The sequence below is a fragment of the Arthrobacter sp. SIMBA_036 genome (assembly GCF_046535135.1).
Classification (GTDB): Bacteria; Actinomycetota; Actinomycetes; order Actinomycetales; family Micrococcaceae; genus Arthrobacter.
On sequence record NZ_JAWRXG010000001.1, the window covers coordinates 457027 to 572369 of the forward strand.

The 115343-nt window shown below is 62.9% G+C and carries 101 protein-coding genes and 5 tRNA genes (2 of these 106 only partly in view); 70 read left to right on the forward strand and 36 right to left on the reverse strand.

Annotated features, from left to right (window positions below; genetic code table 11):
- A protein-coding gene (locus tag SB659_RS02110; RefSeq protein WP_410549408.1) for a bifunctional lysylphosphatidylglycerol flippase/synthetase MprF crosses the window boundary here: on the forward strand, positions 1–779 show its 3' end. Its footprint begins 1675 nt before the window's first position; 779 of the gene's 2454 nt are visible here — the last part of the coding sequence; the start codon falls outside the window, past its left edge; the stop codon is at positions 777–779.
- 153 nt (positions 780–932) lie between these two features.
- Here SB659_RS02110 and SB659_RS02115 read toward each other — a convergent pair whose 3' ends face one another.
- The 3 genes from SB659_RS02115 to nucS form a co-directional block, all read right to left on the reverse strand.
- The gene (locus tag SB659_RS02115; protein ID WP_017199737.1) at positions 933–1136 is read right to left on the reverse strand and encodes a cold-shock protein; all 204 of its coding nucleotides are present in this window, start codon (positions 1134–1136) and stop codon (positions 933–935) included.
- A gap of 294 nt (positions 1137–1430) precedes the next feature.
- Entirely contained in the window at positions 1431–2678 is a 1248-nt protein-coding gene (gene nagA / locus SB659_RS02120; RefSeq protein ID WP_284979675.1) for an N-acetylglucosamine-6-phosphate deacetylase, read from the reverse strand.
- A gap of 43 nt (positions 2679–2721) precedes the next feature.
- Positions 2722–3417: an endonuclease NucS gene (gene nucS / locus SB659_RS02125; protein WP_284979674.1), complete on the reverse strand. Its 696-nt coding sequence runs from the start codon at positions 3415–3417 to the stop codon at positions 2722–2724.
- Between the two features lie 49 nt (positions 3418–3466).
- Between nucS and SB659_RS02130 the strand changes: the two genes are divergently transcribed.
- Complete coding sequence (locus SB659_RS02130) at positions 3467–3811, forward strand: ATP/GTP-binding protein (RefSeq protein WP_284979673.1); 345 nt, start codon at positions 3467–3469, stop codon at positions 3809–3811.
- Positions 3812–3830: 19 nt separating this feature from the next.
- Positions 3831–4625, forward strand: coding sequence for an alpha/beta hydrolase (locus tag SB659_RS02135; RefSeq protein ID WP_410549327.1), 795 nt, complete (start codon positions 3831–3833; stop codon positions 4623–4625).
- Between the two features lie 15 nt (positions 4626–4640).
- On the opposite strand, the gene SB659_RS02140 is transcribed toward SB659_RS02135, so the two are convergent.
- Positions 4641–5933 carry an AI-2E family transporter gene (locus SB659_RS02140; protein ID WP_410549328.1) on the reverse strand — a complete coding sequence of 431 codons (1293 nt, stop codon included), beginning with the start codon at positions 5931–5933 and terminating at the stop codon, positions 4641–4643.
- 232 nt (positions 5934–6165) lie between these two features.
- Here SB659_RS02140 and SB659_RS02145 point away from each other — a divergent pair, with 232 nt between their 5' ends.
- The 6 genes from SB659_RS02145 (at position 6166) to SB659_RS02170 (ending at position 13151) form a co-directional block, all read left to right on the forward strand.
- Complete coding sequence (locus SB659_RS02145; RefSeq protein ID WP_410549329.1) at positions 6166–8046, forward strand: hypothetical protein; 1881 nt, start codon at positions 6166–6168, stop codon at positions 8044–8046.
- Between the two features lie 38 nt (positions 8047–8084).
- Entirely contained in the window at positions 8085–9077 is a 993-nt protein-coding gene (locus SB659_RS02150; protein ID WP_410549330.1) for a tetratricopeptide repeat protein, read from the forward strand.
- The gene (locus SB659_RS02155; protein WP_410549331.1) at positions 9077–10177 is read left to right on the forward strand and encodes an NADH:flavin oxidoreductase/NADH oxidase; all 1101 of its coding nucleotides are present in this window, start codon (positions 9077–9079) and stop codon (positions 10175–10177) included. The genes SB659_RS02150 and SB659_RS02155 overlap by 1 nt, the downstream gene beginning before the upstream one ends.
- A 66-nt stretch (positions 10178–10243) precedes the next feature.
- Positions 10244–11026, forward strand: coding sequence for a glucosamine-6-phosphate deaminase (gene nagB / locus SB659_RS02160; protein WP_284975366.1), 783 nt, complete (start codon positions 10244–10246; stop codon positions 11024–11026).
- An 8-nt stretch (positions 11027–11034) separates the two neighbouring features.
- Complete coding sequence (locus SB659_RS02165; protein WP_284975413.1) at positions 11035–11370, forward strand: DUF3039 domain-containing protein; 336 nt, start codon at positions 11035–11037, stop codon at positions 11368–11370.
- Positions 11370–13151, forward strand: coding sequence for a DEAD/DEAH box helicase (locus SB659_RS02170; RefSeq protein WP_410549332.1), 1782 nt, complete (start codon positions 11370–11372; stop codon positions 13149–13151). Before SB659_RS02165 ends, SB659_RS02170 begins: the two co-directional genes overlap by 1 nt.
- 26 nt (positions 13152–13177) lie before the next feature.
- Here SB659_RS02170 and SB659_RS02175 read toward each other — a convergent pair whose 3' ends face one another.
- Together SB659_RS02175 and SB659_RS02180 are read right to left on the reverse strand one after the other, a co-directional pair.
- The gene (locus tag SB659_RS02175) at positions 13178–13804 is read right to left on the reverse strand and encodes an isochorismatase family protein (RefSeq protein WP_410549333.1); all 627 of its coding nucleotides are present in this window, start codon (positions 13802–13804) and stop codon (positions 13178–13180) included.
- A complete protein-coding gene (locus SB659_RS02180; protein WP_410549334.1) occupies positions 13804–15132 on the reverse strand; it encodes a nicotinate phosphoribosyltransferase in 1329 nt (442 codons plus the stop codon). The genes SB659_RS02175 and SB659_RS02180 overlap by 1 nt, the downstream gene beginning before the upstream one ends.
- Positions 15133–15169: 37 nt before the next feature.
- Between SB659_RS02180 and clpS the strand changes: the two genes are divergently transcribed.
- The 6 genes from clpS to rdgB all read left to right on the forward strand — a co-directional run bounded on the left by clpS (position 15170) and on the right by rdgB (position 19472).
- Positions 15170–15532 carry an ATP-dependent Clp protease adapter ClpS gene (gene clpS / locus SB659_RS02185; RefSeq protein ID WP_284975370.1) on the forward strand — a complete coding sequence of 121 codons (363 nt, stop codon included), beginning with the start codon at positions 15170–15172 and terminating at the stop codon, positions 15530–15532.
- The gene (locus tag SB659_RS02190) at positions 15525–16091 is read left to right on the forward strand and encodes a DUF2017 domain-containing protein (RefSeq protein ID WP_410549335.1); all 567 of its coding nucleotides are present in this window, start codon (positions 15525–15527) and stop codon (positions 16089–16091) included. The genes clpS and SB659_RS02190 overlap by 8 nt, the downstream gene beginning before the upstream one ends.
- Before the next feature lie 103 nt (positions 16092–16194).
- Positions 16195–17196 (forward strand): glutamate racemase, encoded by a 1002-nt coding sequence (murI, locus tag SB659_RS02195; protein ID WP_410549336.1) that lies wholly within the window; start codon positions 16195–16197, stop codon positions 17194–17196.
- Entirely contained in the window at positions 17193–17990 is a 798-nt protein-coding gene (locus SB659_RS02200; RefSeq protein WP_410549337.1) for an MBL fold metallo-hydrolase, read from the forward strand. The genes murI and SB659_RS02200 overlap by 4 nt, the downstream gene beginning before the upstream one ends.
- 19 nt (positions 17991–18009) lie before the next feature.
- On the forward strand, positions 18010–18768 hold the full coding sequence (gene rph / locus SB659_RS02205; protein ID WP_284979663.1) for a ribonuclease PH: 759 nt from the start codon (positions 18010–18012) through the stop codon (positions 18766–18768).
- Between the two features lie 44 nt (positions 18769–18812).
- The gene (rdgB, locus tag SB659_RS02210; protein ID WP_410549409.1) at positions 18813–19472 is read left to right on the forward strand and encodes an RdgB/HAM1 family non-canonical purine NTP pyrophosphatase; all 660 of its coding nucleotides are present in this window, start codon (positions 18813–18815) and stop codon (positions 19470–19472) included.
- Between the two features lie 14 nt (positions 19473–19486).
- Here rdgB and SB659_RS02215 read toward each other — a convergent pair whose 3' ends face one another.
- On the reverse strand, positions 19487–20251 hold the full coding sequence (locus SB659_RS02215; RefSeq protein ID WP_410549410.1) for a VTT domain-containing protein: 765 nt from the start codon (positions 20249–20251) through the stop codon (positions 19487–19489).
- 104 nt (positions 20252–20355) lie between these two features.
- Here SB659_RS02215 and SB659_RS02220 point away from each other — a divergent pair, with 104 nt between their 5' ends.
- Positions 20356–21381, forward strand: coding sequence for an exonuclease domain-containing protein (locus tag SB659_RS02220; RefSeq protein ID WP_410549338.1), 1026 nt, complete (start codon positions 20356–20358; stop codon positions 21379–21381).
- 6 nt (positions 21382–21387) lie between these two features.
- Here SB659_RS02220 and SB659_RS02225 read toward each other — a convergent pair whose 3' ends face one another.
- On the reverse strand, positions 21388–22458 hold the full coding sequence (locus SB659_RS02225; protein ID WP_410549339.1) for an ADP-ribosylglycohydrolase family protein: 1071 nt from the start codon (positions 22456–22458) through the stop codon (positions 21388–21390).
- Positions 22459–22538: 80 nt separating this feature from the next.
- Here SB659_RS02225 and SB659_RS02230 point away from each other — a divergent pair, with 80 nt between their 5' ends.
- From SB659_RS02230 to SB659_RS02255, 6 genes are all read left to right on the forward strand, one after another.
- A complete protein-coding gene (locus SB659_RS02230; RefSeq protein WP_410549340.1) occupies positions 22539–22895 on the forward strand; it encodes a YidH family protein in 357 nt (118 codons plus the stop codon).
- Positions 22896–22897: 2 nt separating this feature from the next.
- A complete protein-coding gene (locus SB659_RS02235; RefSeq protein ID WP_410549411.1) occupies positions 22898–23284 on the forward strand; it encodes a DUF202 domain-containing protein in 387 nt (128 codons plus the stop codon).
- Positions 23285–23429: 145 nt separating this feature from the next.
- Complete coding sequence (locus SB659_RS02240; protein ID WP_410549341.1) at positions 23430–24395, forward strand: aquaporin; 966 nt, start codon at positions 23430–23432, stop codon at positions 24393–24395.
- A gap of 71 nt (positions 24396–24466) precedes the next feature.
- Entirely contained in the window at positions 24467–25714 is a 1248-nt protein-coding gene (locus tag SB659_RS02245) for an exonuclease SbcCD subunit D (RefSeq protein ID WP_410549342.1), read from the forward strand.
- A complete protein-coding gene (locus SB659_RS02250) occupies positions 25711–28743 on the forward strand; it encodes an AAA family ATPase (RefSeq protein ID WP_410549343.1) in 3033 nt (1010 codons plus the stop codon). Before SB659_RS02245 ends, SB659_RS02250 begins: the two co-directional genes overlap by 4 nt.
- Before the next feature lie 120 nt (positions 28744–28863).
- Positions 28864–30204 carry an MFS transporter gene (locus SB659_RS02255; protein ID WP_410549344.1) on the forward strand — a complete coding sequence of 447 codons (1341 nt, stop codon included), beginning with the start codon at positions 28864–28866 and terminating at the stop codon, positions 30202–30204.
- A gap of 12 nt (positions 30205–30216) precedes the next feature.
- Here the strand turns inward: SB659_RS02255 and SB659_RS02260 are convergent, their stop codons facing one another.
- Positions 30217–31176 carry a helix-turn-helix domain-containing protein gene (locus SB659_RS02260; RefSeq protein ID WP_284979654.1) on the reverse strand — a complete coding sequence of 320 codons (960 nt, stop codon included), beginning with the start codon at positions 31174–31176 and terminating at the stop codon, positions 30217–30219.
- 230 nt (positions 31177–31406) lie between these two features.
- Here SB659_RS02260 and SB659_RS02265 point away from each other — a divergent pair, with 230 nt between their 5' ends.
- Positions 31407–32885, forward strand: a complete 1479-nt coding sequence (locus SB659_RS02265) for an APC family permease (RefSeq protein WP_410549345.1) — start codon at positions 31407–31409, stop codon at positions 32883–32885.
- Between the two features lie 24 nt (positions 32886–32909).
- Here the strand turns inward: SB659_RS02265 and SB659_RS02270 are convergent, their stop codons facing one another.
- Both SB659_RS02270 and SB659_RS02275 read right to left on the reverse strand, forming a co-directional pair.
- Positions 32910–33656 (reverse strand): IclR family transcriptional regulator, encoded by a 747-nt coding sequence (locus tag SB659_RS02270; protein WP_410549346.1) that lies wholly within the window; start codon positions 33654–33656, stop codon positions 32910–32912.
- A gap of 33 nt (positions 33657–33689) precedes the next feature.
- Positions 33690–34352 (reverse strand): phosphoribosyltransferase, encoded by a 663-nt coding sequence (locus SB659_RS02275; RefSeq protein WP_410549412.1) that lies wholly within the window; start codon positions 34350–34352, stop codon positions 33690–33692.
- 72 nt (positions 34353–34424) lie between these two features.
- On the opposite strand from SB659_RS02275, the gene SB659_RS02280 reads away from it, so the two are divergent.
- A complete protein-coding gene (locus SB659_RS02280; RefSeq protein WP_284979651.1) occupies positions 34425–34838 on the forward strand; it encodes a MarR family transcriptional regulator in 414 nt (137 codons plus the stop codon).
- A gap of 12 nt (positions 34839–34850) precedes the next feature.
- Here SB659_RS02280 and SB659_RS02285 read toward each other — a convergent pair whose 3' ends face one another.
- The 5 genes from SB659_RS02285 to SB659_RS02305 all read right to left on the reverse strand — a co-directional run bounded on the left by SB659_RS02285 (position 34851) and on the right by SB659_RS02305 (position 39596).
- Positions 34851–35678, reverse strand: a complete 828-nt coding sequence (locus tag SB659_RS02285; RefSeq protein WP_410549347.1) for an alpha/beta fold hydrolase — start codon at positions 35676–35678, stop codon at positions 34851–34853.
- A gap of 4 nt (positions 35679–35682) precedes the next feature.
- Positions 35683–36012: a biotin/lipoyl-containing protein gene (locus tag SB659_RS02290; RefSeq protein WP_410549348.1), complete on the reverse strand. Its 330-nt coding sequence runs from the start codon at positions 36010–36012 to the stop codon at positions 35683–35685.
- Complete coding sequence (locus SB659_RS02295) at positions 36005–37036, reverse strand: alpha-ketoacid dehydrogenase subunit beta (protein ID WP_410549350.1); 1032 nt, start codon at positions 37034–37036, stop codon at positions 36005–36007. Before SB659_RS02295 ends, SB659_RS02290 begins: the two co-directional genes overlap by 8 nt.
- Positions 37029–38075 carry a thiamine pyrophosphate-dependent enzyme gene (locus tag SB659_RS02300; RefSeq protein ID WP_410549351.1) on the reverse strand — a complete coding sequence of 349 codons (1047 nt, stop codon included), beginning with the start codon at positions 38073–38075 and terminating at the stop codon, positions 37029–37031. Before SB659_RS02300 ends, SB659_RS02295 begins: the two co-directional genes overlap by 8 nt.
- Positions 38076–38213: 138 nt before the next feature.
- On the reverse strand, positions 38214–39596 hold the full coding sequence (locus tag SB659_RS02305; protein WP_410549352.1) for an amino acid permease: 1383 nt from the start codon (positions 39594–39596) through the stop codon (positions 38214–38216).
- A gap of 200 nt (positions 39597–39796) precedes the next feature.
- On the opposite strand from SB659_RS02305, the gene SB659_RS02310 reads away from it, so the two are divergent.
- From SB659_RS02310 to SB659_RS02335, 6 genes are all read left to right on the forward strand, one after another.
- Positions 39797–40270 carry an Lrp/AsnC family transcriptional regulator gene (locus SB659_RS02310; protein ID WP_284975418.1) on the forward strand — a complete coding sequence of 158 codons (474 nt, stop codon included), beginning with the start codon at positions 39797–39799 and terminating at the stop codon, positions 40268–40270.
- A 147-nt stretch (positions 40271–40417) separates the two neighbouring features.
- The gene (locus SB659_RS02315) at positions 40418–41128 is read left to right on the forward strand and encodes an NUDIX hydrolase (protein WP_284979645.1); all 711 of its coding nucleotides are present in this window, start codon (positions 40418–40420) and stop codon (positions 41126–41128) included.
- The gene (nadA, locus tag SB659_RS02320; protein ID WP_410549353.1) at positions 41125–42432 is read left to right on the forward strand and encodes a quinolinate synthase NadA; all 1308 of its coding nucleotides are present in this window, start codon (positions 41125–41127) and stop codon (positions 42430–42432) included. The genes SB659_RS02315 and nadA overlap by 4 nt, the downstream gene beginning before the upstream one ends.
- A 37-nt stretch (positions 42433–42469) precedes the next feature.
- The gene (gene nadB, locus SB659_RS02325) at positions 42470–44152 is read left to right on the forward strand and encodes an L-aspartate oxidase (RefSeq protein WP_410549354.1); all 1683 of its coding nucleotides are present in this window, start codon (positions 42470–42472) and stop codon (positions 44150–44152) included.
- Positions 44149–45039, forward strand: coding sequence for a carboxylating nicotinate-nucleotide diphosphorylase (nadC, locus tag SB659_RS02330; RefSeq protein WP_410549355.1), 891 nt, complete (start codon positions 44149–44151; stop codon positions 45037–45039). Before nadB ends, nadC begins: the two co-directional genes overlap by 4 nt.
- 16 nt (positions 45040–45055) lie before the next feature.
- Positions 45056–46222, forward strand: coding sequence for a cysteine desulfurase family protein (locus tag SB659_RS02335; protein ID WP_410549356.1), 1167 nt, complete (start codon positions 45056–45058; stop codon positions 46220–46222).
- A gap of 36 nt (positions 46223–46258) precedes the next feature.
- Here the strand turns inward: SB659_RS02335 and SB659_RS02340 are convergent, their stop codons facing one another.
- The gene (locus SB659_RS02340; RefSeq protein WP_410549357.1) at positions 46259–46744 is read right to left on the reverse strand and encodes a GtrA family protein; all 486 of its coding nucleotides are present in this window, start codon (positions 46742–46744) and stop codon (positions 46259–46261) included.
- Positions 46745–46893: 149 nt separating this feature from the next.
- Between SB659_RS02340 and SB659_RS02345 the strand changes: the two genes are divergently transcribed.
- Complete coding sequence (locus SB659_RS02345) at positions 46894–48165, forward strand: SLC13 family permease (RefSeq protein WP_410549358.1); 1272 nt, start codon at positions 46894–46896, stop codon at positions 48163–48165.
- Here the strand turns inward: SB659_RS02345 and SB659_RS02350 are convergent.
- Positions 48162–48833, reverse strand: coding sequence for a DUF1684 domain-containing protein (locus SB659_RS02350; RefSeq protein WP_410549359.1), 672 nt, complete (start codon positions 48831–48833; stop codon positions 48162–48164). The two genes, SB659_RS02345 and SB659_RS02350, sit on opposite strands and share 4 nt — an antisense overlap.
- 138 nt (positions 48834–48971) lie before the next feature.
- On the opposite strand from SB659_RS02350, the gene SB659_RS02355 reads away from it, so the two are divergent.
- Entirely contained in the window at positions 48972–49778 is an 807-nt protein-coding gene (locus SB659_RS02355; RefSeq protein WP_284979637.1) for a transglutaminase-like domain-containing protein, read from the forward strand.
- Here SB659_RS02355 and SB659_RS02360 read toward each other — a convergent pair.
- The 7 genes from SB659_RS02360 to bcp all read right to left on the reverse strand — a co-directional run bounded on the left by SB659_RS02360 (position 49775) and on the right by bcp (position 58882).
- On the reverse strand, positions 49775–50236 hold the full coding sequence (locus SB659_RS02360) for a MarR family winged helix-turn-helix transcriptional regulator (RefSeq protein WP_410549360.1): 462 nt from the start codon (positions 50234–50236) through the stop codon (positions 49775–49777). The genes SB659_RS02355 and SB659_RS02360 overlap by 4 nt on opposite strands.
- Positions 50236–51354, reverse strand: coding sequence for an LLM class flavin-dependent oxidoreductase (locus SB659_RS02365; RefSeq protein ID WP_284979635.1), 1119 nt, complete (start codon positions 51352–51354; stop codon positions 50236–50238). The genes SB659_RS02360 and SB659_RS02365 overlap by 1 nt, the downstream gene beginning before the upstream one ends.
- Positions 51355–51488: 134 nt before the next feature.
- On the reverse strand, positions 51489–54743 hold the full coding sequence (locus tag SB659_RS02370) for an efflux RND transporter permease subunit (RefSeq protein WP_410549361.1): 3255 nt from the start codon (positions 54741–54743) through the stop codon (positions 51489–51491).
- A gap of 67 nt (positions 54744–54810) precedes the next feature.
- Positions 54811–56316, reverse strand: a complete 1506-nt coding sequence (locus tag SB659_RS02375) for a malate:quinone oxidoreductase (protein ID WP_410549362.1) — start codon at positions 56314–56316, stop codon at positions 54811–54813.
- Between the two features lie 79 nt (positions 56317–56395).
- Positions 56396–58060 carry an ABC transporter substrate-binding protein gene (locus SB659_RS02380; protein ID WP_410549363.1) on the reverse strand — a complete coding sequence of 555 codons (1665 nt, stop codon included), beginning with the start codon at positions 58058–58060 and terminating at the stop codon, positions 56396–56398.
- A 211-nt stretch (positions 58061–58271) separates the two neighbouring features.
- Positions 58272–58353 (reverse strand) — tRNA-Leu (locus tag SB659_RS02385).
- Between the two features lie 52 nt (positions 58354–58405).
- A complete protein-coding gene (bcp, locus tag SB659_RS02390) occupies positions 58406–58882 on the reverse strand; it encodes a thioredoxin-dependent thiol peroxidase (protein ID WP_284979631.1) in 477 nt (158 codons plus the stop codon).
- Positions 58883–58967: 85 nt separating this feature from the next.
- On the opposite strand from bcp, the gene SB659_RS02395 reads away from it, so the two are divergent.
- Complete coding sequence (locus SB659_RS02395; protein ID WP_284975406.1) at positions 58968–59435, forward strand: MarR family winged helix-turn-helix transcriptional regulator; 468 nt, start codon at positions 58968–58970, stop codon at positions 59433–59435.
- Between the two features lie 87 nt (positions 59436–59522).
- Here SB659_RS02395 and SB659_RS02400 read toward each other — a convergent pair.
- The 3 genes from SB659_RS02400 to SB659_RS02410 all read right to left on the reverse strand — a co-directional run bounded on the left by SB659_RS02400 (position 59523) and on the right by SB659_RS02410 (position 60747).
- Positions 59523–59598: transfer RNA gene (locus SB659_RS02400), tRNA-Lys, on the reverse strand.
- A 190-nt stretch (positions 59599–59788) separates the two neighbouring features.
- Positions 59789–59864, reverse strand: a tRNA-Lys gene (locus SB659_RS02405).
- Between the two features lie 130 nt (positions 59865–59994).
- Positions 59995–60747, reverse strand: a complete 753-nt coding sequence (locus SB659_RS02410) for a hypothetical protein (protein WP_410549364.1) — start codon at positions 60745–60747, stop codon at positions 59995–59997.
- Between the two features lie 190 nt (positions 60748–60937).
- On the opposite strand from SB659_RS02410, the gene ilvD reads away from it, so the two are divergent.
- The 16 genes from ilvD to SB659_RS02490 all read left to right on the forward strand — a co-directional run bounded on the left by ilvD (position 60938) and on the right by SB659_RS02490 (position 80684).
- A complete protein-coding gene (gene ilvD / locus SB659_RS02415; protein ID WP_410549365.1) occupies positions 60938–62659 on the forward strand; it encodes a dihydroxy-acid dehydratase in 1722 nt (573 codons plus the stop codon).
- Positions 62660–62957: 298 nt separating this feature from the next.
- Complete coding sequence (locus SB659_RS02420; protein ID WP_284978296.1) at positions 62958–64865, forward strand: acetolactate synthase large subunit; 1908 nt, start codon at positions 62958–62960, stop codon at positions 64863–64865.
- Positions 64866–64867: 2 nt separating this feature from the next.
- Positions 64868–65380 carry an acetolactate synthase small subunit gene (gene ilvN, locus SB659_RS02425; protein WP_410549366.1) on the forward strand — a complete coding sequence of 171 codons (513 nt, stop codon included), beginning with the start codon at positions 64868–64870 and terminating at the stop codon, positions 65378–65380.
- A gap of 107 nt (positions 65381–65487) precedes the next feature.
- On the forward strand, positions 65488–66513 hold the full coding sequence (gene ilvC, locus SB659_RS02430) for a ketol-acid reductoisomerase (protein WP_410549367.1): 1026 nt from the start codon (positions 65488–65490) through the stop codon (positions 66511–66513).
- A 249-nt stretch (positions 66514–66762) separates the two neighbouring features.
- Positions 66763–68358, forward strand: a complete 1596-nt coding sequence (gene serA, locus SB659_RS02435; protein ID WP_284978294.1) for a phosphoglycerate dehydrogenase — start codon at positions 66763–66765, stop codon at positions 68356–68358.
- Positions 68359–68571: 213 nt separating this feature from the next.
- The gene (locus tag SB659_RS02440) at positions 68572–71403 is read left to right on the forward strand and encodes an ABC transporter permease (protein WP_410549368.1); all 2832 of its coding nucleotides are present in this window, start codon (positions 68572–68574) and stop codon (positions 71401–71403) included.
- Positions 71400–72155, forward strand: coding sequence for an ABC transporter ATP-binding protein (locus SB659_RS02445; protein ID WP_284978292.1), 756 nt, complete (start codon positions 71400–71402; stop codon positions 72153–72155). Before SB659_RS02440 ends, SB659_RS02445 begins: the two co-directional genes overlap by 4 nt.
- A gap of 33 nt (positions 72156–72188) precedes the next feature.
- On the forward strand, positions 72189–73748 hold the full coding sequence (metG, locus tag SB659_RS02450) for a methionine--tRNA ligase (RefSeq protein WP_410549369.1): 1560 nt from the start codon (positions 72189–72191) through the stop codon (positions 73746–73748).
- Positions 73749–73841: 93 nt separating this feature from the next.
- The gene (locus SB659_RS02455) at positions 73842–74894 is read left to right on the forward strand and encodes a 3-isopropylmalate dehydrogenase (RefSeq protein ID WP_284978290.1); all 1053 of its coding nucleotides are present in this window, start codon (positions 73842–73844) and stop codon (positions 74892–74894) included.
- Positions 74895–75007: 113 nt separating this feature from the next.
- Positions 75008–76120 carry a branched-chain amino acid aminotransferase gene (locus SB659_RS02460; RefSeq protein ID WP_410549370.1) on the forward strand — a complete coding sequence of 371 codons (1113 nt, stop codon included), beginning with the start codon at positions 75008–75010 and terminating at the stop codon, positions 76118–76120.
- 96 nt (positions 76121–76216) lie between these two features.
- Entirely contained in the window at positions 76217–77032 is an 816-nt protein-coding gene (locus SB659_RS02465) for an MBL fold metallo-hydrolase (protein ID WP_410549371.1), read from the forward strand.
- Positions 77033–77080: 48 nt separating this feature from the next.
- Positions 77081–77857, forward strand: coding sequence for a fumarylacetoacetate hydrolase family protein (locus tag SB659_RS02470; protein WP_284975207.1), 777 nt, complete (start codon positions 77081–77083; stop codon positions 77855–77857).
- Between the two features lie 130 nt (positions 77858–77987).
- Positions 77988–79508: a glutamate--tRNA ligase gene (gltX, locus tag SB659_RS02475; RefSeq protein ID WP_284978287.1), complete on the forward strand. Its 1521-nt coding sequence runs from the start codon at positions 77988–77990 to the stop codon at positions 79506–79508.
- A gap of 11 nt (positions 79509–79519) precedes the next feature.
- On the forward strand, positions 79520–80260 hold the full coding sequence (locus tag SB659_RS02480) for an HAD family hydrolase (protein ID WP_410549372.1): 741 nt from the start codon (positions 79520–79522) through the stop codon (positions 80258–80260).
- A gap of 142 nt (positions 80261–80402) precedes the next feature.
- A tRNA-Gln gene (locus SB659_RS02485) sits at positions 80403–80474 on the forward strand.
- A 137-nt stretch (positions 80475–80611) separates the two neighbouring features.
- Positions 80612–80684 (forward strand) — tRNA-Glu (locus tag SB659_RS02490).
- Positions 80685–80805: 121 nt separating this feature from the next.
- Here SB659_RS02490 and SB659_RS02495 read toward each other — a convergent pair.
- Together SB659_RS02495 and SB659_RS02500 are read right to left on the reverse strand one after the other, a co-directional pair.
- A complete protein-coding gene (locus SB659_RS02495; RefSeq protein WP_410549413.1) occupies positions 80806–81342 on the reverse strand; it encodes a DUF1697 domain-containing protein in 537 nt (178 codons plus the stop codon).
- Between the two features lie 25 nt (positions 81343–81367).
- Positions 81368–82087, reverse strand: a complete 720-nt coding sequence (locus SB659_RS02500) for an IclR family transcriptional regulator (protein WP_014922101.1) — start codon at positions 82085–82087, stop codon at positions 81368–81370.
- Between the two features lie 148 nt (positions 82088–82235).
- Between SB659_RS02500 and leuC the strand changes: the two genes are divergently transcribed.
- The 6 genes from leuC (at position 82236) to SB659_RS02530 (ending at position 88856) form a co-directional block, all read left to right on the forward strand.
- Positions 82236–83687: a 3-isopropylmalate dehydratase large subunit gene (gene leuC / locus SB659_RS02505; protein WP_284975210.1), complete on the forward strand. Its 1452-nt coding sequence runs from the start codon at positions 82236–82238 to the stop codon at positions 83685–83687.
- Between the two features lie 9 nt (positions 83688–83696).
- Positions 83697–84296 carry a 3-isopropylmalate dehydratase small subunit gene (leuD, locus tag SB659_RS02510; RefSeq protein WP_284978285.1) on the forward strand — a complete coding sequence of 200 codons (600 nt, stop codon included), beginning with the start codon at positions 83697–83699 and terminating at the stop codon, positions 84294–84296.
- A 231-nt stretch (positions 84297–84527) separates the two neighbouring features.
- The gene (gene murA, locus SB659_RS02515; RefSeq protein ID WP_284975212.1) at positions 84528–85853 is read left to right on the forward strand and encodes a UDP-N-acetylglucosamine 1-carboxyvinyltransferase; all 1326 of its coding nucleotides are present in this window, start codon (positions 84528–84530) and stop codon (positions 85851–85853) included.
- An 11-nt stretch (positions 85854–85864) separates the two neighbouring features.
- Positions 85865–86638 carry a lysophospholipid acyltransferase family protein gene (locus tag SB659_RS02520; protein ID WP_284978284.1) on the forward strand — a complete coding sequence of 258 codons (774 nt, stop codon included), beginning with the start codon at positions 85865–85867 and terminating at the stop codon, positions 86636–86638.
- A complete protein-coding gene (locus tag SB659_RS02525) occupies positions 86635–87717 on the forward strand; it encodes an NAD(P)H-dependent glycerol-3-phosphate dehydrogenase (protein WP_284978283.1) in 1083 nt (360 codons plus the stop codon). The genes SB659_RS02520 and SB659_RS02525 overlap by 4 nt, the downstream gene beginning before the upstream one ends.
- Positions 87717–88856, forward strand: a complete 1140-nt coding sequence (locus tag SB659_RS02530; protein ID WP_410549373.1) for a D-alanine--D-alanine ligase family protein — start codon at positions 87717–87719, stop codon at positions 88854–88856. Before SB659_RS02525 ends, SB659_RS02530 begins: the two co-directional genes overlap by 1 nt.
- A gap of 81 nt (positions 88857–88937) precedes the next feature.
- On the opposite strand, the gene SB659_RS02535 is transcribed toward SB659_RS02530, so the two are convergent.
- Entirely contained in the window at positions 88938–89450 is a 513-nt protein-coding gene (locus SB659_RS02535) for a DUF3515 family protein (RefSeq protein ID WP_284978281.1), read from the reverse strand.
- Between the two features lie 100 nt (positions 89451–89550).
- On the opposite strand from SB659_RS02535, the gene SB659_RS02540 reads away from it, so the two are divergent.
- From SB659_RS02540 to rsmD, 4 genes are read left to right on the forward strand one after another with little or no spacing between them, the layout of a single operon-like run.
- Complete coding sequence (locus tag SB659_RS02540) at positions 89551–90564, forward strand: thiamine-phosphate kinase (RefSeq protein ID WP_410549374.1); 1014 nt, start codon at positions 89551–89553, stop codon at positions 90562–90564.
- Between the two features lie 22 nt (positions 90565–90586).
- The gene (locus SB659_RS02545) at positions 90587–91645 is read left to right on the forward strand and encodes a DAK2 domain-containing protein (protein WP_410549375.1); all 1059 of its coding nucleotides are present in this window, start codon (positions 90587–90589) and stop codon (positions 91643–91645) included.
- Positions 91635–93902: an ATP-dependent DNA helicase RecG gene (locus SB659_RS02550; RefSeq protein ID WP_284978278.1), complete on the forward strand. Its 2268-nt coding sequence runs from the start codon at positions 91635–91637 to the stop codon at positions 93900–93902. The genes SB659_RS02545 and SB659_RS02550 overlap by 11 nt, the downstream gene beginning before the upstream one ends.
- Before the next feature lie 39 nt (positions 93903–93941).
- Positions 93942–94508, forward strand: coding sequence for a 16S rRNA (guanine(966)-N(2))-methyltransferase RsmD (rsmD, locus tag SB659_RS02555; RefSeq protein ID WP_284978277.1), 567 nt, complete (start codon positions 93942–93944; stop codon positions 94506–94508).
- Between the two features lie 9 nt (positions 94509–94517).
- Here rsmD and SB659_RS02560 read toward each other — a convergent pair whose 3' ends face one another.
- Both SB659_RS02560 and SB659_RS02565 read right to left on the reverse strand, forming a co-directional pair.
- On the reverse strand, positions 94518–95312 hold the full coding sequence (locus SB659_RS02560; protein ID WP_284978276.1) for a spermidine synthase: 795 nt from the start codon (positions 95310–95312) through the stop codon (positions 94518–94520).
- Between the two features lie 11 nt (positions 95313–95323).
- The gene (locus SB659_RS02565) at positions 95324–96547 is read right to left on the reverse strand and encodes an aminotransferase class I/II-fold pyridoxal phosphate-dependent enzyme (protein WP_284978275.1); all 1224 of its coding nucleotides are present in this window, start codon (positions 96545–96547) and stop codon (positions 95324–95326) included.
- A 35-nt stretch (positions 96548–96582) separates the two neighbouring features.
- Here SB659_RS02565 and coaD point away from each other — a divergent pair, with 35 nt between their 5' ends.
- From coaD to SB659_RS02600, 7 genes are all read left to right on the forward strand, one after another.
- On the forward strand, positions 96583–97083 hold the full coding sequence (gene coaD, locus SB659_RS02570) for a pantetheine-phosphate adenylyltransferase (RefSeq protein WP_284975223.1): 501 nt from the start codon (positions 96583–96585) through the stop codon (positions 97081–97083).
- Positions 97084–97232: 149 nt separating this feature from the next.
- A complete protein-coding gene (locus SB659_RS02575) occupies positions 97233–97760 on the forward strand; it encodes a YceD family protein (RefSeq protein ID WP_284978274.1) in 528 nt (175 codons plus the stop codon).
- A gap of 33 nt (positions 97761–97793) precedes the next feature.
- Positions 97794–97997, forward strand: coding sequence for a 50S ribosomal protein L32 (gene rpmF / locus SB659_RS02580; protein WP_011775139.1), 204 nt, complete (start codon positions 97794–97796; stop codon positions 97995–97997).
- Positions 97998–98019: 22 nt separating this feature from the next.
- Positions 98020–98739 (forward strand): ribonuclease III, encoded by a 720-nt coding sequence (gene rnc, locus SB659_RS02585; RefSeq protein ID WP_284975225.1) that lies wholly within the window; start codon positions 98020–98022, stop codon positions 98737–98739.
- 3 nt (positions 98740–98742) lie between these two features.
- On the forward strand, positions 98743–99711 hold the full coding sequence (gene mutM, locus SB659_RS02590; RefSeq protein ID WP_284978273.1) for a bifunctional DNA-formamidopyrimidine glycosylase/DNA-(apurinic or apyrimidinic site) lyase: 969 nt from the start codon (positions 98743–98745) through the stop codon (positions 99709–99711).
- Positions 99712–99780: 69 nt separating this feature from the next.
- The gene (locus SB659_RS02595; RefSeq protein ID WP_284978272.1) at positions 99781–100479 is read left to right on the forward strand and encodes a hypothetical protein; all 699 of its coding nucleotides are present in this window, start codon (positions 99781–99783) and stop codon (positions 100477–100479) included.
- Between the two features lie 22 nt (positions 100480–100501).
- The gene (locus SB659_RS02600) at positions 100502–101536 is read left to right on the forward strand and encodes a hypothetical protein (protein ID WP_410549376.1); all 1035 of its coding nucleotides are present in this window, start codon (positions 100502–100504) and stop codon (positions 101534–101536) included.
- 14 nt (positions 101537–101550) lie between these two features.
- On the opposite strand, the gene SB659_RS02605 is transcribed toward SB659_RS02600, so the two are convergent.
- A complete protein-coding gene (locus tag SB659_RS02605) occupies positions 101551–106437 on the reverse strand; it encodes a DUF4082 domain-containing protein (protein ID WP_410549377.1) in 4887 nt (1628 codons plus the stop codon).
- 355 nt (positions 106438–106792) lie between these two features.
- Here SB659_RS02605 and smc point away from each other — a divergent pair, with 355 nt between their 5' ends.
- Complete coding sequence (gene smc / locus SB659_RS02610; protein ID WP_410549378.1) at positions 106793–110389, forward strand: chromosome segregation protein SMC; 3597 nt, start codon at positions 106793–106795, stop codon at positions 110387–110389.
- Between the two features lie 20 nt (positions 110390–110409).
- Complete coding sequence (ftsY, locus tag SB659_RS02615) at positions 110410–111615, forward strand: signal recognition particle-docking protein FtsY (RefSeq protein WP_410549379.1); 1206 nt, start codon at positions 110410–110412, stop codon at positions 111613–111615.
- Here ftsY and SB659_RS02620 read toward each other — a convergent pair.
- Complete coding sequence (locus SB659_RS02620; protein ID WP_410549380.1) at positions 111612–112859, reverse strand: MFS transporter; 1248 nt, start codon at positions 112857–112859, stop codon at positions 111612–111614. The two genes, ftsY and SB659_RS02620, sit on opposite strands and share 4 nt — an antisense overlap.
- Before the next feature lie 240 nt (positions 112860–113099).
- Between SB659_RS02620 and SB659_RS02625 the strand changes: the two genes are divergently transcribed.
- The gene (locus SB659_RS02625) at positions 113100–114428 is read left to right on the forward strand and encodes an ammonium transporter (protein ID WP_410549381.1); all 1329 of its coding nucleotides are present in this window, start codon (positions 113100–113102) and stop codon (positions 114426–114428) included.
- Positions 114425–114763 carry a P-II family nitrogen regulator gene (locus SB659_RS02630; RefSeq protein WP_284975234.1) on the forward strand — a complete coding sequence of 113 codons (339 nt, stop codon included), beginning with the start codon at positions 114425–114427 and terminating at the stop codon, positions 114761–114763. Before SB659_RS02625 ends, SB659_RS02630 begins: the two co-directional genes overlap by 4 nt.
- A gap of 133 nt (positions 114764–114896) precedes the next feature.
- On the opposite strand, the gene SB659_RS02635 is transcribed toward SB659_RS02630, so the two are convergent.
- Positions 114897–115343, reverse strand: partial view of a glucose-6-phosphate dehydrogenase gene (locus tag SB659_RS02635; RefSeq protein WP_410549382.1) — the final stretch only. 1074 nt of this gene lie beyond the right edge of the window; 447 of the gene's 1521 nt are visible here — the last part of the coding sequence; its start codon lies beyond the right edge, outside the window; it ends in the stop codon at positions 114897–114899.

The window sequence follows — 115343 nt, forward strand, 5'->3', positions numbered from 1 at the left end:
CATGTACCGAGGAGCTATGGCCCGCGTTGGAGGCCAGGGGATTCCGCCGGGTGGCTGTGGCCCAGGAAACTCGGTTGCGTGTTCGGGAACTCGTCTTTCGAGGCAAAGAGTGGCAGAACGTGCGGACTGCCCTGAACCGCGCAGCCAAGATGGGGATCGAAGCTGTATGGGGCGCGTACGCAGACTTCCCGCACGGCATCAGGGCACAGGTGAGCGAGGTTTCGGAAGAGTGGGCCGCGAAGAAGCGCATCCCTGAAATGGGCTTTACGCTGGGCGGCCTCGACGAGCTCGAAGACCCTGATGTTCTGTGTTGCGTCGCGGTGGACGCCTCTGGCCGTGTTTATGGGGTGACAAGTTGGTTGCCCGTCTTCGAAAACGGCAGGGTGGTCAGTTGGACCTTGGACTTCATGCGGCGTCGCAGTGGTGCCTTTCCAGGAGTCATGGAGTTCATGATCGCTTCGGCAGTGCTTCATCTGCGGGAAACGGTGGAAGTAATCTCGTTGTCAGGCTCGCCCCTGACGCCGGAGAAGAACGACATTGAACAGGCAGAGGGGTTGCCTGGAATATTGGAGGTGGTGGGACAAGCGTTGGAACCCGTTTATGGATTCAGGTCCCTTGCCTCGTTTAAATCACGGTTCCAACCGGAGTATCGGACCTTGTACATGTATTATCAGGACCCTTTGGACCTCCCTGCCGTGGGGCGGGCCCTCAGCCGGGCTTACCTTCCCGGATTGTCGGTCCGGCATTCAGCACGGTTGCTGCGGACCTTGGTTGGTTGAAATCTCAACGTTTATTCGCGTTGCTTAATTCTAATTCGACACGCATGGCGGTTGCTATCCGATTCAGGTGGCGGGATTAAACGCATTGGCCCCGGAGTTTACCGGGGCCAATGAGTTACCAAAGTCTGCGGGTGCAGAAATCACCACATGGAACTAGACGACGGTGACACCTGTGGCCTGGGGACCCTTGGCGCCCTGACCGATCTCGAACTGAACCCGCTGGTTCTCGTCGAGGGTCTTGAAGCCGCCGGTCTGGATCTCGGAGTAGTGGACGAAGACGTCGCCATCTGCGTCATCAGGGGTAATGAAGCCGAAGCCCTTTTCAGCATTGAACCACTTGACGGTTCCCAGTGCCATGTATTTCTCCTCATTATGGAACATTAGTCCGGTACACCTCGTACCGGCCTTGTTGCTCCGCGAGAAGACCTGGATTCCATAAAGGCCGGGGCCCGCCGGGATTCGCAGAAGCTTCACGCTCGCAACACGTCTTGCGAGCATGAAAAACCACCTACACAAAGACTGCTATAACACTTTCATGTGCTCTGCCGGAGGTCAACGGTCTCTAGGGTAATTCAAGAAAATTTAGGGTAAAAAGAAGGTAACGGTGCACTGGCTATCCGAATCTGCATTGCTATGAGAACGCTTGGATTGCTAAGAGAGCCATTGGCCATTTCGCATGACGCCTGTGAGTTCAAGGTCTGCGTCTGTCACTATTATGTCCGCGCGGAGGCCCCGGCGCAGGCCACCTATCTCATCCGAGAGACCGAGGACAGCCGCTGGGACAGCAGTGGCTGAGCAGAGGGCATCTGTCAGTTCGACGCCGGCAGCAACAGTCTTGCGGACCACATCGAGGAGGGTGGCGGTTCCCCCGGCTATGGAGCCGGTGGCATCCAGCGTGGCGATGCCGTCGGTGACCGTGACGGAGGAAGGCCCCAGCACGTATTTTCCGTCCGACAGTCCCGCTGCTGCCATGGAATCGGTCACCAGGACGATATTGGCTGCTCCGACCAACTGGAATACCGTGGCAACGGTGCTCGGATCAAGGTGGACGCCGTCCGCGATCAGTTCCACCACCGCTTTTCCTTCTTGCGCGGCCCGAAGGCATGCAGCCACCGGGCCCGGCGCGCGGTGATGCATCGGAGGCATCCCATTGAAGAGGTGCGTGACGGTCGGCAGCGAGCTGACGCCGTCGAACCCTGCGGACTCCATTCCTTCGCGGGCGGCGGCCAGGGACGCCGCCGCGGTGGCGTCGTCGCAGTCCGTGTGGCCCAAGGAGGGCGTCACGCCGTGCGAGGTCATCAGGTCCACCAGCGCTGCGGCACCGGGCAGTTCCGGCGCGTAGGTCATGGTGGTCAGTTTCCCGCCCGCGGCGCCAGCGAGCTCCGCCATGAAGTCGAGATCCGGCTCGAGCAGGAAATCGGGGTTTTGCGCCCCGCATCTGGCATGGGAAAGGAACGGCCCTTCGAGGTGGATTCCTGCCACCAAGCCCTCATCGGCCAGCTGGACGTACAGCTCTATGCCGCGGAGGAGGTCCTCGCGCGGGGCCGTGACCATGCTGGCCAGGAAGGTGGTTGTTCCGGACCGGTGCAGGAAATCGACGGCCTGGCGGGCGGAACCCTCTTCTCCGCTGGGAAAGTCGCCGCCGTTACCGCCGTGACAATGAAGGTCTATGAGGCCCGGCAGAAGGTAACTTCCGCTCGGCACGCCCAGGCGGATCGCGCTCTGGAATCCGTCGAAAGCCTCAGGGTCGAAGCCGGCGGCTGGCCCCGCATACGCGATGCGGTCGCCGTCGATGGCGATCAAGCCGTCCTCCAGCACCTCACCGTCACTGACCAGCGTCCCCTTGACGATCTGATGGCTTGGCGCGGACGGAGAGGCAAAATGATCTGCGGCAGTCATGGTCTGAGTCTAGTAGCCTGCAGCCGCGGCCCTGGGAAAGGGCTTAGAACAGCCTTGACCCACTGTCATCCACACCACGCATGGCGTCATAATCCAGCGTGACGCAGTCGATGCCCCGGTCGTTGGCCAGCACCTTGGCCTGTGGCTTGATCTGTTGGGCAGCGAAGATTCCGCGCACCGGGGCGAGTAGGGGGTCGCGGTTGAGCAGTTCCAAGTAGCGGGTCAGCTGTTCGACGCCGTCGATGTCGCCCCTGCGCTTCAACTCGATGGCCACGGTCGCCCCTGTGGCGTCCCTGGCGAGAATATCCACGGGGCCGATGGCAGTGAAGTACTCACGCCGGATCAGCGAGAAGCCCGTGCCCAGCGTTTCTATCTGCTCGGCGAGGAGGCGTTGCAGGTCTGCTTCGACGCCGTCCTTGATGAGTCCCGGATCGGTCCCGAGTTCGTGGGAGGAGTCGTGCAGGTGCTCATAGATGTTGATGATGAGGCGGTCGTCGGCTTTGGCTGACTGGACTGTCCACTGCTCAATCACCCCGGATTCGAGGTCAGTGTCCTCGGGCGTGCCCACACGGAGCTTGGCGGGCGGACTCATCCAGTTCAGCGGCTTGTAGGACCCGCCGTCCGAATGCACCAGGACCGAACCGTCGGCCTTGACCACAAGGAGCCGCGTGGCCAGGGGGAGGTGGGCCTTCAAACGGCCGACGTAATCAACAGAACAACGGGCTATGACGAGTCGCACGCGGCCAACATTACCGTGTGGATGGCACATGCTGGGGCAGAATGGAACCATGCCCCGCTCCAACCGACCCCGCCGCAACACGTCCACTGGGCGAGGCGCCAAGCCGGCGGGCAAGTGGATGGAACCTCCCGTCGAACTGGATCTTGAGCGTGCACGGGGCGGCATTGTCCGGCGGGAAAGTGCCCCGGACGGCGAATGGGTAGTCCGGACCATGACGGCCAAGAAAGCGGAGAAGCAGTACATCTGCCCGGGTTGCTCCACGGCCATCCTGCCCGGCGTTGCGCATTTGGTGGTGTGGTCCGATAGCCATCTGTTCGGACAAGCCGCCGGCTTGGCCGAACGTAGGCATTGGCACACGAACTGCTGGGCTTCCCGGACGTACCGCTACCGCTGATGCCCGTAGGCTTGGAAGCATGACTTTCGACCCCGCATCGTTCGTTTTCGCTTCCCAGGATGCTCCGTCCGGCATCCGCGCGTCCACGGTATTGCCCGCCCGGCGGGAAAATGTGGAGTTCACCACACAGGACGGGAAGGTCTTGGTGGGGGAGCTTGCGCTGCCCGAATCAGGGGAGATCAGCGCCACCCTCATCACGCTTCACCCGTTGCCGACGCACGGGGGGTTCATGGACTCTCACGTCTACCGGAAAGCCTCGTGCAGGCTTCCCGCACTGGCCGGGATTGCTGTTCTCAGGTTCAACACCCGCGGCACGGCATCGCCTCGAGGAGTCAGTGACGGCGAGTTTGAGGAGGGTATCGGCGAGCGTTACGACGTCGAAGCCGCCGTGCGTTTCGCAGTGGAACGGGGCCTGCCAAACCGCTGGCTGGTTGGCTGGTCCTTCGGCACCGAACTTGCCCTGATGTATGGGGCTTCGGAGCCAGTCGCATCACAGATCGAAGGTGCTGTGCTGTTGTCTCCACCGTTGCATCGGGCCACCGACGTCCACCTGAAAGAGTGGGCAGCCTCGGGCAAACCCCTGACCGTCCTGGTACCGGAGCACGACGACTACTTGCAGCCAGCCGAGGCACACCGCCGCTTCAGCGTGGTTCCCCAGGCGAGGGTGGTGGGCGTCGACGGCGCCAAGCACCTTTGGGTCGGCGAGAAGTATGCGGCGCGCGTGTTGGACGAGATTGTCGACGACGTGACGGCGGAGGGCGCGGGAGTGGACGGACTGCCCCGGGAGTGGGCGGGGCCGGTTGCGACGGCATAGCCCGGTCGCGACGGGCTAGTGGCGGTCCTGCCGCACAATGAAGACTTCCTTGATCAGCAGCATGGTGGCCGCGGCCGTTGGGATCGCGATCAACGCCCCGAGGACGCCGAGCAAGCTGCCGCCGGCGATCACGGAAATCACTGCTACGGCTCCGGGCACTGCGACTGCCCTCTGCATGATGCGTGGGGAGATGAAGTAAGCCTCGAACTGCAGGTAGGCAAAGTAGGCAATTGCGTAAACCACTGCGGTCTGCCAGCCGGCCGTGAGGGCCACCAAGATGACCACCACTGCTGCGATGAGCCCACCCACCAAGGGTATGAACGCCAGCAGGGCCACCACGAAGGCCAACAGAACACTGAAGGGGATGCCTAGGATGGTCATGACAATGAAGGCAAATGCGGCGTTCAAGAGCGCAACACAGACTTGGCCGATGACGTAGTTACCCACGGAATCGGTGATGGCCTCGGAAAGCGCCTCTACCCTCGGGCGGCGCGATCGAGGTGCCAGGCGGTAGCCCCATTTCTTCATGGAGGGCAGTGCTGCAAGGAAGTAGAGGCTGAGGACCAAGACGATCAGCGAGCCGAACAGGCCGTTGGCCACAGTTGAGCCGAAGCCGACGACGCCGCCGAAGATGCCGCCCATGGCTTGCGGATCCTTGACGAACTTGTCCAGTTCAGTGGTGATCCGGTCCCTGATCCCGAACTGGCTATCGACGCTACGGAAGAAGTCAGAGTTGAGGAAGCTGCGAATCCACTCCGGCCCTTGGCGGACGATCTCCGAGACCTGTTCGACGATGGTCGGGATCAACGTGGCAAAGAACCCGGCCACGGCCAGCACCAGGACGGAGACGGAAATAAGGATGCCGGCCGGCCGCGGGACTTTGTGGTTCTCGAGCCACCGGACCACGGGATCCAGCCCCAAAGCGATGAAGAGCGCTGCGACAATCCACAGGATGAGCTGCGTGGTGTTGCTGGCGATGTAAAAGACGGCAAGGGCAGCACCGACGCCGGCCGTGCCCAGGAATCCTACGTAGAGCGGGTGCTGCGATGAGATCCGCGGGCCGGGGGAGCCGAAGCCGTGATCATCCTCGGTTTCGGTGTCCGTGCCGTAGCCCTCACCGGTCTCCTCCGGGGGCATCTCGAAGCGCATGCGGGTCCGCGCTCCCGGGATGGGCTGGCGCAACCGGCGGCTGATCGCGGCCAGTCGCCCCGTCCTCACCGGCGGGGTGGCGGAGATACCGTCGACAGGAGCATCCGCAGCACTTGACCCGGTCTCATCGGCGGGACGGGACTCCAGATGGTCTTTCACGCGGTATCAGCCTTTTCTTCGATGGAATGGGGTGGATATTGGGCGGCAACACGGAACCAATTGACGCTTAAGTGCCCGAATGTCCTGCGGATATCATGATCATCGCCACACTATCAGCAGCCGCGAATCACGCAGCGGCTGTGCCACGGCGCGGTTTCGAGGGCCTTGACAAGGACCCCCGATCTGACTCCGTGATAACAAAACGGTTACCCTTAAAGTTCAACGACCGCTGATGATAGGTGATCCTGTGCGTTTGAAGACTGCAGCCTTGCTGGTGCTGCTGGGCCTGCTGACGATGTTGGCCGGCATCGGCCAGCTGACTTTTTGGGCCCCTCCAGAGACCGTGACAGCTTCGGTTCCCGGCGACACCAAGGCCGCCCCGCTGACTGTGATCGATCAAAAACTGATTTCCCAGCACGATGGGCCGGTGAAGATCAAGATCCAAGGTGACGGTAACTTCGTTGTCGCTACGGGTCGTCCCGACGACGTCCAAGCTTGGGTTGGCAAAACCGCCCACAATACCCTGACTGGTGTTTCCGAGGACCAGAAGTCGCTCCAGGTGACCTCCTCCGACGGCGAAGCCAAAGCTCCATCGCCTGCCGGATCGGATCTGTGGGTGAGCACCGAGAACGGCAGTGGCGAGCTCGACTTCACGTGGAACCCGCCTGCTGACGGAGACTGGTCACTCCTGGTGGCCAGCGACGGTACCAAGCCGGCGCCTTCGGCAATTTCCATGACGGTTCCCAACCACGCCACCACGCCCTGGGCTGTCCCCTTCATCGTCTTGGGCATCATCATCATGCTGGCAGGAATCGCACTGCCATTCATCACCAAGACGCTGTCCAACCGGAAGAACAACAACGACGGCGAAGGTCCGGACGGGGGAGCGAAAACCAGCACGCTTCCTGCCCAGTCGGGCGCCCTTCCGGCCACGGATGCCAGCCGTCGTCGTGGCTCCGAAACTGACGGGCCTGCGTTGAGGGTGACGGCAGTCGCTGCCGCGCTTGCAGCTGTCATGGTCGGTGGCACCGCTATTGCAGCGCAAGCTGATACGTCCCCAGCCCCGGAACCGAGTTCCACCAGCACCGCGAGCCCGAGTTCCACCAGCACCGCGAGCCCGAGTTCCAACAGCACGGCGAGCCCAAGCTCCAGCAGCACGGCGAGCCCAAGCTCCAGCAGCACCGTGAGCCCGTCGGCCGATGCTTCCTCTCCGGCGGGGAAGGGCACGCCGGTCATTCTCGAATCACAACTGCAGCGCATCCTCGAGCAGGTAGCGAGCACCGTTGACGCCGCAGATGCCGCCAAGGATGCCGCGAAGCTGGCGCCCAGGGTTGACAAGATGGAGCTCTTGGTCCGGACGCAGAACTACAAGATCCGCTCCACGGTCTCTGCATATGAACCCCGGATGCCGATCCGCGCCACCAAGCTTCAAAGCAGCGTCATCAGCACCAAGCGCGATTGGCCCCGCACGGTCTACGCCCTGACCCAGGGCGACGGCAACGTGGTTCCCCAGGTGCTGACCTTGGTGCAGCTCTCACCGCGCGAGAACTACAAACTGTGGGGTAGCGCACCGCTCCAGCCCGGCACGAACTTCCCGTCCTTCCCGGCTCCCCGGGAAGGGACGGCGGCGATCCAAGCCAGCGACAAGACCGGCTTGGAATACAGCGGCAACGAAGCGTTGGGCATTTTGTCGGAGATGCTGACGAATCCTGTTTCGCCGAACCGCAGCAAGCTCGCCGACGGCCAGGCTTCGCCATATATCGCCGGCGCCCTGGCCTACCAGGCGGACACGGTCAAAAGCGGTACCAGCGCCAACTTCACCTTCACGCACACTCCGGTCACCAACCAGACCGTGGTGCTCCGTACCGCTGATGGTGGTGCACTGGTGGTGGGCCGCCTCGACTTCTCCTTTGAAGGAACACCGAAGTCCGCAGGCGACAAGCTCATACTCCAGGACGATTCGGCAGTGTTTGCCGGTGGCAAGGAAACCACCACGGGAATGGTCTTGAAGTTCGCGGAGTCAGTTGCGGTCTACATTCCCCCGGCAGGTTCTTCTGATCCGATGAAGCTGGTCGCGGCTACGCGTGGCCTCGTGGGCGCCAGCTTCAAGTAGGAAATGCCCCAGGCAGGGCAGCGGCTAGAGTGGACGGTATGAGTTCGCCCGGATACCGACCCACTCCAGCCGCTGCCAGCCAGCTCAACCTTCGCGGCGCCGTCGACCTCTCGACGTTGCGGCGCCCCGCCTCCCCGCCTGCGTCGCCACCGGCGGCGCCCCCGGGCGGAACCGCAGCCGCACCGCCGGCCACTGACGACGCCGGCACCGCGCCACTTCGGGTGGACGCCAATGAATCGAACTTCCAGGATCTTGTGCAGTTGTCAGCCCAGATCCCCGTCCTGTTCCTGTTGTGGTCCAGGTACGCGCCCGAGTCCCCGGCGGTCCTTGACGCCGTTGAGCGTGTCGTCCTCACTTACGGCGGCCGCTTGGTCCTTGCAGCCGCCGACGTTGATGCTTTCCCGCAGTTGGCGCAGGCTTTCCAAGTGGACGCAGTCCCGACGGCCGTCGCCGTCATTAAGGGCCAGCCCGTGCCCCTGTTCCAAGGCCCTGCGGACGACGCACAAATCGGCAGCCTGATGGAGGAACTGCTGAAGGTCGCGGCCGCCAATGGCGTGACCGGAACCATCGGCGACGGGGGACCGGCCCAGGACGCGGGTCCCGCACCTCTGCCACCACTGCATCAGGCAGCCATTGACGCTATTGAGGCCGGCGACTACGCCGCTGCTGCCGCCGCCTACAAGCAGGCCCTTCTTGACCAACCCGCAGACGCCGATGCAAAAGCGGGCCTTGCCCAGGTTGAACTGATGGCCCGGTTGGAGTCGCTCAGCGCGCGAGCAGCGGAAAGCCTCCGGGAGCTGGCGGCCACAGAGCCGGACAATCTGGAGGCACAGTTGGGAGTCGCGGACCTTGACGTGTCCGGTGGCCACATCGAGGACGCCTTCAACCGGATCATCTCCTTTATCGGCAGGAACTTTGGACCGGAGCGTGATACGGCCCGGATACGCCTCCTTGAGCTCTTCGAAGTAGTGGGCAGCTCTGACGAGAGGGTCGCCAAAGCCCGCCACGGCCTGGCAAGGGTGCTGTTCTAGTGCCGTCCGCACTGTTCACGCCCATCGAACTGCGGTCGCTGACCATCCCCCATCGGGGCTGGGTCTCGCCGATGTGCCAGTACAGCTGTACTCCCGAAACCGGGGAGGGGGTGCCCAATGATTGGCATCTGATGCATCTTGGCTCTTTCGCTGCCGGTGGTGCCGCACTCATGCTGACGGAGGCGGCCGCCGTGAATGCGGCCGGTCGTATCAGCCCCCGGGATGCAGGGCTGTACACCGACGAGCAGGCGGCGGCGTGGGAGCGGATAGTCCACTTCGTGCACCAGCACGGCGCAGTGGATTGCAAGATCGGGGTCCAACTGGCGCACGCCGGACGCAAGGGATCAACGTATTGGCCTTTCGCCGATCGCTCCGGTTCCGTGCCGGCTGACGACGGCGGTTGGGTGACTTCCGGTCCCTCAAACCAGCCCTTCGAGGGGTATGCGCCGCCTGTGGCCATGTCCGAGCAGGAAATCGAAGGTGTTGTGGCCGACTTCGCAACCGCCGCAGGCCGTGCGGTTGCCGCAGGTTTTGACACCGTGGAGATCCATGGTGCCCATGGCTACCTTCTCCATCAGTTCCAAAGCCCGCTGATCAACACCCGAACAGACAAGTGGGGCGGAAGCGAAGAAGACAGGAACCGGTTGATGCTCACGGTGGTTGACGCCGTCCGGGATGTCATCCCTGATTCGATGCCGCTGCTGTTGAGGATCTCTGCGACCGACTGGGCCGAAGGGGGCGTGGATGTTGAGGCGTCGGTTCGTTTGGCCCGGGCCGCAGCGGAGCGGGGCGTGGACCTGGTTGATGTTTCCAGTGGTGGCGCCGTTGCCCATCAAAAGATCCGTGCGGTGCCCGGTTACCAGGCAGGGTTCGCCGAGCAGGTTAAGCGCGACGCCGGTGTCAGGACCGGGGCGGTGGGACTCCTTACGAGCCCTGCGCAGACCGAGGACATTGTGGCCAACGGCAGGGCCGACGCGGTCTTTATGGCCCGCGCCGCGTTGCGGGATCCGCATTGGTGGCTGAGGGCAGCTTACGAGCTTGGCTACGACATTCCCTGGGTTCCGCAATACCAGAGGGCTGTTCCGCGCCACGGTTTCTAGATCCCTTAATGTCGGACATGGGATATCCTGTCAGCTCGCAGCCTTAACCAAGGAAAGGTCAGGACGATGGAAGTTGTCATTCTCCCCGGCGCCCACCAGATAGGTGTCCTGGCAGCTGATGCCATCGAGGCACTGGTGCGCCGGAAGCCTCATGCCGTGCTGGGTTTGGCTACCGGCTCATCTCCCTTGCCGATCTATGACGAGTTGGCGCGCCGCCATGAAGCGGAGGGCTTGGACTTTAGCCAAGCGCAAGGCTTCTCGTTGGACGAATACGTAGGACTGGAACCCGGGCACCCGGAGTCTTACCGCGAGGTCATCCGCCGCGAGTTCACTGACCGCGTGAACATTGCTCCGGAGAATGTTCACGGTCCCAACGGCGCCGCACCGGACCTTGAAGCGGCATGCCAGGAATACGAGGATGCCATCAAGGCAGCGGGCGGAGTGGACCTGCAGATCCTCGGAGTCGGGACCGATGGGCACATCGGCTTCAACGAGCCGGGGTCGTCGTTGGCATCAAGGACCCGGATCAAGACGCTGATCGAGCAAACACGCAAGGACAATGCCCGTTTCTTCGACAGTATCGACGACGTTCCGCACCACGTGGTGACCCAAGGCCTGGGGACCATCATGGACGCCCGTCACGTCCTGCTGGTTGCGACCGGCGCCCAGAAGGCCCAGGCGGTCCGCGACTTCGTCGAAGGTCCCGTCGCGGCCATCTGTGCCGCATCAGTGCTGCAGTTGCATCCGCACGCCACCATCCTGGTGGATGAGGCCGCCGCTTCCTCCTTGAAACTGGCCGACTACTACCGGCACACGTACGACAACAAGCCAGAGTGGCAGGGACTCTAGACGGTAAGATGGTGGGCATGACTACGCTTCCTCCGGATCCATTCGAAAACGACCCCATGCGCGAGCTTTCCGGAGCCGGAACGTCCACTGCCACCATTGAGCGCGAGGAAACGCGCCCGGAAGTGGAGCCCGGCGACCGTGAGCGGTTCTCCCACTATGTCCGCAAGGAAAAGATCATGGAGTCGGCCATGACGGGCGACCCCGTGATCGCTCTGTGCGGCAAGGTCTGGACCCCGGGTCGGGATCCCAAGAAGTTCCCGGTGTGCCCGGAGTGCAAGGAGATCTACGATGGTCTCCGCCCGGGTAAAGACGGTGGAGACAGCGGCCCAGGCAACTCCAAGTAGTGAGTGGGACAGAAACTCTTTTTGGTGGTCCATCGCTCCCTCCGGCGTACCCTGAACGGGCTGCCTGGGGGACTGCGCAGAAGCTCCGTGCGTGGCAGCAGGAGGCGCTGGATCTCTACATGGCCCGGCATCCAAAGGACTTCCTTGCCGTAGCGACGCCGGGCGCAGGTAAGACCACGTTTGCCTTGCGCATTGCCACCACGCTGCTCGATGCCGGCGTCGTGAACCGGGTAACCATCGTTGCGCCAACGGACCACCTGAAACGGCAGTGGGCAGACGCGGCCGCGAAGGTCGGGGTCGCGATCGACCCCAACTTCAAGAACTCGGACGGCCAGCACGGGCGGGGATTCGTCGGTGTTGCCGTTACGTATGCCCAGGTTGCCAGCAAGCCCATGCTGCATCGTGCCAAAACCGAGGCAGCCCGCACGTTGGTGATCTTGGACGAAATCCACCACGGTGGCGAAGCTTTGTCCTGGGGCGACGGCCTCCGGGAGGCCTTCGACCCCGCCACCCGCCGGCTTTCCTTGACGGGTACGCCGTTCCGCTCGGACACGTCGCCCATTCCGTTCGTCGAATACGCCGAGGACAGGGACGGCATCCGGAGGTCCAAGGCGGACTACACCTACGGCTATGGCAATGCGCTGCGCGATCACGTGGTGCGTCCGGTGCTTTTCATGGCCTATTCCGGGCAGATGCGTTGGCGGACCAGCGCAGGGGATGAGATGGCCGCTTCACTCGGTGAGGCCGCGGTGACCAAGGACATCACGTCCCAAGCGTGGCGTACCGCACTGAACCCCACCGGGGAATGGATTCCTGCCGTTCTGGCAGCGGCGGATAAACGCCTCAGCGAGGTGCGGCGGACCGTTCCCGACGCCGGTGGCCTGGTCATCGCCACGGACCACGACGACGCCCGCGCGTATGCGGGACAACTGAAGAAAATCACCGGACAATCGCCCACGGTGATCCTCTCGGACGACTCCAAAGCATCCAACAAGATCGAGGAATTTTCTGCAGGGGACAAGCGCTGGATGGTGGCCGTCCGCATGGTCTCCGAAGGGGTGGACGTTCCCCGACTTTCGGTGGGCGTCTACGCGACGTCGACGTCGACGCCGCTGTTCTTTGCCCAAGCCGTGGGTCGTTTCGTGCGTGCCCGGAAGAGGGGCGAGACGGCGTCGGTATTCCTTCCTTCCGTTCCGCCCTTGATGATCTTGGCGAACACCATGGAAGCGGAGCGTGACCACGCCCTGGACCGGCCGGAGAAGGACGACGACGGGCTGTTCAGCCCCGAAGAGAACCTCATGGCCGAAGCGAATCGGGAAGACAAAGCCTCCGACGAGCTCACCAAGGGCAAGTTTGAGGCGCTGGATTCGCAGGCGTCCTTTGATCGGGTGCTGTTCGACGGCGGCGAGTTCGGCACGGGCGCGGATATCGGTTCGGATGAAGAGTTGGATTTCCTGGGCATACCGGGCCTGCTGGACGCCGAGCAGGTAGGCACGCTTCTGCGTCAGCGCCAACACGAACAGCAGTCACGGAAGAAGCGTCAATCACCGTTGGCTGCTGCTGCCGCTCCAGCTATCCCTGACCACCGGATGTTGATGGACCTGAGGAGCGAACTGGCCAAGAATGTCGCCGCCTGGTCGGCCCGCACCGGGACACCCCACGGCGTGGTTCACACCAAGCTGCGGGAAGTCTGTGGCGGCCCTGCTGTTGCCCAGGCCAACGAGGAGCAATTGCAGGCACGCCTGCGCAAGCTCCAGGACTGGTTCATCGGCAGGAAGTAACCGAGCCCGCGTCAACGAAGGCGGGACTAGTCCCGTTCCACCTCGACGCCGGCGTCTTCCATTTCCTCATACGCGTCGCTGAGGTCCTGGGCGATGCCGGCGGTGAGGCCTGCGACGACGGTGGTGGTGTACCCGGCCTGCACGGCATCGATCGCCGTTGCCTTGACGCAGTAATCCGTTGCCAAACCCACCACCACGACTTCTTCGACGTCGTGGCTTTGCAGCCAGTCATCCAATCCGATGGCGTCCTCATCGATTGCCTCTGGTTCCAGGGCACCGGCCTTGAGGTCGCCGGTGGGGACGTCGTCCTCGGGGGCCAGGATGCCCTCGAATCCGGAATAGGCCGCGGTGTACTGTCCCTTGCGGAAATAGGCTTGGATGTACTCCGGGTCCAAGTCCTCGTGCAGTTCCGCGCCTTTGGTCCGTGCACGGCAGTGCGGAGGCCAGGAGTCCACCATGTCCGGTTCGTCGGAGAAGTGGTTGCCGGGCTCTATGTGCCAGTCCTGGGTTGCCACGATGTGATCGAAGTTTTGCTGGTGGGCGTCGAGGTACTCCGTGATGGCAGCGGCTACGGCAGCTCCACCATCCACGGCCAACGCGCCGCCTTCACAGAAATCGTTTTGGACGTCAACAATGATCAGGGCGCGGGACATCAGTTCTCCTCGTACACAGTGGGGATGGCTGGCTCGCCTCGCTGCAACCGGTTCACGACCGGTGGCAACTCGGCCATGCTCGCGGTGTGGCGTTGCTTGGCACGGATGACGCCCTCGGGGCCTGTCCATCCGGGCAGGACCTGGCCGTTCTTGACGAACTGGTGCAGCAATGAGCGGTCGTTGCCGTCGTCCTCGGGACGGTGCCCGATGCCAACGAGCTCGTGGGTGGCGCGGCCGCGTTCGTTGAGCTTGCGGAGGGCGTATTTGCGCCCTCCCATGCTGACCTTGTTTTTGGCGGCCTTCGCTACCGGGATGAACTCGCCGGAGTCATCGGTCCTGCTGACAAGCTTGTAGACCATGCTGGCCGTGGGAGCACCGGACCCCGTGACCAGCGAGGTCCCCACGCCATAGGAGTCGACCGGAGCCGCTTGGAGGGCTGCAATCGCGAACTCGTCCAGGTCCGAGGTCACCACGATCCGTGTGTTGACGTTCCCCAAGTCATCAAGCAATTGCCGCACCCACTGCGCTTGGGCAATGAGGTCACCGGAGTCCAGTCGGACCGCCCCCAGCTTGTCGCCGGCAAGTTCGACGGCGGTACGGACCGCTGTCTCGACGTCGTAGGTATCCACGAGCAGCGACGTCCCGGGACCGAACGCCGCGATTTGGGCCTCGAATGCCTCGCGCTCCGTGTCGTGGAGAAGAGTGAAGGAGTGCGCTGCCGTGCCGACTGTCTTGATGCCGTAGCGTCGTCCGGCCTCGAGGTTGGACGTGCTGGCAAAGCCTGCGATGACAGCGGCGCGTGCCGCCGCCGTCGCCGATTCTTCCTGGGTGCGCCGGGAGCCCATTTCGATGCATGGCCGCGAGCCGGCCGCCGAGGTCATCCGCGACGCCGCCGAGGCAATGGCGCTGTCGTGATTGAGGACCGAGAGAATGAATGTTTCCAGGATGCAAGCCTCGGCGAACGTGGACTCGACGATCAGGATGGGGGAGTTGGGGAAGTAGGCATCGCCTTCGGCGTAACCCCAAATGTCGCCACTGAACTCGTAGTTGGCCAAGTAGTCCAACGTTTCCTGGTTGACCACGTTATTGCGCTCAAGGAAGGCCAGTTCGGCGTCTCCAAAGCGGAAGTCGGCAATGCCCTCCAGGAGGCGCCCGGTGCCTCCCACCACGCCGTAACGGCGGCCGTCCGGCAGGCGGCGCGCGAAGGCTTCGAAGACTGAGCGGCGATGGGCAGCACCTGAATGCACGGCGGCCTGGAGCATCGTCAGTTCGTAGTGGTCGGTGTACAAGGAAGTTGCGGGGTGGTCCCAGGAAGAGGCTCTACTCACGGATTCACTCTAGTGCGCGCCGCCATAGAATGGACAGATGACCCCTAGCGTTGCGTACGGCACGGACATTGATCAGCGGACGGACACTGCACAACAGACCTCCACCGATGTCCTCACTGCTCCGGACATTCCTTGGAACCTCGTGATCTGGAACGATCCCGTCAACCTCATGAGTTACGTGAGTTATGTCTTCCAGAGCTATTTCGGCTACTCGGAGGCCAAATCGCACAAGCTCATGATGGAGGTCCACAAAAAGGGCCGGTCGATTGTGGCGCACGGCAGTAAGGAACAAGTGGAGCAGCATGCGGTAGCCATGCACGGGTTTGGCCTCTGGGCGACAGTAGAAAAGGCTGCCAGCGGCAACGAGACACCCGGAAAGGGCGGCCGCCAGCGTGGCTAAGGCATTCAGATACGGACTCAAGGGCATCACCGGGCACCTGGAACCGGCGGAGCGGGACTTGCTGCGCGGTTTGCTGGACGATGTCATCTCCATGCTGGAATCGGACGTGCGGGAAAACGAGGATCCGCTGGCAGCACTCATCGGCCTGGACATGGACGCCAAGAAGCCCAGCGATCGCGCCCTCCTGCGGCTGTTGCCCAACGTCATGAAAGACGACGACGCCGGTTCCCTCGAGTTCCGGCAGCTCACCGAGCGCTCTGTCAGGGAAAGCAAGATCGGCGCACTCAAAGCCACCGCGCTGGGCTTGGACAAGAACGACCTTGTCCTGACCGGCGAAGAGGCGGCCCGCTGGTCCATGGCCCTCAACGATGTGCGGCTGGTCCTGGCTGAGCGGTTGGACATCCGCGATGAGGCGGACGCCGACCACATCCACAGCATGCAGGACTGGAGCCAGGCAGAGGATGTGGAGAGCTATCTGGCCTTGGTCTATAACTTCACCACCTGGCTGCAAGAGTCTTTGGTGCAGTCGATGATCTCCGCCAGGCAGGCGCAGTCCTGATAGGAGATGCCGGTCCTGGACCGTCCGGTGTGACGCATCCGACACGAGGCGGTGGACACAGGTAATGGCCGGACACCAAGGGAAGCCTTATTCTCGAATAATTATGACTTCAGCATCGGGCAGTTCATCAGGCGACGCCCCCGTAGGGGCCCGTCCGATCGGAATCTTTGACTCCGGCGTCGGCGGCCTCACGGTGGCCCGCTCCATTATCGACCAGCTTCCCAATGAATCGATCCTCTACGTGGGTGATACCGCGAACGGTCCTTATGGGCCGCTGCCCATTGCCGAAGTGCGGGCCAATGCCCTCGGGGTCATGGACGAACTTGTGGATTCCGGCGTAAAGCTACTGACTATCGCCTGTAATTCCGCATCGGCGGCGGTGCTTCGTGACGCGCGCGAGCGGTATACCGCCCGGTACGGCATTCCCGTCATTGAGGTCATCCAACCGGCCGTGCGGAGGGCAGTCTCGGCCACGCGTTCGGGCAGGATCGGAGTTATCGGCACGTCCGCGACGGTAGGCTCCAGGGCGTATGAGGATACGTTCGCCGCTGCCCCTGACCTCACCATTACCTCTGCAGCCTGTCCTGCGTTCGTGGAATTCGTTGAAGCCGGCATCACCACCGGCCCGGACCTTCTGGCGGCTGCCAACGAATATCTCCAACCGCTCAAGGACGCGGGTGTGGACACAGTGGTGCTTGGGTGCACGCACTATCCCTTGTTGACCGGTGTAATTTCCCTCGTCATGGGCGAGGACGTGACCCTGGTTTCCAGTGCCGAAGAAACAGCCAAGGACGTGTACCGGGCGTTGGCCAACCACGGAATCCAGCGGACGGCCTCCAGCGCGCCCAGCCATGAGTTCGTCGCTACCGGCGATGCAGCAGGTTTTGAAACACTTGCGCGGCGCTTCCTGGGCCCTGAAGTCCTTTCCGTGAAGCACGTGGACCACGTGGCGGCCCAATACCCCACCGGCAGTCTCGCCCGTATCACGCCGGAAATGTTGCAAGCCGCCCGTGCAGGTTCCGGCCTGTCGCGACGCTCCTACTTCGTCCAGCCGGACGGCCTCCCGCCCGTGGATCCCGCTACGGGCCTGGGACGTGGCCTGTGAAACTGACTATCGTCGGCTGCACCGGTTCGTTTCCCGGTCCCGGCTCACCGGCGTCGTGCTATCTGGTGACTGCCCACGACGGCGAACGTCAGTGGAAAATCGTGATGGACCTCGGCAGCGGGGCGCTCGGTGCCATCCAGCGGTACACGGATTTGGAGGACATCGACGCGATTTTCCTCACCCACCTGCATCCGGACCACTGCATGGACCTGTGCGGATTGCACGTGGCAGTCCGGTGGAAGCCGGGCGGCTGGGGCCGCGACAGGATCCCCGTGTGGGGTCCTGCCGCGACGGCGGACAGGATGGCTACCGCCTACGGGCTGGACTTGGATCCGGGCATGCACGAGGAATTCGATTTCACGCACTGGGCTGAGCGCCAGCCGGTAACGGTGGGGCCTTTCACGGTGACTCCCTTCGCGGTGAACCATCCGGTGGAGGAAGCCTATGGTTTGCGGGTCACTGCCATTGAACCGGGCAAAGACGGCGTATCGGTCACGCGCACGCTGGCCTATTCGGGTGACACTGATTCGTGTTCCGGCTTGGAAGACGCGGCGCGGGACGCGGATCTTTTCCTGTGCGAAGCAGCCTTCGAAGAAGGCCGCGATGACGCGATCAAGGATGTGCACCTGACGGGGAAGCGCGCGGGTGAGGCCGCCACGAATGCAGGTGCCAAGCGCCTGCTCCTGACGCACATTCCCGTGTGGACCTCCCACACCAAGGTGATGTCCGAGGCCAAGCCTGTCTTTTTGGGGGACGTTGCTGTGGCGGTCGCCGGAGTCCATTACACGATCTAGGCATGGCTAAGCTTGAGGCATGACTTCTGAAGCTACAGCCATACCCGTGACCCGCGCCGACGGCCGGACTCCCGACCAGCTCCGCCCCATCAGCATCACCCGGGGCTGGTCCAAGCAGGCCGAAGGTTCGGCGCTCATCGAGTTCGGCAACACCCGGGTGCTCTGCACGGCTTCCCTGACAGAGGGCGTGCCGCGGTGGCTCAAGGGTGAGGGTCGCGGCTGGGTTACCGCGGAATACGCCATGCTTCCCCGTGCCACCAACACCCGGTCCGCCCGTGAGTCCGTCAAGGGAAAAATCGGCGGCCGCACCCATGAAATTTCACGCTTGATCGGGCGATCGCTGCGCTCCATCATCGACACCAAGGCGCTGGGCGAGAACACGATAGTCCTGGACTGTGACGTCCTCCAGGCCGACGGCGGTACACGTACCGCGGCGATCACGGGCGCCTATGTGGCACTTGCCGAGGCCATCCGCTTCGCCCGCGAGAACAAGTTGATCGCCCGCAACGCCGAGCCGTTGGTGGATACCATCGCCGCAGTGTCCGTGGGAATTATCGATGGCGTGCCCATGCTGGACTTGCCGTACGTCGAAGATGTCCGGGCAGAGACCGACATGAACGTCGTGGTGACCGGCTCGGGCAAGTTCGTGGAAGTCCAGGGGACCGCGGAGGGTGCCCCGTTCGACCGTGACGAGCTCAACGCCTTGCTGGACCTAGCTCTGCTCGGTACCAGCCAGTTGTCCGTCATCCAGCGCGAGACCCTGGCGGAAGCGCCGTGAGCGCTGACTTGTCCCAAGGGAATGGTTCGTCCCCAGGCAGTGATTTGTCCCCAGGCACGACTCCGCGCCTGGTTCTGGCCACGCACAACAAAGGCAAGTTGAAGGAACTGCGGGAGCTCCTGCGCGGCCAGGTGCCAGGGCTCGACGTCGACACCCAAGTAGTGGACGCCGGCGCGGTAGGGGCTCCGGACGTCGCCGAAACAGGCGTGACGTTCGCAGAAAATTCACTGCTGAAGGCGAGGTCCGTGGCTATGGCCACCGGCCTTGTGGCGATTGCTGATGACTCCGGGTTGGCCGTGGACGTCCTTGGCGGCGCTCCCGGGATCTTTTCCGCACGCTGGTCCGGCCGGCACGGAGACGATGCGGCCAACCTGGACCTGCTCCTGGCCCAGCTTTCGGACGTTCCGGATGCATTCCGTGGGGCCGCGTTCGTGTGCGCCGCGGCCCTGGCGGTGCCCGGGCCCGACGGAGTACTGCACGAGACGGTGGAGTACGGCCAACTGGAGGGCACGTTGCTGCGGCACCCTCGCGGCGCAGGCGGATTTGGGTACGATCCCGTACTGCAGCCGGCCGGGATGGATCGAAGCTGCGCCGAGTTGAGCTCGGAGGAGAAGAACGCCATCAGCCATCGCGGCGAGGCATTCCGCGCTCTTATGCCCGCCATCGTTTCGGCCTTGTCTGGCGGCGTTGTCCCGAGGGGATGACTCGGAGATGGGGCTTAGCGGCCGCCTGCTGTGCCGCCGTCGTGATCTTCGATGAATTCGTCCACGGGGGCGGTGCCGTTGGTGACGGCCTTACGCCTCGCGAAGAATCCGCGGGCCACTTCGATGGCGATCGGTATCACCGAAATCAACACGATGACGATGAAGATGAGGTCCAGATTGGCCCGGACCCAAGGGACGCTGTCGCCCAAGAGGTAGCCCAGGAGCGTCACCCCGCCGCCCCAGAGCACGGCACCGATGACGTTGAAGAGGAAGAACTTGCGCTTGTCGATCTGGGCGACCCCGACGATCACGGGCACGAACGTGCGGATGATCGGTACGAATCGGGCGAGGATGAGTGCCTTTCCGCCGTGCTTCTCAAAGAAGGCGTGCGCGCTTTGGACATTTTCCCTCTTGAAGAGCCGGGAGTTCGGTCGGTTGAAGATGGCCGGCCCGGCTTTGGCACCAATGAGGTAGCCGGCTTGGTTGCCGATCACGGCAGAGACGATGACCAGCGCCGCGAGCGCCCAAATATTGAATTTGATGGTTCCCGTTGCCACCAGCAGGCCGGCGGTGAAAAGCATCGAATCGCCCGGGAGGAAGAAGCCCACCAGCAGGCCGGTTTCGGCGAAGATGATGCCGCATACCAGGAGCACAACCGACGGAGCCAAAGCCGGATCGGCCAGGAACACTTGGGGGTCCAGCCAACCGGGCAGGAAAGAGCCCATAGGCGGCCGCACCGGTCCGGCGCCTCCGAACATGGATACGGCAAGGTGGTTCACAGCTGAAAGGATCACCCTTCAAGCCTACTTGACCGCCGTCGTCGTTCGATTTCCGCGGTGAGCCGCGCGGACCGGGCGGGGGTTTGGAACTGTAATATTGTCCGGTGGCCTTGGACTTTACTGCGATCGACTTCGAAACAGCCAACGGTTTCAGGGGGTCGCCCTGTTCTGTTGGGCTCAGCAAGGTCCGCGGGGGCGTAGTTGTGGAGGAAGCCTCATGGCTGATGCGTCCGCCGGAAAACCACGACCACTTCGAGTTTCACAATACGCGAATCCACGGCATCAGGGCTGAAGACGTAGCCGGCCGGCCGCGGTTCGGGGAGCTTTTTCCGGAAATCGGGGCGTTCATCGGTGGAGACATCCTTGCCGCGCACAACGCCGCCTTCGATCTCGGCGTCATCCGGTCGGGCTTGGAAGTTTCCGGCCTCCCTGGCCCTGCCTACGAGTTTGTCTGCACGGTGATGCTGTCGCGCCGTTGCTATTCTTTGGTGTCCAACTCCTTGCCGTACGCAGCCGAGGAAGCAGGAGTGCCGCTGGTCAATCACCACGACGCCGCCGAGGATGCCCGGGCTTGCGCCGGAATCCTGGTGGACATCGCGCGGCGCAATAACGCCAACAGCATCGCCGAACTCTACCTTTCGTTGGGCCTCACCGTGCCCCAACAACCAGCCTTCGACCCGTCAGCCGGGTTGTCCAAAGCAACTCTTTCAGCCCTCGCCGCCAGGCTGGGCAATGCCGCGGACGGAACCGCCGGCAAGGGCTCGGCGGGACAACGTGATGCCCGCTCCGGTGCTTGGTCCACCTGGCGCGAGGAAGGGCCGAACCCGGTGCCCAACGCCGCTGCTGAGCCCGGGCACCCGCTTTTTGGCCAAACAGTGGTCTTCACCGGCGACCTTGCCATCCCCCGGCCCGAAGCGAAGTCGCGGGCGGCGGATATGGGTGCTCGCCCGGAGAGCAGGGTTACCGCACGGACCACGGTGTTGGTGGTTGGGGATGGATTCGTCGCGGGGGACCTCCGGGCGGGGCGACTGACGGGCAAGGCCAAGCGGGTACTGGAACTGCACGCCAAGGGGCAGCAGATCGAGGTTGTCTCCGAGGGGGAATTCCTGCAGATGGTGGGCGGGAACTAGCGACGGTCACCCCGTGGTGACGGCGATCAGCCTCGAGGCCATCCCCTGGACCACCTCACTGCCTTCGAGCACCTCCAGCCACTCGGACGGCAAGCATTCTTCGCCGTAGAAGGCGCCCAGAATGTTCCCCGCGATAGACGCCGTCGAATCGCTGTCACCGTTGTGGTTGACCGCTACGCCAATGGCACTGCGGAAGTGCTCGGTGGGCTCGCTTCCGCTGGTCGAAAGAACTGCGTAAAGCCCGACGGCGAGGGCCTCCTCGGCGACCCATCCCTCACCCAGCGCCGCGGTCAACTCCTCGGGCGGCGTGACAGAGGGCTGGTCCGAAAGTTGGATCGCCGTTCTGAGGCGGTCCGGGAGCTCCGGGGCCTTGGTGGGCGACTGCTCGATGTGGTCCAGCGCTGCCTCGGCGGCGCTCCGGATGCTGGAGCCAGCCACGATTTTGTGAATCAGGAGGCTGAAGACGGCTGCGCTTAGCCGTGCGGAAGGGTGGCCATGGGTCAACGAGGCGGCATCGGAACTGAGCTTGTAGACCGTTTCGGGGGAGATGTGCGGGATGAGCCCGAACGGCGCCGAGCGCATCACTGTACCGGAGCCCTTGGAGTCGGGGTTCACGGGGCGGGCCACGGTTCCCATCTGGCCCGAGGCCAGGCCGCTGATGCAGTCCTCTGCCGGCGCGCGGCGTTGCCGAAGAACCTCCTGCTGGTCGATCCAGCGGGGTTGCGGCACCGGGGCGGAGGAATTCGGAGCGACGCCTTGGGTTGCGAGCCACCGCAAATAAGCAAGCCAAAGGCACGCGAGTTCGTCGGCAGCAACGCCGTCGTTGGCCCATTCCAAGGCTTCAACAAGCCCATCAACGGTGTAGAGCGTCATTTGGGTGTCGTCCGAGAAGTGGCCACCGCCGTCGAGCTGTTCAAAGGAGGTGAGGCCCTCTTGGCCGTACTGTGCACGGATCGCGGACAGCGATTCAAACTCCACGGCGTAGCCCAGGGCGTCACCCAAAGCACCACCGAGCAGTGCTCCCCGGACGCGGGATTCGAAGGTTGGAGGGACGGGCGTGGAAGCGTGAACACTCATGCCAGTAACTTACCGTGGCCCGCGCACCCGCTGATATGGTGGGGAAGCTTCCCCGACCGCTTGAACCTTGGAGAAACGACGTGCGTGAACCTGCTTGGCGACGGACGGGCAAGACTCCCGATTACAGGTTTTCGCTCGCCAATGAGCGCACCTTCCTGGCATGGATACGAACCTCGCTTGCCCTGCTTGCCGGTGCTATCGCGATTGACCAGTTGGCGCCGAACATCGCTCCGCAACCTGTGCGGATCACCCTTTGCGTGGTGCTTTCCTTCATCGGGGCCGGCCTCGCGGTCCTGTCCTACCGCAGGTGGGGCCTGATGGAAGCTGCGATGCGTAACAACCAGGCGTTGCCGTTTTCCCGCGTCCTGCTGTTCATGACCATTGTGGTGGCAGTGGCTGCTATTGGTTTCGCCGTCTTGATCCTCATGGCCCGGTGAAGATGGACCTCCGGGATCCAGGGCTTCAACCTGAACGCACCACCTTGGCGTGGCGGCGGACGCTGATCTCGCTGGTGGTGGTGGACCTGTTTATCTGGCGCCGGTGGCTCTCGGGGCTCGCCGGAGCCCACCCGGGGTTCGATTATCAAGGGCTCTGTGCGCTGGTGGCTGCTGCTGCGACCGTGGTCCTTGCCTCAGTGGTGTGGGTTCGCTCACGCGAACTCCATCATGACAACCGGGCAGCGCATAACCAGGCAGCGCATCACCAGGCTGCGCATACCCACGCGGCGCATACCCAGGCGGCGTCCCGCAGGTTGGTGCTTTCCAGCACGCTGGCGGTCATGGCGCTGGGCGGGGCCGTCATCGCGGCCATCGCCTCGGGCGGCTAAGCTCGTCATCAGGCCCCGGCAGGCCAAGGTCCAGCAACTGCACAGCTTCGGCTGGCAAGATGCGTTGGGGCCAGCACCCACTGCTCCGGTCACCCCGTACTCCGGTCACCCGCATTTCACCACCAACTTTAAGGATCCATCCGCCATGACCACTCCCGTATTGGACACCGCCGACCGCAGCCCGGGACTCCTGGCCCGGGCGTCGGCTGAAGCCCTCGGATCGATGTTCGTGGTGCTCGTGGCGGCCGGTGTGGCAGTTTTTTCCACGCCCGCTTCTGCTCCTGTTCCCACTGCCTTGGCTGCCGGCCTGACAGTGACCGCCGCGATGTTTGCCTTCGGGCATGTCTCCGGTGGGCACTTCAACCCCGTCGTCACGGTGGGCAACTTCATAGCAGGCCGTATCCAGGCAGTAGCCGCGCTCGCCTACGTGGTGGCGCAGGTCGTCGGTAGCATTCTCGGCGCGGCGCTTGTCTACTTCGTGGTGTTGACGGTGCCTGTCCTCACTGACGCCAGGAAAGCCTTCGACGCCGCAGCTCCTGGTTTTGGGGAGCACTCCTTGGCGCAAACCCAGATGGCTGGCGTCCTTTTGGTTGAGGTCATCGGCGCGGCGCTGATCGTCGCTGTTTTCCTTGGTTCCACCGTGGGCCGCCGCGCACTGCCCTCTGCAGCACCCGTTGCAGTTGGCCTGACCATGGCAGTCCTGCTCCAATTCGGCCAGGTCTTGGGTAACCTTCCCTTCAATCCTGCCCGCGCTACAGCCCAGGCTTTCTTCAGCGATTCGTGGGCCTTGGGCAGCTTGTGGCTGTTTTGGGTGGCGCCCATCATGGGCGCCGTCCTGGCAGGCTTGACGTTCCGCGGGTTACGCGACGCTTCCTCGGCCAAGGCCGCCAAAGAAGCCAGCGACGATGCCGTGGTTCCCTCGGCCCAGGTGGCTCGCGTGGAGAACAGGAACGCTTCGGACGACGATTCAAACGTTTCGGAGCGACTCGACGATGACGACCTGGCCGAAACCGGATCCGTTGAGTCCGGCACGGTCGCGACCGCAACCTCGCGGACGCAGCCAACATCAACTGATGAGGCCCGCGAGTTTTTCGACGGCAAGAGAGGCTAGCAACCGCCAGGGCTCGACGACGGATGGCTCGCCTTCCTCTTTTTGTCGGTGCCCCCGGTTAACTTGGGAACATGAGGTTACTCCACACATCCGATTGGCATCTGGGCCGCTCATTCCACGGCGTTGGCATGCTGGAAGCGCAGCGCGGCTTCGTGGACCAGTTGGTCGCGTTCGTTGTGTCGGCCGGCGTGGATGTGGTCCTGATAGCCGGGGACGTCTACGATCGCGCGTTGCCGGGCCTTGACGTTGTCAAGTTGTTGGACGAGGCCTTGGTCCGGATCACCGAAGCGGGGGCCCGTGTGGTACTCACCAGCGGCAACCACGATTCCGCCATCCGGCTCGGTTTTGCTTCCCGCCTCTTGGAACGCGGGGGAGTGCACCTCAGGACGCGGATCGAGGACTTGGATGTCCCGGTTGTCCTGCCGCTGGACCCGGAGCGGTCTGTGGAGTCGGGACAGTCTCCGGACCAGGAACAGCCTGTGGACCCGGAACAGCCCGCCAAGGGCGTTGTCGCCATTTATGGCATCCCGTACTTGGAACCCCGGCTCGTAGCCGACGGCCTGGGAGTGGAGAACGCCAGCCACTTTGACGTTACGTTCGAAGCCGTACGGAGGATCCGGGCCGACGTCGAGCGCCGGCGCGCGCTGGGCCCGGTGCACCCTGTGGTCCTCGCCCACACCTTTGCCTCCGGCGGGATCACGTCGGAAAGTGAGCGGGACCTGAGCATCGGCGGCCTCGGTGCAGTACCACTCGATCTCTTTGAGGGCTTCACCTACACTGCCTTGGGCCACCTCCACGGGCGGCAGGAGTTGGCCCACAATGTGCGTTATTCGGGCTCGCCCTTGGCCTACTCATTCTCGGAAGCAAACCATCGCAAGGGCGCTTGGTTGCTGGACATAGAACCCGGGGACGAGGCAGGAGGGCCGGGCGCCGTGGCGGTCCAGGAGGTGACGTGGCAAGAGCACAAGGCATTAGCTGTGTTGCGCGGACAGTTGGCGGAGCTTCTGGAGTCTCCCGAGCACGCGTGGGCAGAGTCGGCCTACTGCCAGATCACGTTGACTGACACCCAGCGCCCAACCCAGGCGATGGAGCAGGTGAGGTCACGTTTCCCGGACACCCTTGTTTTGGTTTTCGACCCCGACGACGCTGGGGTGCGGAGCAAGGAAAGCTACAGCCGCAGGTTAGCTGATGCCAGGGACGACCTCGAGGTATGTTGCGGGTTCCTGGAGCACGTTCGCGGGCGGGAGCCCGGCAACGCGGAAGTAGCCGCATTACGTGAGGCCTTGGAGGCTGCCAGGGTAGCGGAGGCGGAGCTATGAGGATCCATCGCCTGGACTTGGAGGCTTTCGGGCCCTTTGCTGCAAAACAGCACATCGACTTTGATCAATTGGGCGCCCAGGGTTTGTTCCTCCTGAACGGAGCCACGGGAGCGGGCAAAACCAGCGTCCTCGACGCGATCTGTTTCGCCCTCTATGGGTCCGTGCCGGGTGCACGCCAAGAGGGAAAGCGCCTCCGCAGCGACCACGCCGCTCCAGGGGTGGAACCGCACGTTGTCTGCGAATTCTCGGCCCGGGGCCGTCGGTTCGAGGTGACCCGGTCTCCCGCCTGGGACAGGCCCAGCGCACGTGGCCGCAAGGGCTTCACCACCCAACAGGCCAAGACCCTCCTGCGTGAACGAGTGGCGGGAAGCTGGATAGAGAAGTCATCCCGGAATGATGAAGTGGGTGCCGAGCTCTCCGATGTTCTCGGTATGGATCGCGATCAGTTCACGCGCGTGGTGATGTTGCCCCAGGGTGATTTCGCCGCTTTCCTGCGGTCGAAGGCCGGCGACCGGCTTGATCTCCTGCAGAAACTCTTCGGTACCCAGCGCTTCGAGGCAGTCGAGAAGCAAGTAGCGCTCCAAGCCGCGGAAGCTGCACGGGCGGTAGAAGAGAACGCAAGGCACCTCGACAATCTTCTTGACAGGGCAGCTGGGGAAAGGGATCACCTCGGCCTTCCTGCTTCCGGCGAGGCTGGCGGTTCCGCCGTCGAACTCGATCAAGCTGCCCGCGCAACGGAGCCGGAGGCATGGCTTGAAGCGCTGGAGGCCGAAATAGCGGCGGAAACTGAACGACGGCAAGGTCATGCAACGCTAGCGGAGGCCCGCGCCAGGCAACGTGAGGAGCAGTTGCAGCACGACGTGCAAAAAGCGCAGCGCCACGCCCGCCTCGCGGCCGGAATGCAACGGCGGGTGTTGCTGGAGTTGGCAGCACCGCCTGCGCTCGAAAAGAAAGACAAGCTCGCCCGGCACCGTCGCGCGGCCGTCCTCAGCGGGCATCTGGAAGCACTCGAAACCGCCGTCGGCATATTCCACGCCGCGCGTGACCGTAAGGATCACGCCGTGGAGCGCTTGGAGGCGGCCGCCTTGGACGTGTCGGATCCCAAAGCCGTCCTAGAAACCACCAAAACCACCCTGGCCGTTTTGGACGCCAGATTGCCCGATGAGCAGCGCCTGGAGCAGATTACCTCCAAGCTGGCCTCCAGGCGCGACGAGCTGGAACGGCTGGGGGCGACTGCCGGCGAGGCGGCCGCCGCTCTGGAGGAACTCACGGCGGAACAAACAGCCGTTGCCGCAGGCATCGAGCTGCTCGAGCCCGTGGCGGCCCGCCTTGCGGAAGCCCAACGTCAGGCGGAAGCGGCAGAGCACCATGTGGACCTCGTGATCCGACACGCTGCCTCCTTGCAGGAATTGAACGTTCTTACGGAGCGCCACGCTCAGGCCCGCACCGAGTCCCAGGATCTCCGGCAAGCTTGGCTCGACGTGAGGGAAGCGCGGCTGGCAAATGCCGCCGGTGAACTTGCTGCCGCCCTGATTCCGGGGCAACCCTGTGCCGTCTGCGGCAGCCACGACCATCCTGTCCCTGCTGCCGCCGCCCAGTCCGCCCTGAGCATCGCCCAAGACGAGCAAGAGGCCGAGCGCGCCTTCCAAGCAAGCGAGCAAGTCCTCGGACAGATCGCTGCGGACCTCTCAGCAGCGACGGAACGGGTCGCAGGCCTCGCTGCCCAAGGAGGTTCGGATGAGCTCGATGAAGCTGAACGCCGCTTGGCGTCCTCGAAAGCGGCTGTGGTGGAGGCGCGCGAGGCTTCCCAGGCCCTGGAGAAACTTCGAGCCGAGCACGAGTTGCTCACTGGCCGCATCGTCCTGGTGAAGGAACAACTCACCGAGACCAGGCAGGCATCCCTGCAAGCCTCGTCCGCGGCAGCCATGCTGCAGGAACAGCTCGTTGCTTTGGAAGCAACACTCACAACGCTGAGGCAGGACTTTCCGAGCCTGTGGGAACGCTCCGAAGCCCTCTCTGCACAACGGATGCTCCTTCAAACCGCCGTCGACGCCGTCGCTGAGTTTGACCACGCCGAGAAGGCCCGTTCGGAGGCCGCAGCAGCGCTGGATAAGGCGCTTCCCGGGGCCGGGTTCGCATCAGCGGGGGACGCGCGCCGGGAGCTCTTATCGGCCTCCGACGTCGTGGCGTTGGAGACGGATTTGGCGGAGTTCGACGCCGAGGCAGCGCGAATTGAGGAATTGTTTGCCAGCGAGGACCTTTCCCTTGCTTCCAAGGAAGTTGGCATCGGCGACCTCCCATTGCCTGCGGCCGAGTTGGACGCGGCCCGGGCCGCAGCTGCAGTGGCCGGTGAGGAGGCCCGCGAGGTGGCGCTCGCGGCAGGTCTTGCGGAGAAGGCTGCGAAGTCGGTGAGCCGTATCCGGGCGGAGTACGTGGAGGCAGCCCAGTCAGGGAAGGAACCGCGGCAACGGGCTGGCATGCTCTCCGGGCTGGCAGAGACTGTCCGCGGTGCCGGTGAGAACAGCTACCGAATGAGCCTGAACAGTTACGTGCTTGCTGCCCGGCTTGAACAGGTGGCTGTCGCTGCATCGGAGAGGCTTGTTGCCATGAGCGATGGCCGGTACACGTTGCAGCATACAGACGCGCGCGCCGCCCGCAACCAAAAGTCCGGCCTCGGGCTTGAAGTGGTGGATGAATGGACAGGACAGCAAAGGGACACGGCCACGTTGTCCGGTGGTGAATCCTTTATGGCCTCGTTGGCGTTGGCGCTTGGGCTGGCGGACGTAGTGCAACAAGAAGCCGGCGGCGTTGACATCGAAACGTTGTTTGTCGATGAAGGCTTCGGCAGCCTTGACGAGCAAGCGCTGGAACAAGTCATGGATGCCTTGGAGGGGCTGCGCGACGGCGGCAGGGTCGTAGGACTGGTCAGCCATGTAGCTGAGATGAAACAGCGCATCCAAACCCAGTTGCAGGTGGTCAAGGGCAGGCATGGGTCCAGTGTCCACATCGCCGGTGCCGGTCCGAGCTAAGGCCGATCCGATAGACTTGGGTCGTAACCGGGTCGCGCGCATCGGGAGGAGGGACGATGCGCAGCTATTAGCGAACCCGGAATCATGGAAAAACCTATTGTGACCCCTTTGCCTTCGCAGATGCCCGCGCGACCGCGGAATCCCGCGCCGTCACCGGCAGCCCAAAAACGCACCTCCCGCCTGCCTGGCAGATTCTCCCGCCTGCCCGAACTCGCAGGACCCGGATTCCTCCCGCTGGGACTGTTTGCCCGCCTTCCCCTGGCGATGCTGACGGTAGGGACACTGACCCTCATCACGGCGGTCAGCCAGTCCTACGCCCTTGGCGGTACGGCGGCGGGAGCCGTCGGGATCGGGTCGGCCGTCGGCGCCCCCGTCCTCGGTTCTTTGGCGGACCGGGCCGGCCAGCGCACGGTACTGCTCGTGGCCGCCGTCGTGAACGCATTGGCAGTGGCGGGACTGCTCGCCGCTGCCTATATGACGCCAACATATCAGTCCGTGCAGGACGCCTCTGCCGTGTTGCTGGTAGCCCTGCTCGCCGGTGCAAGCTGTCCCCAGGTTGGACCTATGGCGCGGGTGCGTTGGATGGCGTTGACCAGCCGCAACCTGGAATCCAGCGGTGGACGCGGAAGCGTCGCCAGCAACAGGGCGGATCTGGACACGGCACTGTCTTACGAAGGCACCGCCGACGAGGTCACGTTTGTCCTCGGACCGGCACTTGTGGGTATCCTCGCCAGCCTGGTTGCCCCGTGGCTACCGTTGGCGTTGGCGGCTGCGATAACTATCACCCTGGTCCCGGCGTTTGCCGTGCACCCGAGCCAGGAAGCCGTGGTCCCCAGCCGGCGGAAGCAACCCACAAGTGCCGGGACGCCGAACGACAATCCCGCCCGGCGCGGCCGCTGGGCGGCGGCCCTGGTGGCTGTTCCGGTCGTTGCCATGGTGTGCATGGGCACTTTCTTCGGGGCCACCCAGAACGCACTCAGTGCATTTTCGGCACAGTACGCCACCGCCGAGATCGCCGGACTCCTCTACTCGGTGATGGGCTTGAGCTCGGCTGTTGCGGCGCTGTCCGTGGCGTACTGGCCGCAGCGGTTCAGCCTGGCCGCCCGCTGGGTTGTCGCGGCGTTGGCCATGGCCTTGTTATCCGTGCTGCTGGTGCTGCCGGCCGGGATCTGGCCGATGGTCTTTATCCTGTTGCTTCTGGGCGTTCCGGTAGGGCCCGTGATGGTCACTGTCTTCAGTATTGGCGGCGTGGTTGCCCCATCCGGACGGATGGCAACGGTCATGACTGCCCTTGCCAGCGGGATTGTGGCAGGGACCGCACTTGGTTCTTACGTGGCCGGCCAGTTGGCGCAGGCACAAGGGGCAACAGCGGCTTTCATCGTTTCGATGGCGGCAGCGGCGGCACTGCTGCTGTTGGGTGTCCTCACCGCCTTGGTCATGCGGCGGCGATCGCGGGAGTAGGCACCTCCCATGTCAGCCGGCGTTGCGGTACCCAGTAGGTGAGTTGCCAAAAGAAGCACGGAAAATCCGGCTGAAGTGGGCGGCATCGGTGAATCCCCAGCGTGCAGCAATGGCTGTTACAGGGCGGTCCGCGAGGACGGGATCCCTCAGATCGCGGCGGCACCGTTCCAGCCGGCGCTGCCGGATGGACGTCGCCACCGTGGTCCCGATCTCCTGGAACAGGTCATGGAGGTGCCTGGTGGAGATGTAATGAGCGGCCGCAATGCTTCCCGGGGAAAGTTCCGGATCCCCGAGGTTGGCCTCGATGTAGTCATGGATCCGGCCGAGCAGGAGCAAGTGCGGGTCCCGGCCTGTTTCAATGAGCTGGTCCAGCTCACCGTTGAAGAGCGTGGTGACCAAGTCCAGCGCGTTGTGCACCAGCCGGAGTCCGTTGGTTCCTGACAGGGCTTCCAGGTTCTCTGCCAGCCGCACCAGAAAGGGACTGATGATCTCGCCGAGACCTTGGTCGCCCGGAATACGCAGGGCCGTCACATGCTCCATGGCCCCCGCAGGCAGGTCCAGCACGCCGTGGGGGAACATCAGCACCAGCGTCCGGAAGTCGTCGTCGAACGTCAGTTGGTAGGGGCGGGAGGTGTCGTAGATCGAGAGATCGCCAGGGCGCAGTATCGCTTCGCGTTCGTCCTGGACCAAGCGGCCCGTTCCAGCAAGTTGGATACTGAGCTTGAAAAAGCGTCCCGTGGATTTGGCGATCAATTCGGAGGTGCGCATTACCGTGTGTGGTCCTGCGGTGATGTCCACTACGGAAATTTGGCCGAGCACGCGTCCGCGCATCGTGCCGTGGAACTGCGCATTGGCCGGACCCTTCGCCAGCAAAGGAACGAAAGAAGCCGAAATGGCCTTGGTCCATTCTTGGAAAGACCCTGCCACGATTGTTTGAACGGTGGTGGCGCCTGCTTCGGCCTGGACGGTCATCCAATTCCCTTTCAACGGCCCGCGGTACCGGGCCGCTTCTGGAGGGTCGTTGGTGCGGACGTGAGCTTGCCCACGATTCTACACCGGCTCGCCTCTGCAAGGGTGCATGCGTGAACTGACAAACACCCTGCCGTGTGAGACAAGTCACGGCCTGTCTTCACGGTGGAAGATTGCGGAAAGACCCACCCCGTGCCGCGCGATGATCCGCGGCACCGAAGCAGGAGCACACTATGAGCGTGGACAATCCCGTCAAAGGCAGGACCAGCAGTGCCACCACCAGCAAGAGGCGGCTCGGCGTACCAGCGGTAACTTTCATGATTATCGCTGCATCCGCACCTCTGACCGTACTTGCCGGCGGAGTCACCACGACGTTCGCTGTCACAGGGGTGGTAGGTGTCCCGCTGTCTTTCCTGATCCTCGGCGGGATTCTGGCCCTGTTTGCCGTGGGCTACGCGGCAATGAGCCGCTACGTGACGAACGCCGGAGCGTTCTATGCCTACATAGCGCAGGGAATCTCACGACCTGCCGGGGTGGGGGCATCCCTGGTTGCACTCATGGCATACAACCTTATGCAGATCGGCATCTACGGACTGTTCGGGTTCACCGTGTCCTCGCTCCTGTCGGCCCGCCTGGGCATCAATGTGCCGTGGTGGATTCCCGTCCTCGTGTGCATAGCAATTGTGGGGTGGCTGGGCGTCAACCGGGTGGACTTGTCCGCCAAGGTGCTGGGCGTTCTGGTGGCCTTGGAATTCGTAGTGGTGATCGCCTACGACGTGATCAGCCTGGCAGTGGCTCCTGAGGGCGTCAGTGCGGAGGCTTTCAGCCCCGCCACGCTTTTTGTGCCAGGGATCGGGGCGGTGCTCTCGTTCGGCATCGCAGCCTTCATGGGTTTTGAATCAGCGGCCATCTATGGAGAAGAGTCCAAGGACCCGCAGCACACGGTGGCCAGGGCGACGTTCGCGGCCGTGGGCATCATCGCGGTGTTCTATGCGGTGTCCGCATGGGCGATGACAGTAAGCACAGGCCCCTCCTCCGTTATCGCGGCCGCCACCACCAGCGGTCCGGACATGATCTTCTCGTTCCTCGGTGCGCACGGGGGAGTCCTGCTCAGCGACATCGCCCAGCTCCTCTTCGTTACCAGCCTCTTTGCTGCGCTGGTCAGTTTCCACAACGCCGTTGCCCGGTATTTTTTCTCCCTCGGCCGCGAACGCGTCCTCCCATCAGCGCTGGCCAAGGTTCGGACAGGAAGCGGAGCTCCCTTCGCCGGTTCCTTGGCGCAGACGGTGATCGCCGTCGTCGTGACCGTGGCGTTCGCCATCGCAGGGTCCGGATCCGATCTTGGCGAGATGTATCCGGTGCTGACGATGTTCACGTGGCTGACGAACAGCGGCGCGATGGGACTCGTGCTGTTGATGGCCGTGGTGTCCGTGGCCGTGATCGGGTTTTTCCGAAAGCAGCGGCATGCTGCCAGCTTGTGGGTAAAAGTGATCGCTCCGGGCCTTGGATTTGTTCTCCTGGCACTCGTTTTCGGCCTCATCACAGCGAACTTCAACGTCCTTCTGGGCCAGACCGAATCCACCCCGGCGTCGTTCATCCTTCCTGCGTTGGTGCTGCTCCCCGGCGTCGTAGGCATCATCTGGGGTTTGCGGTTACGGCGCTCGCAGCCGGCCCTCTACGCACGTATCGGTCACGGGTCCGAAGACGACTGAGAAGACGCGCGCCCGGGCCGCAGGTCAGGCGAGCTGGGTTTCGATTCGCGCAGCACTAGCGGCCAGTGCCTCGCCCACGGCTTCGGCATCCTGGTCCAGCCGGATATAGACGACGGCGATCGCTGCCGGCCGTCCCGAGGGGACGTGAATCGGGGCCGCCAATGACGAGAGGCCGGCGATGACTTCGTCATGGCTCGCAGCGTAGCCCCTCTTACGCGCCTCCTGCGCTTCGGGCCGGTAGGGGATGCCTGGGGCCATCTGGTCCCACCGTTCTTCACTCATGGTGGATTGGATGGCTATCCCGGGAGCTCCACTGCTGACGGGGTGGCGGCTTCCCGGGTGTTGAGCGAGGGCAGCGCCGGAGTGCCTGGGCTCGACCGTCACCAACGTGACGCATTCCTGGTGGTCCCAGACGGCCACAAAGGCGGTCATGTGAAAAGTGTTTGCCAACTGGGTCAGCTCCGGCAACGCAGCTGTTTGGAGATTCCGGGACACGCCACTGGCCAAGACCGCCAGCCCTGGTCCGGGTTGGACACGGCCTGAGTCGTCGCGGACCAGTAGTGAGTGGTCCTCGAGCGTCCGGAGGATGCGGTAAGCCACCGAGCGGTGGACACCCAGCGCGGTCGTAAGCTCGGCGATGGTGAGCGGCCGTTCTGCTGCGGCGAGGATTTCCAGGGCGCGGATTCCCCGTGAGAGCGTTTGGGACGGCGGGACCTGGGCGGTCGCTTCGCCTGGGCCCTGGGTGGCGCTGCGGGGATTCATGCGAACCATCTTATGGTGCTGGGCCGGCTTTCCCGCTTGTCCCTAGCCACCTAGTTGGCTTACGACGTCGGCATCGGTCAGTTGCCCGAATTCTTCATAGAACGCCCCGACGGCGTGGAACTTACCCGGGATGTGGAGGGGAAGCACAAAGTCGCACACCCGCGCCAGGGACGACGTGCCTTCCAACGACGCTACGGGGACCGCAGAAATGACCGTAGAGGCGCCTCCCGCGCGGACTGCTTCCACCGCGGCCCGCATGGTGGCCCCGGTCGCAAGGCCGTCGTCCACGAGGATCACCGTTTTTCCGTGGAGATCATGGCCAATGCCCGGGTACTCGTCGGCGCGGCGCAAAAGCTCCGTGCGCTCGTGGGCTTCGACGGCGTCCAGCGCCGCCTGGCTGATGCCACGGGAAAGAATCAGTTCCTTGATGGGTTTGTTGACGATCCGGAGGACATCTCCCTGCGACCAAGCCAGCGCGCCAAAGGCGGTCTCGTCCCGGCCGGGAATGCCGAGCTTTCGCACCAGCACGGCGCCGAAGGGCAGGCTCAAGGCTTCGGCGGTTGCGGCTGCGACCGGTACGCCGCCGCGGGCGAGCCCGAGCACGATGGTGCTGCGATTTTCCCGGAACTGGGGGAGTGCTTCAGCCAAGCGCCTGCCGGCCTCTGCCCGGTCTTTGTAACGCACGCCCATCTGCTCCACTTCCATGTCCATCGTTTGCAGACCCCAGCCTACCGTTCGCTCCTTGCCCGCTGGCCCATCCACTGAAAGCATGAACAAGTGGACAAGCCCATCGGATATTGGATCAAGAGGCTCGATGCCGCCCTGGAGGCCCAGCTTGACCGCACCCTTGCCCGGCTCAAGCTCAGTCGACGGCAATGGCAAGCTCTCACCATCCTCGACGACGGCGCCCTTCGTCCCGGTGAATTGGTGGAGGCCCTCCTGCCGGTCTGGGGAAGCGATGTTCGTCTGCGTGAACGGGAGCTGGCAACTTTGGTGGGGCGGGGCATGATCACCATGATCGATGACCGGCTGACCCTCAGCGACGTGGGGCGGAGGAAGTGCCACGAAGCCGCGTGGTTGGTGGAAACGGCCCGTCAGGACTTGTCCATGGGCATCGGCATCGATGAATACGCCATGGCCCTCAGTGTGCTCGAACGCATGAGCCTCAACGCTGAACGGCTGGCCCGCTAGCGGGCCAGCGGTTCAGACTCCGAGGAACTCGACGGCGGCCTCTTTGAACGCGCGGCTGGTGACCACGTTGGTGTGCGTGCGGCCCGGGATCAGGAGTGTTTCAACGTTGGCACCGTGCTTTGCGGCGATGGCGGCCAATTCCTGCATGGTCGCTGCACGCTCGTCCTTCTCCCCGGCCACGAGCAACAGAGGCATGTGCGGCGCGGCCTCTGACGGATCGAAAGGTTCTTCCTTGATGGCCTCAATGAGGGACAACATGGCGAACAGGTTGTTGCTGGGCAGCAGTTGGGCCATCTTCAGCAGGCCGGCCGTGGAGGCGTCGTTGATCGGCGTCCCGTCGGCCAAATGCCGCTGGGCGGCGGCAAGGTCGAACGCGGCCAGGGGATCGGCCGTGCTGGGTCCGCCCAAGACCATCCGGTGGACCAGGTCTGGCTGGGTTGCGCCGAATTCCCAAGCGAGCCGTGATCCGAGGGAATAGCCGATAACGTCCACGCCGGTGGCCGGGTCCCCTTCGCGAAGGGGCCGGGCTCCGGCGTCGGTCACGATTTGAAGGAAGTCTGCGCGGATCCGACTGGGTGTATACGAGTCCAGATCTTCCGGGGAGTAGCTGCGGCCGTGGCCAGGCAAGTCCACGGTAATGATCCGGCGGCCAGCTTCCTGGAGGGCAGTGATCCAGCCGCTGTCCTGCCAGTTCAACTTGCTGGAGGACGAAAATCCGTGAATCAAGAGGACAGGCCGGAGGCCGGCGTCGTTGGCAGGTTCATGGATTTGAACAAACAGTCCCGGGTCGGTGCCCTCCACTGTGTGCCTGTGCTGTTCCACGGTGTGCCTGCCGGTCATGGTCTCAGTCCTCATCGAGTACGGCGCTCAGGCGGACCCGGCGCTTGGGTGCTTCGTCCTTGGGAACAGTGCCCACGATCCCGGCGGTGTCGTCCGGCACCTCGAACACAATCAGCGGTTCGCCGACGTTGACGGTGTCACCTGGCGCTCCGTGAATACGCACCACTTTACCTGCCTGTGGACTGGGCAGTTCGAGGGCGGACTTGCTGGTTTCAAGTTCCACGATTGCCTGGTTGCGCTCCACCTGCTGGCCGGGTTCCACCAGCCATTCGAGCACGGTTGCCTCGATGAGGCCTTCACCAAGATCGGGCAAAGGAAAAGCAAGTTCAGCCACGGCGGTACTCCAGTACGCGTTGGATCCCAAAAAGGATGCGGTCGATGTTCGGAATGTATTCGTCTTCCAGGTCCCCGGACGGGTAGGGAACGTCGAAGCCGGTCACTCGCTCCACGGGGGCCTTGAGCGTGTCGAAGCAGCTCTGCGTGATGAGCTGGGCCACCTCAGCGCCGAGTCCGGAGGTGAGCGGGGCTTCATGAACGACGACGGCGCGCCGCGTCTTCCCGACAGAGCGTGCCAGTGCTTCGGCGTCAATGGGCTTTAGCCAGCGAAGGTCCAGGACTTCGACGTCGATCCCGTCCTCTGCGGCGAGTTCGGCAACCTGTAGGCAGCGGGAGACCATGGCACCCCAAGCCACCAATGTCAGGTGGCGGCCCTCCTTGGCCACCCGTGCGCCTGTGGGGTTTCCCGCAGTGAACTCCACAGGACCTTTCTGCCAGTAACGGGACTTTGGTTCCATGAAGATCACAGGGTCCGGGCGGCCGGCGGCGTACTTGAGCAGGTGATAGGCATCGTTCGGAGTGGACGGTGAGACGACTTTGAGCCCGGGGACATGGGCGAAGAGTGCCTCCAGGCTTTCGCCGTGGTGTTCGGGAGCCCGGATCCCGCCGAAGCTGGGAACGCGCAACGTAATGGGCATGGGCAGCGTGCCGCGGCTGCGGTAGTTCATCCGTCCGATCTGGCACACGATTTGGTTGATTGCCGGGTAGGCAAAACCGTCGAACTGCACTTCGGGAATCGGGTGGAAGCCCGCCATTGCCAAGCCCACCGACATGCCGAGGATGCCGGACTCGGCCAGCGGGGTGTCGAAGACACGGTCCTCGCCATGTTTTGCCTGGAGTCCGTCCGTGATCCGGAAAACGCCGCCCAAACGGCCGCAGTCCTCACCGAAGATCACGGCTTTTGGGTTCTCTCCCAAAACCTCGTCCAAGGCAAGGTTGAGGGCTTGCTGCATTGACATGGTGGCTACAGTCGGTGCCGGTGCTTCAGCATCCTGGACGGTTGTCATGGTGGTCTCAGACATGTTCTGACTCCTCGCGCCACGCCGTGGCCTGGGATTGGAGGTCGGGTGTTGGCTCTTGGAAAACCATGCTGAACATCTCGGCGCCGGGCCGGGGCCCCAGCTCCTCGATGCCGGTCCGGATCGCTTCAGCCTCTTCGTCGGCTGCCCGCTGTGCCTCAACAAAGAAGGCTTCATCGGCCACGCCGTCTGCAAGCAGTCGCTGCTTGAAGCGTTCCAGCGGGTCCTCGCCCGCAGCCAGCCGCTCCTCCTCAAGAGTCCGGTAACGGCCCGGATCATCGGCTGTTGAGTGCGGACCGCGGCGGTACGTCATGGCTTCGATGACCACTGGGCCATTGCCGGAGCGGCAATGTGCCAAAGCTGACCGCGTCGCTTGGTAAACAGCAACGACGTCGTTGCCGTCCACCTGAAGGGACGGGATGCCATACCCGGCTGCCCGGGCAGCAACGGAGCCCCCGGCAACCTGCCGTTCTGTGGGGACGGAGATTGCCCAGCCGTTGTTCTGGACGAAGAAAACCACCGGGGCTTTCATGACCGCTGCAAAGTTCATGGCTTCATGGACATCGCCCTGCGATGAGGCGCCGTCGCCGAAGTACGTCACTGCAACGCCGCTGTCCGTGGGGCCGCCGAGGGTCTGGCCATGGGCCCAGCCGACGGCGTGCAGGACCGAACCGGCCACCACGGCCTGGATCGGTGCGAAGCGGGACTCCAGAGGGTTGTACATACCCCCGTGCCAGGTGGCTTTGTGAGTGGACATGTAGCCCACCATGTCCAGTCCCATGGCCTTGGCCACCCCCATCTCGCGGTAGGTGGGAAAAACGAAGTCGCGCGTCCGGTCCACGGCGTAGCCGCTGCCCACCTGGGCAGCTTCCTGGCCGAGCTCCGGAGCATAGCCGGGGATGATGCCTTGGCGTTGCCAAGCGACAGCGGCGGTATCCAGACGGCGTACCGCTGACATGAGGGCGTAAAGCTCACGGAGCTGTTCGTGCGTGAGCGGGGCCGGCGCGTCGTCGCCGCCGGACAGCTCGGGATGGGTAGTCATGAGTGTGACCCTAGTCACCGGGATCGTGCCTGCGCAATAAGCTCAGTTTGAGTACAGCATTTTGTCCATGTTGAGGAACGAACGAAGCCCTGCACGGTACAAACTGTGCAGGGCTTCGTCAATTGGTTAGGCAAGTAGTTAGCGGACTTCCTGTGTCTTTCCGATCTTGGCTCGTGCGTTGAAGAAGCAACCCGCGGCTATCACCAGGATCAGCGCCAACGTGCCCAGCAACTGGGCTGCGCTCTCAGGGTTAGCGAAGCCAACGGCAAGGATGAGTACCAAGAGCGCCAAGCCGAGGATGGTCAGGAACGGGAATCCCTTCATGCGCAACGGCAGTTCCGTTCCATCGCGGTCTGCCCTTCGGCGCAGGATGAACTGGGAAACCAGGGCGGTTCCCCAAACCATCAAGCAGGTGGAGCCCACCAGGTTCAGCAGTGCAGGCAAGACGTGCTCGGGGAAGATCAGTTCCAGGACGGTCGCGATGAAGCCGAACGCCACGGAAATGCCGACGGCGGCCACTGGCACCTTGTTGCTGTTCACCGCGGACAGCATCCGGGGTGCTTCGCCTCGCTCGGACAACGAGAAGATCATCCGCGACGCCCCGTAAAGGTTGGCGTTGAGGGCCGACAACAGCGCCACCACGGCCACCAGGGTGATGGCTGTCCCGGCTCCGGGAATTCCTGCAAGGTCGAGGACTCCTGCGAAAGGGGACTTCAGCCCGGCAGATCCCATGGGGAGGACAGCTGCGATGACGAACACGGAACCGATGTAGAAGACCAGGATGCGCCACACCACGGTGCGGATCGCCTTGCCGACGCTATGGGCCGGATTCTCGGTTTCGGCAGCGGCCACGCTGACGATTTCCGTGCCGCCGAAGGCGAAGATCACCACGAACAAGGCGTTCGCTATGCCGCTCATGCCGTGCGGAGCGAAAGTCCCGAACGCCGAGAATCCGGGGGATGTGACGTTCGGGAGCCAACCGAACAACAGTGCTGCCCCGATGAGTAGGAAAATAACGATGGCCGCTACCTTCAAGATGGCGAACCAAAACTCGAACTCGCCAAAATTGCGGACACCAACGAGGTTGATTCCCGTGAAGGCCACCATGAAGACCAGTGCGAGGATCCAGACCGGGACGACGGGCCACACCGAGAAGAGCAGCCCTGCGGCGCCAAGAGCTTCTGCGGCGATCACCACCACCAGTTGCAGCCACCAGAGCCAACCGACGGTCCCTCCGGCTGTCTTGCCCAGGGCCTTTTCAGCGTAAACGGAGAAGGCGCCGCTATTGGGATTGGCGGCAGCCATCTCGCCGAGCGCCCACATGACCAGGATAATCAGGGTTCCGGCCACGAGGTATGAAACCAGTACGGCCGGGCCGGCGGCTTGGACACCGGCGCCTGAGCCGAGGAACAAGCCCGCGCCAATGGCACTGCCCAATCCCATCATGGTCAGCTGGCGCGGCTTCAGGGAGTGGCCGAGGCCGGATGTTTGGGCAGGAGCCGCCATGGACTTCGTTGTCATACGTGTCTACCTTCTATGGATTACATGGGGGTTGAGCCTGGCAGCCTCGTGAGCTGGACAAGCCATCTGGGATGCGAGCGGATCAACCGTGCGTCGACGCCGCAGGCAGGACCGTGGAATAATTCTCGCAGATTGTAAGATACATCACTTCTCACGGTGCTGATGTGACAGGTGACAACCCTTGGGTGATGGGAACTTTGATGATGGTCGATGCGCTTGATGCAAAAATTGTACGGTTCTTCACGGATTCGCCCCGATCCTCCGTGCTTGAAGCCTCCAGGGTGCTCCGCGTCGCCCGTGCCACTGTGCAGTCCCGGATCGACCGCATGATGGAAAGCGGCGTCATTGGATCGTGGGTCCCGCAGCCGGATCCGGCCAACTTCGGCTTCCCCGTAGTGGCCTTCTGTTCCGTGACCATCACCCAGGAGATTGGCCACGACGCCGTTATCCAGAGTTTGAGTGCCATCCCCGAGATCACCGAAGTGCACACGGTGACGGGCAATTCAGACCTCATGGTGCGGATTGCCGCGCGCTCCAACCCGGACATGCAGCGGGTGCTTGACGCCATGATTGCTACCAAGTCCGTGGTCCGGTGCTCGTCGGTCATCGCGCTGAACAGCCATATCCAGGGCCGCACGCTGCCCCTCATGGAGGCGGCAGCCGAGCAAATGTGACGCAGGGCATTTGGTTCAACGTTGCCACGGACGTACCATTAGTTCTAGTCAAAATGACTTTAACTAATTCTGATCATCCAATGTATTCCTCCGGGGTAGCACCGAGACTCCGGCGGGACGGGCTGGCGTCGAAGCGAGGTGCGTGCCATGAGTCCCATCTCAGCGAACGTCGCCGAACGGCGGCTGGCACCGCCGTCGTTGGCTATTTCAACCGTCATTTTCGCTCTTCGGCCAAGCGAAAAATCGGGCCGTCCCACCCTCTGGTTGCCGCTGGTCCGGAGGATTCGCGAGCCGTTCAAGGACATGTGGGCCCTGCCAGGTGGGCCGCTGTCTCACGACGAATCCCTCCAAGACGCAGCTTCACGCAACCTCCGTGAGACCACCGGCCTCATTCCGCACTACCTTGAGCAGCTGTACGCATTCGGCGGCCTCCACCGCTCTCCCAGCCAGCGTGTGGTCTCCATCGTCTATTGGGCCCTGGTCCAACCGACAGAAGCCGCCCTCGCTGACGAATCGGAGAACGTGCGCTGGTTCCGGGCCGACCGCTTGGGGGAGTTGGCCTTTGACCACAAGGAAATCGTGGACTACGCACTGTGGCGGCTCCGCAACAAGATGGCCTACGGATCGATCGCCTACCACCTTCTGGGTGAATTCTTCACCTTGGCCCAAGTGCGGGAAGTCTACGAAGCAGTCCTGGACCGGCAATTGGATCCCGCTAATTTCCGACGCCACATCAAGGCCACGCCGGAAATCGAAGAAACCGGCCAGTACCTCCAAGGCGGGAAACACCGCCCACCACGCCTCTACCGCTTTACCGGAACACCCGGCCTCGGGCCAGATAACAGGAGCACATCATGAGCAGCGTCAACACTGCCGTCCAGTTGATCACTCGCGAAGAAGCAGAGAACGGACTCTCCCGCGCAGGCGCCACCTGCAGCCCGGCGTTGGCGAAGGGACCTTGGGAATACGACCTCGCCGAAGCGCTCGCGGGTGCTCCTGCCTACGGTCCTGGGGCATCCAGCAGCGACACCGCACCGGCCGCCACGCCGCGGCAAGGCCAGTTGCCGGACGAATACAAACAGGCCAGCGACGCCGAACTCGACGCCCGTATCCGTGCCGCGAAAGCCAAGCTCGGCGATCGCGCGGTGATCCTGGGGCACTTCTACCAACGCGATGAAGTCATCCAGTACGCGGACTTCGTGGGTGACTCCTTCCAGTTGGCCAACGCCGCACTCACCAAGCCGGACGCTGAAGCCATCATTTTCTGCGGTGTCCACTTCATGGCAGAGACCGCCGATATCCTCTCCACCCCGGAGCAGGCCGTGATCCTACCCAACTTGGCAGCCGGCTGCTCCATGGCAGACATGGCCGATGAAGATTCCGTGGAGGAGTGCTGGGAGCAGCTCGAGGAAATCTTCGGCACGGAAACCGATGATCAGGGCCGCGTACCTGTCATACCGGTCACCTACATGAACTCTTCTGCCGCACTCAAAGCTTTCTGTGGCCGGAACGGCGGTATCGTCTGCACCTCCTCCAACGCCACAGTGGTCCTGGAATGGGCGTTTGAACGCGGCCAGAGGGTCCTGTTCTTCCCGGACCAGCACTTGGGCCGCAACACGGCCAAAGCCCTCGGAGTGCCCCTAGAACAGATGCCCATGTGGAATCCGCGAAAAGAACTGGGCGGCAACGATGAGCAGGCACTGCTGGATTCACGGGTCATCCTGTGGCACGGCTTCTGCTCGGTCCACAAGCGCTTCAACGTCAGCCAAATCGAGAAGGCCCGCATCGACTTCCCGGGCGTGAACGTCATCGTCCACCCCGAGTGCCCCATGGAGGTCGTGGACGCCGCGGACTCCGCCGGTTCCACCGACTTCATCAAGAAGGCCATCGCCGCTGCCACGGAACCCACCACGTTCGCCATCGGCACCGAGATCAACATGGTGAACCGGCTTGCCGCCGAGAATCCCCAGCACACCATCTTCTGCCTTGACCCCGTGATCTGCCCGTGCTCCACCATGTACCGCATTCACCCGGGCTACCTGGCGTGGGTGCTCGAGGAACTCGTCGAAGGACGCATCGTCAACCGCATCACCGTGGATGACGCAGTGCAGGACAACGCGAAAATCGCCTTGGAGCGCATGCTGGCCGCCAAGCCGGCCTGACTACAGAACCACAACCACTAGCCGAATCGAGCTTCACATGACTGCAGATAGTTTTCCTATCGCTGCAGGCAGCCCTGCCGAAGGGCCCCGGCAACGGCTGATCGTCGTCGGAAGCGGCATCGCAGGACTGTATTCCGCGCTGCTGGCCGCCGAAGCCGGTTCCGACGTCGTGCTGCTGACCAAGGGCGCGCTCGCGGACAGCAACACGTACTTCGCCCAAGGTGGCATCTCTGCGGTGCTGGATGAACCGGCGCCCGGTGACACGGTGGCAGCGCACATCGCCGACACCATGAGGGCCGGCGCCGGGCATTGCAACGAAGAAGCCGTCCGGGTGCTGTGTACCGAGGCCCGCACCGACATCGCCGGACTGGCCCGGTTTGGTGTCAGCTTCGATCTTGACGACGACGGCGGACCGGCCTTGGGGCTGGAGGCGGCGCACTCGGCGCCGCGCATACTGCACGCAGGTGGAGATGCCACGGGTGCCCGTGTGGCGGCAGCACTGATCAAGACCGTGCTGGAGTTCCATGATGCAGGCAGGCTCCATGTCATCGGGCACGCCCAGGTGACGGCTCTGATGCGAGCGGGTGCAGGGTCCGCACGCGTGTCCGGCGTCGAGTTCCTCCACAACGGGGCCCGGCACAGCATCCACGGTGATGCTGTACTTTTGGCCACCGGTGGGGCCGGGCAACTCTTCGCGCAAACCACCAACCCGTCCGTGGCCACAGCTGATGGGCTGGCCCTTGCCTGTCGTGTCGGCGCCGACGTGGCGGACCTTGAATTCTTCCAGTTCCACCCGACGTGCATGGTGTTTCCCACTCCCCAGGCCGACGGCGCGGCGGAGCCGCTGTTGATCTCCGAAGCGGTGCGCGGGGAAGGGGCGATCCTCGTGGACGCAAACGGCCACCGCTTCATGCCTGACTACCACCCGGAGGCCGAGCTGGCCCCCCGGGACGTTGTTTCCCGAAGCATCGCCCTCCACCTTGCTGCGCTTGGGAACCCCAACGGCCATGTGTTCCTCGATGCAACGGTCATCGAAGCCCAGCGCGGGAGCGGTTTCCTCAGCAAGAGATTCCCCACCATCTCCGCCCGCACCCTCCAAGCCGGAATCGACTGGACCCGGGAACCGGTTCCCGTGGCCCCGGCAGCACACTACTGGATGGGCGGAGTGGTCACCGATCTTTACGGGCGAACCTCCGTTCCCGGTCTGTTGGCCGCTGGCGAAGTCGCTTGCACAGGAGTTCAGGGCGCCAACCGGCTGGCCAGCAATTCCTTGCTGGAAGGGCTGGTGTTTGGCCGGCGGGCTGTGCAAGGCTTCCTTTCCGAAGACCGCAGGGCTCCGCGCGGAACCACTGACGTGCTCCCGCTCAACGAGGCCGCCGAGGCGCCAACATCCAGCGGCCTCTCACGGCAGGCATTGCAGCGGCTGATGACGGCCAAGGCCGGCGTCCTGCGGAACGGGCTGCTGCTGGCTGAGGCCGAGGCTGCCCTGGCCGCTTGGGAGGCCGACGTCGTGCCCTTGGTGGTCTCCAGGTCCTTGGATGTTCAGGCGCACGAGGACTCCAACTTGCTGCTCGCGGCGCAGTTGCTCGTGCGTGCGGCGCGGAAGCGGAGGGCATCGCTCGGCGCCCATTACCGCAGCGACAGCGTGGCGGAACCTGCCCCCGTCGAGCCTTCAGAGAAGCATCACATCACCACCCGGAAAGCGAGCCTCGTCCGATGACTGCTCCAACAAACCATCTGGCCCTTCCCATGGCTCCTGTACGGGAGATCCTGGAACGAGCCTTTGCCGAGGATGCGCCCAGCGGCGACATCACTTCACAGCTGTTGATCCCGGCGCAGGCAAGGGCCGTGGCCGTGCTCAATGCGCGCGTGCCCGGAGTGCTGAGCGGAGGCTCCGTGTTCCGTGAGGCCATGCTATGCGTGGACCCGGCGCTGGACGTGGAGCTGTTGCTCGCCGACGGCGAGGAGTTCGACGCCGGAACGCACCTCGCCAGGGTCAGCGGCAACGCCCGCTCGGTGCTGCTCGCCGAACGCGTCGCCCTGAACCTGGTGCAGAGGATGAGCGCCATTGCCACCAAGACGGCGGAGTTCGTCAGGCTCGTGGAAGGCACGAGGGCCCGGATTACGGACACCCGTAAAACCACGCCCGGGCTGAGGGTGCTCGAGCGTTACGCCGTTCGCTGTGGCGGGGGAGCCAACCACCGTTACAGCCTGTCCGACGCCGTGCTGGCCAAGGACAACCACCTCGCGGTCATGACCGGGGGCGACTCCAGCAAGCTCACCGAGTTGCTGATCGCCGCGAAGGCGCAGTTGGGCCACACCACCCATTTTGAAGTCGAAGTTGACAGCGCGGACCAGATTGAGCCCGTCCTGGCGGCGGGAGTGGACACCATCATGCTGGACAACTTCTGCATCGAGCAGCTCCGGGCGGGCGTCAAACAAGTGGACGGGAGGGCAATCGTTGAAGCGAGCGGCAACGTCAACACCTCCACTGTTACCGAAATCGCCGCTGCCGGAGTCGATGTCATCTCCATCGGCGGGCTGACGCACAGCGTCGCAGCATTGGACCTCGGCCTCGATATCGAACTGACGGCGCCGCAGGGCTGAAGCCGGGGAGTCCACCATGATCTATCTTGACGCCGCCGCCACCGCGCCGGTTCGCCGTGAGGCCCTTGAGGCCATGTGGCCCTACCTCAGCGGCGATTTCGGCAACCCGTCAAGCCACCACACGTTGGGTGAAGCTGCGGCGGCAGCACTGGCCACGGCGCGCTCCGGCGTCGCTTCAGTGCTCCATTGCCGTGCTGGCGAGGTGACATTTACGTGCGGCGGTACGGAGGCCGATAACCTTGCGGTCAAGGGCATCGCCCTGGCGCGGAAGTCAGCCGATCCCACGGTCAACCGGGTGGTGATCAGCGCCGTCGAACATCCGGCAGTGGAAGAATCCGCCCGCTACCTGGAACGGGCGCATGGATTCGCCGTGGACGTGGTGCCGGTGGATGACAAGGGGTTGGTGACCATCGACGCCCTGCGGAGCGTCCTGGGCCCCCAAACGGCCCTGGTGAGCATCATGTACGCCAACAACGAGGTTGGTACAGTGCAGCCGGTCGCCGCTCTGGCGGCCGCCGCACACGAGTTCGGGGTCCCCTTCCATACTGACGCCGTGCAGGCAGCCGGCTGGCTTTCCCTGGATGTCAAGGCGTTGGGCGTGGACGCACTGAGCCTCTCCGGACACAAAGTCGGCGCACCCAAGGGCTCCGGGGTCTTGTTCGTCAAAGGACGGATACAGGTCGAGCCCCTCATGCATGGCGGAGGGCAAGAGCGAGGCAGGCGTTCAGGTACGGAAAACGTGGCAGGGGCAGTGGCGCTGTCCACAGCGCTGGCCCTCTCCGAAGTGACCCGCAAGGAGGAAGCCGCCCGGGTTACGGCATTGCGGGAGGAATTCATTGACCGGGTGCTGGCCGCAGTGCCGGATGCCATGCTGACCGGCCACCGGATTCAACGGCTCCCGTCCTTGGCGTCATTCTGTTTTCCCGGCACCAGCGGCGAATCTGTTTTGTTGGAACTTGAGCGCCTGGGGGTCATCTGTTCCAGCGGCTCCGCCTGCGCCGCCGGGTCGGATGCTCCCTCGCCGGTGTTGCTTGCGCTTGGTATCCCCCCCGAAACAGCCCAGACGGCAGTGCGCTTCAGCTTCACCTCCGCGGTGACCAGCGCCGAGCTCGAGCAGGCCGCCACCGCTGTGGAAACCGCCGTCGGACGCGTCCGGAACCTGGCGGTGCCACAACAGCACTAGCGGCGCCACAAGAAAACCAGCGGCGCCACAAGAAAACTAAACGTGCCGCGCCCGCCGGAAAATCCAGTGCCGGAGCAAGCTGAACCGCACCGCGGTGGCCGCGAATCCGGAAAGCGTCGTGGTCCACAGTTCATCGCTGACAGTGGCATCCGGCCGGAAGAGGTGAAGCACGCCGAGACTGCCACCGGTAATGACCAACGCGATGCCGATAACGATCATCCCGCTCAGGTTGTCCTTGGCGCGCTTCTTCCGGCCGCTGATCTTGAAAGTGACCCTTCGGTTCAGCGCCGTGTTCATCAGTGATGTGAGGATCAATGCCACTGCGTTCGCAAGCTGAGGGTCGATCCAGGGACGGAGCACGGCGTAGATACCCAAGGAGCTGGCAGTGCAGACGATTCCGACGCCCGTGAAGCGCAGCAGTTGCCTGACAACGGGGTACCGCAGCAGGCCGCGCCGCCGTTTTGGCTTGGTCTTGGTGGGGGTCGCCGTCCGCAATTCAGTGGCGTCGGCGGCAGTCTCCATAGGGTTAAGCCTGACACATTAAGTTGCCGGTTCTTCCCAGAGTGCGCCCGAGGAGGGGTCCGGTAGCTCCCCGATGCCCTTCCACCCGGGGACAGTGCTGCAGGCGGGCCTCGCACGGCCGAGCGGTATCCGGGCTTAGAATCCGAATCATGCGTCTTGCGATTATTGGCCTGGTTCTCCTGATAGTGGGTGGGGTAACTGTCGCGACAGGCGTGCTTCCCGTACCGGAAGTTTTTGTGCTCGTTGACCGGGTGGCACCCATCCTCGGGTTCGTGGTCGCGATGACAGTTGTCACCGAACTCGTCAGCGAGGCGGGCGCCTTCCAATGGATTGCCCGCCGGTTGCGGCAGTGGGGACGCGGTAGCAGCGTCCTTTTGTGGCTGCTCCTGGCGTTGTTCGCTACGCTGAGCACCGTTTTCCTGTCCCTTGATACGACGGCGGTGCTGCTCACCCCTGTGGTGGTAACGGTAACCCGGCAGGCAGGCTTGCCCGTCCTGCCGTTTGCGTTAACCACGGTGTGGTTGGCGAACACCGCGAGCTTGCTCCTGCCGATCTCCAACCTGACCAACCTTTTGGCACAGCACAGCCTGAACGGCATCAGTCCGGCTGGCTTTGCACAGCTGATGTGGGCTCCATCCATGATCGCGGTCCTCGTGCCGTTGGCTTTCATAGCTGTAGTCTTCCGACGCGAACTGTTCAAGAGCTACGCCACCGGTTCCCACCGCCCGGCGTCGGGAGCTAAGTCCGGCAGTTCGTCGGTAAGTGGGTCCGGAAGTTCGTCGGTAACTGCCTCGGGAGCTGCGTCGCGAAATGCGGACGGCGCCCGGGTGCCCGATAAGGTGCTCCTTGCGGGAAGCGCCGTGGTCTTGCTCCTGTTGCTTCCGGCTTTGGTGTCCGGTATCGCCATCTGGATCCCGTCGGCAGCCGCCGCCGTCGTCTTGGCCTTGTTGTTCGCGATCCGGCGACCCAAGGTGCTCAAGGTGTCACTGATACCTTGGTCCCTGTTGCTGTTCACCTGCGGCCTGTTCCTGGTGGTCGAGGCCACCCGATACGTTGGCGCTTCCGTGCTGATCGGGCAGGTAGCGGGCCAGGGTGAAGGGTTCTGGGAGCTGTTGCGGCTGGCGATGACGGGGGCCCTGGGTTCAAATGTCCTGAACAACCTGCCGGCGTACCTTCTGGCCGAGCCACTCGCCGGAACTCAGGCCAGAATGGCCGCGCTGCTGATCGGGGTCAACGCGGGGCCGCTGATCGCGCCCTGGGCCTCGCTGGCTACGCTGCTATGGCACGACCGGCTGACCCGGATGAACGTCCTGATCAAATGGCCAGGCTATGCCTTATCCGGCTTGATCGTGGCGCCGGTGACCATCCTGGCCTCGGTTGCGGGGCTTGCCATCGTGGACCCTGGGGGCTTGTTCCGTTAGGCAGGCGTGTATAACTCGCCAACCGGAATATCCGCCGGGATGCGGTTGGCCGGTCCCGCCAAGGGGCAAGCCCACGCCTCGTTGTAGGCGCACGAGGGGTTGTAAGCGAAATTGAAGTCGAGGATGAATTCCTGCTCCGCGCCGGTTCCCCGGGTCCCGTGGAACGCGCCTTTGACAGTATCCAACAAGTATCTGCCTGCCCCGTAGCTACCGCCGTCCTTGCCGGCCGTTGCGTCACGGAAGGGCACGAAAATTCCGCCCCCGTAGCTTCGCAGCCGCCAGGCTGCCAGCGAGCCCAAGCCCGGAAGGTCGAACGTGCCGATACGCGTGAACGGAACCACCCCGTCCGTACCTGTTTGGACGTTCATCTCCTGCCCGAAACCCTCAGGAGACAACACGGCGTTCAGCCGGAACGAGGGATCGTATTGCGCGGTTGTCAGTCCAGAGAACGTTGCCTTCAGTTCCGGGGTGAGCGCGGACGCGGGGTGGGTGGCAAACATGAGGTCCCGCTCCTGGCGCCAAAAGACGTGTGCGTCGAACGGGTTGGACGCTGCAAGCTGGCGCACCTTGTCGTACATGGCAAATGTCCGCAAGCGCCAATCCACTATGTCCAGGGCGGACATCGTGGGGAGAGTGTCCTCGGATTCAACGTGCGGAAGGGGAGCCATACTCCCAGCCTAGACCCGGACCGCCACAGCACACGGCCGGACCTGGTTGGGCAACGAAATCCGGCACCCTGCAGGGGATGCTACTGTCTCTGAAGGCCCCGCCCGCCAACACCCCCGTTACGAACACCCCGGAGATCAATGGAACGCAATGTTGCTGCAGAGCTCGCCTTCAAAACTGCAGCTGACACGAAGGTGGCGTTGGCGATCGCCGTGGCCAACAACTCCGGATACACCTCGGTATCGGAAAAGCTGTCCGTTACCGTCGATGGCCGGGAAGTACCGTTCCGCGAACTCGACGACCACCACGGCGGCAGGTTCCAGTACATGGAATTTGCCCAACCGAGCGAGGTCCTCGTCGCCTACAACGCCACAGTGCAGGGGCTGGGCGACCAAGACACAGCATCGGCCATGGAACTCATCCGGTACGTCAGGCCCAGCAGGTATGCCGAGTCCGACCGGCTGTTGCCAACCTCCTACGCCGAGTTCGGCTCCCTGCGGGGCGTGGAGCTGCTTCAAGCTGTCCGCGATTGGGTCAACCAGGAGCTCCGTTACGTCAGCGGATCTTCCCGGGGGACGGATGGGGCGGTGGAAACGTTGCTTCATCGCAGGGGAGTGTGCCGCGATTTCGCGCACCTTGCCATCGCCCTGTTGCGCTCCAAGGATGTGCCGGCGAGGCTTGCCGCCGTCTACGCGCCGGGTCTGACCCCCATGGACTTCCACGCCGTTGCCGAGGCTTACATCGACGGCGCTTGGCACGTCATCGATCCCACGGGACTCGCCCCCCGTGGATCCATGCTCCGGATTACCGCGGGCAGGGACTCCTCGGACACGGCCTTCCTTTCAACGGTGGGTGGCAGCTTGGTGCTCACAACGCTCAAGGTCAGCGCTTCCGTGAACGGCGAGCTCCCGAGGGAGGACCCCCGGGAGCTCATGAGCCTTCGCTAGTGCCCTGCCACGGCAGTGCGCAGCTTCTCGGTCAGGCGCAGCAGCTCGCGCTGTTCCGCCGCGGTGAGGGCGGGCTCGATCAACGCGGCGATGTCACGTACGTGGTCGCGCCCGATGGCTTTTTGAAGTTCCCGTCCGGACTCGGTGAGGGAGAGCAAGACTCCGCGACCGTCGTCGGGAGCCGACGTCCGTTCCACGAGGCCTCGCTTTTCCAAGCGGTCCACCAAGCGGCTCAGGCTTGATTGGCTCAGCAGCACCTTGTCGTTGATTTCGTTGAGGCGCAGCTGCCCGGAGGGGCAGCGGGACAACGTGAACAAGACGTCATACTCCCTGACGGGGAGTGTCTTGAACGCCGGTCCCGACTGGAGTTTCCGCATCACCGCCACCTGGGAGCGGAACAACGACTCCCAGGTCTCGGCGGCGAGGCGAACAGCGGACGACGCCGGGCTTCCGGACATCAGGCGTCCTGCTCCGCGGCGGCCGCTGATTCGTTGACCTTGGCCTCCAACGCGGCAGCCACACGTGAAGCGTGCGTCGGGGCGTCCGGAACGTGTGCGGGCTTCAGCGCTGCATACTCCTTGCGAAGAGTAGGCAGTACTTCCTCCCCGAAGAGGTCCAACTGCTCCAAGACCGTCTTCAAAGGAAGCCCGGCGTGGTCGATCAGGAACAACTGCCGCTGGTAGTCGCCAAAGAACTGGCGGAAGGTCAGCGTCTTTTCGATTACTTCCTGCGGGCTGCCCACGGTCAATGGCGTCTGGGAGGTGAAGTCCTCCAAGGAGGGTCCGTGTCCGTACACAGGTGCGTTGTCGAAGTAGGGACGGAATTCCTTCACGGCATCCTGGGAGTTCTTCCGCATGAAGAACTGGCCGCCGAGGCCCACAATCGCTTGGTCCGCCTTGCCATGGCCGTAGTGCTCGTAGCGCTCGCGGTAGAGTCCGATCAATTGCTGGTAGTGCTCTTTGGGCCAGAAGATGTTGTTGGCGAAGAAGCCATCGCCGTAATAGGCCGCGACTTCGGCGATCTGGGGCGTGCGGATGGAGCCGTGCCACACGAACGGGGCAACGTCATTCAGGGGGCGGGGGGTGGAGGTGAAGTTTTGCAGCGGTGTGCGGAACTTGCCCGACCAGTTGACGGTGTCCTCATCCCACAGTTTGCGGAGCAGGCTGTAGTTTTCGATCGCGAGTTCCACGCCGTCTTGGATGTTCTTGCCGAACCAGGGGTACACAGGGGCGGTGTTTCCCCGCCCAAGTACCAAGTCCACCCTGCCGTCGGAGAGGTGCTGCAGCATCGCGAAGTCCTCGGCGATCTTCACCGGATCATTGGTGGTGATCAAGGTGGTGGCCGTTGAGAGGGTGATCCGCTCCGTCTGCGCCGCGATGTAGGCCAACGTCGTGGTGGGGGAGGAGGAGAAGAAAGGCCGGTTGTGGTGCTCGCCGATGGCGTACACGTCCATACCAATTTCTTCGACCTTCTTGGCGATGGCAACGGACGCCTTGATGCGCTCGTTTTCCGTCGGGGTGCGGCCCGTGGTGGGGTCAGTGGTGATGTCACTGACGCTGAATACGCCGATCTGCATGGTGTGCCTTTCTCCTTGCCCGTGGTTCCGGGCCCTAGTGCCACTGTACCTCAAACTAGATGCATTTGCATGTATCGAAGCCTGTAACAGGTCAGAGCCGGGAAATGTTCCCGGCTCTGAAGTGGAGGAGTTCGCTAGTCCCCGCGGGTGGGAGCGGCGCGGCGGCCGGTTACCCGTGGGATGGTACCGGTGGTCCAGTCCTGGAGCCCACCGGCTCCGGCTCCTGCACCGGAAGCCGGGCTTGCGGTCGGTTTGCGCTGAAGGTCCTTCAACAGCTGCTTCTTTTCCCGGCGGCCCTCCACCAGCTTGTAGAGGACAGGAACCAGAACCAGCGTCAGGGCGGTGGACGATACCAGCCCACCGATCACGACGATGGCCAAAGGCTGGGAAATGAAGCCCCCACCACCGGTAAGGCCAAGCGCCATGGGAGTCAAGGCGAAAACCGTTGCCAGGGCGGTCATGAGAATGGGCCGCAGACGCTGGCGTGCGCCGTGTGTGATGGCGTCGGCGACGCCCATGCCGGGCTTGCCGTCGTGAGGTTTTCGGTATTGGTTGATCAGGTCGATCAGTACGATTGCGTTGGTCACCACGATGCCCACGAGCATCAGCATGCCGATCAGCGATGGCAGGCCCAGGGGAACGCCCGTCAGCAGCAACAGCACGATTGCGCCGGTCGCCGCAAACGGCACTGAGACGAGCAGGATCAGGGGCTGGACCAGGGACTTGAAAGCGGCCACCATGATCACGTAGACGATCGCGATTGCGGCCAGCAGGGCCAACCCCAACTGTCGGAAGGAATCCGCCTGCTGGGTAGTTGCTCCGCCAACGGATGCCGTGACGCCGGCCGGAAGGTGGACCGTTGCCAATCGTTGTTGGACGGCGGAGCTGACGCTGCCCAGGTTGGAGCCCGACGGCGTCACCGTGACTTTCGCCGTCCTCTGGCCGTTGCTGCTGGTGATGGAGACCGGCGCGTCCACCTGTTCGACGGCGGCGATGCTGTCCAGGGCGAGGCCCCCACGTACTGTGGGAATCTGGAGGGCGCGCACCGCAGCGATACTCGTGAAACGGGTGCCCTGCCCGATTTGTACGGGGTAATCGTTGGTTTCTATGCGCACAGTGCCCGCCGGAATGGGGCTGACGGTCGAAGCAAGGAAGGCACCTACCTGCTCTTCTGTCAGCCCGGCAGCAACAGCCTTGGCACGATCAACACGGACTTGGACCACCGGTTGTGTGGCGGCAAGGTTGGTGGCAACCTCGGAGCTGCCGGGAACGCCGTCCATGGACTTGACGATTGCATCGCTGGCTGTCTGGAGATCAGCCGAATTAGCGGCCTTGATGGTGATGTCCACGGTGGAGGAGGTACCGAATCCACCCTGCTGCGAGCCCACAGTGACTTTTCCTGCGGCGCCTTTGAGCTTGGCCCGGACATCATCCTGGAGCTTCTGCTGATTCGCTTTCTCGTCCGTGACAATGGTGAAAGTCGAGTTCGAAGCACCGGAAGAGGTCAAGGCAGCGAAGCCCGTTTGAGCATTGCCCGAGGTGACCTGGACGTCCTTGATTCCACTGAGCCCGCGGAGGGCAGCTTCGATTTTTGTCGCCTCATCACTCGTGGCCTGAAGGCTGGTTCCGGCGGGAAGGACCTGTTTCACCGTCATGCTGTTCTCGCCTGAACTCCCCAGGAGATCAGTGGCCAGCAACGGTGAGAGGGCGAGCGTGGCAACGAGGATAACCGCAGCCCCCGACAACGTCAAAACAGGATGCTTCTGGGTCTTCTGGAGGATGGGAAGGTAGCCGCGCTGCAGTCTGCTGCGCTGTTCAGCCTCGCGGGCCGTCTCCGCAACGCTGCGTGACCGGTCCATCCGGGAGCCGGCGCCCTCCATGGCGCCCTCGATGTTCCCCTCCGTGGTTCCTGCCGCCGCGGGGGAGGCCAGGAACCAGAATGCGAGGACCGGGACAATCGTCAACGAGACCAACAACGATGAGAGCAAGGCGATGGTCACTGTCAGCGCGAAGGGCCTGAAAAGCTCACCTGCCAGATCACCGACGAACGCGATGGGAAGAAAAACAGCGACCGTTGTGAGGGTCGATGCTGTGATAGCCCCGGCTACCTCCCGTATGGAGGTCAGGATCGCGGTGAGCTTGGGCTCTCCATAGCTGAGATGCCGTTTGATGTTCTCGATGACCACAATGGAGTCATCAACCACCCGCCCAATGGCGATGGTGAGGGCGCCGAGGGTGAGGATGTTCAGTGTGTATCCCGTGGCGAAGATGCCGATGAACGTGATCAGCAAAGACAACGGGATCGAAATGGCCGTGACCAGGGTTGAACGCACGGACATCAGGAACACGAGGATTACCGCAACGGCGAATCCCAAGCCCAGAAGACCTTCGGTGGTGAGATCTTTGATGGACTTTTCGATGAAGGGAGCCTGGTCGAAGACGGCGGTGAAGGACGCATTGTTGCCCAGTTCGGCCTGCATGGGGGCGATGGCGTCCCGTACCGCGTGGGAGATGGCCACCGTGTCGCCTTCGGGCTTCTTGGTGATCGAGAGGGCCAATGTTGGCTTGCCATTGGTCCGGGTGATCGACGTTGCTGCATCATCTTGGATGCTCGCATCGGCCACGGCGCCAATGGTAGCCGGATTCTTGGTTCCCCCCAGCGGCAGGCCCTTGATGACGTCAAGGGAATCTACGGGGCTGCCCAATTGAAGGGAGAGCGTTTTACCCTGGTCTTCGATGGTGCCCACGGGAACCAGCGTGCCGTTGTTCTTCAGGGCTTCGCTGATCGCTCCCACGGAGGCTCCGGTAGACGCGAGATCGGCCGGGCGGGGCTGGATGAGGATGTGCTGGGCGGCGCCCCCAGTGACGTCGGCGCCGCGAACGCCGTCGATCTTCTGGAGCCGGGGCACGCTGAGCCTCTGGAGATCCGCGTTGAGCTCGCTGAGCGGCCTGTCAGAAGATACCGCCAGGAAAACAATGGGGAAATCGCTGATGTTCCCGGCGATGGCTTGGGGATCCACGTTGGCCGGGAGTACCCGCTTGGCGTTCGAAATAGCCCGATCGATCTGGTTGCGCGCGCGGTCGAGGTTGGAACCGTACGTGAACACCAGGGTGATCTGCGAAACTCCGCTTCGCGAAGTGGACGAGGTCGACTCCAGTCCCTCGACGCTGTTCAAGGCCTTCTCAAGGGGTTGGCTGAGTTGCTTGTCCACCACCTCAGGCGACGCGCCCTGCATGGAGGTCACCACTGTGATCTGCGGGAACTCGATGGACGGGATGAGTTCCTGTTTCAGGGAACCCATGGTGATCACGCCGAACACCGCCGCAAAGACGGTGATCAGCGCGATCAATGCCCGGTTTCCCAGGGACAGCGTGGCCAGGCGGAACATTGCATTGACTCCTGCGGTCTACCAAACGATTCGTCTGACGGGAACCGGCCGCAGCCCCGGGAAAGGCCTAGCTTTGGACTGCGTTGGCTACTTCCAGCTGCAGGGAACGGGCTGTGCTTGCCTCGAGCTCGGCAGCAAGTTCAGGGTTTTCGTTGAGCTTGACGCCATACCCGGGCATCATGTCCTTCAGCTTGGACTGCCAGGCCTTGAAGTTCTTCGGGAAGGACTTCTGCAGCAGCTCAATCATGATCGGCACAGCCGTGGAGGCTCCGGGGGAGGCACCGAGAAGCGCGCCGATGGAGCCATCGCGGGAGGCAATGACTTCCGTGCCGAACTGAAGGACTCCACCCTTTTGCGGGTGCTTCTTGATGATCTGGACCCGCTGACCCGCAGTGATCAGTTCCCAGTTTCCGCCCGATGCTTCGGGGTAATACTCCCGAAGGGATTGCACCTTTGCCTCGTGCCGCTTGGCAACTTCCTTGATGAGGTAGGCCGTCAAGTCCATGTTGTCCTTGGCTACTGCCAACATAGGGATGATATTGCCCGGGCGTATGGACAGCGGAAGGTCCAGGAAGCTGGAGGTCTTCAGGAAGTTGGTGGAGAATCCAGCGTACGGGCCGAAGAGCAGCGACCGTTTGCCGTCCACGTAGCGGGTGTCCAGGTGCGGGACCGACATCGGAGGGGCGCCCACGGATGCCTGGCCGTAAACCTTGGCGCTGTGCTGGGAGGTGATGGCCTCATCGGTGCAGCGGAAGAACTGCCCGGACACCGGGAAGCCGCCGTAGCCCTTGCTTTCCGGAATTCCCGAGGCCTGCAACAGGTGCAGCGCGCCGCCCCCTGCGCCGACAAAGACGAACTTCGCGTGGATGCGGCCATGCTCGCCGGACGCAGGGTGCTTGAGGGACAGGTCCCAGCCGCCGCCGGCTGCGCGGTTGATGTTGGTGACGTCATGCCCGTAGTTGACCTCGGCGCCACTGTCCTTCAGGTAGCCGGTCAGCTCACGCGTCAAGGCGCCGAAATCGACGTCGGTTCCTTCCGCTGCGCGGGTGGCGGCAACACGCTGCTTGGGGTCGCGGCCCTTGACGATCAGGGGAGCCCACTTTGCGATCTGGGCCTGGTCTTCGCTGTATTCCATGCTGCGGAAGAGCGTGTTGGGCTTCAAAGCTTCGTAGCGCGTCTTCAGGAAGTTCACGTGGTCATCGCCGATGACGAAGCTCATGTGCGGAACAGTGTTGATGAAGCCCTTGGGAGAGCCAACGACCTTGCTATCCACCAGATGGGACCAGAACTGGCGGGAAAGCTGGAACTGCTCGTTGATGTGCAGTGCCTTCGACGGGTCTACGGAGCCGTCTTTGGAAGCCGGGGAGTAGTTGAGCTCGCACAGTGCGGCGTGGCCCGTTCCCGCGTTGTTCCACGGGCCGGAGCTTTCAAGCCCTACCTCGTCGAGCCTTTCAAAAAGGGAGATCGTCCAGGTGGGTTCAAGTTGCTTGATGAACGCACCAAGGGTGGCACTCATGATTCCGCCGCCAATAAGGACGACGTCGGCATGTTGAGTCTTGGAAATGAAGGTCACAATCAATCTCCGTAAGCGGCGGCACTGGCTGTCACAGAATATCCCCGGGTGGACCCAATACTGAAATTGCGGCCGATCGTCAAGGCTTTAGGCGGACGTTCGTGAAAACTTCGTTCAAGACCGGTGATGCCGGGTAGCTTTCCACCTTGTTGGATAGGGCCAATGCAGAGATGGGGAAGGCGATGGGAACGGCCGGGACGGAGGCGGCAATCTCGGCATTGATGGCTTGATACTGGGCGTTGCGTTGGTCACCGTTAGGCACCGCGCGGGCTCGCTCGATGTTGTGGAAAACCTCCGTGTCCGAGTATCCGAACTCGCCTCGGGCCTCTCCGAAGAGAGGTCCCAGGAAGTTGTCGGCGTCAGCATAGGAGCCGTTCCATCCGAGCAAATGCAAAGCGTGATCGCCGGGCGACTGCACCTTCTGAAGGTATCCGTCGTCCCAGTTGACCGGTACTGGCTTGATGTTGAACCCCACGGCAACGAGTTCCCTGCTGATCTCCGCATAGATTTTTTCCGGCGTGGGCAAGTAGGCGCGCGTGGCGTCGAGCGGATAGTAGAACTTCAATTCCTCGCCCTTGTAGCCGGCCTTCTGCAGGAGTGCCTTCGCTTTGTCAGGGTTGTAGCCCAGTGACGGAGCGTTGTTGTTGAAGCCGCTCAGCTTGGGCGGAACGAACTGTGATGCCTGAGTGGTGTTGTCGATGAAGAAGCGTCGGATCAGCGTCTCTTTATCGATCGCCATTTCTATGGCCTGGCGGACCTCCGGTTTGTCCAGCGGAGGCACGGCTTGGTTTATCCCCAGGTACATCACCGAGAACGGGTCGCGTTGGACGATCTGAACGCCCTTTTTGACCAATTGGTCGAAGGTACCGGATGTCACAAGATCATAGGCGTCGATTTTGCCGTCAAGGAGGGCTTGCTGACGTGTCTCCGCGCGGTCGTACGGGATGAAATTGATGGTGGCGATCTGTCCCTTGTTGCCCCAGTAGCCCTTGTAACTTGTCAGGGTGACTTTGCTCGCATCCCAGCCCGAGACCACATAGGGTCCGGTGCCTACGGGGTGCAGTGCGTAGGCGGACATTGGCTGGCCGTTCCGGACGGTATCCAGGACGTTCGCTTTTTGCGCCGTGAGGGCTGTGGGGGAGGAGATCGCGAAAGCGGGAAGGGTCAGGGCCTGGAGGAACCCGGTAAAGGGCCTCGTCAGGTTGATCTGGACATCGGCGGGGGAGACGACCTTGCAATCTTTGAAGATCGAGAAAACCGGCGTGTCCGAATAAGCCTTGAAGACGCTCTGGAACGAAATCCCGGTGGCTTGTTTTCGAAGGTCGGCCGGGAACGTGAACCAGCGATTGAAGTTGGCGCAAACAGCTGCCGCGTCGAAGGGCGTGCCGTCTTGGAACGTTACCTTGGAACGTAGCGTGAAATCGTAGGTCAGGCCGTTGTTGCTGTCCTTCCACTGCGTGGCCAGCAGGGGAGTCGTCTGCCCGGTGGAACCATCCACACCCACCAGACCTTCAAGGACCTGGCGCGTGATGCGGTACGACTCGGAGTCACTTGTCAGTGCCGGGTCTAGTCCGAGGGGCATGGAGGGCGTACCGAAATTGAAAGTCGCCGTCGGCACCGTGGATGTCGTTCCTGACGACGACGACGGCGCTGGGCCAGGCGCGCCGGTACACGCCGCCAAAGCTAAAGCAGCAACAAACGCGCCGATCTGTACCGTCAGCCGCCGTCGTGTGTTGCCTGCCACTTATGTCCCCTTCAAACCCGTCCGTATCGCTGTGGTCCGCCTCGGCCAGACCGGGTCCAAGTCTAGTTGAACGTCCCCGCCAAGCTTCCCAGCGAGCTGCCAGAAACGTCCGTCGACATGCAGGAAGAGCCACCGTGGGTTTCATGACCCAAGGTGGCTCTTATGGTTCTGACCCTGTGTTGACTCAACTGCAACAGGTGAGTCACCGCAGTGCGCAAGGGGGGACTTGAACCCCCACGCCCGAAGGCACAGGAACCTAAATCCTGCGTGTCTGCCAATTTCACCACTCGCGCTGGCTGGCCTTTCCGAAGGTCGTCGACGACGGTCCCGGAAATGTACCGGGCCCTAGTCTACATCCAGGTTGAGGTCGCGCCGGAGTTTGGCAACGTGACCCGTGGCACGGACGTTGTATTGAGCGAGAGCGACCTTGCCGTCCGCATCCAGCACCACTGTGGACCGGATGAGTCCCATGTAGGTTCGTCCGTAGTTTTTCTTCTCGCCCCACGCTCCGTATGCCTCGGCCACGGCGTGGTCCTGATCGGAGAGCAGGGGAAATGTCAGCTCTTCCTTGTCGACGAACTTGGCTAAGGCCTCCACCGAGTCCGGGGAGATGCCCACGACCTCGTAGCCGGCTCCTTGCAGCGATGCCAGGGAATCGCGGAAGTCGCAGGCTTCCTTGGTGCAGCCCGGAGTCGATGCAGCGGGATAGAAGTAGACGATCGTATTGCGGCCGCGGAATCCGGAAAGACTCACGTCGCTGCCCTTGTGATTGCGGAGGGTGAAGTCAGGTGCAACGTCACCTGGAATAAGTCGTTCAGCCAAAATTTGCTCCTTGCAAGCGTAGCGAATCCACAGTTTAGTTTGCGCGAAGCCACGAGTTCGCGCTTGGCGCGCATATACTATCGGCATGCCAGATATGGAAAGATGGCCAACGACCCGATTGCTTTCGACGGCGGCGCGCCTTGTGGAAATCTCGTGGAACGAGAAATTAAAGTCTATCGGCCTGACCCACGCAGGCGTCATTGCCATGCAGGTACTGGCCGCCAAGGGTGCAATAACGCAAGCCGCCCTTGCTGAAGTTGCGCGGGTCAAGGCTCAAACGATGGGAACCACGTTGGCCAGGCTGGAGTTGCACGGGCACATCAGCCGCCATCGCAGCGACTCGGACCGCCGGAGCCACGTGGTAACACTCACGGATGCCGGGATAGCCGCCCTGGAAGAAGCTGTGAAGCTTGAGCAGGACGTTCTGGCCCCTGTTGCGGTAGACACCTCACGGTTGCGTGACGAACTTCGCATGGTGGTGCGGGGATTGGCCGGGCTGCCGGCCGTTGAGCAAGAGTCCGGGGCAGTCGGTACCGACGCCCCGCAAGGCTGAGCGGCTTCAACGCGCTGAGCGCTCCAGTGGGCTGAAAAGCCCCAACGTGAAAGGCCCCGAATCGTGGACACGATCCGGGGCCTTCTTTGGTGCACCCCCCGGGACTCGAACCCGGAACCCATTGATTAAGAGTCAATTGCTCTGCCAGTTGAGCTAGAGGTGCAGCAATTGCTGGGGAATTCAAAGAATCAACATTCTTTATTGCCCCTCGCAACGACAAATAACTCTACACCACATCGCGGGAACTCCAGACCACGCTCCAGCGGGGCGGGTGAGAAATTCGAGAAGCACCTTTAGGGAAAAAGCAGCCAAAAGAAAAGGCCGTGAAGCGAATTACGCTTCACGGCCTTTTTTGGTGCACCCCCCGGGACTCGAACCCGGAACCCATTGATTAAGAGTCAATTGCTCTGCCAGTTGAGCTAGAGGTGCAGCTGTTGTTTGCAATCATTCCGGGGCTGTTATTTCTCCGGCGATCTCCGCAACGACAAGTAACTCTACACGAGTTCCAGCGAACTGTGAAATCGAGAGATGACGCTGTTCTTTGGCTGCTTCGTCAGCGCTAGCGCTTGGTCCGCCGAGGCGGCCGGAAACCCGCTGCTTCGGCGTGTGCGGCCGACTCGAACCAGACGTCGGCGGCAACGTCCGGGTAATCCGGAGCGTCGTCGTCGTGGTAGGTCATGGTGGTTGCGTTGGCTTTCACGGGATACCCGGGATCCTCGGTGCTGGAGGAGCCACCGCCATAGGGATGGGCCGCCGCCAGGTGGCCCGAACCGCCGGAATCCTCTGCTGCAGCGGTCTCAGCTCCGGGTAGCGTGGGGGAGTGGGTGCTGGTGTACTCCGAGTGATGGACAGGGGTGGCCGCATGTGCCGGATGGGTCCGTTCGATGGGCTCTCCGCTGCCGCTGGTCCATGACGATTCCCACTCTGCATTGTCGGCTGATTCGTCCGGACGGGTAACGTCGTCGGCTGTCACGCCATCCCCGGGCTCCGTGCTGCCTGCTGTGGGCTCTCTGTTACCTGCCGTGGGCTCGCTGGTTTCCGGTGCGCTGTCTTCGCGGCCCGGCTCGCCATGGTTGTCCACGCCAGCCAGCCCCGCAACACCCATGGCGGCTGCGCCGGTATCGGGCATCGTGCCCGCATTGCTGGGTTGGGTCGCTCCCGGAGGGGTTCCGATGGCGCGACCCGACATTGTCCCGGGACCCGAATCGCGGGCTGCTGATCCTGGAGAAACCTGCCCCTTGTTCCGCGTGGTAAACCACCAGATAACCGCAACGATCAACACGATGACAATGACCCAAATTAGCCAGTCCATGGAGATGCCCTTCTGCTCACTGGAGTGCAGTTTGTGGTGTTTCCGACGTTACGTGCCTGCTCAAAGACTGTCTAGCGATTTTGCTGCAAGGCGCGGCTAATTCTTCAGTGTCCTTAGTAACTTATTCAGCCTGCTTAGTAATACATGGTGAAAAGGGTCTGCGGGCTTGTGGTGCACATAGACTTTGGTCATGAGTGAGGCGACCCGAATTAACACTGAGAACACGCCGGACATCAAACCACGCAGCCGGGTGGTAACGGACGGTATTCATGCGGCCCCTGCGCGCGGCATGTTCCGCGCCGTCGGCATGGGAGATGATGACTTCGCGAAACCGCAAATTGGCGTCGCAAGTTCCTGGAACGAGATCACGCCCTGCAACCTTTCGCTGAACCGCCTGGCCCAAGGGGCCAAGGAAGGCGTTCACGCGGGCGGTGGCTTCCCGATGCAGTTCGGCACTATTTCCGTCTCCGACGGTATCTCCATGGGCCATGAGGGCATGCACTTCTCCCTTGTCTCCCGTGAAGTCATCGCCGACTCGGTGGAGACGGTGATGCAGGCGGAACGGATCGATGGCTCGGTATTGCTGGCCGGTTGCGACAAGTCACTGCCGGGCATGCTGATGGCCGCTGCCCGCCTGGACCTGGCATCCGTGTTCCTCTATGCCGGCTCCATCATGCCGGGCTGGGTCAAGCTTGAAGACGGCTCCGAGAAGGAAGTCACCCTCATCGACGCCTTCGAGGCCGTCGGTGCCTGTGCGGCCGGCAAGATGAGCATGGAAGACCTCACCCGGATCGAAAAGGCCATTTGTCCCGGCGAGGGCGCGTGTGGCGGCATGTACACGGCAAACACCATGGCTTGCATCGGCGAGGCCCTCGGCATGTCCCTCCCCGGTTCGGCAGCGCCGCCGTCGGCCGACCGTCGTCGTGATGACTTTGCCCGGAAGTCCGGCGAGGCGGTTGTCAACTTGCTGCGCTTGGGCATTACTGCCCGCGACATCATGACCAAGAAGGCATTTGAGAATGCGATCGCCGTGACCATGGCTTTCGGAGGATCCACGAACGCAGTCTTGCATCTGCTGGCGATAGCGCGCGAAGCCGAAGTCGAGTTGACGCTCGATGACTTCAACCGCATCGGCGATAAGATCCCGCACCTGGGCGACCTCAAGCCTTTTGGACGCTATGTCATGACGGACGTGGACAAGATCGGCGGTGTCCCGGTCATCATGAAGGCATTGCTCGACGCCGGCCTGCTGCATGGCGATTGCCTCACCGTCACGGGCAAGACCCTTGCCGAGAACCTTGCCGCAATCAACCCGCCGGACCTTGACGGCAAGATCCTCCGGGCGCTGGACAACCCCATCCATAAGACCGGTGGCATCACCATCCTTCATGGATCGATGGCCCCCGAGGGAGCCGTGGTCAAGAGCGCAGGGTTCGACGCTGATGTGTTCGAGGGCACGGCACGAGTCTTCGAGCGGGAGCAGGGTGCCCTGGATGCGCTGGACAAGGGCGAGATCCACAAAAGTGACGTGGTGGTCATCAGGTATGAAGGTCCTAAGGGCGGTCCAGGCATGCGCGAAATGCTCGCCATCACTGGAGCCATCAAGGGCGCCGGCCTGGGCAAGGATGTCTTGCTGCTCACGGACGGCCGCTTCTCCGGTGGTACCACCGGATTGTGCATCGGTCACGTGGCGCCGGAAGCGGTCGACGGCGGCCCCATCGCCTTTGTGAGGAACGGTGACCGCATTCGTGTTGACATCGCAGCGCGCTCCTTCGACCTTCTCGTGGACGAGGCTGAGCTCGAAGCACGCAAGCAGGGCTGGGAGCCGTTGCCGGCCAAGTTCACCAAGGGCGTCCTTGCCAAGTACGCCAAGCTCGTCCACAGCGCCTCCACTGGCGCCTATTGCGGCTAGTTCCCACGCCGGACTTCGCCTTCGTGAGACGGCGGAGTCCGGTGGGCGGACACTGCTGTCCAAATAGTGAGATACGCGGGTGCTCAATTGACACCTATCTCACTTTGAGGGAACACTGAACGCATGATCACATTCGTTACCGTCGGCGTCGTCGTCCTTACCAAGCGCGTGGCTTAGCCCGACTGGTAACGAACCGTCACGCGCAAACCCCTCGAAGAGCCGGAAGGCTGAGGGGTTTTTTTATTTTCCTTGCACCACCACACGAAGTTCCACTGAAGATCCACTAAGGAAGAGTCCGATGAGCAAAGGATCGCCGATCAGCCCCTCGCTGATGGCTGCAAAGTCCGCTGGAGCCCAGAAAGCTCCGGAAAAGGTCGACCGTACGGCTGAGTCCGTCGCTGTCGACGCTGCTGCTGCACCTCTCTCTCCTGTCCTTGGGCCGAACAACGTTGTACCCCCAACGGTGATGACCGGCTCGCAAGCAATTGTCCGTTCGCTCGAAGAACTCGGCGTGGACGATATTTTCGGTTTGCCCGGTGGCGCGATCCTGCCCACCTACGACCCCTTGATGGCCTCCAGCATGAATCACATCCTGGTCCGTCACGAACAGGGAGCCGGCCACGCCGCGCAAGGCTACGCCATGGTTACCGGACGGGTTGGCGTTTGCATCGCCACCTCGGGCCCCGGAGCCACCAACCTCGTTACCAGCATCATGGACGCCCACATGGACTCCGTGCCGATGGTGGCCATCACCGGCCAGGTCGCCAGCGGCGTCATCGGTACCGATGCTTTCCAAGAGGCGGACATCGTGGGTATCACGATGCCCATCACCAAGCATTCGTTCCTGGTCACTGACCCCAACGACATTCCGCATGTCATGGCGGAGGCCTTCCACCTGGCTTCAACTGGCCGTCCGGGCCCTGTCCTCGTGGACATTGCCAAGGACGCCCAAGTTGGCCAGATGACCTTCTCCTGGCCTCCCAAGATAGACCTTCCCGGGTACCGTCCTGTGGTGCGGGGCCACAACAAGCAGGTGCGCGAAGCCGCGAAATTGATTGCAGCCTCCCGCAAGCCGGTTCTTTACGTGGGCGGCGGCGTCGTCAAGGCCCACGCCTCGGCCGAGCTGATGGAGCTTGCTTTGGCAACGGGCGCGCCAGTGGTCACTACGCTGATGGCACGCGGTGCTTTCCCGGATTCACACCCCCAGCATGTTGGCATGCCTGGTATGCATGGCTCGGTTTCTGCGGTCACGGCCCTTCAGCAGGCCGATCTGCTCATTACCTTGGGCGCCCGGTTTGATGACCGCGTGACAGGTGTACTGAAGACCTTTGCCCCGTACGCCAAGGTCATCCACGCGGACATCGACCCTGCGGAAATCTCCAAGAACCGAACCGCGGACGTTCCGATCGTGGGCTCGGTCAAGGAGATCATTCCTGAACTCACCGAGGCCGTGAAGACCCAGTTCGAACAGAGCGGCACCCCGGACCTCGGATCCTGGTGGGCGTTTTTGGGAAACCTGCGCGATACCTACCCCTTGGGGTGGACCGAGCCCGAGGACGGACTCACGGCTCCGCAGCGCGTGATCAGCCGGATCGGCGAACTGACCGGGCCCGAGGGTATCTACGTGGCAGGGGTGGGCCAGCACCAGATGTGGGCTGCCCAGTTCGTCAAGTACGAACGTCCCCACGCTTGGCTGAACTCCGGTGGTGCAGGCACCATGGGGTACGCGGTCCCGGCGGCAATGGGCGCCAAAGTCGGTGCTCCGGACCGCGTGGTGTGGGCGATCGATGGCGACGGTTGTTTCCAGATGACCAACCAGGAGTTGGCCACCTGCGCCATCAACAACATCCCGATCAAGGTCGCGATCATCAACAACTCCTCGCTGGGGATGGTCCGCCAATGGCAGACCCTCTTCTATGAAGGTCGCTACTCGAATACGGACCTGAACACCGGCCACGACACAGTCCGGATTCCGGATTTCGTCAAACTGGCGGACGCCTACGGCTGCGCCGCGCTACGGTGTGAGCGGGACGAGGACATCGACGCGACCATCCAGAAGGCACTCGAGATCAATGACCGTCCCGTGGTGATCGACTTTGTCGTCAGCCCGAACTCGATGGTGTGGCCTATGGTGCCGTCGGGGGTCAGTAATGACCAGATCCAGGTTGCACGCAACATGACGCCCGTCTGGGAAGAAGAGGACTAATCATGACCCGTCACACACTTTCCGTCCTGGTTGAAGACAAGCCCGGTGTGCTGACCCGCGTGGCGAGCCTCTTCGCGCGGCGGGCCTTCAACATCAACTCGCTCGCAGTGGGTCCCACCGAGGTCCCGGGCATGTCCCGCATGACCGTCGTCGTCGACGCCGACGGCGACCTCATCGAGCAAGTTACCAAGCAGCTCAACAAACTGGTCAACGTGATCAAGATTGTGGAGCTGACTTCCGAGTTTTCCGTACAACGCGACCACATCCTGGTCAAGGTACGTGCGGATGCCGCAACACGCCTGCAGGTTACCCAAGCTGCAGACCTGTTCCGTGCCGCCGTCGTCGACGTGTCTACAGACTCGTTGGTGCTGGAGGCAACCGGTACCCCCGAAAAGCTTGCCGCGCTGCTTTCAGTGCTTGAGCCATTCGGCATCCGTGAAATCGTGCAGTCCGGCACCCTGGCCGTTGGGCGGGGATCCCGCTCCATGAGTGACAGGGCGCTACGCTCCGCGTGAATGGGGCAAGCGCAGCCGCCGTTCGGTGGCTCGCTGGGCCGAGCGTTGCGTCCAGTACCGCAGCACCAATCAATAACCAAGAAATCCACTCAAGAGGAGTTACGCAAGTGACTGAAATGTTCTACGACGACGACGCAGACCTGTCGATCATCCAGGGTCGCAAGGTAGCCATCGTCGGCTACGGTTCCCAGGGCCACGCCCACGCGCTCAACCTGCGCGATTCCGGCGTCGAGGTGGTCATTGCGCTCAAGGACGGTTCCAAGTCCACCGCCAAGGCCCAGGACGCAGGCTTCACGGTCAAGAACGTTGCAGACGCCGCTGCATGGGCAGACGTCATCATGATCCTGGCTCCGGACCAGCACCAGCGCGCCATTTACAACGACTCCATCAAGGACAAGCTGACCGAGGGCAAGGCCCTTGCCTTCGCGCACGGCTTCAACATCCGCTTCGGCTACATCGAAGCTCCTGCCGGCGTCGACGTCATCCTGATCGCTCCGAAGGCCCCGGGCCACACCGTGCGCCGCGAGTTCGAAGCCGGCCGCGGTATCCCGGACATCATTGCCGTTGAGCAGGACGCGTCAGGTTCCGCATGGGACCTTGCGAAGTCCTACGCCAAGGCAATCGGCGGCACCCGCGCCGGTGTCATCAAGACCACGTTTACCGAAGAGACCGAGACCGACCTCTTCGGCGAGCAGTCCGTACTCTGCGGCGGTGTTTCCCAGCTCGTCCAGTACGGCTTTGAAACCCTGACCGAAGCCGGCTACCAGCCGCAGATCGCCTACTTCGAGGTACTCCACGAGCTCAAGCTCATCGTTGACCTGATGTGGGAAGGTGGCATCGCCAAGCAGCGCTGGAGCGTTTCCGACACCGCCGAGTACGGCGACTACGTCTCGGGCCCCCGCGTTATCACCCCTGAGGTGAAGGACAACATGAAGGCTGTCCTCGCGGACATCCAGAGCGGTGCTTTCGCCAAGCGCTTCATCGATGACCAGGACAAGGGCGGCGTGGAGTTCAAGGAACTCCGTGCCAAAGCAGAGCAGCACCCGATCGAAGAGGTCGGCCGCGAACTGCGCTCCCTGTTCTCCTGGCAGCAGCAGGACGCCGACTACGTCGAAGGTTCAGCTGCACGCTGATCCCCTTCAACACAGGCACTAGCCACACGCCCGTCCGGCCACCATGCCGGGCGGGCGTTGCCATTTTCCGCGCCGACCGCGGCCTGTGAAGTTCTTCACAACAGCCCGGACGGCGACGTAACATCCCGACCGGGCACCTGAATCGCGGCCCGGGTTCGATATTCTGGGCTGGTCCCGGCGCTGTGCCCGGGCCGCGCATCCGCTCCTTGTCCAGTTCCGTTTCCGTTGTCCAAAGTAAGGTGCCACCCCGTGTCAGCAACAAAACCCGTCGTCCTCCTCGCCGAGGAACTTTCGCCAGCAACCGTGGAGGCATTGGGCCCGGATTTCGAGATCCGGCAGACCGACGGGGCGGACCGCTCCAAGTTGCTGTCCGCCATCGGCGACGCTGATGCCATCCTGGTACGCTCGGCCACCCAAGTGGATGCAGAGGCCATAGCCGCGGCGAAGAACCTCAAGGTGATCGCCCGCGCCGGAGTCGGGCTGGACAACGTGGACATCAAGGCCGCCACCCAGGCAGGCATCATGGTGGTCAACGCGCCGACGTCGAACATTGTCTCTGCTGCCGAGCTGACCGTTGGCCACATCCTGAGCCTCGCCCGCCACATCCCGCAGGCAAGCTCCGCGCTGAAGAACGGCGAATGGAAGCGCTCCAAGTACACGGGCATCGAACTCTTTGAGAAGAAGATCGGCATCATTGGCTTGGGTCGCATCGGAGCCTTGGTCGCGGCGAGGCTACAGGGTTTCGACACTGAGATCCTGGCGTACGACCCCTACATCACTTCCGCCCGCGCTGCCCAGCTGGGCGTGAAGCTCGTAACTTTGGATGAATTGTTGGAGAACTCCGACTTTGTCACCATTCACATGCCGAAGACACCGGAGACCGTAGGCATGCTGGGCGCGGACGCGTTCCGGAAAATGAAGGAGACCGCCTACGTCGTCAACGTAGCCCGCGGTGGACTCGTTGACGAAGAAGCGCTCTACGTTGCCCTGAAAGAGGGGCAGATCGCCGGCGCCGGCGTTGACGTCTTCGTCAAGGAGCCGAGCACTGACCTGCCGTTCTTCGAGCTCGACAACGTTGTGGTGACCCCCCACCTGGGTGCTTCCACCGATGAAGCCCAGGAAAAGGCAGGCGTATCCGTGGCTAAGTCGGTTCGACTCGCCCTCGCCGGTGAGCTCGTCCCTGACGCTGTGAACGTCGCCGGGGGAGTCATTGCTTCCGACGTCCGCCCCGGCATTCCTTTGATTGAAAAGCTGGGCCGTATCTTCACCGCGCTGACCCACGCTTCCCTGACCCAGATCGACGTCGAAGTCGCTGGTGAAATCGCTGCCCTTGACGTCAAAGTACTCGAGCTGGCCGCCTTGAAGGGCGTCTTCGCCGACGTCGTCACCGAGCAGGTTTCCTACGTCAACGCCCCGGTCATCGCCGAACAGCGGGGCATCAACACCCGGTTGATCACCACACCCGATGCTGAAGATTACCGCAACGTGCTGACCATCCGCGGGGCCCTGAGTGACGGATCGCAGATTTCCGTTGCCGGCACCCTGACCGGGCCCAAGCAGGTAGAGAAGCTCGTGGGCGTCAACGGCTACGACGTCGAGATCCCCATCAGCGAACACCTTGTGGTCGTGGCATACGCGGACCGCCCCGGCGTGATCGGCACCATCGGCCACATCCTGGGCATGAACAACATCAACATCGGCGGGATGCAGGTGGCGCGCCAGACTGAGGGCGGCCAGGTCCTCGCGCTCCTGACCATCGACAGTTCCGTCCCGCAGCAGGTTTTGGAAGCGATCAAGGCAGGCATCGGCGCCGATATGGTTCGGGAAGTGGACCTGGAGGACTAGGGCTGATCCCCACCAGCCCGGATCGCGTGCCTGCGACACACCCATAGGCACGTTGGAGTGGCCGGTCTGCGTACAATGGCTGGGTCCGTGATTCGGACCCGGCAGCAGGCCGGCCAATACTTTTTCGCACATGAGGCCCACGATTCCCACGATCTTTGACGGGAAATCGCGGACCATGTGTGCATGCCCGCAATCAAGGTCTCAGGGAGCCCAATGAACGCCGTCCAAAGGTTCATCAGAAGCCGTGTGCTGCTGCTGACCGCGGCCATTTTGATCGTCGCAATGTGCCTGTCCGTGCTGGTTCAGAGCCAGTCGCAGGCTGCCCTGAACAGGACAGTCGATCAGAACTCCCGTGGACTCTACGACATCCTCGTCCAAGCGAAGCCGCAGGCAGCCCAAGCGGACGGCGGCCAGTCGCAGGGCGGCGACGGCGGTGCGCTGATCCAGCCGGATATCGCCAACGGCCAAGGTGGAATCAGCTTTGACCAGCTGGACAAGATTCGTGGGATGGGACAGACGGCGGTCGCAGCTCCCATCAGCATGGTGTCCCGCGTGACACAAAACCTGGAAGCGCCCAAGCTCAACGCCATGGATTACCTCGGGTACAACGCAGGCCTTGCCGGAACGGCAACAGCGGGGGACCCTTCAGCTTTGGACGCCAGCAAGTGGCCGGCCGCTGAATCGGTGTTGTCCGACACTCCGAAAAAGTATCGGCTCACGGCCTCAGCCACCAGTTCGGACGGGGTAAACACGCAGACGCTCTTTACGACCAGTGCGGAGGGGACCCTCGGCAAGGGCAAGCTGGTGCAGGAGAAGACTCCCGGTGGCACAAGCGTGCGGATCGCTGGCCCTAACGGCGAAACGGGCATCAAGTTTCCGGATCCTGCCCTGGGGTCCGAACACAACCTCTTCAACCTTTCGGTGGCCCTTCCCATGGCACCAGAGGTGACCGAGTCCGTCGTCGCGGTTGACCCCGCCTCGGAACGGGCCCTTCTTGGCTCTGCCGGTGATTTCCTCGCCCCCCTTGAGAAGGCCCCGCCTGCCGATGCCCGGAATGCCGGAGCCATTGGACGGAGCTTCGAGAACCTTTTCACCACAGGCCTCACCATGGACCAGCTCAACCAGGGCCCCGATTTCCTGGGGGTCAAGCTTAAATATTGGGCACCCCTGATGACGCAGTACCAGCAAGCAAAGCGTGACGGGCTGCTGACGGCTGACTCCCAAGCCATCCCCCTGATCGTTCGGACTGGTACGTCGTTGGACCTGCAGTACTCGGTGAAAATCGAGGAAATCGATGCCAGCGGCAAGGTGACCAAGGACGTTGGTACGGTGACCCGCTCCCTGGATAAGGACTACCTGCCCTTCGTATCCAAGGCACCGTTCGCCCTGAACTGGCCTGGGTCAACCGACCACAGCTCGCTGCTGGGCAATACGGCGTCGTTTGGGCAAGGGCTCTACGATCCCGCTACCTGGAGCACGGCTTTCGCGGCTGCGCCACAGTACACGGACGGTAACACCGAGGCCAACGGCGCCACCGACAAGAGCGCGACGCCGGGGGACTGGGTAACAGTGAACCGCTTGCCTGAGAAGTCGGCACTGGGTACGCCTGTGGACCAAACGCAACGCAAACCCGTGGACGAACGTTCCTACCGCCAGAACCTCGCCACTGGCAAGAAGCCCGCTACTCCACTTCCGATGGTTTACGGCACCTTCGATCCAAAAGCTGTCCAGGCGGCTGCGGGCGACGTCAACAAGCTGCCCCTCGGCGGCTACGATCCCACGCCCATGACGCTGAGCAAGGACGCAGCCGGGAACGCTGCCGGTAACGCGCAGCTGAAGCCATCCCTCAGCGCTACCGGACTGGTGAGCCAGTCCGCGGGTGCGATCACCGACTACTACGGACTGGCCGCGGCCCGTGGATACGACAAGAACGCCAACGTCATCGATGCCGTCCGCGTTCGAGCCAAAGCCGCCGGTAACTGGAAAACGGCGCAGCCGGATGTTGAAAACCTCGCGACGCAAATCCGTGCACTCGGCCTGGAAGCTACGGTTGTTGCCGGCTCCGCACGCGAGGACGCCAATATTTTCGTGCCCGGTTACAGCAAGGACGACGCCGGCAAGGAATCTCCGCTGGGCACGGTCCAGCAGTCCTGGGTCCGGCAGAACGCCGCGGATGCTGTTTCCGGTTCCCTGACGGGAACCAACGTCACGCTTTTGTTCCTGACGCTTTTGGGCGCAACCCTGCTCACGGGTGCTTCGACGGTCAGTTACATCCGTCAGAGACGGAGTGAAGCCGGTATCCTGCGGGCCATGGGCTGGACCCAGAAACGTATCCGGTCCTGGGTTCTTGAAGAGTTCGCCGTGGGTGCCGCCGCTTTGGCTGTTGCCGGGCTGGTGCTTAGCTTGCTGAGTTGGAACCTGGCCACGGTGATCGTGTCCGCGACCATGTTGGTCATTTACGTTGGCGCAGCCCTCTTGGCGGCCCAGCAGCTGCGTCATCGCGTGGTGGTGGACCAAGAGCCGCAGCACGATGAACGCCTGGTACTGGTGGACTCCCCGCTGACGTTTGCCAACCGGCAGCTCACCACCAACCGATTCAACTCGATCTCCTTGGCTGTGGCTGTGGGCGTGTTCGGGGCAGCAGTGGGAGCATTGATTGCCTTGCTCATCGACATTCCACGGACGGCCGGTGCCAGTGCGCTCAGCGGGCTCGCCGCTGCTACGATCTCGCTGCCAAGCCTGATCCTCGCGATCTTCGGCGTGATAGTGGGCCTGCTGCTGACACTCGTGACGGGCCGGTTCGAACTCCATGCCAAGCGTGAGTACCTCGGAACCCTCCGTGCCATGGGGTGGAACCCTGACATGTTGGGGCAGGTGCGGTTCTTTGAGAACGCGCTGGTCGGCACCGTCGCCCTTCCCCTGGGTGTCCTCGGCGCCCTTGGACTAGGCCTGCTCTTGGCCCCCTACGCGACTCTGTGGGCCGGATTAGCCGGCCTGCTGGCCGTAATTTGCTGGATTCCGATTGCAACGAAAGTAGTCAAATGACTGACACTCCCAACCCTGAGCTGACGCCCACTCCGGAATCCACGGAAGAGTCGTTGCAGACACGCGCCAACACGATCGTCAGGGCGACAGACCACGCCACCCCCTTGGAACTGAGCCGGGTCACCATCCATTATGGTGGCGACAAAGGCGGAGCCGAGGAAGTCGACGTCGTCGACGATTTCAATCTCACCCTCCACGCCGGTGAGATGCACTGCGTTGCCGGCCGAAGCGGTTCGGGCAAGACCAGCATCCTCACGGTGAGCGCAGGACTGACGCTGCCGACGTCGGGCACGGTGCTGTGGGAGGGCCAGCCGCTGGACTCCATGGGCGAGGACGAGATCGCCGATCGCCGGCGTGCACTGATCGGCTATGTGGACCAAGGCGGCGCCTTGATCGACGGCATGAGCGCTTTGGAGAACGTTTTGCTTCCGGCCGTGCCGGACGGCGAGGTGGAGCAGCGCACCGAGATGGCCAAGGACCTTTTGGACCTGGTGGGCCTGGGGCGCCGCATGCGCCACCGGCCGGCCCAGCTCTCCGGCGGTGAGCGTCAACGGGTAGCTATCGCGCGCGCCTTGATCCTTGGGACGCGGGTTCTTGTGGTTGACGAGCCGACGGCCAGCCTCGACCGCGCGGCCGCCAACCGCATCATCGGAATCCTCAAGGACACCACCAGCGATGGCATTGCTGTCCTGGTCGCTTCCCACGACCACGAGCTGGTCCGGCTCAGCGATACGCTGACCGAACTTAACTAAGCTATTTCATCCGAAAAAAGGTAACTTTTTAGAGTGACGTCTCCAGAGAAATCCCCGTTCTACATCACCACCGCAATCAGCTACCCCAACGGCGTGCCGCACATCGGCCACGCCTACGAGGTCATTGCGACCGATGCCATGGCGCGCTTCAAGCGCCTGGATGGCCATGAAGTTTTCTTCATGACCGGAACGGACGAGCACGGACTCAAAATGCAGCAGTCTGCCGAGAAGGAGGGCATTACTGCCAAGCAGCTCGCTGATCGGAACTCCGCTGCGTTCAAGCAGATGAGCCTGGACCTGGGCATCTCCCACGATCGCTTCATCCGGACCACGGACCAGGACCACTACACTGCCTCCCAAGCCCTCTGGAAGAAGATGGAAGCTAACGGGGACATCTACCTCTCCAAGTACGAGGGTTGGTACTCGGTCCGCGACGAAGCGTATTACGTCGAGGATGACACCGTGGTCAAGGACGACGGCGCGCGGTACTCCAAGGAAACGGACACCCTCGTTACCTGGACGGCGGAGGAGAGCTACTTCTTCCGGCTCTCCAATTACCAGGACAAGCTCCTGGCCCTCTACGAGGCGCAGCCCGAATTCGGTGCGCCCCAGTCCCGCTTCAATGAAGTCATCAGCTTCGTCAAGCGCGGCCTGGAGGACCTTTCCATCAGCCGTACCACGTTCGACTGGGGCGTCCCGGTTCCGGGCGACGAGAAGCATGTGATGTACGTCTGGGTCGACGCCTTGACCAACTACCTGACAGGTGTCGGTTACCCGGACGTTGAGTCGGTAGCATTCAAGAAGTTCTGGCCGGCTGACGTTCATGTCATCGGTAAGGACATCTCGCGCTTCCACGCTATTTACTGGCCTGCTTTCCTGATGAGCGCCGGACTTGAACTGCCGCAGCGCGTGATGATCCACGGCTTCCTCACCAACAACGGGATCAAGATGTCCAAGTCCCTGGGCAACGTGGTAGCTCCCCAGGACTTCGTGGCGCAGTACGGGCTGGACCAGTGCCGGTACTTCTTCCTCCGGGAAGTTCCTTTCGGCGCGGACGGCAACTACAACCACGAGGCCATCGTGGGCCGGATGAACTCGGACCTGGCCAACAACTTCGGAAACCTGGCCCAGCGTTCACTGTCCATGGTCGCCAAGAACTGTGAGGGCAAGGTCCCTACGCCCGGGGTGTTCACCGTGGAGGACGAGGCACTCTTGGCCCAGGCCGGTGCGCTGCTGGAAACGGCACGCTCCGCCTTCGACAAGCAGGAATTCAGCCGGGCACTTGAAGCCATCTGGACGGTGCTGGGGGACACCAACGCCTACTTCGCCGAGCAGGCGCCATGGGTACTCCGGAAGACCGACGTCGAACGCATGAACACGGTTCTGTACGTCACCTTGGAAGTTGTCCGGATCGTGGCGATCCTCGCGCAGCCGGTCATGCCGTCGTCGTCCGCGAAGCTCTTGGAGGTCCTCGGCCAACCGGAAGGTGAGCCGCGGCAATTCGCCGCCATCGCCACGCCGATCGTCGCCGGCACGGAGCTGCCGGCACCGGTACCGGTCTTCCCGCGTTACGAAGAGCCCGTAGAGGCTTAGCAGCCTCTCACCTGACAGCAAGATCGAGCGTTTGTTTGTTCGACTGGTGAGACGTTTTTGACCAGCATGTGGATTTCTTGGCTAGATGGATCCATGAGTGCAACGTCGATCAATCTTGCTGTCATCCCGGGCGATGGCATCGGCCCTGAAGTCATCACCGAAGCTATCAAGGTCCTGGAAAAGGCCGTGGCCGCCGAAGGCGTCACCCTTGAGCAGACCCATTACAAGCTCGGCGCCCAGCACTGGCTTGAGACAGGTGAGACGCTGCCGGATGAAGTTCTTGCCGACCTCCGTACCCGGGATGCCATCCTCTTCGGCGCTGTTGGGGCCGCCCCCGGCGATACCCGGATTCCCTCGGGCATCATCGAACGCGAGATGTTGCTCAAACTCCGTTTCAGCCTCGACCACTACGTAAACCTGCGTCCGTCGCGCCTGTACGGTACGGTGGGCAGCCCTTTGGCCAATCCGGGCGCCATCGATTTCGTGGTGGTCCGCGAAGGCACCGAAGGTCCTTACGTCGGCAATGGTGGCACGCTGCGCGGCGGTACTCCGCATGAGGTGGCTACCGAGGTCTCGCTCAATACCGCCCACGGCGTGGAGCGGGTTGTGCGCGACGCATTCCGACGCGCCAGCGAGCGTCCCCGCAAGCACGTGACCCTTGTCCACAAACACAACGTCCTTGTTTTCGCAGGACACCTGTGGAAGCGCACCGTGGAAGCAGTGGCCACCGAATTCCCCGATGTCACGCACGACTACCTCCACATTGATGCGGCAACCATCTTCATGGTGACGAACCCGTCCCGGTTCGACGTCATCGTCACCGACAACCTCTTCGGTGACATCCTCACCGACCTCGCCGCTGCCGTCACCGGCGGCATCGGGTTGGCGGCATCGGGCAATATCAACATGGACCGCACCGCACCGTCCATGTTTGAACCCGTCCACGGTTCGGCGCCGGACATCGCCGGCCAGCAGAAGGCAGATCCCACGGCCGCTATCCTCTCGGCAGTCCTTCTCCTGGACCACCTTGGCTACACCACGGCGGCCCGCAAGATCGAAGCGGCAGTAGTGGCCGACGTCGAAAACCGCACCGGCGAACCGCGCAGCACCGCTGCGATTGGCGACGCCATTGCGGCAGCGCTTTAGGCCTGCCAGCCGGGCGTAAGCTTGTGTTGAATTATTTACCTGCTTCCCTGGTCCATCGTTGAATCAGATCCTTCGGGACAGTTCGGCGCCAGGTAGCTGACAGTGGAGGAATCATGACTCAGACTGCCCATGGCGTCGAATTCAGCCAGCAGCTTTCGGAAACCCCGAAATCTGCTGAGGAGCGTGCAGCCATCCTGGCGAACCCGGGTTTCGGCGACTACTTCACCGACCACACCGCCGTCGTCGACTATAAGGTCGACGTCGCTGGGGAAGGCGGTTGGCAGAACGCCCGAATCGAACCCTACGGTCCCATCTCGCTGGATCCCTCAGCCGCAGTGCTGCACTACGGCCAGGAGATTTTCGAGGGCCTTAAGGCCTACCGTCACGCCGATGGTTCTGTGTGGACCTTCAGGCCCGAGGCCAATGCCGCCCGCCTGAACAAGTCCGCCCGGCGCCTGGCCCTTCCGGAACTGCCCGAGGAGTACTTCATCGGAGCCATTCGCGAGCTGGTGCAGGCGGACCAGGAGTGGGTTCCGTCCGGCGATGGCGAAGCCTTGTACCTTCGTCCGTTCATGATTGCCACCGAGGCATTCCTGGGCGTCCGGGCGGCACGCGAAGTGTCTTTCAGGGTCATCGCATCACCGGCAGGTAACTACTTCGGCGGCGAACTCAAGCCCGTTTCCATCTGGATCTCCCGTGAATTCGCACGCGCCGGTCGTGGCGGAACCGGTGCAGCCAAATGCGGCGGGAACTACGCCGCATCATTGATCGCACAGCAGGAAGCCGAAGCCAACGGTTGCAAGCAGGTGCTCTTCCTGGACCACTTCAATGATGACGCCGTGGAAGAGCTCGGCGGCATGAACGTCTTCTTCGTCATGAAGGACGGCTCGCTGGTGACGCCTGCCCTCAGCGGCACCATCTTGGAGGGCGTCACCCGGATGTCCGTCATCCAGGTAGCCAAGGACATGGGTCGGGAAGTTTCCGAACGCAAGATCACGTTGGATGAATGGCGCGACGGCGTCGCTTCCGGTGAGATCACTGAAGTGTTCGCTTGCGGGACCGCCGCTGTCATCACACCCATCGGCGTGCTCAAAGACGCCACCGAGTTCATCGGGTCCGAGGACGCTACGGCGGGGGAGACCACCATGGCCATCCGCGAACAGCTGTTGGGCATCCAGACCGGCAAGGTCGAAGACACCCACGGTTGGCTGACGCGCCTGGTCTAAGCACCCGCCTGGTCTAGCAAACTTCCCAGCCCAACACGCCCGTTGACGGCCCCTCTGCTCGTGTTTCGAGCGGAGGGGCCATGCCATTATTGGACAGTGACTTCTGAATCAACGGCGAGTTCCGGTAATACGCATGCCGGTGACTCCTCCGGCCTGCAGCGCAGCAGTGAGCTGACCCGCTTCCGGCTTGCGCCCAACCCCGGTCCCATGAGCCTGGACGGCACGAATTCCTATGTCATCAGCGCTCCGGGCTCCAGCCGTGTGGTGATCGTGGACCCGGGACCCGCTGACGAGCACCACTTGGCAGCCTTGGCAGCATCAGGGGTGGTGGAATTGGTCCTCATCACGCACCGCCATGCCGACCACACCGGGGCTTCCGCGCGTTTCCACGAGCTGACCGGCGCCCCCGTTCGTGCCGCATCCGCCGAACATTGCCACGGCGGTGAACCTCTCATAGATGGCGAAGTCCTGGACGCTGCCGGCGTCGAGATCCGCGTTGTGGCCACGCCGGGCCATACGTCGGACTCGCTTTGTTTCCACTTGCCGGGGGACGGTCACACCGGCTCCGTCCTCACGGGCGACACCATCCTGGGGCGCGGCACCACCGTTTTGGATTACCCGGATGGAAAGCTGGGGGACTACCTCGCTAGTTTGCAGCGCCTCGAGGAGCTGGGCCCTGCGATCCTCCTGCCAGCCCATGGGCCCGTGCTGCCGGCGCTGGATGAGAAGTGCCGTGAGTACCGCGAGCACCGCGAGCAAAGGCTCGATCAAATCCGGGCAGCACTGCAACGGCTTGGCCAGGGTGCGTCCGTTGCTGCGGTCACCGATGCCGTGTACCCCGACGTCGACCCTTCCGTTAGGTGGGCGGCCGAGACGTCCGTAGCTGCGCAGCTGGACTACCTGCGGAACTGAGCTGTTCGCGTCACAGGGCATCGGGTGGCTGGCGGTAGGCTTGAGCCCATGCGTATCGCCCGGTTTGTAGTTGATTCTGATCCCCTTTACGGCGTTGTGGAAGGCGAGCCCGGCAGTGAGGAAATCACTGTCATCAACGGCGATCCTTTCTTCAACGGCGTCGTTCCCACCCACGTGAAGCACAAGCTTGAGGATGTCCGGCTCTTGGCGCCCATCATCCCGCGCAGCAAGGTGATCGGCGTCGGGCGGAACTTCGCCGAGCACGCCGCCGAACTGGGCAACGAGGTTCCACAGCAGCCGTTGCTGTTCCTTAAGCCCAACACCTCGGTGATCGGCCCGAACGATCCCATCATCCTTCCCGAGTTCTCCGAGGAAGTTTCCTTCGAAGCTGAGCTGTGCGTGGTCATTGGCCGCATCTGCAAGGACGTTCCCGAAGACCGCGTGGACGACGTCATTTTCGGCTACACCTGCGGCAACGACCTCACCGCCCGCGACGTCCAGAAAACCGACCTGCAGTGGGCGCGTGCCAAGGGCTTCGACACCTCGGCGCCGCTGGGACCGTGGATTGAAACCGAACTGGACCACGAAGACCTGTCCATCCAAGGGCGGCTCAACGGTGAACTTCGCCAGGACGGCAGCACGAACCAGATGATCCGGGGTGTACGCGAACTCGTTTCGATCGTCTCCCACGCCTTCACCCTGCTCCCCGGCGACGTCATCATGACCGGGACCCCGGCAGGTGTCGGTTTGGTCAGTGAGGGGGACCGCTTCGAGGTGGAGATCGAGGGCATCGGCCGGCTCTCCAACCCGGTGGTCCGCCGCTAGGCTCCCAGCCCGAGGCACTAACAGCCACGCCCGACGGCGGTCCGCGCCTTTCCCCGGAAAGGCGCAGGCCGCCGTCGGGCGTTTCAAGCGGGAAACCACCGCAGTGCCAAGCGGTAAAGTTGGAACCACTATGACTACTGCTTCTGCGTCGAATACTGCCTCCAGCGCCATCCCCGCCGTCAACGCCGAGACCCCGGTCCGCGTCCGCTTCTGCCCCTCGCCCACGGGAACCCCGCACGTCGGCTTGATCCGTACTGCCCTGTTCAACTGGGCGTACGCACGGCACACGGGCGGAAAGCTGATTTTCCGCATCGAGGACACTGACTCTGCCCGCGACAGCGAAGAGAGCTACCACCAGTTGCTCGACGCACTCAAGTGGCTTGGGATCAACTGGGACGAAGGTGTGGAGGTAGGCGGCCCCCACGAGCCGTACCGCCAGTCCCAGCGAGGTGACATTTACCAGGATGTCATTGCAAAGCTCAAGGCCGGTGGCCACGTCTATGAGTCCTACTCGACGCCCGAGGAGATCGAAGCACGTCACAAGGCCGCTGGCCGTGACCCGAAACTGGGTTATGACGGCTTTGACCGCCACCTGACAGAGGAGCAGCTCGCCCAGTTCAAGGCCGAGGGCCGCGAGGCCGTCCTGCGGCTGCGGATGCCGGACGAGGACCTGACATTCAATGACCTTGTTCGCGGCGAGATCACGTTCAAGGCCGGCTCCGTGCCCGACTTCGCAGTGGTCAGGGCCAACGGCGCCCCTTTGTACACGCTGGTGAACCCGGTGGACGACGCACTCATGGGCATCACCCACGTCCTCCGCGGCGAGGACTTGCTCAGCTCCACCCCCCGGCAGATCGCACTGTACCGAGCGCTGTATGCCATTGGGGTCGCAGAGTACATGCCGGAGTTCGGGCACCTTCCCTACGTCATGGGTCAGGGCAACAAGAAACTGTCCAAGCGCGACCCCGAGTCGAGCCTGTTCCTGCACCGGGAAAGGGGTTTCATTCCCGAGGGCTTGCTCAACTACTTGTCGTTGTTGGGCTGGTCCCTGAGCGCCGACGAGGACATTTTCACTGTGGAGCAGCTCGTGGCCAACTTTGATATCCACGACGTCCTGGGTAATCCGGCTCGTTTCGATATCAAGAAAGCCGAGGCGATCAACGGAACCCATGTCCGGATGCTTGCACCGGAAGACTTCAAGGAACGGCTGGTTCCCTACCTCCGAGCAGCCGGTTTTGTGGGGGAGATCCTGACGCCACGCCAAGAGGAGATCCTGGCCGAAGCAGCCCCGTTGGTGCAGGAGCGAATCACCCTCTTGGGCGAGGCCCCGGAAATGCTGGCATTCCTCTTCAAGGAAGATAGTGCCATCGATGTTGCCGACGACGCCCGCAAGGGCCTCCCGGAGAACTTGGCAGAAGTGCTTGATGCAGCGCTAGCAGCCCTGGAGCCCGTGGAGGACTGGACGGCAGAGAACATCCAGGCAGCACTCAAGCAAGCCCTGGTCGAAGATCTCGGCATCAAGCCCCGAATGGCATTCGGGCCGGTACGTACCGCCATCTCCGGCCGCCGCATCTCCCCGCCGCTCTTCGAGTCCATGGTGATCCTGGGCAAGGATTCCTCACTCGCCCGCGTTCGCGCCTTCCGGGCTTAGTAGCGGCAGTCATGGCTATCGCACGTTCCTTCGGAATCATCCGCGGTGTCCTGTTCGACATCGATGACACTTTGGTGGACCTTGAGTACGCCATGACTACTGCCTTGCGCGACGTCAGCGAACATCTCCTGCCCGGCCTTGACCAGGCCGGGTGGGCGAAGTTCGGCCGAATCTTCACCCACGAAACCACCCACTTCTATGACCGCTACCTGGCTGGCGAGTTGACCTTCAACGAACAACGCCTGCTCCGCGGACGTGCGGCGCTGGGCCACTTCGGGGTGGACCTTGGCGACGACGACGAGTCCCAAGCGTGGGTGGCGGCCTACCACCAGCGCCAAACGGCCTACGTCCGGGCCTTTGACGACGTCGGCCCGGTGCTCGATGCCCTTGACGCTGCCGGAATCCCGTATGGAGCCGTCAGTAACAACGTGCACGACTACCAGCGGGCAAAGCTGGATGGGGCGGGTCTGTCAAGGATCAAGGTCTTGGTGGGGACAGACACGGTGGGCGTGCCCAAACCAGACCCCGCCATCTACCGTGAAGGGGTGCGGTTGTTGGGCACCGATGCCGCCCAGACGATGTACGTGGGAGACAACCTGCTCCTCGATGCGGAGGGTGCCACGGCGGCAGGCTTGGTGGGGGTGTGGCTGAACAGGACCTCGCAATCCGCGGAGGGTTTCAGTGGCCGGCAGGTGGAGTCCCTGCTGGGCTTGTTGACCCCCGAATCGGTAGGTTCGCCGCTGGACGTGTGACGCAGGCATCTGTGACGCGGCTAACCTCGGTGCGATTTGTGCCGGTAAGAAGACTCGGGTAGAGTCATTACTCGTGCTGAGGGGCACGGAGGAAAAAGCCGCGGTAATCCGGGGCGTTGACCTCCGGTCCGGAAGTCGCCTTTGGGATATGGTGTAATTGGCAACACAACGGTTTCTGGTACCGTCATTCTAGGTTCGAGTCCTGGTATCCCAGCTCTGAAAATCCGCGCCGCGGCGCCGGAAGATCAGGAAGTCCGAGTCGCCTGGGCGATTTGGACAAGGGTTGAAAGTGTGAAATACTCATTCAGCTTCTTCGCCGGAAACGGCAAGGTTAGTACAAAAACAGTGCAGGGCCCCATCGTATAGCGGCCTAGTACGCTGCCCTCTCACGGCGGTAACGCGGGTTCGAATCCCGCTGGGGTCACAAATAACCCCCGGAAACCAGCTGGTTTCCGGGGGTTTTTTCTTTGGGTAAAAATGCGGAGCCGGCTTCGTGCCTTAGCGGTTTGAGTCTGTCTCCGTTCGAGTCTGTTTGCGCGCGAGCGTCAGGACGCGGCCGCGGCATCCCGGACCTTGATCAGGGTCCGCAGGTTCCTCGTGGTGGTGGTCGCCTTGTAACGGGCTTTCGCGGAGACCTTGCTGACAGGGCTTTCGAGGGTGCCACCGGCTGGCGCCAACCAGGCCAGGGCTTCCGGCCCGAGCCGCACTTTCTCGACGCTGCCCACAGCTTGGGCCGCATCCACCAGTTCGTCGAGCATTGCGCTGTCCGAGGCGAGGGTGATGTACGCGTGGGTCGATGGGTCGTCGGCAGGATACGGGCAGGCCTCCACGAGTTCGGCGATCCTGGACGGCGTCAACACCACCACCCAGGCATCGTAGCCAAAGGCTTCCCGCAGGCACTTCTCGAACTGGCCTTTGACGTCGGCAGCACCCAGCCCGGATTGCAACACCACATTGCCGCTGGCCAATAACGTCTTGACCTTGCTGAACGGATAACCGGCCAGTGCGTCTTTGAGGTCCGCCATCTTGATATTGATGCCGCCAACGTTGATGCCCCGCAGGAAAACGGCATAGCTGGTCAAGGCCGCTCTCCGCGCGTCAGGCTTGTCAGTCATTGTTCTTCCGGAGTGCCTCGGTAAGGACCCGTGCTGCGTTGCACACAACTTCAGCGTGCAACCGGCCCGGCTGCCTGGTCAGCCGCTCGATCGGACCGGATATCGATACTGCGGCGATGACGCGACCGGACGGCCCGCGTACGGGCGCCGACACGGAGGCGACCCCGGGCTCGCGCTCCCCGAGGCTCTGTCCCCAGCCCCGGCGTCGTACACCTGCAAGGACGGTGGGCGTAAAGCGGGCGTTCTGCAGCCCTTCGAGCAGGCGGTCGTGGTCTTCCCATGCCAGCAGCACTTGGGCTGCGGAACCTGCCTTCATGGACAGTTGGGTGCCTACCGGAATCGTGTCGCGCAGGCCGATCGGGCGCTCGGCCGATGCCACGCACACGCGCCAGTCGCCTTGGCGGCGGAAGATCTGGGCGCTCTCACCGGTGGCGTCGCGTAGTTGAATGAGGACCGGGCCGGCAGAGGCGATGAGCCTGTCTTCTCCGGCGGCCGAGGCGAGTTCCACCAAGCGGCTGCCCAGAACGAAGCGCCCTTGGATGTCACGGCTCACCAAGCGGTGATGGACCAGTGCCAAGGCCAGCCGGTGGACCGTGGGACGGGCAAGGCCGGTGGCGGCTACAAGCTGCGCGAGAGTGGTTGGTCCGGCCTCGAGGGCATCGAGCACTTGGGCCGCTTTATCGATGACGCCGACGCCACTTGAATTGTCCATGTAATGATATTGCCGTCTCAATATCTGAGATGCAAGTTCTTTCGCTGGCTTATTCCGCGATCATCCTGCTTCAGTGGATAGAGAAACAGTCCCATGCCTCTGAAATCCGGAGAGGCAGGGCATCAGCCGCAGTGAAGGGAGCATGGCCGTGGGAAAGACACTGGCCGAGAAGGTTTGGGACGCACATGTGGTGCGCAAGGGTGATGGCGAAGGAGCCAACGCACAGCCCGACCTTCTCTTCATTGACCTTCACCTTGTTCATGAAGTCACGTCGCCGCAGGCTTTTGAAGGCCTCCGCTTGACCGGCAGGAAGCTGCGCCGGCCGGATCTCACCATCGCCACGGAGGACCACAACACTCCCACGTTGGACATCGACAAGCCTATCGCGGACCTTACCAGCCGTACGCAGATCGAGACCCTGCGCGCCAACTGCAAGGAATTCGGTGTCCGGCTCCACTCCTTGGGGGACAAAGAGCAGGGAATCGTGCACGTCGTGGGTCCGCAATTGGGCCTGACCCAGCCGGGCATGACAGTTGTGTGCGGCGACTCCCACACGTCCACCCATGGCGCATTCGGTGCCTTGGCAATGGGCATCGGCACCTCCGAGGTCGAGCACGTCATGGCCACCCAAACCCTGTCACTGAAGCCGTTCAAGACCATGGCCATCAACGTCGAAGGCACCCTCCGCCCGGGTGTCACGGCCAAGGACATCATCCTCGCCGTGATTGCCAAGATCGGGACCGGCGGCGGCCAGGGCTACGTTCTTGAATACCGTGGGTCAGCCATCCGTTCGCTGTCCATGGACGCTCGGATGACCATCTGCAACATGTCCATCGAAGCCGGAGCCCGCGCCGGGATGGTTGCACCTGACCAGACCACGTATGACTACATGCACGGCCGGCCGCACGCACCTGAGGGCGCTGAGTGGGACGCCGCCGTCGAGTATTGGAACACGCTGCACACGGACGCCGACGCCGCTTTCGACGCCGAGGTGGACCTCGACGCCGATACCTTGGAACCGTTCGTGACGTGGGGAACCAACCCCGGTCAAGGTGTTTCGCTTTCTGCCAAAGTTCCCTCGCCGGAAGATTTTGGTGACGAGAACGCCAAGGCCGCCGCCGAACGTGCCCTTCAGTACATGGGCCTGGAAGCCGGCACTCCCATGAAAGATATCCGGGTGGACACTGTCTTCCTCGGCTCATGCACCAACTCCCGCATCGAGGATCTCCGGACCGCTGCGGACATCATTCGCGGACGCCAAAAGGATCCCAACGTGCGCATGCTGGTGGTTCCGGGCTCGGCCAGGGTGCGCTTGGAGGCCGAAGCTGAGGGCTTGGACAAAGTCTTCAAGGACTTCGGTGCTGAGTGGCGCTTCGCCGGTTGCTCCATGTGCTTGGGCATGAACCCGGACCAGTTGGAGCCGGGGGAGCGTTGCGCTTCAACGTCCAACCGCAACTTCGAGGGCCGGCAGGGCAAGGGCGGGCGCACGCACCTGGTCTCCCCGGTCGTAGCTGCAGCAACAGCCATACGCGGGACACTCAGTTCACCGTCGGACCTCGAGTCTGCTTCTGCGGGCACGCTGACCGGAATCGCAGTCTAGGAGGACCCCATGGAAAAATTCACCACGCACACCGGAATCGGCGTCCCCCTGCGCCAAAGCAACGTTGACACGGACCAGATCATCCCGGCCGTCTACCTCAAGCGCATCACCCGCACTGGCTTCGAGGACGCCCTGTTTGCCGCTTGGCGGAAGGACGAGTCTTTCATCCTGAACCAGGCTCCGTTCCGCTCCGGTTCGGTGTTGGTTGCCGGGCCTGATTTCGGTACCGGCTCATCCCGTGAACACGCCGTCTGGGCCCTGAAAGACTACGGGTTCAAGGCCGTCCTTTCCTCGCGCTTTGCTGATATTTTCCGCGGCAACTCAGGGAAGCAGGGGCTTCTGGCTGCCGAGGTTGCCCAGGACGACATCGAACTGATCTGGAAGGTCCTGGAGAACAATCCGGGCGCCGAGGTCAAGGTGGACCTGGTGTCCAAGACCGTGGAGTGCGGGAACGTGGTGGCCCCGTTCGAGATCGATGACTACACACGGTGGCGGTTGTTGGAAGGCTTGGACGATATTGGCTTGACCTTGCAGCACGAGGAAGACATCACGGCCTTCGAGGCCACGCGGCCGTCCTTCAAACCGAAGACGCTCCCCGCGAAGAGCTAATAAGCAGTAACCTTTGCATATTGGCCCAGGCCACTGCAGAATCGGACCGGTAGGCCCCGTTGATCGCGGGGCCGCCGGTCCCTTTTCGTAGGTGCCCCCAGCGGGTGGGGATCAGCTTCGATCACCCTCACCGGGATCGCGCCGCATTTCAGTTCGGTAACACGAGCTTCTATGCTTAGCTGGAGCCTTTGTAAGTTTGGGGTGCGAGTAGTCGTGAGGAAACCGGTATAGATGAGTAGTGTTCTGACAATCCGCGGTGGCGTCCCGTTGACCGGACAAGTAACCGTCCGCGGTGCCAAGAACCTGGTGCCCAAAGCCATGGTGGCTGCCCTGCTGGGCAGCGAACCATCGGTGCTGCGCAACGTCCCGGAGATCAAGGACGTCGAGGTAGTAACGAGCCTGCTGAAGCTTCACGGTGTCACGGTGGCCAAAGACCCGGAGACCGGCGATCTCACTTTGGATCCCAAGGACGCGAAGACCGCTTCGAGCACGGCCATCGATGCGCATGCCGGTGATTCCAGGATTCCCATCCTGCTGTGCGGGCCCTTGATCCACGCCATTGGTGAGGCCTTCATTCCCGACCTTGGCGGCTGCAAGATCGGTGACAGGCCCATCGACTACCACCTGGATGTGCTGCGCCAATTTGGTGCCGTGGTGGAAAAGCGACCCGGTGGAATCCACATCTCGGCGCCGCACGGACTGCAGGGAGCCAAGATTTCCTTGCCCTATCCCTCGGTGGGTGCCACCGAGCAGGTCCTCCTGAGCGCTACCCGCGCTGAAGGCATCACGGAGCTCAGCGGCGCAGCCACGGAACCGGAGATTGTCGACCTTATCGCCGTCCTGCAGAAGATGGGCGCCATCATCAGCGTCCAGACGGACCGCACCATCCGGATCGAAGGAGTCAAGGACCTGCGCGGTTATAACCACCGCGCCCTTGCTGACCGCAACGAATCGGCGTCGTGGGCTTCCGCTGCCCTGGTGACCCGCGGCGATATCTTCGTCCAGGGTGCCTCGCAGCGGGACATGATGACGTTCCTGAACACGTACCGCAAAGTCGGTGGCGGCATGGATATCGGCGACGACGGCATCCGCTTCTACCACCAAGGCGGCAAGCTCTCACCCTTGGTTTTGGAGACCGACGTGCACCCCGGTTTCATGACCGACTGGCAGCAGCCGTTGGTCGTCGCCCTGACCCAGGCCGACGGTGTTTCGATTGTCCACGAGACGGTCTACGAGAACCGCTTTGGTTTCACGGAGGCCCTGGCGCGTATGGGCGCCAACATCCAAGTCCACCGGGAATGCTTGGGCAGCGTCCCGTGCCGGTTCGGGCAGCGCAACTTCCTCCACTCCGCGGTGATTTCCGGATCCACACCGCTGAGGGGCACCGACATTGACATCCCCGATCTCCGGGGCGGCTTCAGCCACCTCATCGCGGCGCTGGCTGCAACGGGTACCTCCAGGGTGACCGGCATCGACATTATTAACCGCGGATACGAGCGCTTTACCGAGAAGCTGGCCGGCCTGGGCGCCGATTTCGACATCACCAGCACCAAGTAGCGGGGGATCCTTTGAAGGAATCGGCCAAGAGCCGGGCCACGTTTATTCTGCTCGCCGGGCTCGCCCGGCCGTTGATGAACGCCCTGATGGCCAAGAAGTGGGAAGGCACCGAAAAGCTTCCCCCGGGCGGGTTCATTGCCGCGCCCAACCACTGCACGGAAATTGATCCCGTGGTGATCGGCCACCTGGTCTATAACCTCAAGCGTCCACCGCACTTCCTTGCCAAGGCGGGGCTCTTCAAGGTGCCCGTCTTGGGTGCCTTGCTAAGGGCCGCACGGCAGATTCCGGTTGAACGCTCGACGGCGGGCGCGCACCGTTCCCTTCAACTGGCACGCGAAGTGGTGGACGCCGGCGGCGCCATCATCATCTACCCCGAGGGAACGCTGACCCGGGACCCGGACCTCTGGCCCATGAAGGGACACACCGGAGCCGCCCGGCTTGCCCTGCAGACCGGAGCCCCGGTGGTTCCCATGGCTCATTGGGGCGCCCAGGAAGTCTTTCCCCGGTATGCCAAGCGTTTTCATGTCTTTCCGCGGAAGACCGTCAGGGTCCTCGTAGGGGACCCTGTGGACCTGAGTGCCTTTGCCGACCGCCCACTGGACCGGACCACGCTGAATGAGGCGACCGATCTGATCATGGACGCCATCACGGAACTTTTGGCAACGCTTAGGAACGAAACTCCCCCCGCCCAGCGCTGGGACCCCGCCGTGCACCAGCAGTCCAAGCATGGACGGTTCGATGCGCCTGAATCCACCGACGTACCGGAGCAAGAGGGCGGGAAATGACGGGACCGATCACCCAGGGTGAGGGGCTGGGCGAGGGCCTGAGCGAGGGCCACGGGCTGAGCTCCATTGCAGTGCTCGGAGCGGGCTCGTGGGGGACTACCTTTGCCAAGGTCCTGGCCGATGCTGCTTCTGCCACGGGCGTGACCCGGACCATCCGCATTTGGGGACGCCGCCAAGCAGTTGTTGACCAGATCAACTCCCAGCACCGTAATGAGCAGTATCTGAACGGCATCGACCTGCCTCCAGCCATCGAGGCCTCCACGGATGTCGCAGAGGTCCTCCGCGGGGCGGGCCTCGTGGTCCTCGCTGTGCCGGCACAGTCATTGAGGCCGCAGTTGAGCCAGTGGAAGCCGTTTCTCTCACCGGACGCTGTGGTGGTATCCCTGATGAAGGGCCTTGAGCTGGGTACTGACGCCCGAATGAGCGAAGTGATCTCCCAGGAGCTTGGCCTCCCTGAGTCCCGGGTGGCTGTGGTGTCCGGGCCCAACTTGGCCATGGAAATCGCCGGTGAGCAGCCGACGGCGTCGGTGGTTGCCTGCAGTGATCCTGACACCGCCGCAGCGATTGCCCTGTGCTGCACCGCGCCCTATTTCCGGCCTTACACCAGTACCGATGTGGTCGGCGTCGAAATCGGCGGCATCGTGAAGAACGTCATTGCGCTTGCGGTCGGCATCTGCGAGGGCCGGCAAATGGGAGATAACACCAAGGCTTCCGTGATCACCCGTGGCCTCGCCGAGACATCCCGGCTGGCCTTGGCTTTGGGGGGCGAAGCCCACACCATGGCCGGACTGGCTGGTCTCGGTGACCTCGTTGCTACCTGCTCGTCGGCCCTTTCACGCAATCACACGGCCGGAAGGCTCCTCGGGCAAGGGCTGAGCCTGGAGCAGGTTGCCGTGCAGATGACCCAGACCGCCGAAGGCATCAAGTCCGGTCCGGCGGTGCGTGAACTCGCTGGCAAACTGAACGTTGAAATGCCCATAACGGCCGCTGTGGTGGCCGTCCTCGAAGGCAAAATGTCCGTTGATGACCTAGGGCCGCGACTGCTGGCCCGGGCCCTGAAGTCTGAAGGCGACTACTGATGGTGACAGAAGAATCCACACCCGCACCTGGACGCCGGCTCCGCGTGGCGATCCTTTTCGGCGGCCGCTCCAGTGAACATGCGGTCAGCTGCGTCACGGCTGCTGGCGTGATGGGCGCGATTGACCAGGACAAATACGACGTCGTCCCCATCGGCATCGCGAAGTCGGGCCAGTGGGTGTTGGCGTCCGGCGACACCAGCCAGTGGTCCCTGAGCTCCTCGGCACTTCCGGAAGTGCAACCTTCCGGCCAAACGGTGACCCTCGCCGAGGTCGGAGGTACCCATCAGCTCGTGGTGACTGAGCCGAACGCCATTCCCAAGGAACTTGGCTCCGTGGACGTCGTCTTCCCGCTCCTCCACGGCCCATGGGGTGAGGACGGGACAGTCCAAGGCCTCCTCGAGCTCTCGGATACCCGCTATGTCGGTGCCGGTGTTCTCGCTTCAGCGGTGGGGATGGACAAGCACTACATGAAGGTAGTCTTTGAAGCCGCAGGCTTGTCTGTGGGTCCCTACATTGCGGTGACCGACCGGGACTGGCTCACCGATCCCGAGGCGGTTCGGAAGCGGGTGGACAAGCTCGGTTTCCCGGTGTTCGTCAAGCCGGCCCGGGCAGGTTCGTCCATGGGTATCTCCAAGGTTGATTCGATCGAGGACTTGGACGGAGCGATTGAGGAAGCGCGCCGCCACGACTTGAAGCTCGTCATTGAAGCGGGCATCGTTGGCCGGGAAATCGAATGCGCCGTCCTGCAAGGACGGGGAATAGCCGCGCCCCGCACATCGATGCCGGGTGAAATTGCCGTTGCTGAGGGTGGACACCAGTTCTATGACTTCGCAGCCAAGTACGTCGAGGACGGCGCCGCGTCGCTGAGCTGTCCTGCCGACATTCCCGACGAAGCCATCGCCCGGGTCCGCGAACTGGCTGCGGTCGCGTTCGACGCGGTAGGGGGCGAGGGGTTGAGCCGGGTGGACTTCTTCTACACACCCTCCGGCGAGCTCATCATCAACGAGATCAACACCATGCCCGGGTTCACGCCCAAGAGCATGTACCCGCAGATGTGGGCGGCATCGGGGATGTCCTATGCGGAGTTGATCGATGAACTCCTCCACCTTGCGCTGACGCGCAAGACCGGCCTTCGCTAGCCCCTTGAGGGCAGTGTCTGTGCCGGCTGGAAGTCTCGGGCACAGACACTGTCTTTTTTAGTTTGGTGCTTAGCCTGGTGCTTAGCTTGGTGGAGTGCTGGAACCGGAGGACGGCAGGTTTTGCAGGTCCTCTTGGCCCACGCACTTTCCGGTGGCCTTGATCTTGGACGCCGCAGCAGCCAAGTCCGCGAGGACCGTGGCTGAGCTGATCTTGTTGGGGTCCATCAATATCTCGGTGGCAGGGTTGCGCCCAAATGTCGTCAGGGTGTAGATCGGGTTACCCTCTTTGATGACCCAGTCGACGCCGTTGACGGTGACGCAACGGTCTGTGGTCGGCCCGGGGACATTGACGCCGCATCGCAGGATGACTTGCGACGGGTCTCCCCAAGCGGCAGTGGCCTGGCTGTTGGTCTTGCGCAGGGCAGAATCGCCAATCTGGTCCGGCAGTGCCACCATCATCGCAGCGCAGGCCGGGTTGGCGGCGTCGGCGGCGGCACTGACATCAACGGTGGCTGCACAGCCGGACAGGGCCAGGGCCGACGCAGCCACGAACATCGTGGTCACGGCGGACCGGCGGAGGGTCTTTTGGAGCATCCACCAAGCCTATCCCGCATGGACCTGCCTCGTGATCCTCTCCAAGCCCACCGGCCGAGCCCGGGACTATCGTGTCAGTGGATCGCGATAGCGTAGTGCCGTGCCCGAAGAACAGTTAGCCGTCAGTGACCTTTCAGAGCCCGAACTCCTTGCCCGGATTTTTCCACGGCTTAACTCCAGTTCCAGCATGTTGTTGGGTCCTGGGGACGATGCTGCACTGATCGCGGCACCGGATGGGCGTGCCTTGATCTCCATTGACACCCAAACCCAGGACCAGGATTTCAGGCTTGAGTGGAACAACGGCTACCGGACCACCGGGTTCGACGTCGGGTGGAAAGCGGCCGCCCAAAACCTCAGCGATATCAATGCCATGGGCGGCAGGGCTACCTCCCTTGTAGTGAGCCTGACCCTGCCGCCGGCCACGCCCGTTGGCTGGGTGGAGGAATTCGCTGACGGACTCACCGCGGCGATCGCGGCTTTGGGTGCCGAGGAATGCTCCGTTGCCGGCGGGGACCTTGGCCGGGGCCGCGAAATAACGGTGACTGTCGCCGTCGTCGGGACGCTTTCAGGAGGAGAACCGGTGCTGCGCTCCGGCGCTGTACCCGGCGACGTCGTAGCGGTTGCGGGGACTTTGGGCCGCGCTGCGGCCGGATGGGCGTTGCTGGAGAGCAGCGTGCCTATCGAACGGCTGACCGCAACGAAGCGGGCCTTGATTGATAGGCAGTGCAGGCCTGAGCCACCGTTGCAGGCAGGACCTTTGGCTGCCCGGACGGGCGCCACCGCCATGCTCGATATATCCGATGGGCTTCTCCGGGACGCAGGCCGGCTCGCGAAGGCTTCGAATGTTGTTCTGGATTTCGATCCGAAGGCATTGGCGCTTCATGCCCGGCCATTGGAATCGGCAGCGGTTCTTCTCGGCGTCGAGCCGATGTTTTGGGTTCTTGGCGGGGGAGAAGACCACGGACTCCTTGCCACGTTCCCAGCAGGAATTCAGCTGCCGCAAGGCTTCACTGCGATAGGCTCGGTTCAAGCCGATGTCATGCCGTCAGGCACCGGCGTCCGGATCGCCGGGCAAGCTGCCGACACCGTTGGATGGGATCACTTTGCAGACTAAGATCGCCGCGAATGCGCACGCCATGAGACGTTGGCTCGGCAAGGCGGAAGTAGTCCTTGGCAACCACAGCGACCGTCTAAACGCGATCAACATCTTTCCCGTGGCCGACGGCGATACCGGCACCAACCTGTATCTCACCGTCCGGGCAGCCGTGGCTGCCGTCGGCGGCACCGCACCGGAGACCAGCGAAACAAGCAACGACGTCGGGGCAGTACTTTCACGTGCCGGGCAGGCAGCCATGGAGCAAGCCAGGGGCAATTCGGGGACCTTGTTCGCTGTGTTCCTCTCAGCCGCCGCTGAGCCGTTGGCCGGGAAATCGAGGCTCAGTGCGCCATTGCTGGCCGCCGCACTGAACCGTGCCCAAATCCGGGCGTGGTCGGCCCTGAGCGAGCCTGTTGCCGGGACAATGCTTTCGGTCCTTGAGGCCGCTGCGAAGGCGGCTCAGGCCACGGATGCTTCCCAAAACGGTGACGACAGCAACCATGCCCTGGGCTTGGCCCTGGACGCGGTTGTTGAAGCCGCGGTCCAGGCAGTGGTGCGCACCGAGGGCGAGCTCGCGCAACTACAGGCGGCTCGTGTAGTGGACGCCGGAGGCGTGGGCATGTTGCTGGTGCTTGACTGCCTTCGCTCGGCGGTGCTCGGCGAAGAACTGCAGGATGAGCTTCTTGAGGGACTGCACGGCTATAAACTCCAAGACCCGCACATCCACGAGCAGATGCCTGCCGACGACGGCGTGGAAGTCATGTGCACCATCGATTTGTCGCCGCTCAACGCAGCCATCCTCAGGCAACGCTTGGACGAGATGGGCGATTCCGTGATCATGAGCCAAGTCGGGGCAGCTGCGGGAAACGACGACGACGATGACGACTCGGTGGTGGAAAAGAGCTACCGCTGGCGGGTCCACGTCCACGTAGCCGATCCCGGGCCGGCCGTGGCACTGATCCGTTCGCTGGGGGACCCTACGGACATAGCCGTGAGCGAGTTGGCACTTCCCCGCGACCCCGGGCAGCTCAGTACTGGTCAGGTCAGCGCCGGTCAGGGGAGCCCCGGGCAGGAGGACCTCCCGCCGCATGAATACTGAGCTCGAGCTGCCCCTTGAACGCAGAATTGGAAAACGGTCCGCCGCCGTCATCGACAAACATCTGGGCCTGAAGACTACCGGTGCACTGCTGAACTATTTTCCCCGCCGATACCTGAGGCGCGGTGAGCTTACTCCCATCAGCAACCTTCCGTTGGATGAGGAGGTGACACTGATTGCCCGTGTCCTTTCCAACAGCACACGGCAAATGCGGGCCAGGCGAGGTTCCATCACAGACGTCGTGGTCACCGATGAGACTGCCGCGAGCGGTGTTCCCGGGCAATTGAAGGTCAGCTTTTTCAACGGATTCCGGGCAAAAGCCGAATTGATGCCCGGACGCCGTGCCATGTTCTCGGGCAAGGTCAGCCGTTACGGGGGATCCTTGGGACTGACCAACCCGGACTTCCTGTTGTTGGATGAAGACCCTGATACCGAGGGTTCCATGGACCCCGAAAAGTTGGCGGCCATCCCCATCCCGGTTTATCCGGCAACCGCCAAACTGACAAGCTGGTCCATCCACAAAGTGGTCACCGCTTTGCTTCAGACCCTTGACCTGGACGCCCTGCAGGACCCGCTTCCTCCGGCGATCGCAGGACGGGACCGCCTGGTGAGCGTAGCCGATGCCTACCGGCTGATCCATTCTCCGGAGACCGATCAGGATTGGCGGAGGGCACAGGATCGCTTCCGCTACCAGGAGGCGCTGGTCCTGCAGACAGCCTTGGCCCGGCGACGGTCCCAGTTGGCAGCCGAAGAGGCGACCGCCCGCCGTCGGGTCAGCGGGGGATTGTTGGAGAAATTCGATGGCAACCTGCCGTTCACCCTCACGGCGGGACAGTCCGCTGTCGGCAAGACCCTTTCAGAAGAGCTGGCTCGGGATACACCGATGAACCGCCTACTGCAAGGTGAAGTAGGGTCCGGCAAGACCATCGTCGCCCTCCGGGCCATGCTTCAAGTGGTGGACGCAGGTGGCCAGGCTGCGTTGCTTGCGCCCACGGAGGTCCTTGCAGCCCAGCACTACGATTCCATCCGGCGGACCTTGGGCTCCCTGGCACGCGACCAGATGTTCGGCGGCGCCGGGATGCTGGGCGGGGACTCCACCCAGCAAGCGGTCCAGGTTGCCCTGCTGACCGGCTCCATGCCCACGGCTGCCCGAAAGCAGGCCATGCTGGACGCCGCGTCCGGGAACGCTGGGATCATCATCGGAACCCACGCACTGCTCAGCGATAAGACGAGCTTTCAGGATCTTGGCCTGATCGTGGTGGATGAGCAGCACCGATTTGGCGTGGAACAACGCGACGCACTGCGGGCCAAGGCGCAGCGTCCACCGCACCTGCTGGTCATGACAGCCACCCCGATTCCCCGGACAGTGGCCATGACGGTCTTCGGAGACCTGGAGACCTCGGTGCTGGACGAGCTCCCTGCGGGGCGGGCGCCCATTTCCACGCATGTGGTGGGACTGGCGGAGAATCCGGCGTGGGCAGACCGGATCTGGAAGCGTTCCCGCGAGGAAGTTGACGCGGGCCATCAGGTCTATGTGGTGTGCCCGAAGATCGGAACGGACGACGACGGCGACTTCAGCCCCGGCGAAGCGGAACCAATTGATCCACTCGGGTCCGATGGGGCCGGGGATGATGGACCGGCGAGGGAGCTCGCGTCCGTGACCGCCGTCGTCGAGAGTTTGCTGGCCGAGCCTGCCCTGGCGGGTGTCCCTGTGGCGCCCTTGCATGGCAGGCAGGACCCGCAGTTGAAGACCGAAACCATGCAGTCATTCGCGTCCAACCGAACCAAAGTCCTGGTGTCCACCACGGTCATCGAAGTGGGTGTGGATGTCCACAATGCCACGTTGATGGTGATCTTGGATGCTGATCGTTTCGGCATCTCCCAGCTCCATCAGCTCCGTGGCCGCGTGGGGCGTGGCGGGCTGCCGGGAACCTGCCTGTTGGTGACGACCTTGGAGCCGGGCCATCCGAGCCGCCGGAGGCTGGAAGCAGTGGCGTCCACCACGGATGGCTTTGAGTTGAGCCAAGAGGACCTGAAGCTTCGCCGGGAGGGTGACATCCTGGGTGCCTCGCAGTCCGGGGGACGTTCCACCCTGAAATTGCTGCGCGTTTTGGAACACGAAGATATCATCGCCCGTGCCCGCGCGGACGCCCAGGCGTTGGTGGCCGAGGACCCCACTCTGCAAAACCAGCCGGCCCTTGCCGCGGCAATCGACGAGTACTTGAATCCCGAAAAGGAGGCGTTCCTTGAACGCGGATAGGCCCATGGCAGGATCGATCACCGGGAACGGATCACACCGATGAGCCGTGTAATTGCCGGCGTGGCCGGTGGCAATCCGTTGATCAGCGTGCCGGGCACGGCCACACGGCCCACCACGGACCGTGTCAAGGAGGCCCTGTTCTCCCGGTTGGAATCCTTGGCTGTTATCGATGACGCGCGGGTGCTTGACCTCTACGCAGGCTCCGGTTCCCTGGGTGTTGAGAGCGCCAGCCGGGGCGCCCGCAGTGTGGAACTGGTGGAGTTCGACGCCAAGGCCAGCGATGTCTGCCAACGCAATGCCCATATGGTGAACCAAATCCTGGGCGCCCGGCGGGTCTCCGTCCACCGATCCAAAGTGGAATCATTCCTTGACCGTGCGGGGTTGGAGGGCAGTTGGGGCCTGGTTTTCCTCGATCCGCCGTATCCGTTGGACGAGCTGGCGCTTAGCTCGGTGCTGGCCAAGTTGGCGCCGCACTTGGACGAAGATGCCGTGGTGGTCGTGGAGAGAAGCTCACGTAGCCCGGAACCTACCTGGCCGGAGGGCCTGGAATTGTTCGCGGAGAAGAAGTATGGCGAAACGAAGCTGTGGTTCGCCGAACCGTCCTGAATGAGCTCCCTAACGAGGTGAAGGCCGGCCCGTAATCCGGTCCAAGTCCACACCGTTGAGCACGCTCGCCGGATGAGGTCCCTTCGCCAGGAGTTCGGCGGTCCATTCTTGGGGCCACGGCCCCAGTGTGCCCACCAGGATGATGTTGCCCGGATATTTTCCGGCGAACATCCCTGTCTCGGCGAACGCTGCAACGTCCGGCATGGCCTCGCGCAGGGCGGCTACCTGGCTCCGTACAAGCGATAGGGCTGGTTCGTCGCCCACATTCACGATCAGCACGCCGCTTGGATTCAGGCGTGCCGCGGCCTCCTCGTAAAAACCCCTGCAGGCTATATGTGGCGGCGCCTCAGGTCCGGAGAAGATATCGAGAATCACGACGTCGAACCGCGCCTCCGCGGGCAGGTCACTCAGCGCTGCCCGGGCGTCTCCGATGTACTGGTGCAGTGTTGTGCCTGACGGCATGGGCAGTCTTTGGAGTACAAAGTCGAGGAGTTCGCGTTCAAGTTCAACTGCGTATTGCTCCGAGCCCGGCCGCGTAGCTTGGATGTAGCGGGCGAGGGTCAGGGCACCGGCTCCCAGGTGCAGGGCTGTCACCGGCACTGAGGGCGCCGCAGCCAGGTCAACTACATGGCCGATCCTGCGCAGGTATTCGTAGAAGATTTCCGAGGGGTGGGCGATGTTGACGTGGGACTGCTCTGCCCCGCCAATGCTGAGGATGTAGCTGCCTTCAACCAAGGAATCGGCGCTGATGGTGGCGTGTTGGCCGGTGGTCCGGAGGAATCGGCTGCCCTCGTGGGGGTCCATGCCGGTGCCGCTCAGAGCCGGTCCTTGAGCTTTGCTAAGCGTCCGGCTGCTTCTTCCAGGACTTCGGTTTTCTTGCAGAAGGCGAATCTCAACAGGCTCCGTGTTCGTTTGGCTCCTTCGGCATGGCAAAAGACTGGCACCGGGATGGCAGCCACGCCGACCAGCCCGGGGAGGCGCCGCGCCAGGTCCACTGAGTCCTCGATTCCCAGGGGAGCGGTATCAACATTAATGAAGTACGTGCCGCTGGGGAGGTAGACATCGAATCCGGCGGCCCGCAGTCCGGCGGCAAGGATGTCGCGTTTGTTCCGCAAAGAGGCCGCGATACCGGCATAGAACTCATCCGGAAGTGCCAGGCCCAAGGCAATGGCGGATTGGAAAGGCGTCCCGGAGCTGTAGGTCAGGAATTGCTTGACTGTGCGGACTGCTGCGACCAGGTGCTCCGGCCCGGTAAGCCACCCGATCTTCCATCCGGTGAAGGAGAACGTTTTTCCCGCCGAGGAAATGGTCAGGGTACGTTCGGCGGCTCCGGGCAGGGAGGCGATTGGTATGTGGCGGGCATCAAACGTGAGGTGTTCGTAGACCTCGTCGCTGATGATGAGCGCGCCGTGCGCAGCGGCGAGAGCCACGATCCTTTCGAGCACCTGCCGGGGGAACACGGCACCGGTGGGGTTATGCGGGTTGTTCAAGAGAACTATCTTGGTGCGGCTGCTGAAGACGTCGGCCAAGACCTCGGGGTCCGGGAGGAAATCCGGGGCCAGCAGGGGCGCGGTCACGTGTGTTGCTCCGGACATGGCAATGATGGCGCCGTACGAGTCGTAGAAGGGCTCGAAAGTAAGCACCTCATCGCCGGGTTGGACAAAGGCCAGAAGTGCAGCAGCGATTGCCTCGGTGGCGCCCGTGGTGACCAGCACTTCGGTTTCGGGATTAACTGCCAGCCCGTAGAACCTCTCTTGGTGGGCGGACACGGCCTCGCGGAGCACGGCGATACCTTTACCGGGCGCGTACTGGTTTGCTCCCGAAGCTATGGCGGCCTGTGCTGCAGCCTTGATCTCAGCGGGGCCGTCTTCATCCGGAAATCCCTGGCCCAAGTTGATGGCGCCTGTGGAGGTCGCCAAGGTGGTCATTTCCTCGAAAATGGTGACTCCCAACTGGCCGTCGGGGGACAGGAGGTTTGCGCCAAGGGCGGCTCGCTGCCAGGGTTCGCTGTTACTGCCTCGGGATGCCATGTCAGTCATGGTATCCCGGTGTTTCCATGGGGTAGGTTCGATTCATGAGACGCGCGGTATGCCCAGGATCCTTCGACCCCATTCACAACGGACACCTTGAAGTTATTGCCAGGGCGGCCGGGTTGTTTGACGAGGTCATAGTGGCCGTGTCCACCAACTACGCAAAGAAGTATCGGTTCAGCCTCGAGGACCGCATGGAGATGGCACGGGAAACCTTGGCCTCGTTGCGGGGCATCATCGTGGAACCGATGGGGGAAGGACTCCTTGCCGAGTACTGCCGGCACCGTGGAATCTCTGCCATCGTCAAAGGCCTGCGCTCATCCTCGGACTTCGATTACGAGTTGCCGATGGCCACCATGAATCGGCAGTTGGCCGGCGTCGAAACGGTTTTCCTGCCAGCTGAAGCCCACTACCTGCATCTGTCATCCACTTTGATCAAAGAGGTCAATGTGCTGGGAGGGGACATCTCCGATTTCGTCCCCAAATCAGTGCTGAAGAGGTTGCTGGCGAGCGAGCCTGCGAAGGAACCGCCGCGTAAAGGGTAGGCTTGTTCGGTACCTCGTTCATTAGTGCATCTAACAGTGCCTTTTGGCCGCCCGGAGTCAGTTTGAGTCCTCAAGCGTGATCAGGCTAAGATGGTACGTCGGTCATATGTTCTACAGGAGTTCTCATTAAGCGAGATGCAAGTTCGCCCTTGGCGTTGGTAGTCAAGGACCTTGGACGCAGTCCAGGGACCATGCGGACACTCAACGAACATGTACCTGCGCCAAGTGACCTTGGTGTGGCGCTCATTGGCGTAAAGGAAGGCTCGGACATCGAGCTCGATCTTCGTCTTGAGGCCGTACACGAAGGAATTCTGGTATCTGGAATCGTCGTCGTCGAAGTAACCGGCGAATGCGGTCGATGCCTGGATCCCCTTGCGTATGACCTTGAGGTCAATGTGCAAGAACTTTTCTTCTATGAAGGTCTTGAACTTTCAGGTGAAGAAGACGATGAAGAGCAACGTCGAGTCGAGTACGATCTGATCGATCTTGAACCGGTGTTGCGGGACGCAGTGGTTACCATGCTGCCGTTCCAGCCGGTGTGCCGGGAAGACTGCCAGGGCCTTTGTTCCGAATGCGGAGCACGCCTGGAAGACGAGCCGGGGCACCACCACGAGGTCATTGACCCTCGCTGGGCTGCCCTAGCTGATCTGGCTAAGACTGACCGGCAAACCGATTAGTAAGTGTTCGTCTAAGAGAGAAATGAGATAGCCGTGGCTGTTCCCAAGCGGAAAATGTCTCGCGCAAATACACGCGCCCGCCGTGCCCAGTGGAAGGCAACTGCCCCCAACTTGGTCAAGACCATCGAAAACGGACAGGTTACCTACAGCCTGCCCCACCAGGCAAAGGTCGTCACCGACTCCGCCGGCACCGCGCTGTTCCTTGAATACAAGGGCCGCAAGGTCGCAGACGCCTAATCTGCCGCACAGGCTGATAAGGATGTCTTCAACTGAAGAGCTTCTGAAGCGTCTCGGTGTCTCCATTGACACCGAGACGCTTCGTCTTGCCCTGACGCACCGCTCGTATGCGTACGAGAACGGCGGGATCCCCACGAATGAGAGACTCGAGTTCCTCGGCGACTCCATCTTGGGGTTTTCCGTCACTGACTCGCTCTACCGTGATAACCCGGACCTTCCCGAGGGTGAGCTGGCCAAGCGGCGTTCCGCCGTCGTCAGCACCCGCGCCCTGGCTGGAATCGGCCGGGAGATCGGCGTCGGCGAGTTCATTTACCTTGGGCAAGGCGAGAAGCTGACCAATGGCAAGAACAAGGCCTCCATCTTGGCGGACACCATGGAAGCCCTGATCGGGGCAACCTACCTGTCCAATGACATGGAGACGGCCCGCAAGTTGGTAATGCGCTTGGTCGGACCCCTGTTGAAGGACGCTGGTGCCTTGGGCGCGGGGACGGATTGGAAGACGAGCATCCAGGAGCTTGCCGCCAGCAGGCAATTGGGTGCGATCCACTACGCGGTGGAAGGTTCCGGCCCGGACCATGCCCGGACTTTCGAGGCTGTGCTGAACATTGGCGGCGTTCCCTACGGCCGTGGTGGAGGCCATTCCAAGAAAGAGGCAGAGCAGGAGGCCGCCGCGGATGCTTGGCGAGCACTCTCCGTGCCGTCCGAAGCATTGGATCAGGCCCCGGCCGGACCCACCTCCTGAGCCATGCCGGAGCTTCCTGAAGTAGAGGTGGTGCGCCGCGGGTTGGCCCGCTGGGTCCGCGGCCGCACCATCACCGGCGTCGAAGTCCTGGACGTTCGTTCCATCCGGCGCCATCTGCTGGGTACTCAGGACTTCATCGGTAACTTGGAGCAGGCCACAGTGCTGGACGTGGTCAGGCGCGGCAAGTTCCTCTGGATGCCGTTGGCAATGGAGAGCGCAGACGGCATCGGCACCACCAGTGAAGACCGGCTCCCCAGGGTAGCCCTCATGGCCCACCTTGGAATGAGCGGGCAGCTCCTCATGCAGGATCCTGACGTCCCGGATGAGAAACACCTCAAAGTCCGGCTGCGGCTCAGTCCCTCAGAGGGAATGCCGGAGCAGTTGCGGTTCGTGGACCAACGCATTTTCGGTGGCCTGTTCATCGCAACCTTGGTTCCGACCCTGGACGACGGCCCAGGCGGCTTGGGAGAAACTCCACTGCCGGAGATCGCCGCCGAAGCCGCGCACATCGCGCGCGATCCCTTGGATCCGTACTTCTCCTTCGAAGCGTTCTACCGGAAGATCAAGAGCCGGAAAACAGGCCTCAAGCGGGCCTTACTGGATCAATCGGTCATTTCGGGCATCGGAAACATCTATGCCGACGAAGCACTGTGGCGCGCCCGCATGCATTACGCCCGTGCTACCGATACTTTGCGTCGCGCGGATGCCCATCGGCTCGTGGAATCGGTGAAAGAAGTCATGGACGCGGCCCTGGCGGCGGGAGGGACGAGCTTCGACTCGCTCTACGTCAACGTCAACGGTGACTCCGGCTACTTTTCCCGTTCACTGAACGCCTATGGAAGGGCCGGCGAGTTGTGTCCCCGCTGCGAATCGCTGGGACTGCGAAGCACCATCAAGCGGGAACAGTTCATGAACCGGTCTTCCTACACCTGCCCGGCGTGCCAACCCCGGCCGCGGAATGGTCGTTGGTAGGGCGAAAACTGTTCCCCAATTCGGGCAGCGATGGCAGACTGTCCCCATGCGGAGCTTGACGGAGAGGCCATGACGGCGAGGCGGCTTGTCCTCGCGGGGATTTGCCTCGCGCTCGTGATAGTCGCCGCGGCCTTGGTACTGGACCAAATGGGCCGCTCCACACCGGTTTCTGCTCCTACCAGCCCCGGAGCTTCAGGAGCTCCCGCCAAGCAAGGGAACGCCAGTAACACGGCGTCGGGGAGCACCGCTGGTGGGAACAACCCGGGGAGCACGGGTAGCACCGCCAATCCGGGGAGCACCGCCAATCCGGGCAGCACTGCCAACCCCGCCAAGCCCTTGGAGGTGCTTCCACCTGTTGCGGCAAGTCCCACTGGCTTGCCCGCGCCGTCCGCGCCCGCCCCCCTTATCACCGGGGCCCTACCGCCAGCGGCGAAGGCAACCGGAACAGTGGTCGCAGGGTGGCCGGACGGGGTTTTGGCCCTTCCCGCCGGGACTACCATCGGCTCTACTTCGGTGTCCGGGTCCGGCACCGTTCTGCAGCTCGCCGCAGACGGAGTCCTTTCCGCATCCCAGGCGAATGTTTTGGACTCGTTCCGCCAATCGTTGGCCGCCCACGGCTTCTGGTCCGAAGATGCACCGGCCACGAACGGATCGCTGGCGGCTCGATTTGTCCGGGGCGCAGATGTGGTCACAGTGTCGGTGTCCACCACCGGAACCGGTGATTCACGGTTCGAGCTTCTGGGTAGCCTGCACACGGCGGCGGGTTAGGGGAACGCATGAACGGGGTGGCGTGAGGGGAAACGGGACACCAAGCGGCGGGAAGCTGCGATGGGGCATTCTCCTTGTGGTCACCGCATTGGCTCTGGTGGGTGCGGGCGCCTATGGAGTTGGTGCCTACCAGCGATTTGAAGAAAGCCGAACAGCAACATCATCGGGCGGCGCCACCACCGCACAGCACCTTCCTAACGTGCCGTTCGTGTTGTTCCGGAACACCGCCTCTGGCGCAGGATACGGTGACGCGGCAACCGTTCCCTTGTCAAATCCGGGCGGCGCCCGTGACTTGAGCGGTCAGTCCTGCGATCGGGTGTACGGAACCAGGACCAGTGTTGTGTGCCTCAGGACGGACCGGGGGGTACAGACATCGTTTCAAGCGGTCACCTTCAATGGCCAGTGGGAGCAACAGCGCTCGTGGCCGCTCCCTGGAATTCCCAGCCGGACGCGGATCAGCCCGGATGGATCCATGGTTGCGACGACGGTTTTCGTCACGGGCCATTCGTATGGATCCACCGGCTTCTCCACCACAACCGAGATCACGGTCCCGTCCGGAAGCACAGGAAACCTTGAAGATTTTGCGCTCCTCGTCAACGGCTCACGGCTCCAACCCGAGGACAGGAACATCTGGGGTGTGACGTTCGTGCCTGGCCAGGCTGACACTTTCTACGCCACGGCTGCATCCGCGGGCCGCATCTGGCTGGTTCGGGGCAGCCTGTCCGGAAGGACCCTCACGGCCGTCCACGACAACGTGGAGTGCCCCTCGATCTCACCTGACGGCACCCGTATCGCGTACAAGAAGAACGTTGGCGGGAGCCAAACCCCGCACTGGAATGTCGCGGTGCTGGAGTTGGCTACGGGAAAAGAAACCGTACTTTCCGAGAAACACAGCGTGGACGACCAAATCGAGTGGCTCGACAACCAGAACCTTCTCTACGGCTTGCCCGACGCGACCAACGAGGGCGACAGCAACATTTGGAAGCTGGGGACGGATCCAACGTCCCAGCCGAGCGAATTCATCGCCCACGCCTGGTCGCCCGCCGTCGTTCGCTAGCCGGAGAGCCTGGGTTAGGGTGTCGGCGTCGGCGAGGCAGTATCCGTCGGCGAGGCAGTATCCGTGGGCGAGGCGCTGGGCGCAGCAGTGTCGGTGGGGGATGGGGAGGCCGACGCCGGTGCTGACGCCGGTGCGGACGGAGACGCGAGCGGCTGGGCCTGCGCCTGGCTGGTTGTCGAGTAGACCACATCCACGAAGTAGTTGGTCGCGTTCCAGGAATTCGCGGGCACCACGCCGCCGGAGCCGTACTGGTACAGGCCATTATTTGGCCCGCTTGCCGTGAATACTCCGCTCGTCCAGGTCTGGTTGAAGAAGGCCGAGGTGTAGGCGTAGTTCCCGTTCGGCGCCAGATAGGAGACCACGTATGTCTGTCCAGTAGCCAGGGCAACGGGAGCGGACAGGGTGGCAGTTTGCCATCCGGTGGCCGTCTCATTGGTGAAGGTCACCTGTGCCAGCCGTGTCCCGGAGGAGTCCCAGAGCGATCCGACGTGTGTTCCTGTGTTCCCCGTGCCCTTATAGAAACGGATCCCCGTGACGTTGCCGGCCTGGGAAACGCTAAAGGCTGTGCCGAGCTCCACGGAGCTTCCATCGGCGGCTGATGCCACCTGTGGCGCAGTAGATCCGAAGATCGTCGACAGTTGCGCCGAGGCGTCGGCCGTGGTGAATTGCCAGGTGGTGGCCGGGAAGCTTTGGCCTTGGGCGGACACCACGTTCGACACGTTTGCTGTCACTACGGTGCTGTTGGGGAGTGCCGCCGTCGGAGTGAAGGTCACCGTCTTGTGGTCAGCTGACAGTGCCGCGGTCCCCGCAACCTGGGCGCCGTTCGCCGTGAGGGTGAACGAAGCGCCACTGTTGATGGCCGACGAGAAAGTCAGGGATGGAGCGACGTCGGTGGGTATGCCAGTGGCGCCCGGCGCAGGTACCTGGCTTGTAATTGCCAACGGGGGAGTGGTTACCGCGAAGAGCAGATCAACCATGTAGTTGGCGCTGGAGGAAGCACTGGGGAAGTCACTGTTGTAGGCGAAAGCCCCTGAATCCGAGGCTGTGCGCAGCGGTCCGCTGGTCAAGCCGGAGCCGAATCCACCGGCGGTGTAGGAGTAACTACCTGTGGGTGACTTGTACGCCACCACATATTCCGTGTTGGCGGTGATGGATACCGGCTGGCTGAACATGGCTGTCTGCCACCCTGAGCTGGACTCATTGGCGAAGGTGACAGTTGCCAGCAGTTGGCCGGATGTGGTGTACAGCGAGCCTGTGTGCGTGCCCGTGTTCCCTGCTGCCTTGTAGAACCGGACACCGGTGACTTGGCCTGCCGTGTCGCTGGCGAACCGGACTCCCAAGGACAGCGGGATACCGTCGGTGGCGTCCGGCGTCGAAGGCGTTACGGTGTCCTGGAACAGCGTGCAAGGACACGTTCCCGGAGTCCTGGGCGCGGGAACCGTGGTGAACGCCCAGGTGCCGCCGCTGGACATCGGCTGTCCTGACACAGCGGTGGCGGTCACCGTGGCCGTGTAGGAAGTCCCGGCGGCCAACGGGGCTGATGGTGTGAACGTGACTTTCCGGGCCGTCTGGTCATAGCTGGTGGTCCCGGCTACCGAAGCGCCGTTAGTGACCTTGAGGTCCAGGGAAACGCTTGACGCTACCGCAGCCTCTGAGAGTACTGCGCTGACGGCCATATCCAGCGGGACGCTCGATGAGCTGGGAAGCGGTGCCTGCGATCCAACGGTGAATGGTGGATTGGGAACGGTGACGATGACGTCCACCAGATAGCTCGCGGTCGAATGTGAGGCGGGGAAGGTGCCGCTGTAGGTGTAGGCACCCGCGTCCGAGGCAGCCCGCAGCGGGCCAACGCTCATGCCCGACCCGAATCCATTGCTCGTGGCCGAGTAGGTACCCGTGAGTGACTTGTAAGCGACGATGTAGTCAGTATTTGCGGCCATCTGCACGGGCTGGCTGAACATGGCAGTCTGCCAACCGGAGGAGCTCTCATTGGTGAAAGTCACAGTGGCCAACTGCTGGCCCGCGGCGGTGTAGAGGGCTCCATTATGGACGTCCGTGTTGCCCGTGGACTTGTAGAACCGCATACCGGTTATCTGACCGGCAGAGACACTGGAGAACCGCACGCCCAAAGTCAGTGGAACTCCCTCCCGCAATTCGGCGATGCCAGGTGTCACGGAATCGTCAAAGAGGCTGCATGGGCACGCGCCCGGAACCGGAAGCGTCGCCGCCGTCGTAAAGGACCATGTACCGCCGGAGGTCACAGGGCCGCCGATCGCATCGGTGCCGCTCAACGTCGCGGTGAACTGCGTGCTGAAAGCAAGATCGTTCGACGGCGTGAACGTCGCCCGCCGCGTAGTGGGGTCGTAAGCCGTTGTTCCGGCCACAGGTCCGGATGCGGACTGCAGGCTCAGCTGGACACTGGAGGCTGTGACCGGCTTGGAGAACACGGCGCTCACCGTCGTCTTGACGGAAACGCTCGACGACGACGGGAACGGGGTTTGACTCGTGGCTGTCATGGGCGTGGTGTCCACCGTGCTGAAGATAGCGTCGGCGAAGTAGTTGGCGCCGTTGAAGCTGGACGTGGGGAACCCCGCAGAGGTGTTGTAAACACCCGCTGGCTCAGCCCCGAAACCGCCAGCCACGGTCAGCGGGGTATCGCTGGATCCGAAAATGGCCCACTGGTAGTCCTTACTTGCGTAGTGCCCGTTGGGCGCCCAATAGGACACCGTGTATTTCTGGCCGGTCGAGACCGGGACTGCCTGGCTGAACAGCGCCGATTGCCAGCCCGAAGCCGTCTCATTGGTGAAAGTCACCTGGGCCAAGCGCTCGCCGGTGGAGCTCCACAACGAGCCGATGTGCGTTCCAGTGTTGGCCGCGCTCTTGTAAAAGCGGACACCGGTAATGAAGCCGTCCGCTGCGGCGGTGAAGCGCAAGCCCATCTCATAGGCGCCGCCGTCGCCGGAATCGGCGAGTGCTGGAACCGTTTGTCCGAAGACGCTGTAGGGGCCGTTCACGGTCAGGTTCACTGTTGAGGCCGTTCCGATGTTGGCGCTATCGTCAATGGCCCGGACCATGATGGTTGCTGTGGATATGCCCTTCTGTATGTAGGTGTAGCTCCACGTTTGGCGGCCCTGGGCGGGGTGCCACGTTTTTCCGCCGTCGGTTGAGGCCTCGACCCCGGCAACCATGCCGCCGACGTCGGCTGCCGTGCCCGTGACTGTGACGCTACTGCCTTGTGCCAAGGTCGAAGGGTTGGCCGGAGCGTTGATGGTCACTGTTGGTGCGGTCTTATCGCTGCTGGCTGTCGCGGCGACGAGGCCAGCGGCCAGGGTAGCTGGTTGTGCCCCCATGTCTGCCAGGAGATTGACCTGGGCTTGGCGCATTCGGGGATCGGCCGGGGCGCCGTTGCCGTCATGGTCCTGGTCCAGTCCCCACGTCCATTGAACGCTTCCAGCGGAGAAGACCAAGGCGCCGCTAGCGGCTTTGTAGAGGGTGGTGTGGTGGGTCGTGTTGCCCGGAGCCACTGTGTTGCCAAAGTCCTGTAGGTATTCGGGAACGCTGCCCACCGTGGTGGATAGGTCAATCAATCCGGCAGGGCGGAAGCCGTTGTCCAGGTCCTCGTCAGATTCGTAGCCGACAGTGTGGGGGGCCAGGGCCGCGGTGGTGCCGGCGGCAAGCGTGGTCAGGGAGGTGTTGCGCCAGAGCCGGTTCTTGCCCTCGTCGGAAGAGACGGTGACGGCCAGGTCCGAGTGGTTGGACATGTACAGCGTGCCCGTCACTGCATTCTCGGGGAGTCCTGCGCCATTCGCTTGGGAGGCGAAGCGGGGATCACGCCACGTGCCTGTCCACGTCGTGCTGGGATCGATCTTGGCATTGGCCCACGTTTCTTTGTAACAGGTCAAGGTACGGTTTGCTGTTCCGTCCACGGAGGATGGTTCAAACCGGGTGTGCCAGTACATCTCATTGCCGGAAAGGAACTGCAGGTTCACTCCGGCGTCACGGGCTGCCGTGACATTGGCCCGTTGCGGTCCTGACCAGTATTCATCGTGGCCCACGGACAGGTACACCTTGTGGTTGAGCAACTCCGCACCATTGCGGTCGGCATCGAGCCCGCTGATGTAGCTGACGTCGTAGCCGTTTTGCTCGAGGAAACGCACCATCGGGTACTCATTGGAGAAATAGAAATCCCTGCCTCCGACCCCGTCCCTCGTGGTAACGGGACGGTTGTAGCTGGCCTTGTAGGAGCGCCCGTTTGCTGCGCCCTGGTAGAAGTCCGAGCCGCCGTAGGTGTTGTAGGCCTGCCACGATTCGTCTGCGGTTTGGAAAACCACAGCTGAGTGGTTGCCGTCGTTGCGCACGATGAAGGTGATGTGGCTCTTTGCACCGGTATCCGGACGGGTGAGAAGCGCGATGTAGACCCCGGAGACCGCGGTGGCGGGAACCTGCCAGGTGGCAGATACTGCCCACGTGCCACAGTCGTAGAGTTCGGTGGTGACATCGGTGCGGCATGCCGGTTGCCTCTGGCGCAGGACCGTGGGCGTGACATCCGCTATTTTGCGGGCGCCGTTTCCGCCGTACCACCCGGTGCGGTAGATACCGATGGTGTACGTTGCCGCGGTGGTATCGATCTTGAAGTCGAGGGGTTGGCCTGCGTTAACGCTGATGTCCGTGGAGAAGCCTTGGATGGTGTCGTCCCCGGCGCCGTTGATGTCCCATTCCGACGCCGGATTGCCCGGCTTGGAGTTCTCGCACGCAATGGGATTTACCACCGGAGCGCACGGCCCCGCTGCCAAGGCCGGGGGTGCTGTGAGGGGCAGCATGGCAATGACCGTGGCGATCACCGCGGGCATAAGGAAGCCCTTGATGATTGGCCGGGGTCGGACAGCTGAAGAACCGTGCATCAGAACTCCTGGGGTGGTACGCCAATTGCGAATACGGGTCCGCGTTTTTGACGCACGGTCCCTGCTTGCCGCTCCCCAGCCAGGGTCAAACCAAGATCTTCAGTTATGGAACCAAGGGCACTTTTCCTGGTTTGTCGTTCCGAAGATCTGGACCGTATCCGGCGAGGGACCGACTGTCATTTCGAAGCCGACGCCGGATTACCGGAACGCATCCGCCAAGTAACCCTTGGCAGGAGTGTAGGTGGGGCGCCCTCCCAGCCGCAAGACCTTCCGGCAACGGATCCGCGGTTATCACCCAAACAGCAGTAGATTTAGGGGATACACACACCGGGCCAGCCAGGAGATCCGAAGCGCCTTGCATTTGAAAAGTTTGACCGTCCGCGGATTCAAGTCCTTTGCGTCGGCTACGACGTTCGACTTTGAACCCGGCGTCACAGCGGTGGTGGGTCCCAACGGCTCGGGCAAATCCAACGTCGTGGATGCCCTTGCCTGGGTCATGGGAGAGCAGGGTGCCAAGACCTTGCGCGGCGGCAAGATGGAAGACGTCATTTTCGCCGGCACATCCGGCAGGCCGCCCCTGGGCCGGGCGCATGTCTCCTTGACCATCGACAACGCCGATAACGCACTGCCCATCGAGTACAGCGAAGTCACGATCGCCCGCACCCTGTTCCGCACAGGCGGCTCCGAATACGCCATCAACGGTGCACCCTGCAGGCTCTTGGACATCCAGGAGCTCCTCTCCGATTCGGGCTTGGGCCGGGAAATGCACGTCATCGTCGGACAGGGCCAGCTTGATCGCGTATTGCACGCCACCCCCGAAGACCGCCGCGGATTCATCGAAGAAGCGGCCGGAATCCTCAAACATCGCCGCCGCAAGGAAAAGACGGTCCGCAAGCTCGAAGCCATGCAGGCCAACTTGGCCCGGCTCGGGGACCTCACCGCGGAAATCCGGCGCCAACTGACGCCCTTGGGCAAGCAGGCGGAGATCGCCAGGCGCGCGCAAACGGTTCAGTTCGATGTCAGGGACGCCCGCGCCCGTCTCCTCGCCGACGACCTGGTTCAGTTGCGAACCACCTTGGAACGGGACGTTGCCGATGAAACGGCGCTCAAGGAACGCCGCGGGGTCGTTGAAGAGCAACTCGCCCTGGGCCGGCACAGGCAAGCTGCCCTGGAGCTTCGGGCTGCGGAGGCAACGCCACGCCTTAACGCCGCCCGGGACCACTGGTACCAGCTCTCAGCAGCAAGGGAACGGCTCCGATCGCTGGGATCCCTGGCGACAGAACGCCGTCGTCTCTTGGGCTCCTCCGATTCCGCGCCGGATCCAGGGAGGGACCCGGAACAGCTCGAACGCCAGGCAGCGCGGGTCCGCGCAGAACAAGCCGCCCTTGAGCTGGACATCCAAACCAAGCAGGCAGCCCTTCTTGAAGCCACCGTGGCCAAGGACGCGGCCGAAGCGCTCGCCGCGGCCGAAGACAAACGGCTCACAGCAATGTTGCGGGCCGCTGCTGATCGCCGGGAGGGCCTGGCCAGGCTTGCCGGTCAGGTTGCCGCAGCCAGGTCCCGCGCGGAGGCTGCGGAGGCTGAACTCGGACGTTTACGGGAATCACTCACGCAAGGCGACGAACGCCGTCGTAAGGCCCAGCGCGAATTCACAGCCCTCGAGTCGCAAGTGGCCGGGGCAGAGGATGGCGAAGAGGGCTTGGACGCGGAGTACGAAGACGCCAATGCGGCCCTCGACGCGGTGCTCGCCGAAATCGAGGACCTCAAAGCAGCCGAACGGGACGCAGTCCGTGAGCGCGATGCCCTCGCTGCACGGCGGGACGCACTGGAACTTGGAATGAGCCGCAAAGACGGTTCCCAGCACCTGCTGTCCGCCGGCAGCCAAGCGATCCTCGGGGCGCTCGCAGGGCAAGTGGCGATTGAGCCGGGGTACGAGGCGGCCATAGCAGCCGCGCTTGGCAGTGCATCGGATGCTTTGATGGTGGCGGACCTGGACGGCGCTGTTGCAGCCCTGAGGATCTTGAAAGACGACGACGCCGGACGGGCGGCGCTGCTGCTCGCCAGCAATCCGAATCCCGAAGTCCGGGAACAAGGGAGCACGCTACAAGTCAGCCCGCTTCCTGCCGGGTGCCGGTGGGCCGCCGACGTCGTCACCATTGCGGATCCGGCCGCTCACGGTGCGCTGGAGCTCCTTGCCCGGACGGTCGTCGTCGACGACGTAGCAGTCGCTGCTGAGGTGGTGCGCGAGCAGCCGCACCTCATCGCTGCCACGCGCGAAGGGGATATCTTCACCGCTTTGACGGTCACGGGAGGTTCGGCAACCGCGCCTTCCTTGCTGGAGATCCAGGCGGCAATGGACGACGCCGCTGCCCGCCTTCAAGAGGTCACGGCACGTCTGGAACGGGGTCGTTTCGCCTTGGCAGGTGCGCAGTCGCGCCGCGCCGAAGCGCAGGAGCGGGCTGATGCGGCGCTGGAACGGCTGCACGAATCCGACGCCCGCCTCGCTGCCGTTGCTGAACGCCTGGGCCACCTGAACTCGGTCCTTCGCAGCGCCGTTGGCGAAAGTGAGAGGCTTGCTGCTTCCATGGCCAAGGCCGAGGAGAACATTGCTACGGCCCAACTGGACCTGGAAGTCGCAGCCGAGCGCCTGGCTGCGGCCCAGGAAGCCCCGGAGGAGGAGCCGTCCACCGATCAGCGCGACGAGCTCGCAGCGCAGGCACGGGTTGCGCGCTCCCGGGAAACAGAAGCCCGCCTGACTCTTCGTACCGCCGAAGAGCAAGTAAGCGCCTTGGTGAATCGGGCCACATCCCTTGAACGGGCCGCAGCCACCGAACGCCGTGCCCGTGAAGAAGCGGCGAGGCGGGCCCAGCGACGCCGGGCCCAAGCCCAACGCGCAGCTGCCGTGGCAGCCGCGGTGGAGCGGACGCTCCTTTTCGCGGACATTTCCTTGGCAGAGGCCGGACGTGAACGCGACCTCGCCGAGGAACGGCGCGAACTGGTGGACAAGGAGCTGACCGAGGTTCGGGCGGGAAACGAGGCCTTGGCCAGTGAGCTTGCCCGGTTGACCGATTCGGTGCACCGGGATGAGATGGCCCGGACCCAACAGCGCCTGCGCATCGAGGCCTTGGAAAGCAGATCCATCGAAGAATTGGGGCTTTCCGCCGAGCAACTCGTCGCCGATTACGGTCCTGACCTGCCCGTGCCTGCACTGCCGGTTTCGACCCCCGACAAATGGGCGGAACTCCGGGTCTCCGTCGATGAGCACGGCGAAGCAGTGGCGGAGGGAGTTCCGTTCGTGCGGGCGGAACAGGAGAAACGCCTGAAGAAAGCTGAACGGGAATTGGCTGCCTTGGGGAAAGTCAATCCATTGGCCTTGGAGGAGTTCGCGGCCCTTGAGGAAAGGCATCAGTTCCTCAGCTCCCAGCTCGAAGATCTCAAAGCGAGCCGAAAGGACTTGCTGGACATCATCAAAGAGGTCGACAACCGCGTCGAACAGGTTTTCAGGGAGGCATTTGCCGATACGGCGGCACAGTTCGACCACGTTTTCGCCAGGCTTTTCCCGGGTGGAGAAGGACGGCTGGTGCTCACGGACCCCGATGACATGCTGACCACCGGCATCGAGGTTGAGGCCAGGCCCGCAGGGAAAAAGATCAAGAGGCTTTCACTCCTGTCAGGGGGTGAGCGTTCCCTGACAGCCGTGGCTTTGCTGGTGGCAATCTTCAAGGCCCGCCCGTCGCCCTTCTACGTCATGGACGAGGTTGAAGCCGCGCTGGATGACACCAACCTTGGCAGGCTGATCACCATCTTCGAAGAACTCCGTGAATCCAGCCAGTTGATCGTCATTACCCACCAGAAACGGACCATGGAAGTCGCTGACGCGCTGTACGGGGTGACCATGCGGGGCGACGGCGTGTCCACCGTGATCAGCCAAAGGCTCGGTGCCGGCGCATAGCTTTATGAGAGGGTAGTGGGGTGAACGATTTCCTACCCATAATTCTGTCCATTGTCGCTGCGCTCGTGGTGGTCGGCGGACTCGTGCCGGTCCTGGTGAAGGCCCGGAAGTCCGGGGCCACGTACTCCGGAACGCGTGATTCCAACGATCCCGTCCAGTCGTCGGCAGCAGGCGGCGGAACCCTTGTGGAGGACCGCCCCGATTCGGTGACCGCCCCCGCTCCCACCTTCGATGGCGCCACCGAGGGCGTCGACGTTCCCGATGACGCCGCCGGCTTGGAGACCATACCCAGGGATACTCCGGCACCAGTGGATGGCAGGCTCACCCGCCTCCGTGCCCGGCTGGTCAAGTCCAACAACATCCTGGGCAAAGGCCTCCTGGCCCTCCTGTCTGGTGACAAGATCGACGAGAACGTCTGGGACGAGGTGGAGGAGACCCTCCTGATGGCCGACCTCGGCACCGAGCCCACCATGGAACTTGTGGACGCGCTGCGTGAAAGGGTCAAGGTCCTCGGCACCCGCAGCCCCGAACATGTCAAGGCGATGCTGCGCGAAGAGCTGGTCAAGCTCGTGGATCCGGACATGGACCGCTCCCTTAACGTGACCCGCAAGGCCGACCGTCCCGCCGTCGTGCTTGTTGTTGGAGTCAACGGCGTTGGCAAGACCACCACTGTGGGCAAGCTCGCGCGCGTCCTGGTGGCCGAGGACAAAGATGTCTTGCTTGGTGCCGCCGATACTTTCCGTGCAGCCGCTGCTGAGCAGTTGGCTACCTGGGGCCAGCGCGTGGGCGTCCCGACCGTGAAGTCCGACGTCGACGGCGCCGACCCTGCCTCTGTGGCTTACGAGGCCGTCAAGGCTGGCGTCGACCAGGAAGTGGACGTAGTGATGGTCGATACCGCGGGCCGCCTGCAGAACAAGACCGGCCTGATGGATGAGCTCGGCAAGGTCAAACGCGTCATCGAGAAGCTGGCCGAGGTGGACGAAGTCCTGCTGGTCCTCGATGCGACCACAGGACAAAACGGCCTCAACCAGGCACGTGTGTTCGCTGAAGTGGTCAACATCACCGGAATCGTGCTGACCAAGCTCGACGGCACGGCAAAGGGCGGGATCGTGGTGGCCATCCAGAAATCACTGGGTGTCCCCGTGAAACTCATTGGCTTGGGCGAAGGCCCGGATGACCTCGCCCCCTTCGACGCAGAAAGCTTCGTGGACGCGCTGCTGAACTAACCCAACGAACCCGTTGTGGATTGAGGTTGCGGGTTCCTCAGCGGTTCACGGGCCATCAGCCAGGCGGCAGCCGTCAGGACCAGCACTCCGCCGGTGATGCCGAACGCCCACCCGTAGCCGAGGCGATCGGCAAGGAGCCCGGCCACTACGGGGCCGATGATGGCGCCGGTGTCAGAAGCCATTTGGAAGACGGCCAGCACCTTCCCTCCGGAGCGGCCACGGCCAATGACATCGGCGACCGCGGCCTGCTGGGCCGGTCCGAGCAGGCCCGAGCCGAAGCCTGCCACGGCCGAAGCCGCGAGGAAGGCTGGTACGCCCGACGTCAACCCGATGACTCCGGTTGCCAGCCCGGTCACAAGCAGGCCGGGGATCAGGAGGGGCTTGCGTCCCCAGGCATCGGCAAGACGTCCCGAAAAGGTCAAGGACAAGGCGTTTCCCACGGCAAAGACGGCCAACGCCCAGGCCGCGGTCCCGGGACCGGAGCGCAGTGCGGCAGCGGCGAACAACGGGATGGTGGCCATGCGAACGCCAAAGGTCACCCAGCCGTTGCCAAAGCTGGAGAACACCGCCGCGCGGTAGGCCGAGTCCGCCAGCGCCTCCTTCAGGTTCATCGCCGGTGCAGCGGGCCCTTCCCTGGAGATATTTCCTTCTCCGCTGAGGCTCGTGCGTACCACCAGGGCCGCCACCAACAATGCACCGGCATACACGAGGAAGGGAACGCGGAGCCCAAACCCGGCCAGGAGGCCCCCCACCACGGGACCGAGCACGCTGCCGATCAGGAACGAAGAGGCGTAGGCACCTGAGACCTGCCCCCGCCGTTCGGGCGGGGCAAGTTTGATGAGCAGGCCCATGGCGGCAACAGTAAACATCACAGAACCAGCCCCGCCCAGGCCGCGGAAGATCAGTAGTTGCCAATAGTTTTGGGCGAACGCGCAGGCAGCGGTGGACGCTGCCACGATCAGCAGACCGGACACGTAGACGTTCCGCTCGCCAAAGCGGCCGATAAGGGCGCCACCCGCCGGGGCGAAAATGAGCCGCATGAACGCAAAGATGCTGACGATGACGGCGGCAGCAGTGGCGCCGACGTCGAACGTCGTGGCGAACTGCGGTAGGACCGGAGCGACAAGTCCGAATCCCAAGGCGATGAGGAACGCGGCGACGAGCATCACCTTGATGTCCCGGGGTAGCCGGACTTTTGTAGTCCGGGCCCCTTCAGCCATGCGGGATTCGGGACTGGTGGTCATCGCGGTGTGGTCCTTTGGCTGGCTCGGAAGGTATGGACGGGACTGAAGGTGAGGACGGGACTGACGAAACATATCCGTAACACGTGTGATATGCACCATTTACGTTGGAGAAGTTCTTGTAACAGCCCCGCAATCTAAAACCTTCGCAGGTGAAACACTGCGCAACCAAACTCTTCTGTAGAACGCAAATGCGTTGGGACAGGCGGCTTAGCCCGCATCTTAAGCAGAGAGGACGCAGACATGGACTTCACCGCCGGTCTCGTTTGGCTCCTGGTCGCTGCAGCATTCGTGCTGTTCATGACCCCGGGCCTGGCATTCTTCTATGGTGGCATGACCCGCGCCAAAGCCGCCTTGAACATGATGATGATGAGCTTCATCGCCATCGGCACAGTGACCCTCGTGTGGGTGCTGTGGGGTGCCTCGATGTCCACCAGCAACACGGACAATTTCTTCCAGATTTTCGCGAACCCGTTCAGCCACTTTGGCTTGCACAACTTCACGGACCCGGCTGACCTCCTCCACGTTGGATACGCTGCCACGTTCGCGATCATCACAGTTGCCCTGATCTCCGGAGCGATCGCCGACCGTGCCAAGTTCTCGGCGTGGACCTTGTTCACCCTCATCTGGGCCACGCTGGTCTACGCACCCATGGCCTACATGGTGTGGGGCGGCGGGCTCTTCTCCAAGGATGGCTGGTTCGGCCAGACCTTCGCGCCGGTCATCGACTTTGCCGGTGGAACCGTGGTTCACATCAACGCCGGTGTCGCCGGCCTGATCCTGGTCCTGATCATTGGCAACCGCAAAGGCTTTGGCCGCGACCCCAACCACCGCCCCCACAACGTTCCGCTGGTCATGCTCGGTGCAGCGATTCTCTGGTTCGGTTGGTTCGGCTTCAACGCCGGGGCAGCAGCAAACGTTCAGCAGGCAGGCCTCATCTGGATCAACACGCTTGCGGCACCCGCAGCGGCGATGCTCGGTTGGTTGATCGTTGAACGAATCCGCGACGGACACCCCACCTCGCTCGGAGCCGCCTCCGGTGTTGTTGCCGGTCTTGTGGCCATCACTCCGGCTTGCGCGAACCTGTCCCCGCTCGGTGCCATCGCCCTCGGTGTGGCAGCAGGCGTTGCCTCAGCCCTGGCCGTCGGACTGAAATTCAAGCTTGGTTATGACGACTCGCTCGACGTGGTCGGAGTCCACCTGGTGTCAGGTGTCATCGGAACAGTCGCCATCGGTTTCCTTGCAACACCCACCCAGGGTCCCGCAGGAGTGTTCTACGGCGGTGGAACCACCCAGTTGGTGGCACAGTGCCTTGCAGCCCTCTGCTCCATCATCTTCACCGGAGTGATGACGTTCATCATTGCCTACCCGATCCACAAGCTCATGGGCTTCCGTATCAGCGAACGCCAGGAAATCGCCGGTGCAGACCTTAGCCTGCACGCAGAAACGGCCTACGAGTTCGGCGTCGGTGGCCACGGCGGGAGCTTCCAACCCCTCCACGACCTCATCACCGGCAAGGTGACGGCCGATGCCGAAGCACCCGTCTCAGGCAAGGAGAGTGTCCAAGCATGAAACTCATCACGGCGATCGTACGCCCCGAGAAGTTGGACGCCATTCGGGAAGGCTTGGAGGCCTACGGCGTGCAGGGACTGACGGTCAGCGCGGCCAGCGGCTATGGCCGGCAGCGTGGGTACACCGAGGTGTACCGCGGTGCTGAGTACAGCGTGGACCTCCTGCCCAAGATCCGAGTAGAAGTGCTGGCAACCGATGAGCAGGCTGACGATATCCTCGACGTCTTGATTGCGAGCTCCAACACTGGCCGTGCCGGCGACGGCAAGGTCTGGACCGTGGACGTGCATGAGGCCATCAGGGTTCGCACGGGCGAGCGCGGCGCGGCAGCCATTTGAGTTCTGCAGCCATTTGAGTTCGGCATTCCGCTAAATCCAAGCGGACGTAGAAATGACAACGGACCGGGTACCGATCAAGGTACCCGGTCCGCTGTGCGTTCCGGCGACGACGTCCGCCGGGTTTCCGACGAGGTCAGTCAGCCACCGAGGTGGCCCAATCAGCGGGACCGGCACTGCCGGCGTCGTACTCTTCCAAGGGGACCGTGCCCCGCTCCCAGGCCCGGAGGACAGGTTCGATGATCCGCCAGCAGTCCTCGGCGGTATCGCCACGGACGGACAGCAGGGGATCGCCCGCCAAGATGCCCTCCAAGACTTCTCCGTAGGGCAGTAGTTCGCTGGCGTTCAGCTCAGCGATGAGGTTTGCGCGATCCAGGCTAAAGACGTCGCCGGGGCCGTTGACGTCGACGTCGAGCTCAAGGACGTCCGGGCCGAACCCGATCCGGAGCTGGTTGGGGGAGTCCACACCGGTGAAGCCGTTGGGGAGGTGGGGGACCGGGCGGAAAGTGACGACGGCTTCCTTCCGTTTGGGGCCGATGGCCTTGCCGGAGCGAAGAATGAAGGGGACACCCTTCCACCGCCA

Coding starts and splice junctions, on each gene's coding strand:
- SB659_RS02115 (WP_017199737.1), bottom strand. CDS start 1,136: ATGGCACTGGGAACCGTCAAGTGGTTCAATGCTGAAAAGGGCTTCGGC.
- nagA (WP_284979675.1), bottom strand. CDS start 2,678: ATGACTGCCGCAGATCATTTTGCCTCTCCGTCCGCGCCAAGCCATCAG.
- SB659_RS02130 (WP_284979673.1), top strand. CDS start 3,467: ATGCCCCGCTCCAACCGACCCCGCCGCAACACGTCCACTGGGCGAGGC.
- SB659_RS02135 (WP_410549327.1), top strand. CDS start 3,831: ATGACTTTCGACCCCGCATCGTTCGTTTTCGCTTCCCAGGATGCTCCG.
- SB659_RS02145 (WP_410549329.1), top strand. CDS start 6,166: ATGATAGGTGATCCTGTGCGTTTGAAGACTGCAGCCTTGCTGGTGCTG.
- SB659_RS02150 (WP_410549330.1), top strand. CDS start 8,085: ATGAGTTCGCCCGGATACCGACCCACTCCAGCCGCTGCCAGCCAGCTC.
- nagB (WP_284975366.1), top strand. CDS start 10,244: ATGGAAGTTGTCATTCTCCCCGGCGCCCACCAGATAGGTGTCCTGGCA.
- SB659_RS02165 (WP_284975413.1), top strand. CDS start 11,035: ATGGTGGGCATGACTACGCTTCCTCCGGATCCATTCGAAAACGACCCC.
- SB659_RS02175 (WP_410549333.1), bottom strand. CDS start 13,804: ATGTCCCGCGCCCTGATCATTGTTGACGTCCAAAACGATTTCTGTGAA.
- clpS (WP_284975370.1), top strand. CDS start 15,170: ATGACCCCTAGCGTTGCGTACGGCACGGACATTGATCAGCGGACGGAC.
- murI (WP_410549336.1), top strand. CDS start 16,195: ATGACTTCAGCATCGGGCAGTTCATCAGGCGACGCCCCCGTAGGGGCC.
- rph (WP_284979663.1), top strand. CDS start 18,010: ATGACTTCTGAAGCTACAGCCATACCCGTGACCCGCGCCGACGGCCGG.
- SB659_RS02225 (WP_410549339.1), bottom strand. CDS start 22,458: ATGAGTGTTCACGCTTCCACGCCCGTCCCTCCAACCTTCGAATCCCGC.
- SB659_RS02235 (WP_410549411.1), top strand. CDS start 22,898: ATGGACCTCCGGGATCCAGGGCTTCAACCTGAACGCACCACCTTGGCG.
- SB659_RS02240 (WP_410549341.1), top strand. CDS start 23,430: ATGACCACTCCCGTATTGGACACCGCCGACCGCAGCCCGGGACTCCTG.
- SB659_RS02245 (WP_410549342.1), top strand. CDS start 24,467: ATGAGGTTACTCCACACATCCGATTGGCATCTGGGCCGCTCATTCCAC.
- SB659_RS02250 (WP_410549343.1), top strand. CDS start 25,711: ATGAGGATCCATCGCCTGGACTTGGAGGCTTTCGGGCCCTTTGCTGCA.
- SB659_RS02255 (WP_410549344.1), top strand. CDS start 28,864: ATGCCCGCGCGACCGCGGAATCCCGCGCCGTCACCGGCAGCCCAAAAA.
- SB659_RS02260 (WP_284979654.1), bottom strand. CDS start 31,176: ATGACCGTCCAGGCCGAAGCAGGCGCCACCACCGTTCAAACAATCGTG.
- SB659_RS02265 (WP_410549345.1), top strand. CDS start 31,407: ATGAGCGTGGACAATCCCGTCAAAGGCAGGACCAGCAGTGCCACCACC.
- SB659_RS02270 (WP_410549346.1), bottom strand. CDS start 33,656: ATGGTTCGCATGAATCCCCGCAGCGCCACCCAGGGCCCAGGCGAAGCG.
- SB659_RS02275 (WP_410549412.1), bottom strand. CDS start 34,352: ATGGAAGTGGAGCAGATGGGCGTGCGTTACAAAGACCGGGCAGAGGCC.
- SB659_RS02285 (WP_410549347.1), bottom strand. CDS start 35,678: ATGACCGGCAGGCACACCGTGGAACAGCACAGGCACACAGTGGAGGGC.
- SB659_RS02295 (WP_410549350.1), bottom strand. CDS start 37,036: ATGTCTGAGACCACCATGACAACCGTCCAGGATGCTGAAGCACCGGCA.
- SB659_RS02300 (WP_410549351.1), bottom strand. CDS start 38,075: ATGACTACCCATCCCGAGCTGTCCGGCGGCGACGACGCGCCGGCCCCG.
- SB659_RS02305 (WP_410549352.1), bottom strand. CDS start 39,596: ATGACAACGAAGTCCATGGCGGCTCCTGCCCAAACATCCGGCCTCGGC.
- SB659_RS02310 (WP_284975418.1), top strand. CDS start 39,797: ATGATGGTCGATGCGCTTGATGCAAAAATTGTACGGTTCTTCACGGAT.
- SB659_RS02315 (WP_284979645.1), top strand. CDS start 40,418: ATGAGTCCCATCTCAGCGAACGTCGCCGAACGGCGGCTGGCACCGCCG.
- nadA (WP_410549353.1), top strand. CDS start 41,125: ATGAGCAGCGTCAACACTGCCGTCCAGTTGATCACTCGCGAAGAAGCA.
- nadB (WP_410549354.1), top strand. CDS start 42,470: ATGACTGCAGATAGTTTTCCTATCGCTGCAGGCAGCCCTGCCGAAGGG.
- nadC (WP_410549355.1), top strand. CDS start 44,149: ATGACTGCTCCAACAAACCATCTGGCCCTTCCCATGGCTCCTGTACGG.
- SB659_RS02335 (WP_410549356.1), top strand. CDS start 45,056: ATGATCTATCTTGACGCCGCCGCCACCGCGCCGGTTCGCCGTGAGGCC.
- SB659_RS02340 (WP_410549357.1), bottom strand. CDS start 46,744: ATGGAGACTGCCGCCGACGCCACTGAATTGCGGACGGCGACCCCCACC.
- SB659_RS02345 (WP_410549358.1), top strand. CDS start 46,894: ATGCGTCTTGCGATTATTGGCCTGGTTCTCCTGATAGTGGGTGGGGTA.
- SB659_RS02350 (WP_410549359.1), bottom strand. CDS start 48,833: ATGGCTCCCCTTCCGCACGTTGAATCCGAGGACACTCTCCCCACGATG.
- SB659_RS02355 (WP_284979637.1), top strand. CDS start 48,972: ATGGAACGCAATGTTGCTGCAGAGCTCGCCTTCAAAACTGCAGCTGAC.
- SB659_RS02360 (WP_410549360.1), bottom strand. CDS start 50,236: ATGTCCGGAAGCCCGGCGTCGTCCGCTGTTCGCCTCGCCGCCGAGACC.
- SB659_RS02365 (WP_284979635.1), bottom strand. CDS start 51,354: ATGCAGATCGGCGTATTCAGCGTCAGTGACATCACCACTGACCCCACC.
- SB659_RS02370 (WP_410549361.1), bottom strand. CDS start 54,743: ATGTTCCGCCTGGCCACGCTGTCCCTGGGAAACCGGGCATTGATCGCG.
- SB659_RS02395 (WP_284975406.1), top strand. CDS start 58,968: ATGCCAGATATGGAAAGATGGCCAACGACCCGATTGCTTTCGACGGCG.
- SB659_RS02410 (WP_410549364.1), bottom strand. CDS start 60,747: ATGGACTGGCTAATTTGGGTCATTGTCATCGTGTTGATCGTTGCGGTT.
- ilvD (WP_410549365.1), top strand. CDS start 60,938: ATGAGTGAGGCGACCCGAATTAACACTGAGAACACGCCGGACATCAAA.
- SB659_RS02420 (WP_284978296.1), top strand. CDS start 62,958: ATGAGCAAAGGATCGCCGATCAGCCCCTCGCTGATGGCTGCAAAGTCC.
- ilvN (WP_410549366.1), top strand. CDS start 64,868: ATGACCCGTCACACACTTTCCGTCCTGGTTGAAGACAAGCCCGGTGTG.
- SB659_RS02440 (WP_410549368.1), top strand. CDS start 68,572: ATGAACGCCGTCCAAAGGTTCATCAGAAGCCGTGTGCTGCTGCTGACC.
- SB659_RS02445 (WP_284978292.1), top strand. CDS start 71,400: ATGACTGACACTCCCAACCCTGAGCTGACGCCCACTCCGGAATCCACG.
- SB659_RS02455 (WP_284978290.1), top strand. CDS start 73,842: ATGAGTGCAACGTCGATCAATCTTGCTGTCATCCCGGGCGATGGCATC.
- SB659_RS02460 (WP_410549370.1), top strand. CDS start 75,008: ATGACTCAGACTGCCCATGGCGTCGAATTCAGCCAGCAGCTTTCGGAA.
- SB659_RS02470 (WP_284975207.1), top strand. CDS start 77,081: ATGCGTATCGCCCGGTTTGTAGTTGATTCTGATCCCCTTTACGGCGTT.
- gltX (WP_284978287.1), top strand. CDS start 77,988: ATGACTACTGCTTCTGCGTCGAATACTGCCTCCAGCGCCATCCCCGCC.
- SB659_RS02480 (WP_410549372.1), top strand. CDS start 79,520: ATGGCTATCGCACGTTCCTTCGGAATCATCCGCGGTGTCCTGTTCGAC.
- SB659_RS02500 (WP_014922101.1), bottom strand. CDS start 82,087: ATGGACAATTCAAGTGGCGTCGGCGTCATCGATAAAGCGGCCCAAGTG.
- leuD (WP_284978285.1), top strand. CDS start 83,697: ATGGAAAAATTCACCACGCACACCGGAATCGGCGTCCCCCTGCGCCAA.
- murA (WP_284975212.1), top strand. CDS start 84,528: ATGAGTAGTGTTCTGACAATCCGCGGTGGCGTCCCGTTGACCGGACAA.
- SB659_RS02525 (WP_284978283.1), top strand. CDS start 86,635: ATGACGGGACCGATCACCCAGGGTGAGGGGCTGGGCGAGGGCCTGAGC.
- SB659_RS02530 (WP_410549373.1), top strand. CDS start 87,717: ATGGTGACAGAAGAATCCACACCCGCACCTGGACGCCGGCTCCGCGTG.
- SB659_RS02535 (WP_284978281.1), bottom strand. CDS start 89,450: ATGCTCCAAAAGACCCTCCGCCGGTCCGCCGTGACCACGATGTTCGTG.
- SB659_RS02545 (WP_410549375.1), top strand. CDS start 90,587: ATGAGACGTTGGCTCGGCAAGGCGGAAGTAGTCCTTGGCAACCACAGC.
- SB659_RS02550 (WP_284978278.1), top strand. CDS start 91,635: ATGAATACTGAGCTCGAGCTGCCCCTTGAACGCAGAATTGGAAAACGG.
- rsmD (WP_284978277.1), top strand. CDS start 93,942: ATGAGCCGTGTAATTGCCGGCGTGGCCGGTGGCAATCCGTTGATCAGC.
- SB659_RS02560 (WP_284978276.1), bottom strand. CDS start 95,312: ATGGACCCCCACGAGGGCAGCCGATTCCTCCGGACCACCGGCCAACAC.
- SB659_RS02565 (WP_284978275.1), bottom strand. CDS start 96,547: ATGACTGACATGGCATCCCGAGGCAGTAACAGCGAACCCTGGCAGCGA.
- coaD (WP_284975223.1), top strand. CDS start 96,583: ATGAGACGCGCGGTATGCCCAGGATCCTTCGACCCCATTCACAACGGA.
- rnc (WP_284975225.1), top strand. CDS start 98,020: ATGTCTTCAACTGAAGAGCTTCTGAAGCGTCTCGGTGTCTCCATTGAC.
- mutM (WP_284978273.1), top strand. CDS start 98,743: ATGCCGGAGCTTCCTGAAGTAGAGGTGGTGCGCCGCGGGTTGGCCCGC.
- SB659_RS02595 (WP_284978272.1), top strand. CDS start 99,781: ATGACGGCGAGGCGGCTTGTCCTCGCGGGGATTTGCCTCGCGCTCGTG.
- SB659_RS02605 (WP_410549377.1), bottom strand. CDS start 106,437: ATGCACGGTTCTTCAGCTGTCCGACCCCGGCCAATCATCAAGGGCTTC.
- SB659_RS02620 (WP_410549380.1), bottom strand. CDS start 112,859: ATGACCACCAGTCCCGAATCCCGCATGGCTGAAGGGGCCCGGACTACA.
- SB659_RS02625 (WP_410549381.1), top strand. CDS start 113,100: ATGGACTTCACCGCCGGTCTCGTTTGGCTCCTGGTCGCTGCAGCATTC.
- SB659_RS02630 (WP_284975234.1), top strand. CDS start 114,425: ATGAAACTCATCACGGCGATCGTACGCCCCGAGAAGTTGGACGCCATT.